This is a genomic window from Streptomyces sp. NPDC050535 (assembly GCF_044457665.1).
GTDB lineage: Bacteria > Actinomycetota > Actinomycetes > Streptomycetales > Streptomycetaceae > Streptomyces.
This window is the reverse complement of sequence record NZ_JBITHE010000018.1, coordinates 56,658-170,561: the sequence shown is the minus strand read 5'-3', so window position 1 is coordinate 170,561 and position 113,904 is coordinate 56,658. Positions and strand designations below refer to the sequence as shown.

100 protein-coding genes, 2 pseudogenes and 1 riboswitch (2 of these 103 running past the window's edge) are annotated in these 113,904 nt (G+C 70.2%); of the genes and pseudogenes, 31 read left to right on the top strand and 71 right to left on the bottom strand.

Translation table 11 applies throughout. The features are described 5' to 3' along the window. From ACIBLC_RS31935 to ACIBLC_RS31920, 4 genes and pseudogenes are all read right to left on the bottom strand, one after another. A pseudogene (locus ACIBLC_RS31935) lies at positions 1-525 on the bottom strand (ABC transporter ATP-binding protein); it reaches 487 nt to the left of the window's first position. A gap of 89 nt (positions 526-614) precedes the next feature. Next, on the bottom strand, positions 615-1,835 hold the full coding sequence (locus ACIBLC_RS31930) for an outer membrane lipoprotein carrier protein LolA (protein ID WP_399214815.1): 1,221 nt from the start codon (positions 1,833-1,835) through the stop codon (positions 615-617). A 234-nt stretch (positions 1,836-2,069) separates the two neighbouring features. Next, the gene (locus ACIBLC_RS31925; protein ID WP_399214814.1) at positions 2,070-3,014 is read right to left on the bottom strand and encodes a CHRD domain-containing protein; all 945 of its coding nucleotides are present in this window, start codon (positions 3,012-3,014) and stop codon (positions 2,070-2,072) included. Between the two features lie 316 nt (positions 3,015-3,330). Further along, positions 3,331-4,341, bottom strand: a complete 1,011-nt coding sequence (locus ACIBLC_RS31920; RefSeq protein ID WP_399214813.1) for a polyprenyl synthetase family protein — start codon at positions 4,339-4,341, stop codon at positions 3,331-3,333. A 399-nt stretch (positions 4,342-4,740) separates the two neighbouring features. On the opposite strand from ACIBLC_RS31920, the gene ACIBLC_RS31915 reads away from it, so the two are divergent. The 6 genes from ACIBLC_RS31915 (at position 4,741) to ACIBLC_RS31890 (ending at position 14,073) form a co-directional block, all read left to right on the top strand. Next, on the top strand, positions 4,741-6,249 hold the full coding sequence (locus ACIBLC_RS31915) for a peptide MFS transporter (RefSeq protein WP_399214812.1): 1,509 nt from the start codon (positions 4,741-4,743) through the stop codon (positions 6,247-6,249). A gap of 18 nt (positions 6,250-6,267) precedes the next feature. Beyond that, positions 6,268-8,265: a CocE/NonD family hydrolase gene (locus tag ACIBLC_RS31910; protein WP_399214811.1), complete on the top strand. Its 1,998-nt coding sequence runs from the start codon at positions 6,268-6,270 to the stop codon at positions 8,263-8,265. Between the two features lie 359 nt (positions 8,266-8,624). Continuing rightward, a riboswitch (cyclic di-AMP (ydaO/yuaA leader) is annotated at positions 8,625-8,776 on the top strand. A gap of 4 nt (positions 8,777-8,780) precedes the next feature. Continuing rightward, positions 8,781-9,473 (top strand): LysM peptidoglycan-binding domain-containing protein, encoded by a 693-nt coding sequence (locus ACIBLC_RS31905; protein ID WP_399214809.1) that lies wholly within the window; start codon positions 8,781-8,783, stop codon positions 9,471-9,473. A gap of 221 nt (positions 9,474-9,694) precedes the next feature. Then, positions 9,695-11,413, top strand: coding sequence for a hypothetical protein (locus ACIBLC_RS31900; RefSeq protein WP_399214808.1), 1,719 nt, complete (start codon positions 9,695-9,697; stop codon positions 11,411-11,413). Between the two features lie 102 nt (positions 11,414-11,515). Continuing rightward, a complete protein-coding gene (locus ACIBLC_RS31895) occupies positions 11,516-12,790 on the top strand; it encodes an AAA family ATPase (RefSeq protein ID WP_399214807.1) in 1,275 nt (424 codons plus the stop codon). Then, the gene (locus ACIBLC_RS31890; protein WP_399214806.1) at positions 12,787-14,073 is read left to right on the top strand and encodes a VWA-like domain-containing protein; all 1,287 of its coding nucleotides are present in this window, start codon (positions 12,787-12,789) and stop codon (positions 14,071-14,073) included. Before ACIBLC_RS31895 ends, ACIBLC_RS31890 begins: the two co-directional genes overlap by 4 nt. A gap of 73 nt (positions 14,074-14,146) precedes the next feature. Here ACIBLC_RS31890 and ACIBLC_RS31885 read toward each other — a convergent pair whose 3' ends face one another. Continuing rightward, positions 14,147-14,956 carry an HAD family hydrolase gene (locus ACIBLC_RS31885; protein WP_399214805.1) on the bottom strand — a complete coding sequence of 270 codons (810 nt, stop codon included), beginning with the start codon at positions 14,954-14,956 and terminating at the stop codon, positions 14,147-14,149. Between the two features lie 544 nt (positions 14,957-15,500). Between ACIBLC_RS31885 and fahA the strand changes: the two genes are divergently transcribed. Next, the gene (gene fahA, locus ACIBLC_RS31880; RefSeq protein ID WP_399214804.1) at positions 15,501-16,778 is read left to right on the top strand and encodes a fumarylacetoacetase; all 1,278 of its coding nucleotides are present in this window, start codon (positions 15,501-15,503) and stop codon (positions 16,776-16,778) included. Positions 16,779-17,070: 292 nt separating this feature from the next. Here the strand turns inward: fahA and recQ are convergent, their stop codons facing one another. The 15 genes from recQ to ACIBLC_RS31805 form a co-directional block, all read right to left on the bottom strand. Beyond that, positions 17,071-19,122: a DNA helicase RecQ gene (recQ, locus tag ACIBLC_RS31875; RefSeq protein WP_399214803.1), complete on the bottom strand. Its 2,052-nt coding sequence runs from the start codon at positions 19,120-19,122 to the stop codon at positions 17,071-17,073. A 249-nt stretch (positions 19,123-19,371) separates the two neighbouring features. Then, positions 19,372-21,021 (bottom strand): NADH-quinone oxidoreductase subunit NuoN, encoded by a 1,650-nt coding sequence (gene nuoN, locus ACIBLC_RS31870; protein ID WP_399214802.1) that lies wholly within the window; start codon positions 21,019-21,021, stop codon positions 19,372-19,374. Next, positions 21,018-22,589, bottom strand: a complete 1,572-nt coding sequence (locus tag ACIBLC_RS31865; RefSeq protein ID WP_399214801.1) for an NADH-quinone oxidoreductase subunit M — start codon at positions 22,587-22,589, stop codon at positions 21,018-21,020. Before ACIBLC_RS31865 ends, nuoN begins: the two co-directional genes overlap by 4 nt. A 5-nt stretch (positions 22,590-22,594) precedes the next feature. Further along, positions 22,595-24,508: an NADH-quinone oxidoreductase subunit L gene (nuoL, locus tag ACIBLC_RS31860; protein WP_399214800.1), complete on the bottom strand. Its 1,914-nt coding sequence runs from the start codon at positions 24,506-24,508 to the stop codon at positions 22,595-22,597. 14 nt (positions 24,509-24,522) lie between these two features. After that, entirely contained in the window at positions 24,523-24,822 is a 300-nt protein-coding gene (nuoK, locus tag ACIBLC_RS31855) for an NADH-quinone oxidoreductase subunit NuoK (RefSeq protein ID WP_004927567.1), read from the bottom strand. After that, positions 24,819-25,634 (bottom strand): NADH-quinone oxidoreductase subunit J, encoded by an 816-nt coding sequence (locus ACIBLC_RS31850; protein WP_399214799.1) that lies wholly within the window; start codon positions 25,632-25,634, stop codon positions 24,819-24,821. Before ACIBLC_RS31850 ends, nuoK begins: the two co-directional genes overlap by 4 nt. Continuing rightward, positions 25,631-26,269, bottom strand: coding sequence for an NADH-quinone oxidoreductase subunit NuoI (gene nuoI / locus ACIBLC_RS31845; RefSeq protein WP_399214798.1), 639 nt, complete (start codon positions 26,267-26,269; stop codon positions 25,631-25,633). The genes ACIBLC_RS31850 and nuoI overlap by 4 nt, the downstream gene beginning before the upstream one ends. Beyond that, complete coding sequence (nuoH, locus tag ACIBLC_RS31840; RefSeq protein WP_399214797.1) at positions 26,262-27,635, bottom strand: NADH-quinone oxidoreductase subunit NuoH; 1,374 nt, start codon at positions 27,633-27,635, stop codon at positions 26,262-26,264. Before nuoH ends, nuoI begins: the two co-directional genes overlap by 8 nt. After that, positions 27,632-30,136, bottom strand: coding sequence for an NADH-quinone oxidoreductase subunit G (locus tag ACIBLC_RS31835; protein ID WP_399214796.1), 2,505 nt, complete (start codon positions 30,134-30,136; stop codon positions 27,632-27,634). The genes nuoH and ACIBLC_RS31835 overlap by 4 nt, the downstream gene beginning before the upstream one ends. Then, positions 30,133-31,482, bottom strand: coding sequence for an NADH-quinone oxidoreductase subunit NuoF (gene nuoF / locus ACIBLC_RS31830; protein WP_399214795.1), 1,350 nt, complete (start codon positions 31,480-31,482; stop codon positions 30,133-30,135). Before nuoF ends, ACIBLC_RS31835 begins: the two co-directional genes overlap by 4 nt. After that, entirely contained in the window at positions 31,482-32,324 is an 843-nt protein-coding gene (gene nuoE / locus ACIBLC_RS31825) for an NADH-quinone oxidoreductase subunit NuoE (protein ID WP_399214794.1), read from the bottom strand. Before nuoE ends, nuoF begins: the two co-directional genes overlap by 1 nt. Beyond that, a complete protein-coding gene (locus ACIBLC_RS31820; RefSeq protein ID WP_399214793.1) occupies positions 32,321-33,664 on the bottom strand; it encodes an NADH-quinone oxidoreductase subunit D in 1,344 nt (447 codons plus the stop codon). Before ACIBLC_RS31820 ends, nuoE begins: the two co-directional genes overlap by 4 nt. Continuing rightward, a complete protein-coding gene (locus ACIBLC_RS31815; RefSeq protein ID WP_399214792.1) occupies positions 33,661-34,398 on the bottom strand; it encodes an NADH-quinone oxidoreductase subunit C in 738 nt (245 codons plus the stop codon). Before ACIBLC_RS31815 ends, ACIBLC_RS31820 begins: the two co-directional genes overlap by 4 nt. After that, positions 34,395-34,949 carry a NuoB/complex I 20 kDa subunit family protein gene (locus ACIBLC_RS31810; protein ID WP_399214791.1) on the bottom strand — a complete coding sequence of 185 codons (555 nt, stop codon included), beginning with the start codon at positions 34,947-34,949 and terminating at the stop codon, positions 34,395-34,397. Before ACIBLC_RS31810 ends, ACIBLC_RS31815 begins: the two co-directional genes overlap by 4 nt. Positions 34,950-34,963: 14 nt before the next feature. Continuing rightward, positions 34,964-35,323, bottom strand: coding sequence for an NADH-quinone oxidoreductase subunit A (locus ACIBLC_RS31805; RefSeq protein WP_399214790.1), 360 nt, complete (start codon positions 35,321-35,323; stop codon positions 34,964-34,966). A 713-nt stretch (positions 35,324-36,036) separates the two neighbouring features. Here ACIBLC_RS31805 and ACIBLC_RS31800 point away from each other — a divergent pair. Continuing rightward, positions 36,037-36,891: a C40 family peptidase gene (locus tag ACIBLC_RS31800; RefSeq protein WP_399214789.1), complete on the top strand. Its 855-nt coding sequence runs from the start codon at positions 36,037-36,039 to the stop codon at positions 36,889-36,891. A 149-nt stretch (positions 36,892-37,040) separates the two neighbouring features. After that, positions 37,041-37,667, top strand: a complete 627-nt coding sequence (def, locus tag ACIBLC_RS31795; RefSeq protein WP_399214788.1) for a peptide deformylase — start codon at positions 37,041-37,043, stop codon at positions 37,665-37,667. A gap of 303 nt (positions 37,668-37,970) precedes the next feature. On the opposite strand, the gene ACIBLC_RS31790 is transcribed toward def, so the two are convergent. Next, on the bottom strand, positions 37,971-39,266 hold the full coding sequence (locus ACIBLC_RS31790; protein WP_399214787.1) for a geranylgeranyl reductase family protein: 1,296 nt from the start codon (positions 39,264-39,266) through the stop codon (positions 37,971-37,973). Positions 39,267-39,364: 98 nt separating this feature from the next. Here ACIBLC_RS31790 and ACIBLC_RS31785 point away from each other — a divergent pair, with 98 nt between their 5' ends. Then, the gene (locus tag ACIBLC_RS31785) at positions 39,365-39,871 is read left to right on the top strand and encodes a GNAT family N-acetyltransferase (protein WP_399214786.1); all 507 of its coding nucleotides are present in this window, start codon (positions 39,365-39,367) and stop codon (positions 39,869-39,871) included. Between the two features lie 147 nt (positions 39,872-40,018). Beyond that, positions 40,019-40,357 carry a PASTA domain-containing protein gene (locus ACIBLC_RS31780; RefSeq protein ID WP_399214785.1) on the top strand — a complete coding sequence of 113 codons (339 nt, stop codon included), beginning with the start codon at positions 40,019-40,021 and terminating at the stop codon, positions 40,355-40,357. Between the two features lie 71 nt (positions 40,358-40,428). Here the strand turns inward: ACIBLC_RS31780 and ACIBLC_RS31775 are convergent, their stop codons facing one another. From ACIBLC_RS31775 to ACIBLC_RS31760, 4 genes are all read right to left on the bottom strand, one after another. Continuing rightward, positions 40,429-41,121, bottom strand: coding sequence for a demethylmenaquinone methyltransferase (locus ACIBLC_RS31775; RefSeq protein ID WP_399214784.1), 693 nt, complete (start codon positions 41,119-41,121; stop codon positions 40,429-40,431). A gap of 81 nt (positions 41,122-41,202) precedes the next feature. Further along, positions 41,203-42,597 (bottom strand): acyltransferase family protein, encoded by a 1,395-nt coding sequence (locus ACIBLC_RS31770; RefSeq protein WP_399214783.1) that lies wholly within the window; start codon positions 42,595-42,597, stop codon positions 41,203-41,205. Then, positions 42,598-44,940 (bottom strand): bifunctional polysaccharide deacetylase/glycosyltransferase family 2 protein, encoded by a 2,343-nt coding sequence (locus ACIBLC_RS31765; protein WP_399214782.1) that lies wholly within the window; start codon positions 44,938-44,940, stop codon positions 42,598-42,600. A gap of 19 nt (positions 44,941-44,959) precedes the next feature. Then, positions 44,960-45,340, bottom strand: coding sequence for a hypothetical protein (locus ACIBLC_RS31760; RefSeq protein WP_399214781.1), 381 nt, complete (start codon positions 45,338-45,340; stop codon positions 44,960-44,962). Positions 45,341-45,647: 307 nt separating this feature from the next. Here ACIBLC_RS31760 and ACIBLC_RS31755 point away from each other — a divergent pair, with 307 nt between their 5' ends. After that, a complete protein-coding gene (locus ACIBLC_RS31755; protein WP_399214780.1) occupies positions 45,648-46,685 on the top strand; it encodes a chitinase in 1,038 nt (345 codons plus the stop codon). 85 nt (positions 46,686-46,770) lie between these two features. Here the strand turns inward: ACIBLC_RS31755 and ACIBLC_RS31750 are convergent, their stop codons facing one another. The 6 genes from ACIBLC_RS31750 to ACIBLC_RS31725 form a co-directional block, all read right to left on the bottom strand. Then, on the bottom strand, positions 46,771-47,217 hold the full coding sequence (locus ACIBLC_RS31750) for an imidazolonepropionase-like domain-containing protein (protein WP_399214779.1): 447 nt from the start codon (positions 47,215-47,217) through the stop codon (positions 46,771-46,773). Between the two features lie 7 nt (positions 47,218-47,224). Next, positions 47,225-48,424, bottom strand: coding sequence for a cyclic dehypoxanthinyl futalosine synthase (mqnC, locus tag ACIBLC_RS31745; protein WP_399214778.1), 1,200 nt, complete (start codon positions 48,422-48,424; stop codon positions 47,225-47,227). A 71-nt stretch (positions 48,425-48,495) separates the two neighbouring features. Continuing rightward, the gene (locus tag ACIBLC_RS31740) at positions 48,496-49,296 is read right to left on the bottom strand and encodes a prepilin peptidase (protein ID WP_399214777.1); all 801 of its coding nucleotides are present in this window, start codon (positions 49,294-49,296) and stop codon (positions 48,496-48,498) included. Then, on the bottom strand, positions 49,293-52,280 hold the full coding sequence (locus tag ACIBLC_RS31735; RefSeq protein WP_399214776.1) for a BTAD domain-containing putative transcriptional regulator: 2,988 nt from the start codon (positions 52,278-52,280) through the stop codon (positions 49,293-49,295). The genes ACIBLC_RS31740 and ACIBLC_RS31735 overlap by 4 nt, the downstream gene beginning before the upstream one ends. A gap of 255 nt (positions 52,281-52,535) precedes the next feature. Further along, positions 52,536-53,339, bottom strand: a complete 804-nt coding sequence (locus ACIBLC_RS31730; RefSeq protein ID WP_399214775.1) for a phosphatidate cytidylyltransferase — start codon at positions 53,337-53,339, stop codon at positions 52,536-52,538. Then, positions 53,336-55,144, bottom strand: a complete 1,809-nt coding sequence (locus ACIBLC_RS31725; protein WP_399214774.1) for an aminotransferase class I/II-fold pyridoxal phosphate-dependent enzyme — start codon at positions 55,142-55,144, stop codon at positions 53,336-53,338. Before ACIBLC_RS31725 ends, ACIBLC_RS31730 begins: the two co-directional genes overlap by 4 nt. 192 nt (positions 55,145-55,336) lie before the next feature. Here ACIBLC_RS31725 and ACIBLC_RS31720 point away from each other — a divergent pair, with 192 nt between their 5' ends. Beyond that, complete coding sequence (locus ACIBLC_RS31720) at positions 55,337-55,651, top strand: hypothetical protein (protein WP_399214773.1); 315 nt, start codon at positions 55,337-55,339, stop codon at positions 55,649-55,651. Positions 55,652-55,720: 69 nt separating this feature from the next. Here ACIBLC_RS31720 and ACIBLC_RS31715 read toward each other — a convergent pair. The 11 genes and pseudogenes from ACIBLC_RS31715 to ACIBLC_RS31665 all read right to left on the bottom strand — a co-directional run. After that, a pseudogene (locus ACIBLC_RS31715) lies at positions 55,721-56,146 on the bottom strand (pilus assembly protein TadG-related protein); the annotation flags it as partial. Between the two features lie 194 nt (positions 56,147-56,340). After that, positions 56,341-56,754 (bottom strand): TadE/TadG family type IV pilus assembly protein, encoded by a 414-nt coding sequence (locus ACIBLC_RS31710; protein ID WP_399214772.1) that lies wholly within the window; start codon positions 56,752-56,754, stop codon positions 56,341-56,343. After that, positions 56,754-57,134, bottom strand: coding sequence for a TadE family protein (locus ACIBLC_RS31705; protein WP_399214771.1), 381 nt, complete (start codon positions 57,132-57,134; stop codon positions 56,754-56,756). The genes ACIBLC_RS31710 and ACIBLC_RS31705 overlap by 1 nt, the downstream gene beginning before the upstream one ends. A gap of 125 nt (positions 57,135-57,259) precedes the next feature. Beyond that, positions 57,260-57,511, bottom strand: a complete 252-nt coding sequence (locus tag ACIBLC_RS31700) for a hypothetical protein (protein ID WP_383678560.1) — start codon at positions 57,509-57,511, stop codon at positions 57,260-57,262. A gap of 46 nt (positions 57,512-57,557) precedes the next feature. Continuing rightward, a complete protein-coding gene (locus ACIBLC_RS31695) occupies positions 57,558-58,487 on the bottom strand; it encodes a type II secretion system F family protein (RefSeq protein WP_399214770.1) in 930 nt (309 codons plus the stop codon). Then, positions 58,484-59,467, bottom strand: a complete 984-nt coding sequence (locus ACIBLC_RS31690) for a type II secretion system F family protein (RefSeq protein WP_399214769.1) — start codon at positions 59,465-59,467, stop codon at positions 58,484-58,486. The genes ACIBLC_RS31695 and ACIBLC_RS31690 overlap by 4 nt, the downstream gene beginning before the upstream one ends. After that, positions 59,464-60,777, bottom strand: a complete 1,314-nt coding sequence (locus ACIBLC_RS31685; RefSeq protein WP_399214768.1) for a CpaF family protein — start codon at positions 60,775-60,777, stop codon at positions 59,464-59,466. Before ACIBLC_RS31685 ends, ACIBLC_RS31690 begins: the two co-directional genes overlap by 4 nt. Continuing rightward, the gene (locus tag ACIBLC_RS31680; RefSeq protein ID WP_399214767.1) at positions 60,774-61,637 is read right to left on the bottom strand and encodes a hypothetical protein; all 864 of its coding nucleotides are present in this window, start codon (positions 61,635-61,637) and stop codon (positions 60,774-60,776) included. The genes ACIBLC_RS31685 and ACIBLC_RS31680 overlap by 4 nt, the downstream gene beginning before the upstream one ends. A 20-nt stretch (positions 61,638-61,657) precedes the next feature. Further along, positions 61,658-62,365, bottom strand: a complete 708-nt coding sequence (locus ACIBLC_RS31675) for a hypothetical protein (protein ID WP_399214766.1) — start codon at positions 62,363-62,365, stop codon at positions 61,658-61,660. 387 nt (positions 62,366-62,752) lie between these two features. Further along, complete coding sequence (locus ACIBLC_RS31670) at positions 62,753-64,423, bottom strand: RecQ family ATP-dependent DNA helicase (RefSeq protein WP_399214765.1); 1,671 nt, start codon at positions 64,421-64,423, stop codon at positions 62,753-62,755. Positions 64,424-64,566: 143 nt separating this feature from the next. Next, complete coding sequence (locus ACIBLC_RS31665) at positions 64,567-65,214, bottom strand: hypothetical protein (RefSeq protein WP_399214764.1); 648 nt, start codon at positions 65,212-65,214, stop codon at positions 64,567-64,569. Positions 65,215-65,621: 407 nt separating this feature from the next. Between ACIBLC_RS31665 and ACIBLC_RS31660 the strand changes: the two genes are divergently transcribed. Together ACIBLC_RS31660 and ACIBLC_RS31655 are read left to right on the top strand one after the other, a co-directional pair. Then, positions 65,622-66,278, top strand: coding sequence for a hypothetical protein (locus ACIBLC_RS31660; protein WP_399214763.1), 657 nt, complete (start codon positions 65,622-65,624; stop codon positions 66,276-66,278). Then, the gene (locus ACIBLC_RS31655) at positions 66,266-67,324 is read left to right on the top strand and encodes a hypothetical protein (protein ID WP_399214762.1); all 1,059 of its coding nucleotides are present in this window, start codon (positions 66,266-66,268) and stop codon (positions 67,322-67,324) included. The genes ACIBLC_RS31660 and ACIBLC_RS31655 overlap by 13 nt, the downstream gene beginning before the upstream one ends. 139 nt (positions 67,325-67,463) lie before the next feature. Here ACIBLC_RS31655 and ACIBLC_RS31650 read toward each other — a convergent pair whose 3' ends face one another. The 6 genes from ACIBLC_RS31650 to ACIBLC_RS31625 all read right to left on the bottom strand — a co-directional run bounded on the left by ACIBLC_RS31650 (position 67,464) and on the right by ACIBLC_RS31625 (position 71,313). Next, positions 67,464-68,012, bottom strand: coding sequence for a hypothetical protein (locus ACIBLC_RS31650; RefSeq protein ID WP_399214761.1), 549 nt, complete (start codon positions 68,010-68,012; stop codon positions 67,464-67,466). Continuing rightward, positions 68,009-68,707, bottom strand: a complete 699-nt coding sequence (locus tag ACIBLC_RS31645; RefSeq protein WP_399214760.1) for a hypothetical protein — start codon at positions 68,705-68,707, stop codon at positions 68,009-68,011. The genes ACIBLC_RS31650 and ACIBLC_RS31645 overlap by 4 nt, the downstream gene beginning before the upstream one ends. Then, positions 68,704-69,276: a hypothetical protein gene (locus ACIBLC_RS31640; RefSeq protein WP_399214759.1), complete on the bottom strand. Its 573-nt coding sequence runs from the start codon at positions 69,274-69,276 to the stop codon at positions 68,704-68,706. Before ACIBLC_RS31640 ends, ACIBLC_RS31645 begins: the two co-directional genes overlap by 4 nt. A gap of 12 nt (positions 69,277-69,288) precedes the next feature. Beyond that, positions 69,289-70,473, bottom strand: a complete 1,185-nt coding sequence (locus ACIBLC_RS31635; protein WP_399214758.1) for a hypothetical protein — start codon at positions 70,471-70,473, stop codon at positions 69,289-69,291. A 101-nt stretch (positions 70,474-70,574) separates the two neighbouring features. Next, positions 70,575-70,886: a hypothetical protein gene (locus ACIBLC_RS31630; protein ID WP_399214757.1), complete on the bottom strand. Its 312-nt coding sequence runs from the start codon at positions 70,884-70,886 to the stop codon at positions 70,575-70,577. 118 nt (positions 70,887-71,004) lie between these two features. Continuing rightward, on the bottom strand, positions 71,005-71,313 hold the full coding sequence (locus ACIBLC_RS31625; RefSeq protein WP_383678526.1) for a WXG100 family type VII secretion target: 309 nt from the start codon (positions 71,311-71,313) through the stop codon (positions 71,005-71,007). Positions 71,314-71,578: 265 nt separating this feature from the next. Here ACIBLC_RS31625 and ACIBLC_RS31620 point away from each other — a divergent pair, with 265 nt between their 5' ends. Beyond that, positions 71,579-76,138, top strand: a complete 4,560-nt coding sequence (locus ACIBLC_RS31620) for an FtsK/SpoIIIE domain-containing protein (RefSeq protein WP_399214756.1) — start codon at positions 71,579-71,581, stop codon at positions 76,136-76,138. Between the two features lie 54 nt (positions 76,139-76,192). Then, positions 76,193-76,357, top strand: a complete 165-nt coding sequence (locus ACIBLC_RS31615; RefSeq protein ID WP_399214755.1) for a hypothetical protein — start codon at positions 76,193-76,195, stop codon at positions 76,355-76,357. Here ACIBLC_RS31615 and ACIBLC_RS31610 read toward each other — a convergent pair. Continuing rightward, positions 76,350-78,173, bottom strand: coding sequence for a serine/threonine-protein kinase (locus ACIBLC_RS31610; protein ID WP_399214831.1), 1,824 nt, complete (start codon positions 78,171-78,173; stop codon positions 76,350-76,352). The two genes, ACIBLC_RS31615 and ACIBLC_RS31610, sit on opposite strands and share 8 nt — an antisense overlap. 63 nt (positions 78,174-78,236) lie before the next feature. Next, a complete protein-coding gene (locus ACIBLC_RS31605) occupies positions 78,237-79,085 on the bottom strand; it encodes a menaquinone biosynthetic enzyme MqnA/MqnD family protein (protein ID WP_399214754.1) in 849 nt (282 codons plus the stop codon). 356 nt (positions 79,086-79,441) lie between these two features. Here ACIBLC_RS31605 and ACIBLC_RS31600 point away from each other — a divergent pair, with 356 nt between their 5' ends. Continuing rightward, complete coding sequence (locus tag ACIBLC_RS31600) at positions 79,442-79,645, top strand: cold-shock protein (protein ID WP_037627265.1); 204 nt, start codon at positions 79,442-79,444, stop codon at positions 79,643-79,645. Positions 79,646-79,767: 122 nt separating this feature from the next. Here the strand turns inward: ACIBLC_RS31600 and ACIBLC_RS31595 are convergent, their stop codons facing one another. Next, positions 79,768-81,672 carry an AMP-dependent synthetase/ligase gene (locus ACIBLC_RS31595; RefSeq protein ID WP_399214753.1) on the bottom strand — a complete coding sequence of 635 codons (1,905 nt, stop codon included), beginning with the start codon at positions 81,670-81,672 and terminating at the stop codon, positions 79,768-79,770. 451 nt (positions 81,673-82,123) lie between these two features. Between ACIBLC_RS31595 and ACIBLC_RS31590 the strand changes: the two genes are divergently transcribed. The 4 genes from ACIBLC_RS31590 to ACIBLC_RS31575 all read left to right on the top strand — a co-directional run bounded on the left by ACIBLC_RS31590 (position 82,124) and on the right by ACIBLC_RS31575 (position 86,470). Further along, positions 82,124-83,038, top strand: a complete 915-nt coding sequence (locus ACIBLC_RS31590; RefSeq protein WP_399214752.1) for a MaoC family dehydratase — start codon at positions 82,124-82,126, stop codon at positions 83,036-83,038. Between the two features lie 138 nt (positions 83,039-83,176). After that, entirely contained in the window at positions 83,177-84,466 is a 1,290-nt protein-coding gene (locus tag ACIBLC_RS31585; protein ID WP_399214751.1) for a DUF6716 putative glycosyltransferase, read from the top strand. Positions 84,467-84,524: 58 nt separating this feature from the next. Next, a complete protein-coding gene (locus ACIBLC_RS31580; RefSeq protein ID WP_399214750.1) occupies positions 84,525-85,544 on the top strand; it encodes a hypothetical protein in 1,020 nt (339 codons plus the stop codon). Then, entirely contained in the window at positions 85,541-86,470 is a 930-nt protein-coding gene (locus ACIBLC_RS31575; RefSeq protein WP_399214749.1) for a sulfotransferase family protein, read from the top strand. The genes ACIBLC_RS31580 and ACIBLC_RS31575 overlap by 4 nt, the downstream gene beginning before the upstream one ends. On the opposite strand, the gene ACIBLC_RS31570 is transcribed toward ACIBLC_RS31575, so the two are convergent. From ACIBLC_RS31570 to ACIBLC_RS31535, 8 genes are all read right to left on the bottom strand, one after another. Beyond that, positions 86,455-87,126, bottom strand: a complete 672-nt coding sequence (locus ACIBLC_RS31570) for a TetR/AcrR family transcriptional regulator (protein ID WP_399214748.1) — start codon at positions 87,124-87,126, stop codon at positions 86,455-86,457. The two genes, ACIBLC_RS31575 and ACIBLC_RS31570, sit on opposite strands and share 16 nt — an antisense overlap. 70 nt (positions 87,127-87,196) lie before the next feature. Further along, positions 87,197-87,502, bottom strand: coding sequence for a DUF4229 domain-containing protein (locus ACIBLC_RS31565; RefSeq protein ID WP_399214747.1), 306 nt, complete (start codon positions 87,500-87,502; stop codon positions 87,197-87,199). A 93-nt stretch (positions 87,503-87,595) separates the two neighbouring features. Continuing rightward, on the bottom strand, positions 87,596-88,162 hold the full coding sequence (locus ACIBLC_RS31560) for a GNAT family N-acetyltransferase (protein ID WP_399214746.1): 567 nt from the start codon (positions 88,160-88,162) through the stop codon (positions 87,596-87,598). A gap of 13 nt (positions 88,163-88,175) precedes the next feature. Next, positions 88,176-89,339 (bottom strand): aminofutalosine synthase MqnE, encoded by a 1,164-nt coding sequence (gene mqnE, locus ACIBLC_RS31555; RefSeq protein ID WP_399214745.1) that lies wholly within the window; start codon positions 89,337-89,339, stop codon positions 88,176-88,178. A gap of 115 nt (positions 89,340-89,454) precedes the next feature. Next, positions 89,455-89,910, bottom strand: coding sequence for an Lrp/AsnC family transcriptional regulator (locus ACIBLC_RS31550; protein WP_399214744.1), 456 nt, complete (start codon positions 89,908-89,910; stop codon positions 89,455-89,457). Positions 89,911-89,971: 61 nt separating this feature from the next. Continuing rightward, positions 89,972-90,646 (bottom strand): UbiX family flavin prenyltransferase, encoded by a 675-nt coding sequence (locus tag ACIBLC_RS31545; RefSeq protein WP_399214743.1) that lies wholly within the window; start codon positions 90,644-90,646, stop codon positions 89,972-89,974. 31 nt (positions 90,647-90,677) lie between these two features. Beyond that, positions 90,678-91,580 carry a menaquinone biosynthesis prenyltransferase MqnP gene (gene mqnP, locus ACIBLC_RS31540; RefSeq protein ID WP_399214742.1) on the bottom strand — a complete coding sequence of 301 codons (903 nt, stop codon included), beginning with the start codon at positions 91,578-91,580 and terminating at the stop codon, positions 90,678-90,680. 31 nt (positions 91,581-91,611) lie between these two features. Continuing rightward, on the bottom strand, positions 91,612-93,063 hold the full coding sequence (locus ACIBLC_RS31535) for a menaquinone biosynthesis decarboxylase (RefSeq protein ID WP_399214741.1): 1,452 nt from the start codon (positions 93,061-93,063) through the stop codon (positions 91,612-91,614). A gap of 88 nt (positions 93,064-93,151) precedes the next feature. Between ACIBLC_RS31535 and ACIBLC_RS31530 the strand changes: the two genes are divergently transcribed. Next, on the top strand, positions 93,152-93,565 hold the full coding sequence (locus ACIBLC_RS31530; RefSeq protein WP_399214740.1) for a PLD nuclease N-terminal domain-containing protein: 414 nt from the start codon (positions 93,152-93,154) through the stop codon (positions 93,563-93,565). Positions 93,566-93,572: 7 nt separating this feature from the next. Continuing rightward, positions 93,573-94,475 carry a LysR substrate-binding domain-containing protein gene (locus tag ACIBLC_RS31525; RefSeq protein WP_399214739.1) on the top strand — a complete coding sequence of 301 codons (903 nt, stop codon included), beginning with the start codon at positions 93,573-93,575 and terminating at the stop codon, positions 94,473-94,475. On the opposite strand, the gene ACIBLC_RS31520 is transcribed toward ACIBLC_RS31525, so the two are convergent. The 4 genes from ACIBLC_RS31520 to ACIBLC_RS31505 form a co-directional block, all read right to left on the bottom strand. Continuing rightward, on the bottom strand, positions 94,363-95,358 hold the full coding sequence (locus tag ACIBLC_RS31520; RefSeq protein WP_399214738.1) for a DMT family transporter: 996 nt from the start codon (positions 95,356-95,358) through the stop codon (positions 94,363-94,365). The two genes, ACIBLC_RS31525 and ACIBLC_RS31520, sit on opposite strands and share 113 nt — an antisense overlap. Before the next feature lie 138 nt (positions 95,359-95,496). After that, entirely contained in the window at positions 95,497-95,913 is a 417-nt protein-coding gene (locus tag ACIBLC_RS31515) for a CoA-binding protein (RefSeq protein WP_399214737.1), read from the bottom strand. A 44-nt stretch (positions 95,914-95,957) separates the two neighbouring features. Beyond that, the gene (locus ACIBLC_RS31510) at positions 95,958-96,383 is read right to left on the bottom strand and encodes an SRPBCC family protein (protein ID WP_399214736.1); all 426 of its coding nucleotides are present in this window, start codon (positions 96,381-96,383) and stop codon (positions 95,958-95,960) included. Positions 96,384-96,449: 66 nt separating this feature from the next. Then, positions 96,450-97,460, bottom strand: coding sequence for an aldo/keto reductase (locus ACIBLC_RS31505; RefSeq protein WP_399214735.1), 1,011 nt, complete (start codon positions 97,458-97,460; stop codon positions 96,450-96,452). 159 nt (positions 97,461-97,619) lie between these two features. Between ACIBLC_RS31505 and ACIBLC_RS31500 the strand changes: the two genes are divergently transcribed. Next, positions 97,620-98,519 (top strand): LysR substrate-binding domain-containing protein, encoded by a 900-nt coding sequence (locus ACIBLC_RS31500; protein WP_399214734.1) that lies wholly within the window; start codon positions 97,620-97,622, stop codon positions 98,517-98,519. 179 nt (positions 98,520-98,698) lie between these two features. Here the strand turns inward: ACIBLC_RS31500 and ACIBLC_RS31495 are convergent, their stop codons facing one another. Beyond that, positions 98,699-99,856, bottom strand: a complete 1,158-nt coding sequence (locus tag ACIBLC_RS31495; RefSeq protein ID WP_399214733.1) for a DUF6777 domain-containing protein — start codon at positions 99,854-99,856, stop codon at positions 98,699-98,701. 161 nt (positions 99,857-100,017) lie between these two features. Here ACIBLC_RS31495 and ACIBLC_RS31490 point away from each other — a divergent pair, with 161 nt between their 5' ends. Beyond that, the gene (locus tag ACIBLC_RS31490) at positions 100,018-100,395 is read left to right on the top strand and encodes a response regulator transcription factor (protein WP_399214732.1); all 378 of its coding nucleotides are present in this window, start codon (positions 100,018-100,020) and stop codon (positions 100,393-100,395) included. A gap of 8 nt (positions 100,396-100,403) precedes the next feature. On the opposite strand, the gene ACIBLC_RS31485 is transcribed toward ACIBLC_RS31490, so the two are convergent. Further along, on the bottom strand, positions 100,404-101,105 hold the full coding sequence (locus ACIBLC_RS31485; protein ID WP_399214731.1) for a response regulator transcription factor: 702 nt from the start codon (positions 101,103-101,105) through the stop codon (positions 100,404-100,406). Next, positions 101,102-102,841 (bottom strand): sensor histidine kinase, encoded by a 1,740-nt coding sequence (locus ACIBLC_RS31480; protein WP_399214730.1) that lies wholly within the window; start codon positions 102,839-102,841, stop codon positions 101,102-101,104. Before ACIBLC_RS31480 ends, ACIBLC_RS31485 begins: the two co-directional genes overlap by 4 nt. A gap of 260 nt (positions 102,842-103,101) precedes the next feature. On the opposite strand from ACIBLC_RS31480, the gene ACIBLC_RS31475 reads away from it, so the two are divergent. From ACIBLC_RS31475 to ACIBLC_RS31460, 4 genes are all read left to right on the top strand, one after another. Beyond that, positions 103,102-103,569 carry a nucleoside deaminase gene (locus ACIBLC_RS31475; RefSeq protein WP_399214729.1) on the top strand — a complete coding sequence of 156 codons (468 nt, stop codon included), beginning with the start codon at positions 103,102-103,104 and terminating at the stop codon, positions 103,567-103,569. Beyond that, the gene (locus ACIBLC_RS31470) at positions 103,562-104,560 is read left to right on the top strand and encodes an isopenicillin N synthase family dioxygenase (protein WP_399214728.1); all 999 of its coding nucleotides are present in this window, start codon (positions 103,562-103,564) and stop codon (positions 104,558-104,560) included. Before ACIBLC_RS31475 ends, ACIBLC_RS31470 begins: the two co-directional genes overlap by 8 nt. Positions 104,561-104,688: 128 nt before the next feature. Further along, on the top strand, positions 104,689-106,788 hold the full coding sequence (locus ACIBLC_RS31465) for a hypothetical protein (RefSeq protein WP_399214727.1): 2,100 nt from the start codon (positions 104,689-104,691) through the stop codon (positions 106,786-106,788). A gap of 19 nt (positions 106,789-106,807) precedes the next feature. Then, complete coding sequence (locus tag ACIBLC_RS31460) at positions 106,808-108,352, top strand: ABC transporter substrate-binding protein (RefSeq protein ID WP_399214726.1); 1,545 nt, start codon at positions 106,808-106,810, stop codon at positions 108,350-108,352. A 42-nt stretch (positions 108,353-108,394) separates the two neighbouring features. On the opposite strand, the gene ACIBLC_RS31455 is transcribed toward ACIBLC_RS31460, so the two are convergent. After that, positions 108,395-109,003, bottom strand: coding sequence for a TetR/AcrR family transcriptional regulator (locus ACIBLC_RS31455; RefSeq protein ID WP_399214725.1), 609 nt, complete (start codon positions 109,001-109,003; stop codon positions 108,395-108,397). Positions 109,004-109,107: 104 nt separating this feature from the next. Here ACIBLC_RS31455 and ACIBLC_RS31450 point away from each other — a divergent pair, with 104 nt between their 5' ends. Then, positions 109,108-109,857 (top strand): SDR family NAD(P)-dependent oxidoreductase, encoded by a 750-nt coding sequence (locus ACIBLC_RS31450; RefSeq protein WP_399214724.1) that lies wholly within the window; start codon positions 109,108-109,110, stop codon positions 109,855-109,857. A gap of 85 nt (positions 109,858-109,942) precedes the next feature. On the opposite strand, the gene ACIBLC_RS31445 is transcribed toward ACIBLC_RS31450, so the two are convergent. From ACIBLC_RS31445 to ACIBLC_RS31430, 4 genes are all read right to left on the bottom strand, one after another. Continuing rightward, entirely contained in the window at positions 109,943-110,887 is a 945-nt protein-coding gene (locus ACIBLC_RS31445; protein ID WP_399214723.1) for a CU044_5270 family protein, read from the bottom strand. Continuing rightward, positions 110,884-111,492: an RNA polymerase sigma factor gene (locus tag ACIBLC_RS31440; protein WP_399214830.1), complete on the bottom strand. Its 609-nt coding sequence runs from the start codon at positions 111,490-111,492 to the stop codon at positions 110,884-110,886. The genes ACIBLC_RS31445 and ACIBLC_RS31440 overlap by 4 nt, the downstream gene beginning before the upstream one ends. A 105-nt stretch (positions 111,493-111,597) precedes the next feature. Beyond that, entirely contained in the window at positions 111,598-112,713 is a 1,116-nt protein-coding gene (gene ccsB / locus ACIBLC_RS31435; RefSeq protein ID WP_399214722.1) for a c-type cytochrome biogenesis protein CcsB, read from the bottom strand. Next, positions 112,710-113,904, bottom strand: partial view of a cytochrome c biogenesis protein ResB gene (locus ACIBLC_RS31430; RefSeq protein ID WP_399214721.1) — the 3' portion only. Its footprint extends 683 nt past the window's final position; only the last 1,195 of its 1,878 coding nucleotides appear in the window; its start codon lies off the right edge, out of view — the gene reads right to left on this strand; its stop codon occupies positions 112,710-112,712. Before ACIBLC_RS31430 ends, ccsB begins: the two co-directional genes overlap by 4 nt.

Here is a 113,904-nt window from a genome sequence, read left to right as displayed (position 1 = left end):
GCGAGCCCGAGCCGCTTTCATTCCGAGTGAGTACGCCTTCGCCTTCTTGCCCGCGGCGGCGGCGAGCCCGACCCGGTCGAGGGCGGCGGCGACGCGGGTACGCCGGGTGCGGGGGTCGGCGGTCGGGTCGGCGGCGTCGTACCGCATGAGGTTGTCGCGCCCGGAGAGGAAGCCGTACAGCGCGGGGCCCTCGATGAGCGCGCCCACCTGCGGGAGCACGGCGCGGGTGGCCCGGGGCATGGGCCGCCCCAGGACACTCGCCGTTCCCGAGGTCGGCTCGATCAGGCCCATCAGCATGCGGATGGTGGTGGTCTTGCCCGAGCCGTTCGGTCCGAGGAAGCCGAAGACGCTGCCTGCCGGGACGGTCAGGTCCAGGCCGTCGACGGCGAGCTGTCCGCCGCGGAAGCGTTTGGTGAGCGCACGGGTGACGATCACGGTGTCCTCCACCGTGGTCGCCGCGACCGTGCTCACCGCCCCTCCCGCGTCGTCCACCGGGTCGGGCTCCGCGGCGGACAGTTCCTCCATGGACTCCTCGATTCGTGCTGTGCCTACGAGGCCTTGCCTGCGGGGCCTTGGCTGCGAGGCCCCGCCTCCGAGGCCTGTGCCTCCGAGGCCTACTTGGCCGCGTTCGCCGCCTTGACCAGCGCGTCCTTGGTGACGGCGCCGGCGTACACCTTGCCGTCGTCCGTGATCAGCGCGTTGACCAGGCGGGTCGAGAAGACCGTGCCGGAGCCGAACTTGCCGGTGACCTTGTCGCCGAGGGAGTCCAGGAAGCCGTCGACGTCACCGTTGCCGGAGGAGTCGGACGGTACGCCCTCGCCGCCCGTGTCGAACCGGGCGACCGCGTTCCAGCCCTCGCCGATGGTCTTCAGCCCTTCGAGCCCGTCGAATCCTTCGAGCCCCTCGCCCAGGTCCTCGCCGGACTTGCGGGAGGTCTCCGGCGTCTGTGCGGCGTCGCCCTCGGTGACCTTCGCGCCCTTGGGCGGGGTGAAGGCGAAGGTCGACGCGGCCGGCCTGGAGAAGTCGACCTTGGTGAAGCCGGCGTCCACGACGGCCGCGCCGCCGCTTGCCGGGGTCAGCGTGAACTTCAGCGGCAGCCCCGTCTTCGAGTCGACCGCGATGGTGATCGCGCCGATCGTCGAGCCGGACTGCTTCGGCTTGATGACCAGCTTGTACGCGTCGCGGCCCGCGACCTGCGCGGTGCCGTCGACGGTCACGGAGGTGGTGTCGTCGACGGCCTTGAGCGCCTCGTCGGCGAGATCCTTGGGAGTGGCCGGGACGCCTTCCGGCGCCGTCTCCTTCCCGCGCTCGGACTTGGGCACGGTCGAGTGGTAGACCTCGTTCGACTCGCTGTCGTACCCCCACACGTCCGTGCCGTTGTGGATGAGGCTGTACTCGGCGGCGCTGTCCAGCAGGGAGACCTTGGTCCTGTCCGGGCCGTCGGCCGCGACGCGCAGGGTGTGCGTGCCGGAGGCCAGCTCCATGAGCTTGGAGGACGGGTCGGCGGACGAGCCGTCGCCGCCCTGTACGGCTCCGGAGGCGAAACTGCTCTCCAGGCCGCCCAGGTCGGGAAGGCCCAGGTCGGTGCTGATCTTGACCGTGCCGGACAGCTGCTCCACGTCCGACTTGGCGATCTTCTCGATGAGCTGCTGGGCGCTGATCTTGGGCAGATCCGGGTCACCGGAGTCGGCGAGCGCCGGGACGAGCCCGATGGTCGCCGCCGCCAGCCCCATCACCGTGACCGGGACGACGTAACGCGCCGCTTTCCGCCGGCCGGCGCGCACGTCCTCGGCCTCGTCGGCGCTCGTGCTGTGGTCGGATTCGTACGGTGCCATGTCTGCCTTACCTCCGTCGTCGGCGGCGGCTCGTCGCGCTGCACTGGTCCACCCTTAGCCGCCATTCTCACCCGAACCGGTGAGGAGTGGTGTTCTCAATATGACCAAATCGGCGGGAGGGAAGCGTCAGACCCCGGGCTCAACTCCACGTACTCCTGCGGTATGACGCGAGAAGGCGGCGCCTCCCCCAACCCGTAGGGGTTCGGAGGAGGCGCCGCCTCTTGGGCCATACGGTCAGCGCTGCACGAACACGTAGTCGGCCTGGTAGGGCACGCCCACGATGGCGCCCGGCGTGCAGGATCCGGCCGGGGCGACGCCGCCCACGGTGTTGAGGCGGAGGATCTCCTGCGTGCCCGCCAGCAGGCCGTGGGCCTTGCCGGACTGGGTGGCCTGGAGATCCAGCTCGGCGATGTTGTTCCCGTTCGGGGTCCTGCTGGTCACCGCGCCGGTGACCGCACTGCCGTCGGGCGCGATCCACTGCGGTGTTCCGGAGTTGGGCGCTACGAACGAGTGTGCGATGTGGCCGCGGAGTACGGCGGAGACGTCGCGCTGGGCGAAGGCGTGTCCACCGCCCTCGACCGCCTTGCACTCGTAGATCTGCTCGCCCTTGACCACGGACGCCTGGAAGTTCTTCAGGGCGTCGCGGAAATCGAAGGTGCCGGTGACCTTGTGGAGCTGGCCGCGGACGGCTCCGCCCGGGAAGCGGGCGGTGTGCAGGTTGGCGTAGAACGAACCCGGGTCGTTCTTCAACTGCTCCAGCAGCGCCGCGTCCTTGACCGTGACGGTCCCGGTGACGCTGCGGCCCCTGCTCCTGGCCAGCAGCTTCGTGAAGTCGACCTTGACGCCGCCGTTGCCGGCCTTGGCGCCCTGGTGGATGTGCAACGCGGTCGGTTTGCCGGTGCCGCGCCACTTCACGGCCACGGACACCTTGTCGCCGTCGATCCTGACGAACTCCAGCGCCGTGCCGTCCTGGTCACCGACGGCCGGGCCGCCCTGGACGGGCACCTCGTTGGCGGCGTTGAGGCTGGTGGCGAGGATCGTGCCGGTCTCGGCACCACCGCTCGTACCGGCGGCGGCCGCCGGGAGGGTGGCGGCGGCGACACCGCCCGCGGCCAGGACCGCGACACCGGCGAGGATCAGGCTCTTGCGACGCGCCGTGAACGTGACGTTGGATCCCATGGTTCCGATTCTCCCCATATATCAGCTGACGCCCCCTGCGTCGGCTTCGGGGAGGTATACGGACCAGGTCTCGGACCGAGCTCAACCCAGGAACGTGACCTGCGCCACAGCGGGGCCGCGGACGAGCGGGATCACTGTCGAGGAGGGCCGCGGTCGAGTGAGGTCACGGGCGAGCAGGGCCACGGCCGAGTGAGGTCACGTCGAGCGGGGTCACTCGGCCCGGTGCGCCACCCGCTTCGTCCGGCCCGGTGCGCGCACCCGTTTCAACCCGCCCGGTGCGCCCAACGGCTGCAACCCGCCCGGTGCGCCACCCGCTTCAACCCGCCCGGTGCACCACCGCGTCGCACAGCTCCACCAGCGCGGCCTTCGCGTCGCACTCCGGCAGCGGCGCGAGCGCGGCGCGCGCGTCCTGCGCGTAACGCACGGTGTCCCGCCGGGCCTGCTCGAGGGCGGGATGCGTCCGCAGCCGGGCCAGCGCCTCGGCGTGCCGGGCGTCGTCCGTCAGGTCGGAGTCCAGCAGCTCGCACAGCGCGATGTCCTCGGCGAGACCGAGCCGCGCCACCCGCTCGCGCAACCGCAGCACCGGCATCGTGGGAATCCCCTCGCGGAGATCGGTCCCCGGCGTCTTCCCCGACTCGCGCGAGTCGGAAGCGATGTCCAGGACGTCGTCCGCGAGCTGGAAGGCGACACCCAGTCGCTCGCCGTACTGCGTCAGCACGTCCACGACCGTCTCGTCGGCCCCCGACATCATCGCGCCGAACCGGCAGGCGACGGCGACCAGCGAACCGGTCTTGCCGCTGAGCACGTCGAGATAGTGGTCGACCGGGTCACGCCCGTCGCGCGGACCCGCGGTCTCCAGGATCTGGCCGGTGACCAGCCGTTCGAACGCCTCGGCCTGGATGCGGACGGCCTCGGGCCCGAGGTCCGCCAGGATGTAGGAGGCGCGCGCGAAGAGGAAGTCGCCGGTGAGGACGGCCACCGAGTTCCCCCAGCGGGTGTTCGCGCTGTCCACCCCGCGCCGCACGTCCGCCTCGTCCATCACGTCGTCGTGGTACAGCGTGGCGAGATGCGTCAGCTCGACGACCACGGCCGAGGGCACGACACCCGGCGCGTACGGATCACCGAACTGCGCCGCGAGCGTCACGAGCAGTGGCCGGAACCGCTTCCCGCCGGCCCGCACCAGGTGCTGGGCGGCTTCCGTGATGAAGGGAACCTCGCTCTTGGTGGCTTCGAGCAGACCCTCCTCGACAGCCGCCAATCCGGCCTGGACAGCGGCTTCGAGAGCCTGGTCCCGCACGCTCAGCCCGAACGGCCCGACGACGGTCACGAGAGGTTCTCCTGTCTGCTGACGATCACATGGCGAACTCGGTCGATCATTCGGCCGGTGACGCGGTTTGTCGATGTGTCGCTGCCATCACTCAAGTCAGCGTATCCGGTCACGTTTCGATCACCACGAGCGCCCACCGTCCCCATAGTCGACTTCCCTCACCAGTTCCCCCGGGCGGAACGGACACTCCGGGTCCGAACGGCAGGGAACCCTCACCCGAACGGAAGGCGGATTCGCGCCCGGGCGGTATGAGATCACGAGCGGTATGTTCTTGATCAAATCGTCCGATCCGATGTACGCCGCTGCCCTGCGGAACCGTTCAGCCGTCCCACCGAACCGTTCGACCGCCCCGCCAAGCCGTTCGTTTTCAGCCAGTACCCCGCGAGGAGACCGGCAGCCGTGCCCCGAAGCACCGTCGAAACCGCGCCCGGCGACGAGTCGCCTCCGCCGCCGGGTGACGACCACGCCTTCTTCGGCCAGCCCAGAGGCCTGCTCACCCTCTCCGGCCTGGAGGTCTGGGAGCGCTTCTCGTTCCTCGGCATGCAGGCGATCCTCGTCCTCTACTTCGCCGACACCGTCGCGCACGGCGGCATGGGCATGTCGCCGGGCACGGCCGCCTCGGTGTCCGCCGCGTACGGCACGCTCGTCTACCTGGTCTCGGTCGCCGGCGGCTGGCTCGCCGACCGCATCCTCGGCTCGTACCGCGCGGTCCTGTGGGGCGGCGTCCTGATCGCCTGCGGCCACTACTCCATGGCGGTCCCGACGGCCACCATGACCTGGGTCGGCCTGGGCCTGATCAGCGCGGGCACCGGTCTGCTCAAGCCCAACGTCGCCACCATGGTCGGCAAGCTCTACCGCACCGAGGACGACCGCCGCGACGCCGGGTTCGCCCTCTACTACATGTCGATCAACATCGGCGCGTTCGCGGGCCCGCTCGTCACCGCCTGGCTCGGCGACCACCGGGGCTGGCACTGGGGCTTCTCCGCGGCGGCGGTCGGCATGACGTTCGGCCTGGTCCAGTACGTCACGGGCCGCCGTCACCTGGCCGGACGCAAGCGCGCCGCGGAATTCGCCCTCGCTCCCGACGCGATGCGCCGCGCGGTCCCGCTGATCGCCCTCGGCCTCCTGGCGGTGGCCGCGGTCGCGGCGCTCCTCGCCGTCGCCGGCTACCTGACGATGGACCGCTTCGTCGACCTGCTCACCCTCGTCTCGGTGATCGCGCCGGTCGTCTACTTCGCGGTGATGTTCCGGAGCCCCCGCGTGACGGACGCCGAACGCGGCCGGCTGCGCCCGTACATCGTCCTCTTCCTCGCCTCGACCGTCTTCAACTTCATCCTCTTCCAGGCGTACTCGACGATGATGCTGCTCGCCGCGTCGAACGCCGAGACCACCATCCTCGGTTACGACTTCCCGGCCGGCTGGTACGCCTCCGCGCTCGGCGCCTTCGAGGTCGCCCTGGCGCCCGTGGTCGCCGCGTTGTGGGTCCGGATGGGCCACAACCAGCCGCACGCCTCCAACAAGATCGCGATCGGGGTCGTACTCGGCGGTCTGTCCTTCCTCCTGATCGTGCTGCCGACGAGCGGTCACAGCGGCGACGACTACCTGATGTCGGCCTGGTGGATCGTCGGCTCGTACCTGCTGCTGGGCCTCGGCGACGTGCTCCTCGAGACGTCCGGCATGTCCGCCACCACCAAGCTCGCCCCCGTCGCCTTCTCCAGCCAGACGATGTCCCTCTGGTTCCTGTCCCTCGCACTAGCCAACGGAATCCAGGCCCAGACCGTGAAGCTCTACGACGACGTGTCCAAGCCCGCCTACTTCGGCGTCAACGGCGCGATCGCGGTGGCCGCGGGCCTCGCCGTGATGGCACTCGCCCCCTGGCTGCGCCGCACGATGCACCCCGTCCACTGAAGCCACTGGGATCCCACCATGCGCATCCGTACGTCCTTCCCCTACGAGTCCGCTCACGAGGACGTCCTCATCCCCCTCCCGGACGGCACTCGCCTGTACGCCCGAGTCTGGCGCCCCCTGACCGACGAGCCCGTGCCGGCGCTCCTCGAATACCTCCCCTACCGCCTCACGGACTGGACCGCGCCGCGCGACTGGCAACGCCATCCCTGGTACGCCGGTCACGGCTACGCCTCCGTCCGCGTGGACGTCCGCGGCCACGGCAACTCGGAGGGCCTGCCTACGGACGAGTACTCGGAGGTGGAGCTGGCGGACGGGGTGGAGGTGGTCAACTGGCTTGCCTCCCAGCCCTGGTGCTCGGGCAAGGTGGGCATGTTCGGGATCTCCTGGGGCGGTTTCAACTCCCTCCAGATCGCGGCACTCGCGCCCGAGCCGCTCAAGGCGGTCGTCACCGTCTGCTCGACGGACGACCGCTACGACAACGACGTGCACTACATGGGCGGTTCCGTCCTCGCCGTCGACATGCACGCCTGGGCGGCCACCATGCTCGCCTTCGCCGCCCGCCCGCCGGACCCGGCGCACGTCGGCGAGGTGATGTGGCACGACATGTGGGCCGAGCGCCTGGAGGCGGTGGAGCCTCTCCTCCACACCTGGCTGTCGCACCAGACCCGGGACGCGTACTGGAAACACGGCAGCGTCTGCGAGGACTACGGCGCGATCCAGGCCGCCGTCCTGGCGGTCGGCGGCTGGCACGACCCCTACCGGGACACCGTGTTGCGCCTGGTCGAGAACCTGCCACCGGATCGCGTACGAGGCCTGATCGGCCCCTGGTCGCACCAGTACCCCGACAGGGGCCTGCCGCCAGGACCGGCGATCGGCTTCCTCCAGGAGACGCTGCGCTGGTGGGACCACTGGCTGCGCGACGGCGACACCGGCGTGATGTCCGAGCCACTGCTGCGCTCGTACGTCATGGACTCGCACCCTCCGGCCACCGTGTACGACGAACTGCCCGGCCGCTGGGTGGGCGATGAGGCCTGGCCGTCCCCCTCCGTGACACCGGTGTCGTACGAGCTCCAGGGCGCTCCGGTCCTGATCCGCTCGCCGCAGCACACCGGTGTGGACGCCGGCCGCTTCTTCCCCTTCGGGAACGACGCGGACCTGCCGCCGGACCAGCAGGAGGAGGACGGGCGCTCGGCCTGCTTCGAGTTCGAAGTGCCGGAGGAGACCTGGGTGTTGGGCAGGCCGAAGGTGCGGCTGCGGCTCACGTCGCACGCCGAACGCGGTCAAGTCGTCGCCCGGGTATGCGACGTTGCTCCGGACGGCTCCTCGACACTCGTCACCCGGGGCGCACTGAACCTGTCGGCGCGCCATGGCCGTGACCTGGTGGCCCCCTGGAAACCGGGCGCCACCGAGGACGTGGTCATCGAGCTGAACGGCATCGGCTACGCCTTCCCGCCCGGTCACCGGATCCGCCTCGCGATCTCCTCCGCGTACTGGCCCTGGATCTGGCCCCAGCCGGGCTCCGAGGCGGGTTTCACCCTCGATCCGGACGGCAGCGGTCTCGAACTCCCGCTGCGGGCAACGCGGTCGGCGTTCCCGATCGTCTTCGAGGATCCGGAGCAGTCCGAATCGCCGGCGGTGGTCGTACCGGCGACCCTGGACGAACCCCGGCCCGAACGCCTCGTCGTGCGGGACGTGGCCAAGGGCGAGTGGCGTCTCGAGGTCGATCCCCGCTACGGCGGCACCCGCGTCTATCCCGACGGCCTCGAATTCACCGAGGACGCACAGGAGACGTACACGATCAACGAGTCCGACCCGCTCTCCGCCCGCACCCGTTCGACCTGGTCGATCCGCCTGCACCGGCCGGACCTGCCGTGGGACGCGCGGGTCTCGACGACGTCCGAAATCTCCTGCGACGCCGAGGACTTCATCACCTCGAACGAGGTGATCTGCCGGGACGGGGACGAGGTGGTCTTCCACCGGACGTGGGAGAAGAGGATTCCGCGGACGGCTGGTTAGGGCGCGGGGGCAGGGGGCGCCCCCGGGGGGGCGATAGGACGAGGGCCGAGGGCGCGGCCCCTCCGGCGGACTGTCCGTCTTGTGAATAAATTGCCTGTGGTGCCGCTTTGTTCACGCTTGATGGCGTGAAATGGGTCACGTCCGGACAAGATCGACCCCTCGCCCCGCCACACAATTAGCCATTCGCAAAAGGTAAGTTGAGTTTCACATTCCGGCACAATCGGGCGATTCTCCCTGCCGTGCGCTGCGCTGAAAGCGATCTACACCGCCACATCGGGCCTTGTTCCGGACATGTGCTCTCGCATACGTTCACGTCGATCCAGGCGGAACGCCGAATCCTGCCGCCGCCCGGAAACCCAGCCATCCACACGCTCACGGCAGGAGCGGGGGACCCAGGTAAGCCGCCGATCCGGACGCCGGACCGGCTAGGGGTGAAGCCGCACCCACCCATGCGGCCGGGCAGCTCCCGCCCGAACCCGACAGCTCACCTCGCAGGCGCCGGAGAGGAATTCGTCATGCCCGCACGAGGCAAGCACCGCCGTCCCAGGACCAGCCACCTCACCCGCGGCATCGTCGCCGCGGGAACGGGCGCAGCCGCGCTCGCACTCCCCCTGGTGAGCGCGACCGGCGCGCACGCCGCCGTCCCCGACGTCAAGCTCGTCACGTACAAGGTCGTCTCGGGCGACACGCTGTCCAAGATCGCGCGAGAACACACGACGGACGGCACCTGGCAGACGCTCTACAAGGCCAACGCCGCGGTCATCGGCTCCGACCCGAAGGTGCTCCGCCCGGGCACCACGCTGACCGTGGGTACGAAGAACACGAAAACCACCCAGACAGCCACGAAGGCGGCGAACTCCGCGGCCTCCGCGACGTCCGCGACCTACACCGACGATCTCGACGGCTGGATCAAGGAATCCCTGGCCATCATGGCCGAGAAGGGGATCCCCGGCAGCTACGACGGCATCTACCGCAACATCATCCGCGAGTCCGCGGGCAACCCCGTCGCCATCAACAACTGGGACTCCAACGCCGCCGCAGGCACCCCCTCCAAGGGCCTCCTCCAGGTCATCGACCCGACCTTCACCGCCTACCACGTGGCCGGCACCTCCATGGACCCCTACGACCCGGTCGCGAACATCACGGCGGCCTGCAACTACGCCGCGGCGAAGTACGGGTCGATCGACAACGTCAATGGGGCTTACTGAGGGGGTAGTTGAGGTGGGTGGCCGCGGCGGGTCCCGGTGGTCCGGGGTCCGGCGGTCCTGGGGGTCCCGGCGGTCCAGGGGTTCCAACGGCCCCGGGGGTCCCGGCTGACTCTGCTGTCGAAATTCACGTGCCGAGTCGCGGGCGGGGGCGTTACGCTCCCCGCGATGATGACTCAATCCGCTCGTAGATCGGAGGTCCCATTCGCGCAAGGTGAGTGCTGATGCTCACTCAGAACGCGAATGGGGACTCCCGCTTTTCCTTCTGGCCGCGCGTGCGCGAGTTCGCCGTGCCGCCCTCGATGATCGAGACCGCGACCGCCCGCCGCCGTGCCGGGGACTGGGCCGGGGCGTGTGCCGCCGCGGGCATCGACGTCGACCTCAGTCCGCGTTCCGTGGCGCGCAGCCATGGTCGCGACCTCGCTGCCCGGATCCGGGCCGATCTCCGCCATCTGGCTCCCGACCTGCTGCGCTGGCATCTGCCGAGGGTCGCTCCCGACGGGCTGTTGCGGCCGGGGCTGACCATCGCACTGGCCCGGTACGAGTCCGAGCCCAACCCCGATTCCGTCTCCGACGGCGCTGAGCGCGGTGCGGAGCATCCCGTGTACCTCGTGGTCCGGACTCCGCCGGCCTGGGCGGACTCCGGCCAGCGGATCAGCCTCGCGCTGTGGGGCGGGCCCCGCTTCGAGCCCGACGTGGCCCGGCATCCGCATCCCCACCTCCGTCCCAACCGACGGTTCCGCCTCGACCTGCACCGGCATCTGTGGGATGCGCGCAGGAGCGATGAGCTGGGGGTGCGGTCCGGGGCCGGTCGGTTGTCCGACGCTCCGGTGGATCCGGGCCCGGGTTCGGAGCCGGCTCCGGATCTGCCGGGGATGGTCGGGGTGGTGGCACAGGGGCGCCCGTGTGCCGTTGACCGGTGGGCCGCCGAGGCCGGGATTCTGCTTCGCGCCGAGGGGCGCGCGAGTGGTACCGGTGCGGTCTCCGTTCGGCTCGGGGCCCGGCGTCGGTTGGTGCTGGAGCCGGTCCCGGACGCGAGCGGGGACCGGGATGCCCCCGGGGGACCCGCCATACGGATCTCCGCGGCGCCGAAGGACGGGAGCGACTCCGCACTGCCGGTGCTGCCCGACGCGGCGACCTGGGTGTTGCCCGACCTTGAACTGATCCGGACAGGTGCGGTCGAGCTTGACCGACTGCATCCGCTGGTCGCGTCGGCGTTGAGGCCGGAGGAGTCGTGGACGGGGGTGCGCTCCGTTCCGGCACCGGGTCTGGGTCCGACCGCGAGTCTGGGCCCGGGTTCGGGTCCGGGTTCGGCTTCGGGTTCGGCTCCGGGTCCGGGTCCGGGTCCGGGTCCGGCTCCGGGTCCGAGTCCGAGTCCGGGTTCGGGTTCGGGTTCGGCCTCGGGTCCGGGTCCGGGTTCGGCCTCTGGCCAGGGCGTGACCCCTGGCCAAGGCTCGGCCCCCGGCCAAGGCGCGGCCTCCGCCCCGACCCCCGCCGCAGGGCAACCGTGGCTCGTGGAGTGCCGAGGGTCCACGCATCGGATCGGGCTGGTCAACGGGGTACTGGCGGCGATGGACCACGACCCCACCGAGATCCGTCGCGAGGAATTGCTGGTCGAACTGACCGGCACCCCGCTTCCCTGCCTGCGGGCCATCGACGAGGCGCACCGCCGTCCGGACTGTCTCGTCGGCGTCCGTGAACGCCTGATCCATGGCGACATCAAGGGCGCGCTGGCCGTCGTGGAGGGCCTGTTGGGCCCCGACGCGGTACTACGCGGCGGCGCGCTACGTGACGAGTTGGAGGCGGCGGCGGCCCGGCGGATCACGTACGGGCTGTTCAGGGCGGGCCTGATCGAACCCGGCCCCGGCCGCCTCCACTTCCACCCGGACTGTCACCGGCCACGTGAACGCCGTACCCATTCGCACCACGCGGTCTCCGGCTGACCTGCGCCCTCACCCATCGGATCCTTCGGTCCCTCGACCTCTGGCCGACCGCCGCTCCCCCGCTACAAACCCACCCCGCTACGAACCAAAAGGTGATCACACATGCCCACACGCACCCCGTTCTCCGCTGCTGTCGACGAGCTCCTCTTCGACCCGACCCCCGTCTCCCAACTCGACGTAGCCGGCGAGCTGCTGACCTTGTTGCGCGACGCCGACACCGAACCGCGCCCCGACATCCAACTGGAGGCCCTGACACTGGCCGTGGCCGCCGACCTGCCCGTACTCCTGTGGGGCGAGCCGGGGATCGGCAAGACCGCGGCGCTGACGCAGTTGGCCGTGGCGCTGGACCTGCCGCTGACCACGGTGATCGCCAGCGTGCACGAGCCGTCCGACTTCTCGGGGCTGCCCATCGTCGGCGACGACCCCGCGGAGCAGGGTGTCCCGATGGCCCCGCCGGACTGGGCGGTCCGCCTCGTACGGGCCGGCCAGGGACTGCTGTTCCTGGACGAGTTGTCCACCGCGCCGCCCGCCGTTCAGGCCGCGCTGCTCCGCCTCGTGCTGGAGCGGCGCATCGGTTCGCTTCAACTCCCGCCCGGGGTAAGGATCGTGGCCGCCGCCAACCCGCGTTCCTCGGCGGCCGACGGCTGGGAACTGAGCCCGCCGCTGGCCAACCGGTTCGTCCATCTCCACTGGACCCACGACCACGACGTGGTCGTACGCGGTCTCGGCGGGACCTGGCCACGGGCGACGCTGCCACGGCTCGACGCGGAGAAGCTGCCGGAGGCCGTACGGTTCGCCCGCCGCGCGGTGTGCGAACTCCTCGCCGCCCGCCCCACCCTCGTACACCGGTTGCCCAGCAACGAGACCCGCCGGGGTGGCCCCTGGCCGTCGCCCCGAAGCTGGGAGATGACTCTGTTCCTGATCGCTTTCGCGACCGCGGCGGACTCCTCCCGGGAGGTGCTCTCCCTGCTGGTCAGGGGCACCGTCGGGGACGGGCCGGGGCTCGAACTGCTGGCGAGCCTGGACCGGTTGGACCTGCCCGACCCCGAGGTGCTGCTCGCCGACCCGGCGGCCGCGGAGCTGCCCGAGCGGGGAGATCTACGTCAGGCGGTACTCGACGGTGTGGTCGCGGCGGTCCGCAAACGCCCCGAGAGGTCCCGCTGGGACGCGGCGTGGGCGCTCCTGGTCCGGGCGCTGGAAACCGGAGCCCCCGACCTGGTGGTCGTCCCGGCGACGACACTCGCCACGCTGCGCCGGGACGACTGGGACGTTCCCGCGTCGATCGAGAAGCTCGCCGGAGCGGTCACCCTGTCCAGGCGGGCGGACCAGTCGGTGTCCCGGGCCGCCGCGCTCACCACGAAGGCGGGCCGCCGATGACCGCGGGTAGCCCGGAGACACCGGAAGCACCGGGGGCACCGAAGACGCTGGACCTCGACAAGCTCTTCGCCGCCCGGATGCACGCCGCCCGGGTCCGGCCCTACCTGGCGACGGCGCTGTTCGCCCTGCACACGGTGGAGTCGCGGACCGTGCCGACGATGGCCGTCGACCGGTACTGGCGGTGCTATGTCTCGCCGGCGTTCGTGGACCGGATGCCGGTGGAGGACCTCGCCGGTGTGTGGGTGCACGAGGTGTCGCACCTGCTGCGTGACCACCATGGGCGCAGTGACCGGGTCGCGAAGGAGCGCGGGCTGACCGGCCCGGGAGAACGGCTGCGGATGAACATCGCCGCCGACTGCGAGATCAACGACGACGTGTTCGGCGACGGGCTGGTCCGGCCCCAAGGAGCCGTCCAGCCGGTGTCGTTGGGACTGTCCGAGGGTGAGCTCATGGAGGACTACCTGCGCCGGTTCAGTCTCGGGCCGCTCACCCAGAACCTGGTCTGGCTGGACTGCGGCAGCGGCGCCGACGGACTGGACCGTGAGTGGGAACTCGGACCGGACGGCGCGCACGGCCTCAGCCCGCAGGAACGTGACCTGGTCCGGTTCCGGGTGGCGCAGGGCATCACCGCCCGCCCGGGAAGCACCCCGCGGGGGTGGAAACGGTGGGCGGAGGAGGCGTTCCACCCGCCGCAGCCATGGCGGGAGTTGCTCGGAGCGGCGGTCCGCTCGGCGGCCTCCGGCTCCGGCGCGGGCGAGGACTACACCTACGGCCGCCCCTCCCGGCGCTCGGCCGGAGTGCCCGGCGCCGTTCTGCCGAGCCTGCGGCGCAGGCCGCCGCGGGTCTGCGTGGTCATCGACACCTCCGGATCGGTCAGTGACGCCGAACTGGGCAGCGCACTCCTCGAAGTCGCCGCGATCTCCCGTGCCGTGGGCGGCCGTCGCGACCTGATCACCGTGGTGCCGTGCGACGCGTCGGCCCGGATCGCGCACCCGCTGTGCCGAGCCGAGGGAATTCCGCTGCTGGGCGGCGGGGGTACTGACCTGCGCTCGGGCTTCGCCAAGGCACTGCGAACCGGATCCCGGCCGGACGTCATCGTGGCCCTGACCGACGGCCAGACGCCCTGGCCGAGCACGCGACCTCCGTGCCGGACGGTGGTGGGCCTGTTCCCCCGCCGGCACGAACCCTCGTCATACAACGAGAACGACCCCGACTACGTACCGGACTCACCACCCGAGTGGGCCCGCGTGGTGGACATCGGATCGGCCACCACGGCCCACTGACCAGCACTCCATTCCGCCCGTCCCACCCGTCCGGCAGCGCACATTCCCTGCCCCCTGCCCCCTGCGAGCCGAGCTACGAACCGAAGAGCCGCTCCAGCACCACCGCGATCCCGTCGTCCTCGTTCGAGAGGGTCACTTCGTCGGCGACGGCCTTCAACTCCGGATGGGCGTTGGCCATCGCCACGCCGCGCGCGGCCCAGTCGAACATCGGGATGTCGTTGGGCATGTCGCCGAAAGCGATGGTGGCGGAGGCGGTGAGACCGAGGTGGCGGGCGGCGAGGGCCAGTCCCGTCGCCTTCGTCACGCCACATGGCTGGAGTTCGACTGTCCCCGGCCCCGACATGGTGACGGTCGCGAGCGAGTCGACCACCGCACGTGCCGTCGTCGCCAACTCGTCGTCGGACAGAAAGGGATGACGGAGCAACACCTTGCTGATCGGCCGCGTCCACAGGCCGTCGCGCCGGTGCACCCGCACCGCCGGGAGCGTCGGATGCGGCATCACATACCCCGGCTCGATGAGCGTGAGCCCGTCCACACCGTCCTGGTCCACGGCCGCGTAGACCTGCCCGACCTCCGCCTCGATCTTGCCGAGCGCCGTCTCGGCCAACTCCCTGTCCAGGGTCACCGACCACAACAGACGGTCCGCCGCCGCGTCGTACAACTGTGCCCCCTGCCCGCACACCGCCAGCCCCTGGCCTCCGAGTTCGTCGAGCAGCGGGCGCACTCTGGGCGCCGGCCGGCCCGTCACCACCAGATGCCGGGCACCCTGGGCCGCGGCCCTCTTCAACGCGGCCCGCGACCGGTCGGAGAGGGTGTCGTCGCCGCGCAGCAGCGTTCCGTCCAGGTCAGTGGCGATAAGTGAATACGCAGTCGGAGCGGCCATGATCCGAAGAATACGGATCGAACGACTCAACGGCCCGGCGTGAACCGGACGACGTCCGGTATCTCGTCAGCAACGCCGTTCACGGCACGGAAGACACGGACGTCACAGGAGCAGACGCAGCGCCGACCCCAACGCCACCTGGAGTTGGGCCAGTTGTCCGCGCGAGCCATACGGGCCCATACGAGCACCACACCCAAGACCCACCGCCCCACGGCGAAGCCCAGAATCCTCAACCCCTGAATCCCCGCACAGCCACCCACACACCAGACTTGTCAGGACATTACGAACTCATCAGGCACTGCCACAGCGAGCCCACTCCCCCGTAACGTGTGCCCCGACCACACGGAACACGCGGATCGCGACAACCGGACGGAAAGCACAAACCACATGGACCGCGCGCACGGACCGTGCGGACCGCGAACCACACACCACCCACGCCGCATACCCGGCACCCATCACCCATCACCCACACCACATAAACCCCATACACCGACACCGCACGGCGAGTACGCACCCGCAAGCCACGAGAGCGAGGCACCACCCGATGCCCCCCTTCGACGTCCCCGAGGGCGATCCCTTCGGCCCGCACAACCTGCCGTACGGCGTGTTCTCCCTGAACGAGCCGCCCACGAACACCCCGGCCGGCACCCGCACGGGACACATGACGGAACGCACCACGGAGAGCCCCACGGAACGCACTGTCGGTGTCCGCCTCGGCGACCACGTGCTCGACGCGGGCGCGGCTGCCCGGGCGCTCGGCTCCCCGTACGCCGGACTGCTCGCCCGGCCGACCCTGAACCCGCTACTCGCCGCCGGCCGCACCGCCTGGTCGGACGTCCGCCGCGCCCTCACCGCATGGGTCACGGTCCCGGCCCACCGCGAGACGCTCGAACCCCACCTCCACCCCCTCTCCGAGGTGACCCTGCACCTCCCCTTCGACGTCGCGGACTACGTCGACTTCTACGCCTCCGAGAACCATGCCCGGAACGTCGGCCAGATCTTCCGCCCCGACGCCGCCGACTCCCTCACCCCCAACTGGAAGCACCTGCCCATCGGCTATCACGGCAGGTCCGGCACGGTCGTGGTGTCAGGTACGGAGGTGGTTCGCCCCTCTGGCCAGCGCAAGGCGCCCACCGACGCGGACCCCCTCTTCGGCCCGTCCGTCCGACTGGACATCGAGGCGGAGGTCGGCTTCGTGGTCGGCGCCCCCTCGCCGATGGGCACTCCCGTCCCCCTCTCCGCCTTCCGCGACCACGTCTTCGGCCTCTGTCTCCTCAACGACTGGTCGGCGCGCGACATCCAGGCCTGGGAGTACGTCCCTCTCGGTCCCTTCCTGGGCAAGTCCTTCGCCACATCGGTGTCCGCGTGGATCACCCCGCTCGACGCCCTGACCGACGCCCAGGTCGCACCCCCGTCACGCACCCACCCCCTCCTCCCCTACCTGGACGACTCCGAGGACGAACCCGGCGGCTACGACCTCCGCATCTCCGTGGCCATCAACGGCCACGTCGTCTCCGAACCCCCCTTCTCCACCATGTACTGGACAGCCGCCCAGCAACTGACCCACATGACGGTCAACGGCGCCTCCCTGCGCACCGGCGACCTCTACGGCTCCGGAACGGTGAGCGGCCCCTCCGAGTCCGAGCGCGGCTCCCTCCTGGAACTGACCTGGAACGGCCGCGACACCCTCGACCTCCCCGACGGCAAGCGGACGTTCTTGGAGGACGGCGACGAAGTGACCATGACGGCCTGGGCCCCAGGCCCCGGCGGCACCCGGGTGGGCCTCGGCGAGGTAACGGGACGCATCACACCCACCCCCTGAGCCACCCCCGGCCCTCACGGAGAGCCACAAGCCACACAACCAGCAACCAGCAACCAGCAAGCCCCACGCACCCGCGGCCACAGGACGGCGGAAGGGGGCGTGCCGGTACGTCCACATGCCCGTCGCGTACGTTCGCGTCACCGGACGGCCCCCACACTCGCCCGACGTCTGATCCGGCGGCGACGGGCGGGACGTACCGGCACGCCCCCGCCCCCCACCGGCCGGGCGGGCGCCCACCTGCAAGCCCACGCCCAACGACCACCCGACCGGTGGCAGACCTCGCCCCGCCGAGCTAGGCCCAGTCCTCCGGTTCCGGCTCCTGATCCATCTCCGGCCAGTCCGGATCCGGCGCCTCCCCGACCACCGGAGCCGCAGCTTCACCGACCGCCGGAGCCGCGCCGTCACCGACCACCGGACCCGCCGATCCGCCGACCGCGGAACCCGCCTCCCCGGACCCTCGGCCGAGCGAGCCAAGCACCCCCAGCACTCCCTCGCCATACGTCGCCAGCTTCTTCTCCCCCACCCCACTGATGGTGCCCAGCTCCGCCACCGACGCGGGCCACAGCGTGACAATCTCCCGCAGCGTCGCGTCGTGGAAGATGACGTACGCCGGAACACCGTTCTCGCGCGCCTGCTCGGCGCGCCAGGCCCGCAGCGCCTCGAAGGCGGGGACAAGCTCCGGGGACAGCTCCGCCACGGCGGCCTTGGCCTTCTTCTCCCCTCGGGAGGAGGACGAGCGAGCGGCCACCACCGGCTTCGGCGGCTCCTTACGCAACGGCACCTCCCGCTCGCGCCGCAGAACCGTCCCACTCGCCTCGGTCAGCGCCAGCGTCCCGTACTCGCCCTCGACAGCGAGCAGCCCCTGTGCCAGCAACTGCCGTGCGACACCGCGCCATTCGGACTCGGACAGGTCCTCACCGATGCCGAACACGGACAACTGGTCGTGGTCGAACTGGATCACCTTGGCGGTCCGCCGCCCGAGCAGGATGTCGACGATCTGGACGGCGCCGAACTTCTGCCCGCGCTCGCGCTGCAACCGTACGACCGTGGACAGCAGCTTCTGCGAGGCGACCGTGCCGTCCCAGGTCTCGGGCGGCGCGAGGCACGTGTCGCAGTTGCCGCACGCGGGGGTGTGCGGGTCCTGGCCGAAGTAGGCCAGGAGCTGGGAGCGCCGGCACTGGGCCGTCTCGCACAGGGCCAGCATCGATTCCAGGTGGGCGCCCGCCCGGCGCCGGAACGCCTCGTCGCCCTCCGAGCCCTGGATCATCTTGCGCTGCTGGACCACGTCCTGAAGCCCGTAGGCCATCCAGGCCGTGGACGGCAGTCCGTCGCGCCCCGCCCGGCCCGTCTCCTGGTAGTAGCCCTCTACGGACTTCGGCAGGTCGAGGTGGGCGACGAACCGTACGTCCGGCTTGTCGATGCCCATGCCGAAGGCGATGGTGGCGACGACGACCAGGCCTTCTTCGCGCAGGAACCTCGACTGGTGGCGCGCACGGGTGCCCGAGTCCAGGCCGGCGTGGTAGGGCACCGCCTCGATGCCGTTGCGGGCGAGGAACTCGGCCGTCGCCTCCACCGACTTGCGCGAGAGGCAGTACACGATGCCCGCGTCGCCCGCGTGCTCCTCGCGCAGGAAGGCCAGCAGCTGCTTCTTGGGGTCGGCCTTCGGGACTATCCGGTACTGGATGTTGGGCCGGTCGAAACTCGCCTCGAAGTGGCGGGCGTCCGGCATGCCCAGGCGCTGGGTGATCTCCTTGTGCGTGGCGCGGGTGGCGGTGGCCGTCAGCGCGATCCGCGGGACGTCCGGCCAGCGCTCGCCGAGCACGGAGAGCGCCAGGTAGTCGGGGCGGAAGTCGTGCCCCCACTGGGCCACGCAGTGCGCCTCGTCGATCGCGAACACGGAGATCTTCCCGCGCGACAGCAGGTCAAGCGTGGTGTCCAGGCGCAGCCGCTCGGGAGCCAGGTAGATCAGGTCGAGCTCTCCGGCCAGGAACTCCGCCTCGACCACCCGGCGCTCGTCGAAGTCCTGCGTGGAGTTCATGAAACCGGCCCGCACGCCCACCGCCCGCAGCGCGTCCACCTGGTCCTGCATCAGTGCGATGAGGGGGGAGACCACAACGCCCGTGCCAGGTCTTACCAGGGCCGGAATCTGGTAGCAGAGCGATTTGCCGCCACCGGTCGGCATGAGGACGACGGAGTCACCGCCCGACACCACATGCTCGATGATCGCTTCCTGCTCGCCGCGGAAGGCGTCGTACCCGAAGACCCGATGGAGCGTGGCCAGCGCCTCGCTCCCACCCAGCGTCTCCGTCGTACCCGCTTCGGTCATCACACCCGTCCCACCCATCGCCCGTCCCCCGTCCGTCATGCTTCGCCCACGACAGCCACCATAGGCCTCCGCACCGACAGCCTCGGAGTTATCCACAGGCTGCCCCTCGGACCACCCCGCCCTCACCCCCCAGACCCACCCCGCCCTCACCCACGGGCCCACCCCCGGCGGCCTGCTCGCGTCCTGGAACTCGACGGCGCGCTGCCCCTGAAACACGTCGGGACCCTGCTCCCCGAGGAGCGGGTCCCGACGCGTACACGGCGCGGCTCAGCGCACGAACACCCCGGCCTGGCCGGCCAGGTCCAGGAAGTACTGGGGCGCCACACCCAGCACCAGTGTGACCGCCACGCCCACCGCGATGGCCGTCACGGTCAGCGGCGACGGCACGGCGACCGTCGGGCCGTCCGGGCGCGGCTCGCTGAAGAACATGAGCACGATCACCCGGATGTAGAAGAACGCCGCGATCGCAGACGAGATCACACCGACCACGACCAGCGCGCCCGCGCCGCCCTCGGCCGCCGCCTTGAACACGGCGAACTTCCCGGCGAACCCGGAGGTCAGCGGGATGCCGGCGAAGGCCAGCAGGAAGACCGCGAACACGGCCGCCACCAGCGGTGACCTGCGTCCGAGTCCCGCCCACTTGGACAGGTGCGTGGCCTCTCCGCCCGCGTCCCTCACCAGGGTCACCACGGCGAACGCGCCGATCGTGACGAACGAGTACGCGCCCAGGTAGAAGAGCACCGAGGAGACGCCGTCCGGCGAGGCCGCGATGACACCCGCGAGGATGAACCCGGCGTGCGCGATGGACGAGTACGCCAGGAGCCGTTTGATGTCGGTCTGCGTGATCGCGACGATCGCACCGCCCAGCATGGTGACGACCGCGACGGCCATCATGACCGGCCGCCAGTCCCAGCGCAGACCGGGCAGGACGACGTACAGCAGCCTGAGCAGCGCGCCGAAGGCGGCCACCTTCGTCGCCGCCGCCATGAACCCGGTGACCGGTGTCGGAGCGCCCTGGTAGACGTCCGGGGTCCACATGTGGAACGGCACCGCGCCGACCTTGAACAGCAGACCCATGACGACCATCGCGGCGCCGATGAGCAGCAGCGCGTCGTTGCCCATGGTGCCGGCGAGTGCCGGGTCGATGTTCTGGATGGTGCCGTCGACGACCTGCGCGATCGTGGCGTACGACACCGAGCCCGCGTAGCCGTACAGCAGAGCGATGCCGAAGAGCGTGAACGCGGAGGCGAAAGCGCCGAGCAGGAAGTACTTGACGGCCGCTTCCTGTGACATGAGCCGCTTGCGGCGGGCCACGGCGCACAGGAGGTACAGCGGGAGCGAGAAGACCTCCAGCGCGATGAACAGCGTCAGCAGGTCGTTGGCCGCCGGGAAGATCAGCATGCCGCCGACCGCGAAGAGCAGCAGCGGGAACACCTCGGTGGTGGTGAACCCGGCCTTCACGGCGGCCTTCTCGCTGTCGCTGCCGGGTACGGACGCCGCCTGCGCGGCGAACGAGTCGACCCGCTTGCCGTGCGCCTCCGGATCGAGCCGCCGCTCGGCGAAGGTGAACACGCCGAGCAGTCCGGCCAGGAGGATCGTGCCCTGGAGGAACAGCGCGGGTCCGTCGACGGCGATCGCGCCCATGGCCGCGATGTGTGCCTTCGTGGTGCCGTACCCGCCCGCCGCGAGCGCCACGACCGCGGCGAACGCGGCGGCGAGTGCGAAGGCCGACACGAACACCTGGACGTGGTATCGAGACTTGCGCGGGACGAACGCCTCGATCAACACCCCGACGATCGCCGCCCCGATGACGATCAAGGTGGGCGACAATTGCCCGTATTCGATCTTCGGCGCGTCGATCTTGGAGATCGGTTCGGCCGCGGTTGTCCACAGGCTGTGGACGGCTGTTGCGCTCACTTGGCCGCCTCCACCTCGGGCTGGGGGTCCGTTTTATGGACGTCTGACATGGTCTGCTTGACCGCCGGGTTGACGATGTCGGTGAGCGGCTTCGGGTAGACGCCCAGGAAGATCAGCAGTGCGATCAGCGGGGTCACGACCAGAAGCTCACGCACCCTGAGGTCGGGCATCTCCGCGACCTGCGGCTTCACCGGGCCCGTCATCGTCCGCTGGTAGAGGACGAGGGTGTACAGCGCGGCGAGCACGATGCCGAAGGTGGCGATGATGCCGACGGCCGGATAGCGCGCGAACACGCCGACCAGGACGAGGAATTCGCTCACGAAGGGCGCGAGCCCGGGGAGTGAGAGGGTCGCCAGGCCGCCGATCAGGAAGGTGCCCGCGAGCACCGGGGCGACTTTCTGCACCCCTCCGTAGTCGGCGATCAGACGCGACCCGCGCCGCGAGATCAGGAAGCCCGCCACCAGCATCAGGGCGGCCGTCGAGATTCCGTGGTTGACCATGTAGAGCGTGGCGCCCGACTGGCCCTGGCTGGTCATCGCGAAGATGCCCAGGATGATGAACCCGAAGTGCGAGATCGACGCGTACGCCACCAGCCGCTTGATGTCCCGCTGGCCGACCGCGAGCAGCGCCCCGTAGATGATGCTGATGAGCGCCAGTACGAGGATGACGGGCGTCGCCCACTTCGAGGCCTCGGGGAAGAGCTGGAGGCAGTAGCGGAGCATCGCGAAGGTGCCGACCTTGTCGACAACCGCCGTGATCAGCACCGCGACCGGGGCCGTGGACTCTCCCATGGCGTTGGGCAGCCAGGTGTGCAGCGGCCACAGCGGTGCCTTCACCGCGAACGCGAAGAAGAAGCCCAGGAAGAGCCACCGCTCGGTGTTGGTCGCCATCTCCAGCGAACCGTTGGCCCGGGCCTCGGCGATCTGCTGGAGCGAGAAGTTTCCGGCCACCACGTAGAGCCCGATGACGGCGGCCAGCATGATCAGGCCGCCGACCAGGTTGTAGAGGAGGAACTTCACGGCGGCGTACGACCGTTGGGTGGCCGCCACTTCGTCGCCGTGCTCGTGGGCCTTGTCCCCGAAGCCGCCGATGAGGAAGTACATCGGGATGAGCATGGCTTCGAAGAAGATGTAGAAGAGGAAGACGTCGGTGGCCTCGAAGGAGATGATCACCATCGCCTCGACGGCCAGGATCAGGGCGAAGAAGCCCTGCGTGGGCCGCCACCGCTTGTTGCCGGTCTCGTGCGGGTCGGCGTCGTGCCAGCCCGCGAGGATGATGAACGGGATCAGCAGCGCGGTCAGCGCGACGAGCGCCACCCCGATGCCGTCCACGCCGAGTTCGTAGCGCACTCCGAAGTCCGCGATCCAGGCGTGGGATTCGGTGAGCTGGTACCGGTCGCCGTCGGGGTCGAAGCGCAGCAGGACCACGACCGCCAGCACGAACGTGGCCAGCGAGACCAGCAGCGCCAGCCACTTGGCGGCGACTCTTTGCGAGGCCGGCACGGCGGCCGTGGCGATCGCCCCGAGGGCCGGGAGCACCGCCGTCGCTGTCAGCAGAGGAAACGACATCGGTATCAGACCGCCCTCATCAGCAGGGTCGCGGCGATGAGGATCGCCACACCGCCGAACATCGAGACCGCGTACGACCGCGCGTACCCGTTCTGCAGCTTGCGGAGGCGGCCGGAGAGGCCGCCCATCGAGGCCGCCGTGCCGTTGACGACCCCGTCGACCAGGGTGTGGTCGACATACACCAGGGAGCGGGTGAGGTGCTCCCCGCCGCGCACCAGCACGACGTGGTTGAAGTCGTCCTGGAGCAGGTCGCGGCGGGCCGCGCGGGTGAGCAGCGAGCCGCGCGGGGCGACGGCCGGGACGGGACGGCGCCCGTACTGGGCGTACGCGATTCCGACGCCGATGACGAGGACCACCATGGTGGCCAGGGTGACCGTCGTGGCACTGATCGGCGCGTCGCCGTGGTCGTGCCCGGTGATCGGCTCCAGCCAGTGCAGGAACCGGTCGCCGATGCTGAACAGGCCGCCGGCGAAGACCGATCCGAAGGCGAGCACGATCATCGGGATCGTCATCGACCTGGGCGACTCGTGCGGGTGCGGCTCATGACCTTCCGCGTCCGGCTGCCAGCGCTTCTCTCCGAAGAAGGTCATCAGCATCACGCGCGTCATGTAGAACGCCGTGATGGCCGCGCCCAGCAGGGCCGCGCCGCCGAGGATCCAGCCCTCGGTGCCGCCCTTGGCGAAGGCCGCCTCGATGATCTTGTCCTTGGAGAAGAAGCCGGACAGGCCGGGGAAGCCGATGATGGCGAGGTAGCCGAGGCCGAAGGTGACGAAGGTGACCGGCATGTACTTCCGCAGGCCGCCGTACTTCCTCATGTCGACCTCTTCGTTCATGCCGTGCATGACCGAACCGGCGCCGAGGAAGAGCCCGGCCTTGAAGAAGCCGTGTGTCACCAGGTGCATGATCGCGAAGACGTAGCCGATGGGGCCGAGACCCGCGGCGAGCACCATGTAGCCGATCTGGGACATCGTCGACCCGGCGAGGGCCTTCTTGATGTCGTCCTTCGCGCAACCGACGATCGCACCGAAGAGGAGCGTGACGGCGCCGACCACGGTGACGACCAGCTGTGCGTCCGGGGCCGCGTTGAAGATCGCGCCGGAGCGGACGATCAGGTACACACCCGCGGTCACCATCGTCGCGGCGTGGATGAGGGCCGAGACCGGGGTCGGGCCCTCCATCGCGTCCCCGAGCCAGGACTGCAGCGGCACCTGGGCGGACTTGCCGCAGGCCGCGAGCAGCAGCATCAGGGCGACGGCCGTCAGCTTGCCCTCGGTGGCGTCGCCGGCCAGACCGGCTTCCTCGTGCGTGCCGAGGAGCGGCCCGAAGGCGAAGGTCCCGAAGGTCGTGAACATCAGCATGATGGCGATCGACAGGCCCACGTCGCCGACGCGGTTGACCAGGAAGGCCTTCTTCGCGGCGGTGGCGGCGCTGGGCTTGTGCTGCCAGAAGCCGATCAGGAGGTACGAGGCGAGGCCGACGCCCTCCCAGCCGACGTACAGCAGCAGGTAGTTGTCGGCGAGGACGAGCAGCAGCATCGCCGCGAGGAACAGGTTCAGGTAGCCGAAGAAGCGGCGGCGCCGCTCGTCGTGCTCCATGTACCCGATCGAGTACAGGTGGATCAGGGAGCCGACGCCGGTGATCAGCAGCACGAACGTCATCGACAGCTGGTCCAGCTGGAAGGCGACGTCGGCCTGGAAGCCCTCGACCGGGACCCAGCTGAACAGGTGCTGGCCGATGGCCCGGTGCTCGGCGTCCTTGCCCAGCATGTCGGCGAAGAGGATCGCGCCGATCACGAAGGAGGCGGCCGCGAGGGCGGTACCGATCCAGTGGCCGACGGCGTCCAGCCGTCGGCCGCCGCACAGCAGTACGGCCGCTCCGAGCAGAGGCGCCGCTACGAGCAGCGCAATCAGGTTCTCCACGATTCAGCGACCCCTTACAGCTTCATCAGGCTGGCGTCGTCGACCGAGGCCGAGTGGCGGGAACGGAACAGCGACACGATGATCGCGAGCCCGACCACGACCTCCGCGGCGGCGACGACCATCGTGAAGAAGGCGATGATCTGGCCGTCGAGATTGCCGTGCATCCGGGAGAAGGCGACGAAGGCGAGGTTGCAGGCGTTGAGCATGAGCTCGACGCACATGAACACCACGATCGCGTTCCGCCTGATCAGCACACCGGTGGCGCCGATCGTGAACAGGAGGGCGGCGAGATAGAGATAGTTGACCGGATTCACTTCGACGCCTCCTCTGACTTCGTGCGCTCCAGGCGTTCTTCGGCGCGCTGTTCCAGGGCCTTCAGGTCGTTCAGTGCCTCGGTCGACACGTCGCGGATCTGGCCGCGGTCCCGCAGCGTCTTGCTGACGGTCAGCTCGGACGGTGTGCCGTCCGGGAGGAGGCCCGCGATGTCCACCGCGTTGTGCCGGGCGTAGACACCGGGCGCGGGCAGCGGCGGAAGGTGCTTGCCGTCCCGTACGCGCTTCTCGGACATCTCGCGCTGGGTCATGGGGCGTTCGGTGCGCTCGCGGTGCGTGAGCACCATGGCGCCGACGGCGGCCGTGATGAGCAGGGCGCCGGTGATCTCGAAGGCGAACACGTACTTCGTGAAGATGAGGGCCGCGAGACCCTCCACGTTCCCGCCCGCGTTGGCCGCGGCCAGGCCGTTGAACTCCGTGATGGACGCGTTGCCGATACCCGCGAACAGCAGGACGCCGAAGCCGAGTCCGCACACCAGGGCCAGCCAGCGCTGCCCCTTGATGGTCTCCTTCAGGGAGTCCGCCGCGGTGACACCGACGAGCATGACCACGAAGAGGAACAGCATCATGATCGCGCCGGTGTAGACGACGATCTGCACGACGCCCAGGAAGTACGCGCCGTTGGCGAGGTAGAACACCGCCAGGATGATCATGGTTCCGGCGAGACAGAGCGCGCTGTGCACGGACTTCTTCATGAAGACGGTGCACAGTGCGCCGATCACGGCGACGGTGCCCAGGATCCAGAACTGGAAGGCCTCTCCGGTGGAGGTGGAGTAGGCGGCAAGGTCGCTCATGCGCCCACCCCCTCTTCCCTGGCCGCACCCGAAGGGCCTGCCGATGGATGCGTCTCGCCCCTGGAGACGGCGACCTGGCGCTCCGTACCGGGCGCGGCCTCCGTGACCAGCCCCTGGTAGTAGTCCTGCTCGTCCGTGCCGGGGAAGATCGAGTGCGGGCTGTCGACCATGCCCTCTTCGAGCCCGGCGAGCAGTTGCTCCTTGGTGTAGATGAGGTTGGCGCGACTGGTGTTGGCGAGCTCGAACTCGTTCGTCATCGTCAACGCGCGCGTGGGGCACGCCTCGATGCACAGACCGCACAGGATGCAGCGGGCGTAGTTGATCTGGTAGACGACGCCGTACCGCTCGCCCGGCGAGTAGCGCTCCTCGTCGGTGTTGTCCGCGCCCTCCACGTAGATGGCGTCCGCGGGGCAGGCCCAGGCGCACAGCTCACAGCCGACGCACTTCTCCAGGCCGTCGGGGTGACGGTTGAGCTGGTGCCGGCCGTGGAACCGCGGTGCGGTGGTCTTGGGCTGCTCCGGGTACTGCTCGGTCAGCCGCTTCTTGAACATGGCCTTGAAGGTCACGCCGAAGCCGGCGACGGGGTTCTGGAAGCCTGGCTTCGTCTGCCCGGTCTCCTTAGGCTCCTCAGCCATCGGACCCCTCCTTTCCGTCACGAGATCCGCCGGTTGGTCCGTCACTCGCAGTATCGGGCCCACCACTGACAATCAGCTCCCGCTCGCGGCGCGGGCGGCGCCTGGGCACCGGTGGGAGCTCCTGTCCCGGCAGCGGCGGTACGGGGAACCCGCCGGCCATCGGGTCGAATTCCGGGGTCTCGGCGGGCGCCTCGTCGGCGCCCTTCCTCTCCCGGAAGATGTCCGCGGCGAACGACAGCAACAACAGGACGAGGACGCCTCCGCCGACGTACAGGGCGATGTCGGCGAAGTCGTAGTTCTCGTTCCTGAGCGTCCGTACGGTCGCGACGAGCATCAGCCAGACCACGGAGACCGGGATGAGGACCTTCCAGCCGAGCTTCATCAGCTGGTCGTAGCGGACGCGCGGAAGGGTGCCGCGCAGCCAGATGAAGAAGAACAGCAGCAACTGCACCTTGACCACGAACCAGAGCATCGGCCACCAACCGTGGTTGGCGCCCTCCCAGAAGGTGCTGATGGGCCACGGGGCACGCCAGCCGCCCAGGAAGAGCGTGGTCGCCACGGCCGAGACCGTCACCATGTTCACGTACTCGGCGAGCATGAAGAGCGCGAACTTGATCGACGAGTACTCGGTGTTGAAGCCGCCGACCAGGTCGCCCTCGGACTCGGGCATGTCGAAGGGGGCGCGGTTGGTCTCGCCGATCATCGTCACGATGTAGATCAGGAACGAGACCGGCAGCAGGACGATGTACCAGCGGTCCTGCTGCGCCTCGACGATCGTCGAGGTCGACATCGACCCCGAGTAGAGGAACACCGAGGCGAACGCGGCACCCATGGCGATCTCGTACGAGATCATCTGCGCGCAGGACCGCAGACCACCGAGCAGCGGATACGTGGATCCGGAGCTCCAGCCGGCGAGCACGATTCCGTAGATGCCCACCGAGGCGACCGCGAGGATGAAGAGCATCGCGATCGGCAGGTCCGTGAGCTGCATCGTGGTGCGCTGGCCGAAGATCGAGACCTCGTTGCCCGCGGGCCCGAAGGGGATCACCGCGATCGCCATGAAGGCCGGGATGGCCGCGATGATCGGCGCGAGGACGTAGACCACCTTGTCCGCGCGCTTGACGATGAGGTCTTCCTTGAGCATCAGCTTCACGCCGTCGGCGAGCGACTGGAGCATGCCCCAGGGGCCGTGCCGGTTGGGGCCGATGCGCAGCTGCATCCAGGCGACGACCTTGCGCTCCCACACGATGGAGAACAACACGGTCACCATCAGGAAGGCGAAGCAGAAGACCGCCTTGACGACGACCAGCCACCAGGGGTCGGTGCCGAACATGGAGAGGTCTTCCGCGGCGAGGTACGGCGTCATGCCTCCACCTCCTTGGGGGCCTCGGTGGCGAGCGTCGCCGGGCCGATGCGGACGAGTGCGCCGGGCAGCGCCCCGGTGTCGGAGGCGACGCCCCCACCCGTGGAGTTGAGCGGGAGCCAGACCACCCGGTCGGGCATCTCTGTGACCTGGAGCGGGAGTTCCACCACTCCGAAGAGACCGGTGACGGACAGGAGGTCGCCCTCCTTGACGCCCGCCTCGGCGGCGGTGGCGGCCGACACGCGCGCGTGTGCCGCGTGCCGGGTCCCGGCGAGGGCGTCGTCGCCCTCCTGGAGACGGCCCTGGTCGAGCAGCAGGCGGTGACCCGCGAGCACGGCCTCCCCAGCCGCGGGCCGTGGCAGGCCAACCGCGGTCTCCAGGGGATCGTTGGCCCGCGGCCCGTCCCAGGAGCCCAGCCGGTCCAGCTCCGCGCGCACGGTGCGCAGATCCGGCAGACCGAGGTGTACGTCCATGGCGTCGGCCAGCATCTGGAGGACGCGCGCGTCGGCGGGTGCCAGCCGGCGTGTCATCTGGTCGGGCTTGAGCGCGGTCTCGAAGAGGCGTACCCGGCCCTCCCAGTTGAGGAAGGTGCCCGCCTTCTCGACAACCGCGGCCACCGGGAGGACGACGTCCGCGTGCTCGGTGACCTCGCTGGGACGCAGTTCGAGCGACACCAGGAAGCCCACTTCGGAAAGTGCCTCACGCGCGCGTGCCGGATCGGGCAGGTCGGCGACCTCCACACCGGCGACGACCAGAGCCCGCAACTCACCGTTGGCGGCCGCCTCGACGATCTGCCCGGTGTCGCGGCCGTGGCGGTGCGGGAGTTCGGCGACCCGCCAGGCCGTCGCGACCTCGTCCCGCGCGCGCGGGTCGGTCGCCGGACGTCCGCCCGGCAGCAGGGTGGGCAGCGCACCGGCCTCGATCGCGCCGCGCTCTCCGGCCCGGCGCGGAATCCACACCAACTGGGCACCGGTCAGGGACGCGGCCCGCACGGCGGCGGTGAGGCCGCCCGCCACGGCGGCGAGCCGTTCGCCCACCACGATCACCGCGCCTTCGGCACGCAGCGCCTCGCCGGCCTTCGCGCCGTCGCCCTCCAGTCCGAACCCGCTCGCGAGCGCGTCCAGCCACTCGGTCTCGGTGCCGGGCGCGGCCGGCAGCAGTGTGCCGCCCGCCTTCTCCAGACCGCGAGTCGCGTGCGTGGCGAGGGAGAAGGTCTTCTGTCCGTGCCCGCGCCACGCCTTGCGCAGCCGCAGGAAGACGCCGGGCGCCTCCTCCTCGGCCTCGAAGCCGACGAGCAGAACGGCCGGCGCCTTCTCCAGGGAGGTGTACGTGACACCCGTACCGTCGAGATCCCGTCCGCGGCCGGCGACCTTGGCGGCCAGGAAGTCGGCCTCCTCGCCGCTGTGCACGCGCGCGCGGAAGTCGATGTCGTTCGTGTCGAGGGCCACGCGCGCGAACTTGCTGTACGCGTAGGCGTCCTCGACGGTGAGACGACCGCCGGTCAGGACGCCCGCCCTGCCGCGAGCCGCCAACAGCCCCTGAGCGGCGGCTTCCAGGGCCTCGGGCCAGGAAGCGGGCTCAAGGACACCCTCCGGAGAACGCACCAGGGGCGTCTCGATCCGGTCCCGCTGCTGCGCGTACCGGAATCCGAACCGCCCCTTGTCGCAGAGCCACTCCTCGTTGACCTCGGGGTCGGCGGACGCGAGGCGCCGCATGACCTTGCCGCGCCGGTGGTCGGTGCGGGTGGCGCAGCCTCCGGCGCAGTGCTCGCAGACGGAGGGCGAGGAGATCAGGTCGAAGGGGCGCGAGCGGAAGCGGTACGCGGCCGATGTCAGGGCGCCCACCGGGCAGATCTGGATGGTGTTCCCGGAGAAGTACGACTCGAAGGGGTCGCCCTCGCCGGTACCGATCTGCTGGAGCGCGCCCCGCTCGACCATCTCGATCATCGGGTCGCCGGCGATCTGGTTGCTGAACCGGGTGCACCGGGCGCACAGCACGCACCGCTCACGGTCGAGCAGCACCTGCGTGGAGATGGGGACCGGCTTCTCGTACGTCCTCTTCCTGCCCTCGAAGCGGGACTCGGCCTGGCCGTGCGACATCGCCTGGTTCTGGAGGGGACACTCGCCGCCCTTGTCGCAGACCGGGCAGTCCAGCGGGTGGTTGATGAGCAGCAGCTCCATCACACCGTGCTGGGCCTTCTCGGCGACGGGCGAGGTGAGGTGCGTCTTGACGACCATCCCGTCGGTGCAGGTGATCGTGCAGGACGCCATGGGCTTGCGCTGGCCCTCGACCTCGACGATGCACTGGCGGCAGGCGCCGGCCGGGTCGAGGAGGGGGTGATCGCAGAACCGCGGGATCTCGATGCCGAGTTGCTCGGCGGCCCGGATGACCAGGGTGCCCTTGGGCACGCTGATCTCCACGCCGTCGATCGTCAGCGCGACGAGGTCCTCCGGCGGAACCGCCGCTTCCCCGCCTCCGGAGGGAGCGCTGGTGGTCACTGTCATGCGTTCACCTCCGTGTGGTGGTCCGCCCAGACGGTCGACTTGGCGGGGTCGAAGGGGCAGCCGCGGCCCGTGATGTGCTGCTCGTACTCCTCGCGGAAGTACTTGAGCGAGGAGAAGATCGGTGAGGCGGCGCCGTCGCCGAGCGCGCAGAACGATTTGCCGTTGATGTTGTCGGCGATGTCGTTCAGCTTGTCGAGGTCGGACATGACGCCCTCGCCTGCCTCGATGTCGCGCAGCAACTGCACGAGCCAGTACGTTCCTTCGCGGCACGGCGTGCACTTGCCGCAGGACTCGTGGGCGTAGAACTCGGTCCAGCGGGTGACCGCCCGTACGACGCAGGTCGTCTCGTCGAAGCACTGGAGCGCCTTGGTGCCGAGCATGGAACCCGCGGCGCCCACTCCTTCGTAGTCAAGAGGGACGTCGAGGTGCTCGTCGGTGAACATCGGGGTCGAGGAGCCGCCCGGTGTCCAGAACTTCAGCTTGTGTCCCTTGCGGATCCCGCCGCTCATGCCGAGGAGTTGGCGGAGCGTGATGCCGAGCGGGGCCTCGTACTGGCCCGGATTGGTGACATGGCCGCTGAGCGAGTAGAGCGTGAAGCCCGGGGACTTCTCGCTCCCCATCGACCGGAACCATTCCTTGCCCTTTTGGAGAATTGCGGGAACTGACGCGATCGATTCGACGTTATTTACAACAGTTGGGCACGCATAGAGGCCCGCGACGGCAGGGAAAGGGGGACGGAGCCGCGGTTGACCACGGCGGCCTTCGAGCGAGTCGAGCAGTGCGGTCTCCTCACCGCAGATGTACGCGCCCGCGCCCGCGTGCACGGTGAGCTGGAGGTCCAGTCCACTGCCCAGGATGTTCTCGCCGAGGTAGCCCGCCGCGTAGGCCTCACGTACGGCCTCGTGCAACCGCCGCAATACGGGGACCACTTCACCACGCAGATAGATGAAGGCATGCGAAGACCGGATGGCATAACACGCGATCACAATGCCCTCGATGAGGCTGTGCGGGTTCGCGAAGAGGAGCGGGATGTCCTTACAGGTTCCCGGCTCCGACTCGTCGGCGTTGACAACTAGATAGTGTGGTTTGCCATCGCCCTGAGGAATGAACTGCCACTTCATTCCGGTCGGGAATCCCGCGCCGCCACGGCCGCGCAGTCCGGAGTCCTTGACGTACGCGATCAATTCGTCCGGTGACATCGCGAGCGCCTTGCGCAGGCCCTCGTACCCCTCGTGCCTTCGGTAGACGTCCAGGCTCCAGGACTTCTCCTCGTCCCAGAAGGCCGACAGCACCGGTGCGAGCAGTTTCTCGGGGCTCGTCTCGTTGATTTCGGGTGCCAAGGTCATCACTCCCCCTCCTCAGCGACAGGACCCGCCGGGTGGGACGGATCGGATGCCGACGTGTCCTGCGGTGCGTCGTGCGAGCTCAAGTGCTCGGCGGGAGGCTGGTTCTGAGGCCCTTCACCTCGCGGATGCACCACGCGCGCGGCCTGCGTCTCGCCCTTGGCCAGGCGCAGCCCGATCAGGGACGCCGGGCCGGCACTGCCGCTCGCCTCCACGGCACCCTCGCGCTCGTCGGGGAAGCCGGCCAGGATCCGGGCGGTGTCCTTGAAGGTGCACAGAGGGGCGCCCCGGGTCGGATCGACGGGGGTTCCCGCGCGCAGGTCGTCCACGAGGCGCTTCGCGGAGGCCACGGTCTGGTTGTCGAAGAACTCCCAGTTGACCATCACGACCGGCGCGAAGTCGCAGGCCGCGTTGCACTCGATGTGTTCCAGGGTGACCTTGCCGTCTTCGGTGGTCCCGCCGTTGCCGACGCCCAGGTGGTCCTGGAGTGCCTCGAAGATGGCGTCGCCGCCCATGACCGCGCACAGGGTGTTGGTGCACACACCCACCTGGTAGTCACCGCTCGGGCCGCGCCGGTACATGGAGTAGAAGGTCGCGACGGCGGCGACCTCGGCCGTGGTCAGGTCCAGCAGCTCCGCGCAGAACCGCTGTCCGGTGCGCGTGACATGGCCCTCCTCCGACTGCACGAGATGCAGCAACGGAAGGAGCGCGGAGCGGGAGTCCGGGTAGCGGGCGATGATCTCGCGCCCGTCCGCCTCGAGCCGGGCCCGTACGTCGTCCGGGTAGACGGGCGCGGGCAGTTGGGGCATGCCCAGGCCTACACCCTGGGAGGGAGTGGTGGTCACCGGTCGACGCCTCCCATCACGGGGTCGATGGACGCGACGGCGACGATGACGTCGGCGATCTGGCCGCCCTCGCACATCGCCGCCATGGCCTGAAGGTTGGTGAAGGACGGGTCGCGGAAGTGGACCCGGAAGGGGCGGGTGCCTCCGTCGGAAACGGCGTGCACCCCGAGTTCGCCCTTGGGTGACTCGACCGCCGCGTACGTCTGTCCCGGCGGGACGCGGAAGCCTTCGGTCACCAGCTTGAAGTGGTGGATCAGGGCCTCCATGGAGGTGCCCATGATCTTCTTGATGTGGTCGAGGGAGTTGCCGAGACCGTCGGGGCCGAGCGCGAGCTGGGCGGGCCAGGCGACCTTCTTGTCGGCCACCATGACCGGGCCGGGCTGTAGCCGGTCCAGGCACTGTTCGACGATGCGCAGGGACTGGCGCATCTCCTCGAGGCGGATCAGGAAGCGCCCGTAGGAGTCGCAGGTGTCGGCGGTCGGGACCTCGAAGTCATAGGTCTCGTAGCCGCAGTACGGCTGGGACTTGCGCAGGTCGTGCGGCAGGCCCGCGGAGCGCAGCACCGGACCGGTGGCGCCGAGGGCCATGCAGCCGGCCAGGTCGAGATAGCCGACGTCCTGCATACGGGCCTTGAAGATGGGGTTCCCGGTGGCGAGCTTGTCGTACTCGGGAAGGTTCTTCGTCATCTTCTTCACGAACTCGCGGATCTGGTCCACCGCGCCCGGCGGCAGGTCCTGGGCGAGTCCGCCGGGGCGGATGTACGCGTGGTTCATCCGCAGGCCGGTGATCAGCTCGTAGATGTCGAGAATGAGTTCACGATCACGGAAGCCGTAGATCATGATCGTGGTGGCGCCCAGCTCCATGCCGCCGGTGGCGATGCACACCAGGTGGGAGGAGAGGCGGTTCAGCTCCATCAGGAGCACCCGGATGATCGTGGCGCGGTCGGGGATCTGGTCCTCGATGCCGAGGAGCTTCTCGACGGCGAGACAGTAGGCCGCCTCGTTGAAGAACGGCGTCAGGTAGTCCATGCGCGTCACGAACGTGGTGCCCTGCGTCCACGTGCGGAACTCGAGGTTCTTCTCGATGCCGGTGTGCAGGTAGCCGATGCCGCAGCGGGCCTCGGTGACCGTCTCGCCGTCGATCTCCAGGATGAGCCGGAGCACGCCGTGCGTGGACGGGTGCTGCGGGCCCATGTTGACGATGATGCGCTCGTCGTCGGACTTCGCGGCGGACTGGACGACCTCGTCCCAGTCACCGCCGGTGACCGTGTATACGGTGCCCTCGGTCGTCTCGCGGGCCGCCGCCGCGGACGCGCCGGAGGAAGGGGTCTGCGTGCTCATGAGTACGACCTCCGCTGGTCCGGAGCCGGGATCTGGGCGCCCTTGTACTCGACGGGGATGCCGCCGAGGGGATAGTCCTTGCGCTGCGGGAAGCCCTGCCAGTCGTCCGGCATCATGATCCGCGTCAGTGCCGGGTGACCGTCGAAGATCAGCCCGAAGAAGTCGTACGTCTCGCGCTCGTGCCAGTCGTTCGTCGGATATACGGAGACGAGCGAGGGGACGTGCGGGTCGGCGTCGGGGGCGCTGACCTCCAGGCGGATCAGCCGGTTGTGGGTGATCGAGCGCAGGTGGTAGACGGCGTGCAGTTCGCGGCCCTTGTCGTGCAGGTAGTGGACGCCTGAGACGCCGGTGCACAGTTCGAAGCGGAGGGCCGGGTCGTCGCGCAGGGTCTGGGCGACGCGGACCAGATGCTCGCGTTCGATGTGGAAGGTGAGCTCGTCGCGGTCGACGATCGTCTTCTCGATCACGTTCTCGGGGACGAGTCCCTGTTCCTCCAGGGCGCCTTCCAGTTCGTCGGCGACCTCGTCGAACCAGCCGCCGTACGGGCGGACCGTCGGGCCCGGCAGCCGGATCGAGCGGACCAGGCCGCCGTAGCCGGAGGTGTCCCCGCCGTTGTTGGCACCGAACATGCCGCGCTGGACGCGGATCTCCTCGCCGCCCTCGCCACGCTGGCCGGGGAGGTTGGAGCCGCCCAGATCCTTCTCGGGGTTGACCCCGTTGCTGGCGTCGCTCACCGCAGCAGGCCCTTCATCTCAATCAGGGGGAGCGCCTTCAGGGCCGCTTCCTCCGCCTCTCGGGCCGCCTCCTCGGCGTTCACGCCGAGCTTGGAGGTCTGGATCTTCTCGTGGAGCTTGAGAATCGCGTCCAACAGCATCTCGGGCCGCGGCGGACATCCGGGCAGATAGATGTCGACCGGGACGACATGGTCGACTCCCTGCACAATCGCGTAGTTGTTGAACATTCCGCCCGATGAGGCACAAACCCCCATGGAGATCACCCACTTGGGGTTGGGCATCTGGTCGTAGACCTGCCGCAGCACCGGCGCCATCTTCTGGCTGACCCGGCCGGCCACGATCATCAGGTCCGCCTGACGCGGCGATCCGCGGAAGACCTCCATACCGAAGCGCGCCAGGTCGTAGCGCCCGGCGCCGGTCGTCATCATCTCGATGGCACAGCAGGCGAGTCCGAACGTGGCAGGGAAGACGGACGACTTACGCACCCAGCCCGCGGCCTGCTCGACGGTGGTCAGCAGGAATCCGCTCGGCAGTTTTTCTTCGAGTCCCATGTCTTAAAGGCCCCTCAGTCCCATTCCAGGCCGCCGCGCCGCCATACGTACGCGTACGCCACGAAGACGGTGAGCACGAAGAGCAGCATCTCCACGAGCCCGAAAACACCCAGGGAGTCGAAGGTGACCGCCCAGGGGTAGAGGAAGACGATCTCGATGTCGAAGACGATGAAGAGCATCGCCGTCAGGTAGTACTTGATGGGGAAACGCCCGCCGCCTGCCGGCGTGGGGGTCGGCTCGATACCGCACTCGTAGGCCTCGAGCTTGGCCCGGTTGTAACGCTTTGGACCGATAAGCGTGGCCATGACCACGGAGAAGATCGCAAAGCCTGCCCCGAGGGCTCCCAGTACGAGGATCGGCGCATACGCGTTCACGCTCCTCGCTCCTCTCAGTCGGCGGTGACTGCTGGCGGTTGCGTCGGGCGAGCGGTTCCGCCCCGCGTGCCCTGCGAACTCCACCCGTCCCGGCGAAGATCGCGGACATGTGAAGCAGGTCACAAGCCCAACTGCCCCGCATCCTATGCCTGCCGGTCTGTGATCTGCGACACGGGGTACGACAACGACTTTGTGATCTCCACCACCTGGCGAACGATCATGAAGTCGGAAGGCCGCCGCGCCTCGCACCTGAAGCGTCCAGCCGGTCACCAGAGGTGATATTTCCGCTCGTCGCCCCAGGTCCAGGACGACGTCTCCATATCAAGAGACTTCCTCTGCATGCAAATTGGTGCTGGACGCGGGGCCTTGATAGAGGACGCGTTCACACGTCAGGGGTACCCGATGGGCGTATGTGGACGCGTGCACGCGTTCACGAACGGCGACGGTCGGGGTTTCCGCGCGGGACGCCGTCCTCCCGGTGACCGTTCCGTGACCTGCGCCACATCGCCGTAGGGGTCGGATAAGCCGGGCTTGGCCATCGGCTTCAACCGGTGGTAGGCGGCGGGCAATTCGGACGTAATACGGAAAGCCCATGATCACGGGCTTGATGGGTCCTGCCCGTAATGCCCGTTACGGCGTCAATAAGGAGTGACGCCAGGTGAATTCGGCACAGGGATTGAACAACTGTGGCGCAGCACACGTTTCTTGAAGGTATGAGGGAGTCCCTGGTACCGGTTGTTCTCATGTCCCACACCGCTCACATACGCAGCCACCGGAAACCCCGCCGCAACGCGTCGACACTCGCGATGCGTGCCGGAGTTGCCGGTGGCGTTCTCAGCACCCTGGCAGTGGCCGGGGCGTCGGGTGCGGCGAACGCTGCCGAGTCCACCACGACGCAGACGCTCGACCTGTCGGCCCTGACGGCAGATCTGGCCGCTCAGGTCGCGCAGTCCGCGGACGCCACCCAGCAGGCCGCGGCGAACTACGAGCTTCAGGCGGAGCGTGACGCCGCGGCCGCCCAGGCCGCGCAGCAGGCCAAGGTGGACCTCGCGGACGCCAAGGCGAAGGCGGCGGCCAAGAAGAAGGCCGCCAACGAGGCCGCGCGGAAGGCCGCCGCCGAAGAGGCCGCCTCGCGTTCCTCGGAGCGGACCACCCTGTCCGCCTCCGCCTCCACGTCCACGTCGACCACCAGCACCGTCTCCGCCCCGGCCAGCGGCAGCGTCGCGACCGTCATCGCCTTCCTCAAGGCGCAGGTCGGCGACGCGTACGTGATGGGCGGCACCGGACCCAACTCGTGGGACTGTTCCGGTCTGGTGCAGGCCGCGTTCAAGCAGGCAGGCGTGGACCTGCCGCGCGTCTCGGGCGACCAGTCGGTGGCGGGTACGCCGGTGTCGCTGTCCAACCTCGCGGTCGGGGACATCCTGTACTGGGGTTCGGCCGGCTCGGCGTACCACGTGGGTGTGTACATCGGCGACGGTCAGTACCTGGACGCGGCCAACCCCTCCAAGGGTGTGGTGATTCAGGACCTTTCGGGCTATCCAGCTTCCGGCGCGGTGCGGGTTCTCTGAGCCGAGCCGTACGAATCGTCGCGGTTGAGGGCCGTCGCTCGGGAGAGCGGCGGTCCCTCTCGCGTTTCCGGTGTGCCCCTGGCGCCGTGCGGTGCGGTCTGTTGGGGTGAGGAGTCCACAGGATCCTCACGACTCAGGGAGACACCGCCATGCCACGAGTGTTCGTCCAAGGCCGGCCCGTCGACTCGTACCCGGCGCTCTCGCCGGAGGCCCGGCGCGGAGTGGTGCGCCGGATCACCGAGTTCGGGGAAGACGTGCTGCACCGGCCGTGCCGGGACGTGACCGAGTTCGGTCCCGAGCTCGCCGCGCTCATCGGCGACATGTTCCTGACGATGCGTGTCGCGGACGGAGCGGGTCTCGCCGCCAATCAGGTGGGCGTCGATCTCCGGCTGTTCGTGTACGACTGCCCGGACGACGACGGGATCCGGCATGTCGGCCATATCGCCAATCCGGTCCTGGACCAGCTCGACCCGGCCGGACGGCGCCTCCTGGACGAGGGGGAAGGGTGCCTGTCGGTGCCGGGCGCCGTCAGGGACGTACCCCGCCCCGACCGCGCCGTCGTGCGCGGCTTCGACCAGGACGGGAACGCCCTCACGATCGAGGGAACGGGGTACTTCGCCCGCTGTCTCCAGCACGAGACCGACCACGTCGACGGTCAGGTCTATCTGGACCGGCTCTCCAAGCGGGAACGGCGGGAGGCGCTGCGGCAGATGGAGGACCGGCGCGAGCGGGTGTTCGCCCGCCGCGCGGTCAAGGAAGCCGAGCTGAGCCGGTAGCGACCTCCCCCGCAGGGCCGGGGAAGCAGGGCAGACCGGACAATCGGCCGCTCGGCAGGCTGGGAAGCCGCGACGCACGGGCCGTGAGCCGCCCAGCGGCCACGGGAAGCCACGCGGACCGGGCGGTGACCGTCCGGGCGGCCCAGGGGCTCGACCGGCGGCCAGGGGCCCCTCCGGCGGCCGGGGAGGCTGGGCGGGCGGTGACCCGCCCCGCCCTGTGGGTACGCCCACGCCAGGTGGGCGCGGTCGGACCCCGTGGGTACGGCCGCGCCCGGTCGGTACGGCCGCGCCCCGTCGGTGTGGTCAGGCCTTCGGGGCCACCTTTGAGAGGCCGTTGATGATGCGGTCCATGGCGTCGCCGCCCGTCGGGTCCGTCAGGTTGGCGAGCATCTTCAGGGTGAACTTCATCAGGAGCGGGTGGGTCAGGCCGCGCTCCGCCGCGATCCTCATGACCTTCGGGTTGCCGATGAGCTTCACGAAGGCGCGGCCGAGGGTGTAGTAGCCGCCGTAGGTGTCCTTGAGCACGCGCGGGTAGCGCTGGAGGGCGAGCTCACGCTGGCCGGGAGTGGCCCGCGCGTGCGCCTGGACGATGACGTCGGCGGCGATCTGGCCCGACTCCATGGCGTAGGCGATGCCCTCGCCGTTGAAGGGGTTGACCAGACCGCCGGCGTCGCCGACCAGCAACAGGCCCTTCGTGTAGTGCGGTTGACGGTTGAAGGCCATGGGGAGGGCGGCGCCGCGGATCGGGCCCGTCATGTTCTCCGGGGTGTAGCCCCAGTCCTCGGGCATCGACGCGCACCACGCCTTGAGGACCTCGCGCCAGTCCAGTTCCTTGAAGGAGTCGGAGGTGTTCAGGACACCGAGGCCGACGTTCGACGTGCCGTCGCCCATGCCGAAGATCCAGCCGTAGCCGGGGAGGAGACGGTCCTCGGCGCCCCGGCGGTCCCAGAGTTCCAGCCAGGACTCCAGGTAGTCGTCCTCGTGGCGCGGGGAGGTGAAGTACGTACGGACCGCGACGCCCATGGGGCGGTCCTCGCGGCGGTGCAGGCCCATCGCCAGGGAGAGGCGGGTGGAGTTGCCGTCGGCCGCGACGACGAGCGGGGCGTGGAAGGTGACGTCCCGTTTCTCACCGGCGTCGCCGAGTTTGGCGTGGACGCCCGTGATGCGGCCGGTGCGGTCGTCGATGATCGGAGCGCCGACGTTGCAGCGCTCGTACAGGCGTGCGCCCGCCTTCTGTGCCTGGTGCGCGAGCTGCTCGTCGAAGTCGTCGCGCTTGCGGACGAGTCCGTAGTCCGGGAAGGAGGCGAGATCCGGCCAGTCGAGCTGGAGGCGGACACCGCCGCCGATGATGCGCAGGCCCTTGTTGCGGAGCCAGCCGGCCTCTTCCGAGATGTCGATGCCCATGGAGACGAGCTGCTTGGTGGCGCGCGGGGTCAGGCCGTCGCCGCACACCTTTTCCCGCGGGAAAGCGGTCTTCTCCAGGAGCAGGACGTCGAGTCCGGCCTTCGCCAGGTAGTACGCGGTGGTCGAACCGGCTGGCCCGGCCCCGACGACGATGACATCGGCGGTGTTTTCGGAGAGGGGCTGGGGCTCGGTCACGGCGGGTTCTCCCCAAGATTCGCAATCAACGTGCCGACGGGCACTGGACATGGGCAGTCTATGCAGCGGCACTGATCACCTGGCTGAAGGGCTGCCCCGTGAACCGAGCTCTGCCCGACGTGACGCTCCGAGTCCCCACCGACGAGGACGCCTTCACCTGGTACCGGATCTTCGCCGACCCGGAGGTCATGGAGTTCCACGGTGGCAGGGCGGCCGAACTGTCCGTGTACGAGGAGCTCACCGCGCGCCAGCGCCGCCATGACGCGGAGCTCGGGTTCTGTCTGTGGACGATGATCGGCCCCGGGGACGAGGTGCTGGGGTTCACCGGCGCGCAGCCGTGGCCGCACGCGTGGGGGCCGACGGGGCGGATAGAGATCGGCTGGCGGCTCGCGCGGGCCCACTGGGGCAAGGGGTACGTGACGGCCGCCGCGCACACCACCCTGGAGCGGGTCCGCGCGGCCGGTGTCCATGAGGTCGTCGCCATGGTCGACTCGCGCAACGAACGCTCCATCGCCGTGACGAGACGGCTCGGGATGGAGTTCGCGGAGACACACACGTCACCGACTTCGACGCTGCGGGCACACAGGTTCCAGCTGTCCCTCTGACGGTTCCCGGACCGCCGCCGGACCGCCACCGACCGGTCGCCCGACGGCTTTCGGACCGCCGTCGCCGGGTCACCGGCCGGTCGCCCCACGGCTTCCGGAAGGGCACGGCCGGGGCTTACCCTGCCGGTACCGCTGGGGGTGACGACCGTGCGCATAACACCCAGGACACCCGAAGTGCGTGTACCGCGGCTCGTGGGCCTGATGGCCGTGGACGCGCGTGAGACGGCCGAGGCGCGAGGTGTGCGGCTCGCCGCGCCCGACCGGCCCGACTTCCATCTCACGGTCGTCGACTACGTCGTACGGCAGTATCCGCCGCCCGACGCGGAGGTGCCGCGCGGCACCGTGATCACCGTCTGGTTCGACTTCGGTGAGGCCGAGGGGGGCGGGGGCGCGGGGGTGAGTGAGCCGCGCCGGCCCGTTCCGCCGCCCGGCGGTCTGTACCGCGAACTCGACGAGCCGGGCGACCCCTTCGAGGTCCTCAGATGAGCCCGCCGAACGAGCCGGAAGCAGCCCCCGCCACCGTGAGCCGCACGAACCGGCGACGAACCGGCCCGGGATCAGGCCTTGAATCCCCGGTGCAGGGCCACGACCCCGCCCGTCAGGTTCCGCCAGGCCACCTTGGACCAGCCCGCCTCGCGCAGGCGTCCGGCCAGCGCGGGCTGGTCGGGCCACTCGCGGATGGACTCGGCGAGATAGACGTACGCGTCGGGGTTGGACGAGACGGCGCGGGCGACCGGCGGCAGCGCGCGCATCAGGTACTCGGTGTAGACGGTGCGGAAGGGCGCCCACGTCGGGTGGGAGAACTCGCAGATCACGACCCGGCCGCCGGGCTTGGTCACCCGGTAGAGCTCGCGCAGCGCGGCGTCCGTGTCCTGCACGTTGCGCAGCCCGAAGGAGATCGTCACCGCGTCGAAGGTGTCGTCCTTGAAGGGCAGCCTGGTCGCGTCGCCCGCCGTCAGCGGCAGCCAGGGATGGTTCTTCTTGCCGACGCGGAGCATCCCGAGCGAGAAGTCGCAGGGGACGACGTACGCGCCGGTGCGGGCGAAGGGGAGGGACGAGGTGGCCGTACCCGCCGCCAGGTCCAGGATCTTCTGCGCGGGCCGCGCGTCGACCGCCTTCGCGACCTCCTTGCGCCACACCCGGTCCTGGCCGAGGGAGAGCACGTCGTTCGTCAGGTCGTAGCGTTCCGCGACGTCGTCGAACATCGAGGCGACTTCGTGCGGCTGCTTGTTCAGGGATGCGCGGGTCACGTCCCCATTGTGGCAGTACGGACCGGGCGGCTCTCCGGCGCCCGGCCCGTACGCCGGTCCTGATCACGCGGACCGCGCGCCCTACGGCAGCAGCCTCGGCCTCTTCTTCGCCGCGACGTCCTCGACCCAGCCGAAGAGCGGGATGGCGATCCAGATCAGCACCCAGCCGATGCCGAACATGAACCACTGGCTCTCCAGCGGCAGCCACTTCTCGAACGCGGGAACCTTCCAGAACTGGTCGACCAGTGGAACCGCCAGTATCAGTGCGATCTCGTGCCAGAGATAGATCGTCACGGCCCGCCCGTTGAAGATCGTCACGATCCTGTCGAGCCGCTTGAAGCGGGCCAGCCACGCGAAGTCGACGTCGTAGTACGCCTTGAAGTACATCAGCAGCGTGACGAAGCCGGCCGAGTAGAAGGCCTGGGCGAGCGGGACCTCGTCCAGGTCGTACGTGCCGAACTCGGCCTGGTGGGCGAGGGCGTACCAGCCGCCGTACGCCAGCGCGGCCAGTGACGCGACGACCACCAGGGGCGGCTTGAGCCGCTGGAGCACGCCCTCGCGGTGCGCGAAGCCGACGAGCCAGCAGAACAGGTAGGTGGCCAGGTCCGTGACGGCGCTGCCGAAGCGGTTCCACGGCGGCGTCCACGCGTACTGGAAGACCACGATCGGGACCAGGGAGAGGAGCAGGACCGGGATCGGCGCCTTCCGGAAGATCCACAGGAGCAGCGGGGAAAGCAGGACGAACCAGAGGTATGTCCGCAGGTACCAGAGGATCTCGTAGGCCTGGACGCCCCACCGGTTGCCCGGCGGGTCACCGACCGGCACGATCCAGAAGGCGATCTGCCAGCCCGGCATCCAGCCGTGGATCATCATCGCCACCACGACGAAGACCCCCCAGAACCAGAAGGGCGGCAGCAGTCGCCGCATCCGGCTCCTGACCACCTTCAGCGCGGGGCGCTCCAGGGACCTGGCCATCAGCGTGCCGGCGAGCGCGAACATCACGCCCATCGACGGGAAGAGCATGCCGGCCCAGGCCCAGCCGAAGGTGTGGTACGCCACCACGCGCACGAGTGCCACGGCGCGCAGCGCGTCGAAGTAGCGGTCGCGCCCGCCGCCCTTCGGCTTGGGTACGGGGTCCGGCTCGGGCTCCTCCGACCGGGGATCCTCCGGCTCGGGCTCCTCCACCTGGGGCTGGACGGGGTCCAGCCGGGCCGTGGTCGAGACGCCCTGCGCTTCCTCCGGAACGTAACTCCAGGGCTGCTCGTACGGCGCGGGCTCCCCGTGCGGCTGCGGCGCGTATCCCTGGTCGTACTGCTGCCCGTACTGCTGGGGATACCCCTGCGCGTAGGGCTGAGGCTGCTGCGCGTACGGCTGAGGCTGTTGCCCGTACCCGTAGCCGTACCCCTCTTGCCCGTATCCCTGTTGCCCGGTCCCGGGCGGTCCGGGTTGTCCCTGTTGCTCCGGCCCCCAGCTCACCTAGCTCACCCCCGCCGGAGTCCCGACCTCACCCGTACGCTTGAGCTTCTGCCAGCGCAGGCGTCCGCCGGTCAGCGCCGTCACGCTGGAGTGGATCAGGACCAGGTACATCATCTGCCGGTACGCGAGTTGCTGGAGCGGCAACATCGCGAGGTAGCGGTACTTCTCCTTGTCGAGGTGGAACGCGTAGGCCGCGCAGACGAGTTGGACGCCCAGGACTGCCAGCCAGGCGAGCAGTGCCGCCTGGAAGTCCACGAAGATCATCGAGTAGATGGTGAACACGTCGATGAGCGGCGCGAAGATCGGCGTGATGATCTGGAAGATCACCACGAGGGGCATGCCGACCCGCCCGAAGCGGCCCGAAGGGCCCTTGTCCGTAAGGGACTTGCGGTGCTTCCAGAGCGCCTGCATGGTGCCGTACGACCAGCGGTAGCGCTGCGACCAGAGCTGCTTGAGGGAGCCCGGCGCCTCGGTCCAGGCGATGGCGTGCTCCTGGTAGACGACCCGCCAGCCGCCGCGGTGCATGGCGATGGTGATGTCGGTGTCCTCGGCGAGCGTGTCCTCGCTCATGCCGCCGACCTCGAGAACCGCCTCCCGGCGGAACGCGCCGATCGCGCCCGGGATGGTCGGCATGCAGCGCAGCAGGTCGTACATGCGGCGGTCGAGGTTGAAGCCCATCACGTACTCGATGTGCTGCCAGGCGCCGATGATCGTGTTGCGGTTGCCGACCTTGGCGTTGCCCGCGACCGCGCCGATCTCCGGGTCGGCGAAGGGCTGCACGAGTTGGTGCACGGCGGCCGGCTCGAAAACGGTGTCGCCGTCCATCATCACGACGATGTCGTAACTGGCGTTGCGCACACCGTTGTTGAGCGCGGCGGGCTTGCCCGCGTTCTCCTGCCGGATGACCCGGACGTTCGTCATGCCGAGGGACTCCGCCGCGCTGCGCGAGATCTCGGACGTGCCGTCCGTGGAGCCGTCGTCGACGATGATGATCTCGATCGGATGGGTGCTCTTCGCCAGCGACTTCAGGGTGTTGGCGATGCACTCCTTCTCGTTGTACGCCGGCACGATCACGGTCACCGGCCTGGTGACCGTCGGCCCCCAGCTGAACTTCCCGCCCCTGCCGCGTTTCCGGTTGCGCTGTCTGTAGTGGCGGCGGGCGAGGATCAGCATCATCCCGAACCTGCCCATGACGGCGACGCCGACGACGGCCAGGAACCAGGCGAGTGCCGGCACGATCCATTCGGCGACCGTGACCGCCCCGATGAGGGCTTTGCCCTCGTAGAGGGTGGCGCCGGTGGCGGTGGTGTGGGCGGCCTGCTCGGTGTTCCCGCCGGTGCCGGTGCCCTGCGCCCCCGGCGGCTGCTGGCCGGACTCCCCGGACTGACCCGGCTGACCGGCCTCGGCGTTCTGACCGGGCTGCTGGGCTCCCCCGGCGACCGCCGCGTTGCCCGACTCCTCGCTGCGCAGCTCGGCCTGGGCACCGCTGACCGTGGTGAAGGAGTACCCCTTCGCCTTCATCTTCTTGATGTAGGTGCCGAGCGCCTTGACCGTCTGCGCGCGGTTGCCGCCCGCGTCGTGCATGAGGACGATGGCGCCCTCGTCGTCCTCCGGCGTGGCCCACTTGACGATCTTCGAGACGCCCGGCGTCTTCCAGTCGTCGCTGTCGGTGTCGACGAAGACGCTGGTGTAGCCCAGGCTGCCGAGCGTCTTGTAGACCGGCCAGCTGTAGTTGTCGACGGCGTTGATCTCGGAGGAGTACGGGGCACGGAACAGCGTCGTCTGAATCCCCGCCGCGCCCGCCAGCGCGAGCTGCGTCTGCACGAGCTCGCGCTTGAGCCGCGCCGTGCTCTGGTAGGAGAGGTCGACGTGCGTGAAGGTGTGGATGCCGATCTCGTTGCCCTGGTCCACCAGATCCTTCACCACGCCCGGGGCACGGCTGACCATCGAGCCCACCACGAAGAACGTGGCCTCGACGTCGTTCTCCTCGAGCACCTTGAGGATCTGGGGAGTCCAGGTCGAGGTGGGGCCGTCGTCGAAGGTCAGCACGATGGTCTTGTCCGGCACGGACTTCGTCGTCGCCGTACCGTTGTCGAACGTCAGGATCGGGCCGCCCTCAAGGATCTTCTCGGGAACCTTGTCGTAGGCCGCGCCGTCGCGCACGCGCTGGTCGTTACCGACCTCGGAGCGCAGATAACCGTCGAGGAGCATCACGCTGGTGAGCGCCAGCAGGAGCAGCAGCGCGAGGATCACGCGCGGCTTCTGCAGCGCCGCGGCCCTGCTGGCGGCCCGCCCCATCTTGGAGGGGGCGCGCCGGCGGCCACGCGAGGACGTCGTAGTCATAAGTGTCGGTGTGTCCCGGTCAGTTGGCGCCGGTGGAGGCGGACGCGGAGGGGGACGGGGCTACGCCGGTGGGCGGGGCACCGCTTGGCGGGGTGCCGGTGGGAGCGACACCTCCCGGCAGCTGCTGGCCCCCGCCCCCGGGTGCGCCGCCCGCCTGGCCGCCCCCGAAGGGGAACAGCTGGGAAGGCGTCACCGAGATGCCCCAGCCCATGAAGGCCATGCCGAGTACGACCGCGTACCCGAGGCAGACGACACCCACGAGGGTGCCGATTCGGCGCAGCAGACGTGATCTGCGCCCGGAGTTGTCAACGAACACGGGACCGTCTGCGGGCCCGTTGCCGCGTTTTTTGCGGCGGCCACGCGTGGTGGCACGGTTATCGATGGCGGACTCGGATTGCATTCCCCAGATATTAGGAGGGGTTTATGTGTCAAAAACTCTGGTTCCCATGTGAGGCGCCAATGAGAAAAGCCTTGACCTGTCTTTTCCCTGAGAGAATACCCAAGCGTCCTCGCAGCTCAGGGCAGACACATATAGACCTTATGCACCATTTTTACGCCCGTCTTATCCGATTCGCGAACCCTTTCCCATGGGCTTCCTGTGACCTTCCTGTATTCAGGATTCACGGCCCGATGTGACACCTTTCCACTGCGGAAACGGACTTTGTTTCCATCCTGAGACAGAAATCACGAGAGCGGGTGTATGCGCAATGAGGAGTTTCCTGAAGCCGGCCGCCGGGCTCGTCTGCCTGGTGGCCCTGGCCTGTGCGGGGTGCTCCTCGGGCGGTGACGACGGCTCGGACGCGGCGACCGCGGACCCCTCGCGGACCAGCTCGTCCCCTTCGCCGAGCCAGTCGTCGTCGACCTCGTCGGCCACCTCGTACGCCCCCTATGTGAGCGCCACGACCGCCTCCGACACGGACTCCGCCGGGTCCCCGACGACGTACAACCTCGCCTTCGTGATCTCGGACGGCAGCGACTGCACGCCGAAGTGGAACGGCACGACCGCCATCGGCGACTCGGCCGTGAAGTCCCGGATCTCGGCGCTCACGGAGTCCGGGGCGAGCGTGCGGGTCTCCTTCGGCGGGGCGTCCGGCTCGGAGCTCGCCGAGACCTGCGACAGCGCGTCCGCGCTCGCCGCGGCCTACGGCGCCGCGCTCGACGCCGCCGGGTCGAGCCAGGCGGACTTCGACATCGAGGGCGACGCGCTGACCGACTCCGACTCGATCGCGCTGCGTTCCGAGGCGATCGCGCTGCTCCAGAAGGAACGCACCGACCTGAAGGTGTCGTTCACCCTGCCCGTGATGCCGTCCGGTCTCGACGCCGACAGCCTGGCGCTGCTGGAGTCCGCCAACGACGACTCCGTGGCGGTCTCCACCGTCAACATCATGACCATGAACTACGGCAGTTCGTACGACGGTGACATGGGCGACTACGCGATCACCTCGGCCAAGGCCGCCCACACCCAGCTCCAGGACGTCTTCGGCCTCTCCTCCAAGGGAGCCTGGCAGGGCCTCGCCCTGACCTCGATGATCGGTGTCAACGACGTCGACAACGAGACGTTCACGCTGTCCGACGCGGCGCAGGTCCGGGCGTTCGCCGAGGAGCAGGAGGTCGCCTGGGTGTCGCTGTGGTCGACGTTCCGCGACCAGCAGTGCGAGGACGGCTCGGCGAACGACGACGCGGCTACTGATTGCAGCGGGGTCACGCAGAGTTCGGGAGCTTTCGCCGAGGCCTTCTCCGGCTGAGGTTCGACTGCGGACCGTGTGCGGGCTGGCCGCGCCCACGCGGCGGAGCCGCACATGTCACAGCCCCGCGCCCCCAAGAGGGCTCTCAGCGGCGCCGGTGGACCAGGCGCCCCGCGCAGACGGTGGCGACGCACACCCCGTCCGCGTCGAAGACCGCGAGGTCGGCACGTCCGGTGTCGGTGATCGCGGTCTTCCTGGTGCCCGGGAGTACGGCGATGTCGTTGCGGGAGGCGGCGGCGCGCAGGTCGGCCGTGCCGGCGTACTCCGCCAGGACGGCGGTGGCGCCCGACTTCAGTACGGCGTGGAGGCGTTCGCGCGGTGACGGCGCCTCGGGCAGCGGCCCCTCGTGGACGAGGGCTGGCCCGAGGACCCCGGGCCAGCTCCTCACCCGCGCCCCCGGAAAACGCTCGCGCAGCTCGTCGAGCGGTCCGACGCCCGCGATCCGGGCACCCTCGACGGCGACCCCGGCGTCCCTGAGCGGCTCGGCGTCCCAGCCGCGCCGCACCTCGTCGGCGGCGTGAATCGTCAGCACGGCGGGATCAGTTGGAGGCGAGCAGCTTCAACTCGGGGTGCGCGGTGCCGCCCTCGATCGCCGTGGAGGAGATGTGCGAGGCGACCCGCTCGTCGACGGGGTCGTTCGCCGGGTCGTCGTGGACGACGATGTGCTCGTACGTCGTGGTCCGCTGGGCGGGCACCCGGCCGGCCTTGCGGATCAGGTCGATGATCTCCATCCGGTTGGAGCGGTGCTTGGCACCGGCGGAGGAGACGACGTTCTCCTCCAGCATGATCGAGCCGAGGTCGTCCGCACCGTAGTGCAGGGACAGTTGGCCGACCTCCTTGCCCGTGGTGAGCCACGAGCCCTGGATGTGGGCGATGTTGTCCATGAACAGCCGGGCGATCGCGATCATCCGCAGGTACTCGAAGAGCGTGGCGTGCGTGCGGCCCTTGAGGTGGTTGTTCTCCGGCTGGTAGGTGTACGGGATGAAGGCGCGGAAGCCGCCCGTGCGGTCCTGGACGTCGCGGATCATCCGCAGGTGCTCGATGCGCTCGGCGTTGGTCTCGCCGGTGCCCATCAGCATCGTGGACGTCGACTCGACGCCGAGGCCGTGCGCGGCCTCCATGATCTCCAGCCAGCGCTCGCCGCTCTCCTTCAGCGGGGCGATGGCCTTGCGGGGCCGGGCGGGCAGCAGCTCGGCACCGGCGCCGGCGAAGGAGTCCAGGCCCGCGGCGTGGATCCGGGAGATGGCCTCTTCCACCGAAACCTTGGAGATACGGGCCATGTGCTCGACCTCGGACGCGCCGAGGGAGTGGATGACCAGCTGCGGGTACGCGGCCTTGATCGCGGCGAAGTGCTCCTCGTAGTACTCGACGCCGTAGTCCGGGTGGTGGCCGCCCTGGAACATGATCTGCGTGCCGCCCAGCTCGACGGTCTCCGCGCAGCGGCGCAGGATGTCGTCGAGGTCACGCGTCCAGCCCTTGGCGGTGTCCTTGGGGGGCGCGTAGAAGGCGCAGAACTTGCACGCCGTGACGCACACGTTCGTGTAGTTGATGTTGCGCTCGATGATGTACGTGGCGATGTGCTCGGTGCCCGCGTACCGCTGCTTGCGTACGGCGTCGGCGGCTGCGCCGAGCGCGTGCAGCGGGGCGTCCCGGTAGAGGTCGAGCGCCTCTTCCGGGGTGATCCGCCCACCCTCGGCGGCACGGTCGAGGACGGACTGGAGGTCGGCCTTCTCGGTCACCGGGAGTGTCCCTTTCATCAGGGTGTGGACAGACCCGGCCAGCCTACGCCAGCCCGCCGACAGCCTGGACGTCAGGCCGCGTACGCCCCGATCAGCAGCCCCGCGTACGCCCCCGCGATCAGGAACGGCCCGAACGGGATCGACGACTTCCGGCCCGCGCGCCGGACCACGACCAGCCAGGCCCCGTACAGCGCGCCGAGCAGGAAACCGGCGAAGGTGCCCAGGAACACGACGCTCCACCCGTACCAGCCGAGTACCGCTCCGAGTCCGAGGGCGAGCTTCACATCACCGAATCCCATGCCGTTCGGGTTGATGAGGAAGAGGAGGAAGTACGCGCCGCCGAGTGCGAGCGCCCCGAACAGGGCGGTCAGCCAGACCCCCGCGTGCTCGGGGACGGCCGCGGCCACCCCCAGCAGGGCCAGGGCCGCCGCCGCGAGCGGCAGCGTCAGGGCATCGGGCAGCCGCTGCACCTTGAAGTCCACCACCGCGAGCAGCACCCCGGCGGGGGCGAGCAGCAGCCAGACGCCCACTTCGGGGCGGGTGCCGGTGGCCAGGGCGAGGCCGGCGCAGAGGAGGGCGGTGACGAGGGAGACGAGGGGGGTGCCGGGGCCGTAGGAGGGAGCCCGCCCGGCAGCCCCGGGCGCCTCCCCCGGCGTACGGGCTCCGGGCGCCTCCCCCGCCGTACGGCAGGCACCGCACCTCGCGAAGCCGAGCCAGCCCCGGGCGGGACCCGTGAGCGGGTGGCCTTCGGGGCAGGTGTCCCGCCAGGTCTCGGCCGGTTCGACCGCGAAGCGGTAGGCGGCCCGGGGGACGAGCAGGCCCGCCGCCGCGCCCCACAGGGCGGCGACGGCGGTCAGCAGCGAATCGCTCATCCCACCGCTGCCACGCCACTGCGCCAGGCGGGCAGCAGTTCGTCGAGGAGTGCCTCCGTACGCGGCGGAACCCCGCGGGCGCCGCTGCGGGAGACGAGGTCGGCGGCGAGGCGCGTCAGGCGGTCGGTGTCGCCCGTCGCGTGCGTCGCGCGCAGCAGTTCGTTCCAGAGGCGTTCGTCGGAGGGGGCCGAGTTCCGGGAGGCGTCGAGGGCCTCGATGGCCTTCTCCGCGCGCCCCTTCTCCAGGTGGAACGCGGAGAGCGCGAGCCCGATGTCCGCGACGAGCAGCGGGAGTTGGGCGTCGATGATCTCGTGGGTGAGCCAGCCGTACCGGCCCTGCGGACGCTCGGCGAGCAGTGGACCGCGTACCAGCACGAGCGCGTCCGTGAGCAGCCGCCCGCGCACCACACGGCTGTTGACGCCCTGCCCCTGGGTCGCCTCGTGGTACAGCGAGCGCAGCACGTCCAGGTCGGAGACGACCGACTTGGCCAGCGTGAGCCGCCCGCCCGCGTCGGTGCCGAGACGGGGCGTGCCGTCCGGGTCGCCGCCCAGCCAGCCCCGCAACCGCTCGACGAGCGCGTCACGTACGTCTTCGGTGACCCCGCGCGGCCACAGCGCGGAGGCCAGCACCCGCGGGTGCACACCCTCGCGGTGCAGCAGCAGCAGCGCCAGCGCCTCGTGCATCAGCGGACTGCGCTCACCGTCGGGCGTCTCCAGGCCGATGATCTCGTACGGGCCCACGAGCCGCGCGTACACGGCCGGCCGGCCCTGCTCGCTGATGTCGACGAGGAACGGCGGCGTGGCCGTGTTGTCGTCGGCCCGCTCCGGGTCCGCCTCGACGAACAGCTCCACGACCGCTCGCTGCAAGGCCAACGGCAGTGTCTGCGCGTCGAGTTCGAGCCCGAGCAGCGGGGCGAGCAGTTTGCCCTCGCCGGTGATCTCCATCTCCCAGGCGGCGCCCGGCAGGTCGCCGCTCTCGGTGCCGACCAGGTATCCGATGCCCAACCTGCTGGCGTCGGCGGCGAGTTCGGCGAGACGGACCGCGTCCTCGCCCTGCGGCTCGGTGGCGAGCAGCACGAGGTGCGGGGCCCAACGGGTGTGCTGGGCAGGGCCGGTGCGCCCGGTGAGGACGGAGTCCTGCCCGGCGGCTCCGAGCGCGCCACGCCGCTGCCGGGTCTCCGCCTGCATCGTCTCCACCAGCGCCTCGATGTCGTCGAGGTGGCGCAGCCGGTTCGGCGCGAGCGGTGTGAGGTCCTGGCCGAACCCGACGAGCGTGATCGTCATGCGGTCGGACCAGCCGTTGGTGGCCAACTCGGCGGCTACGGAGGCGAATACACCGGCGCGGTCCTGCTCGCTGCCGCTGAGGGAGACGATCCCGGGGACGGACTCGAGGTTGAGGAGCAGCCGGGAGTCGTCCATGGTCCCGAGGCTGACGAGCCCGGGGTAGGGAGCGGCCGTGTCGATGTCCTCGTACCGCTCCGCGTCCGTCCGCGCCAGCATCCAGAACGTCTGGTCCTGCCCGAGCTGCCACGGCGCCGGCGGCCTCCCGGCCGGCTGGGCGAGCTGGAGGTGCAGGTCGCCGTTGCCGCTGAGCCAGGCCGCGTAGACGGTCGGCAGCGGCCGTGACTCGGCGGCGAGCGCCGCGGCGAGGCCGCGCAGCGACAGGTCGAGCAGACGTACGCCCTCGGGGTCGGCCCCCACCAGCAGCGCGTCCTGCGCGTCGGCGGCGGGTCCGGTCGGGGTCGGCGGCTCCATGCCGCGGCGCCCGCCGACCGCGCCGAGCGCCGACTGCCAGAGCGCCTGGCGGCGCCGGCGGCCGAGCGCGCCGAGCAGTCCGGCGGCGAGCAGGGGTGCGCCGACGAGGGCTTCGGGCAGTCCGAAGGAGAAGCCGCTGTCGTCGGCGGCGGCCTGCGGGGCCTGCGCCTGTTGCTCGTCGCCGCCGGTGCGGTCGGCGCCGGTGCGGTCGCTGTCGGGCCGCTGCTGCGGCACGTGGATGTGCGCGGTGTCGCGATCCGTGGAGCCCGCGCCCTGCTGCTTACCGCCGCCCTGCCGCTGGTCGCCGGTCCTGGCGTAGTCGTGGATCTGCCGCTGGACCTGCTCCGAGGCCTCGGGCGTCTTGTCGGGCATCTCGACGAGGTCGCCGCCCCGGGCGTCCGCGGGCATTTCGAGGATCCAGCCGGGCCTGATGAGGCTCGCCTCCGACAGCCTGGAACCGTCGGGCTGCGTACGGTCCTTGTTGAGCTCGAAGATCTCCTTGTACCGGCGGCCGTCGCCGAGATGCCGCTCGGCGACCTCCCACATCGAGTCGTGGTGACGGCCCTCGGGCGGCTGGATCCGGTAGTACTTGGTGTCGCCCCCGGTGGCCGTGGCGCTCCCGCTCTCGGCGTGCGACGCGGCGTTGGCGGCCTGCTCGGCGATGGCGGCTGCCGCGTTCGAGGCGGCCTGCTCCTGCTGCTGTCCGAACAGTCCGCCCGGCGTCTGCTGGGCGGCGGCGACGGTCCCCCGCTGGTTGCCCTCCATGCTGTGCCCGAGTTGCGAGAGACCCGGCGTGAAGCTGGCCGCGGTGGCGCCCACGAGCAGCAGCGCGGCGACGAGCTGCCGCGCCAGCAACTGGCTGGGGCCCGCGCCCGGTACGCGGTTCGGCATCCCCACGCCCGACAGCGCGGCCTTCACCTCGACGAGTACGCAGGCGGTGAACTGGGCCCAGGCGAACCAGACGATGACGGTCAGCACGTTGATGAACGTGCCGACGGTGATCTCCTGTTGCAGCCAGTCCAGCGACGGAGCCCCGCTCGGCAACGGCCACCCGATCTGTGTCGCCAGCGCGCCGGGCACCCCGACCAGCAGCACGACCAGAGCGAGGAACGCCCCGAACGCCTTCAGGAAGTCCCCGAACGTCCGGCCGCGCCGGGGCAGGGGCTGCGGCGTCCGATTCCTCGGACCCGGCGGGCTCCCCGTGGAGCTTGAAGTGGTGCGTCGGGCCATGGCGGGTGTCCTGAAGTCGTGAGCGGAGGGGGTGGGGAAGGGGGGTGTGCTGAGCCTACTGAGATCTTATGTTTCACGCCGAGGAGCAACCAGGGGGCGGGACCGGCCCGCCGCCCGATTCCCCACCGTCCGCCCGCTAAGCCCGAGTTGATCCCGGGTTCGCCGAACGCGGCTTCCACACCACGCACAACCGTCACGCCACACTTCTCACAGCCCTCGCACAATCCCCTGCGGCCGGGACCCCGTCGGCGGCACTCAGCGCAGCACGAGCAGGACGGCCAGCGCCACGAGGAGCGAGTCGATCCTGTCCAGCAGGCCGCCGGAGCCGGCGAGCCAACTGCCGGAGTCCTTCGTCCGTACACCTCTTTTGACCATGGACTCGAGCAGGTCACCGGCCGGACCGCCGACGGCCACCGCGACCGCCGTCGGCCAGCTCAGCGCCGACAGCACGGCGAGCGCGCCGAGGCCGGCCGCCGCCCCGGCGACGGTCCCGCTCCACCGCTTGGCCGGCGACAGCGGCGACAGCGGAGGCCCGCCAAGACCCCGCCCGGCGAAGGACGCCACGATGTCGGCGACCGACACCGCCACGAACAGCGCGAGCGCGCTCGCCCCGAGCGGCACCAGCGCGGCCAGCACACTCAGCCAGGCCAGCCCGAGCAGGCCGTCGCCGAGCCGCCGCAGGCCGTGGTCGGCGTCGCCGGCCAGCAGCGGCACCGCGGCCAGCGCGAGCGCGCCGACCGCGACCGCACGGAACTCCTGACCGGGCGCCAGCCAGGCGGCCAGCACCACGCCCGTCACCGCCGCGGCCAGCACCGCCCGGTCCAGCCGGCCCATCCCCAGCAGAGCGCCGAACTCCAGCACGGCGATCACCCCGGCCACCACGGCGACGGCCGCGGCGCCCGGGCGGCCCAGCCAGAACGCACCGGTGACCAGAGGCACTCCGACCGCCCAGGCGCACCACCGGATCAGCAGCTCACGGCGCCGGGACGCCGCCACCGCGACGCCGCCGACGGCCAGCGCCCCACCGAGGTAGGGCGCCAGCGAGGCCACGGTGATCACCGACCCGGCCCCGCGACGGGTACGCCCGAGGGGACCGCGGCGAGCGGGCCCGCACCCGGCCGAAGCGCTTCCAGGGCGGCCTGGCAGGCGGCCACGATGCGCTCGTTCTCCGCGGTGTCCCTGACCGCGACGCGCACGGTGCGCCCCTGGTACTGCGTCGACAGCGGCGACAGGTCGCGCAGGTACACGTCACGGCGACGGCACTCGTCGACCAGTCGGGCGGCGCTCGGCCCACCGGCCGGCAGGGTCACGCTGAGGAAGTTCGCCACCGCCTCCTCGACCACCACACCCTCGTCGAGACCGGCCAGACCGGCGGCGAGCTGCCCGCGCAGCGTGTGGGTGCGCAGCCAGCGGTCGCTGTAGTACGCCGGGTCGCGCAGCGCCGCCACCGCCGCCAGCTGGGCGGGGAGGCTGACCGGCCAGGGCGGCGTCCGCCGGCGCAGTCGTGCGGCGGTGTCCGGTTCGGCGACCAGGTACGCGGCCCGCATGCCGGAGAGCGCGTACATCTTGGACAGCGAGGTGCAGACCACCACCCGCGGATCCGTCGTGGCGAGGCCGGCCAGCGACTCGGTCAGGTCGACGTAGCCCAGGTATGCCTCGTCGATCCACCAGCGGGTCCGGGCCGGCGCGGCGGTGATCAGGGAGCGCAGTTCCGCGGCCGGCGCGTGGCGTCCGGTCGGGTTGTTCGGGTTGATCACCACCACGAGGTCGTAGCGGCCGGAGCCGACGGCGGCGGACAGCCGGGCCGGGTCGATCCGCCAGCCGTCCTCGCGGCGCAGCCGCAGCCGGTCCACCCGGCAGCCGATCACCCGCTCCGTGACATGGGCGTACTCGCCGTAGCCCGGGTCCGTCAGGAGCACCCTGCTCTCCGGGGTCAGCCACTGGCCGAACGCCCTGAAGATCAGGTCGGACGAACCGGCACCGACCGTGAGCGTCTCCACGGGCAGGGTCCGGGCCGCGGCGATCTCCGCCACCAGGCCCTCGGCGCCGGTCGGCGGCGAGGTCCGGGCGTACCAGGCCGGATCCTCCGCCAGCGCCGCCCGCACACCGGGGGCCGGCGGGAACCAGGCGTCCAGCACGTCGGCGGCGACGATCTGATGGCGCCGGTGCAGGCCCCGGAAGTCCGTGCCGATGGCGGTGAACGAGGCGCCGCCGTGTTCGCAGCCGTCCGGCCGGGGCGCGAACGCCATGTCGAGCCGCCAGTCCACCTCGGAGCCCAGCCGCGCCAGCGTGGTGCGGAACCGGTCCATGGTGAGCCTCGTCAGCTCGGCCACGCCGCCGGTCAGCACCTCGAACGTCAGCGCACCGCTGTTGACGGTCCGGCCGACCGGGCGCAGGCCGGCGGCGAGGTACATGGTGAGCAGCTCGGTGCGCCCCATCGCCACGACCCGGCGTCCGCCCCTGGCCGCGATCCAGCGCAGCGCCGCGTACATCAGGAGCGGTGCCGCCGCGGTGCTCCGCCAGCGCGGCTCGACGGTGAGGACGCGCACCTCGAACAGGTCGTCCTCGGTCAGCAGCGGCAGCTCGTCGCGGGTCACGTACTTGTCCAGCCCGTACCGGCCCAGCCAGGGCGGCGTCAGGCTGACGAAGCCGATCCGGACCGGTCCTCGCGCGGCGACCAGGTAGACGTTGTCGCCGTCCAGCCCGTCGCGGAGCCGTCCGGACGGATCGGGCGTGTGCTGGCCCAACTCCCGTGCGTACACCCGGTGCCGTAATTCGTAGATCCACTCCAGATCCTCCGGAGTGGCCTCGCGCACCTGGAGTTCGCGTCCGACTTGTTCGCGTCCCACTTGTTCCCGTCCCATGAGCACCTCTTTCGACGTGGGTAAGTCACTCCATCCTCGGGAACCAGGACCCGTCGCGGCAGAGCCGTGCGACGCAGCCCGCCTGAGTACGGGTACTCAGGCACAGCCGTCTCCTGACTCCCCCGGGTCGCGCTGGGTAGGCTGCTGACCCAGAGGGCGCCGCCGCGCACCGACCACCGTGGGGGAAGCGACATGGGCAACGGCAAGAGTGACCTCGCGCTCCCGCTGAGCGAGTTGGAGGACTACGGCGGGCGGCTGCGCTCCATCAAGACCCGGATGAACCGCACCAAGAAGCTGTTCGAGTCGTACCGGGAGGACCTCGGGGACAACACCGTCTACGACGCCCTCGACGACTTCGAGTCCGGCTGGGAGGACGGCCGCGAGGACATCACGCAGGCCCTCGACGCCCTGGCCGACATGGCCGACGCGGTGGTCCGCGAGTTCAAGAAACTCGACGACAAGCTCGCCAAGGACGTCTCGGAGGGCGTGCAGCAGGAAGAGGCCTGAGGCGGTGCCCGGGCCACTTCTGCCGGTGGCAAGTAGGCGTCACTCGGCGGGACTTGCGCCGGTGGCGGGTCAGCCGACCTCGTTCTCCGCGACCGCCTGCCCGTGGACGACCACGTCTCCGTCGTAGAACATCCCGGTGAAGATCGGGGAGTAGGTGAGCTGGACCTCGACCTCGACCTGGTCGGCGTCGGCGGCGACGCAGTGGGTCGCCGCGATGTCCGCGCCGGACATGCCCATCTCCCGGGCGAAGGCCTTCACGCGGGCGCCGCAGTTGGCGAAGTTGATGGGCGCGGCGCCGTTCTGGTTCTGGTACAGGTCCTCCACGTCGATGTCCTGGGCGGCGTAACGCGCGGCCTGTTCGGCTATGTCGGCGGCGCGTTCGCGCTTGGAGATGGACATGCCGCCGTCGATGACGAAGGCCGACAGGGAGAGGAAGAGGAGGGCGAAGATGATGACCGCCCCGGCACCCGAGCCCCGGTCGTCGAGTCGGCCACGCCAGGCGGTGAGCCGGTTCCGCGGGGCCGACGTCTTTCGCGGGGCGGTGAGCCGGTCCCCCGGCGCCGACGGCTTGTGCCGGGCCGCGAGCCCGTCCCCCGGCGCCGACGGCTTGTGCCGGGCGGTGAGCCCGTCCCCCGGCGCCGACGGCTTGTGCCGGGCGGTGAGCCGGTCCCGTACCGCTGGAGGGAAGTTCACGCGGTCCTCCGGAACGGGTCGAGCGGCGAACTGAAGGTGGCCGTCAGCGTGGTCGGTATGTCCAGGCCCAGCATGGCCAGCCCGCGCACCTCGCAGCTCACCTCGACGGTGAAGATGGTGTCGGGCGCGAATCCCGCACTCGTCTGGGTCACCGTGACCGGGCCCGAGCAGACGTCCGTGAGATCGGCCTCGGCCGCTTTCCTGGCCTCGGTCATGGCCGTGGCGTGGTCCTTCTGGATCGACCCGGCGCGTGCGGCGTCTCGTGCGGCGCCGTCCAACGCCCCGCGCCCGTCCACCAGTTGACCGAAGGCGACGAGCACCAGGATGAAGAGGATCATCACCGGGGCCAGGATCACCACCTCGATCGTGGACAGTCCCCGGTCGCGCCCGGCGTCGGCGGGGAATCTCATCAGGGCCCAACCTCCGGTACGAACCTCTCCACCGGCCCCGAGGACTGCGCGTGCACCGTCAGGTCGAACCCGGGGAACACCGTGGGCACCTTCGCCGTGATCTCCACCCCCACCGTGTTCGGCTCCGGCTGGAGCATGGTCACGGTCGGGAACAGCACGAGCTGCGGGCCGAGCTGGCGGATGTAGCTGTCGACGACGTCACGGGCCTCGCCGCGCCACGCGCCGGGCTGCTCGTCGGCCGTGGCGCGCGCCTTGCGGGCACCCGCCTGGGCCGCGGCCTGGGCCACGTGGTCCGCGAAGAAGTACAGCGCGAACTGCACGGTGGCGAAGATCATGAAGAACAGCACCGGCGTGAGCAGCACGAACTCGATCGCGGTCATGCCGGAGTCACCGCGGGCGGAGGCAGCGGCTCTGGCGGCCTCCGCCCGGCGGCGCACCCAACGGCATACGCGCACGAGCGGTTCTCGTTCTTCCGGAGTCGACGGACGGGTCGGACGGGTACCGATCAGCAGGTACCGCTCTGGTTGGCGCCCTTGATGCAGTCGCCGACCTTGTTGGCGCCGTCGCTCAGCGCGGTGTTGATGATCGCGGCGACCACGCCGACGATCGCCACGACGACCGCGGAGATGATGACCCACTCCACCGCGGACGCACCCCGGTCGAGTTCGCCGGAGCGGGCACGCTGCACCCGGCCCTGGAGGAAGGTGATCAGAAAGTCCACCCCCGGGATCCCGGTGCTGAAGTTCCGTCCGTTCATGGTGAGTTGTCCTCTCGGGTTCAAGCGGTAGGGAATGGGATGGACGTCAGACCTGGAACACGCGCATCGCGGCCGGGAAGATCAGGAAGACCAGGAACCCGGCGCACAGCAGCAGTTGGGCGACGAGCATGGACTGCGACTTCTCACCCGCGCTGCCCTCGATCTCGGAGAGTTCGCGGTGCCGCATCGTCTCGGCGCGCGAGGCGAGCGACTCCCGTACCTTCGCGCCGTCGTCCGCGACCAGCGCCAACGAGGCCGACAGGTCCTTGAGTTCCTCGACTCCCAGCTCCTCGCCGAGTGAACCGAGGGCCTGCCACTGGCTGATGCCGGTGATCCGGGCGTCGGCCAGCGCGCTGCGGATGCGCTGCGTCGCCCAGCCGTCGGAGATCTCGGCGGCGGACATCAGCGCCTCGGGCAGACCCCGGCCGCCGGCCAGGCTCATCGACACCAGGTCCAGATAGGCGCCGATCACCCGCCGCAGGTCGCGTCGTTTGTCCGCCGCGTCCCGCCGGACCTCCAGATCCGGGAGGAAGAAGAAGACGACCGCGAAGAGCAGCGCCAGCCAGACCGGGATGATCGGGCTCCGGCCCAGGCCGAGGGTGAAGACGACCGCGAACAGGAACGGGCCGAAGAAGACACCGCCCGCGGCCAGCAGGACCTTCGTCGCCAGGAAGTTCTCCCAACTCCGGTCCAGGACCGCCAGGTCGGCGCGGAGCGAGCGCAGCTCCCAGCCCTGCTGCATATAGAACTCGGCGACCCGGACGCCCACTCGGGCCCGCGCGCCGCCCAGCCGCCCGGTGTCCTTGCCGGTGCGGCCGTGGTGCGCGGACTCGTACGCCGCCCCCCTCGCCCGCATCGCGTCGATCCGGGCGACCTGGGCGACCGCGCTGCGCTTGGCGGGCATGAGGGCGCGTACGAGGGCGTAGACGCCCAGGCCCAGGACGGCACCGATCACGATCGGCATGGTCAGGTTCATCGGCGTACCGCCTCATCCCCGGAGACCGGCGTACGAGGACGGACGAACCGTACCGACGCCTCGTCCCGCACCAGGAACCTCTCCGGTGTCTCGATCGTCGACAGCTTCCGCAGCCACCAGAAGCCGAGCGCGAACAGCCCGCAGACACAGGCGAGTACGAGCTGTCCGACCGCCGTGCCGTACGGCTCGACGAAGTCACGGTTGAAGATGGACAGTCCGAGCACGAAGGCGATGGAGACCGCGACGACGATCTGCACCGAGCGGCGTGTCGAGGCCCGCTGCGCCATCACCCGCTGCCGCATGTCGACCTCCTCGCGCGCCGACTTGGCGAGTGCGCCCAGGACCTGGCGCAGGCCCGGCCCGCGCAGCCGCGCGTTGAGGATGAGCGCGGCGACGATGATGTCGGCGGACGCGTCGTTGATCTCGTCGGCGAGCTGCTGAAGAGCGTCGGGCAGCGGGGTGCGGGACCGCAGCCGGTCCACCAGCGCGTCGAGATGCGGCCGCAGTACGGGAGCGGAGGCGCGCGCGGAGGCCGGGATCGCCTGTTCCAGGCCGACGGCGCCCGCGATCGTGTCGCGCAGGGACTCCGTCCAGGAGGCCAGCGCCTCCACGCGGCGCATGGCGGACTTCTCCTCCGAGGCGCCGCCGAAGAGCTTGTCCCAGAAGAAGACGAGGATCGCGGCCGCGATTCCGGCGACGGCCCAGCGGGTGAGCAGCAGGACGACGAGCCCGGCGATGGCGGCGATCGAACCGCGCTGCCCGGCGAACCGGATCAGCTCGTTGGCCCGTTCGCTCGCCTTCTGCTTCTCGTGCTCGGGCTTGACGGGCAGGCCGCGCACCGCGACGGCGAACAGCGCGAGTCCGCCGCCGACGGCGATCCCGCACGCGAGCGCGTACAGGACGGTCGTCGAGAACAGCCCGCCCATGGAACCGAGCCGGCCGACCGCCGCGAGCGAGGTGGTGTCCTGGGTCATGGTCATCCCCAACTCCCGCTGCCCGGAAGCCGATAGCCCTGCGCGATCAGGTCGTCGAGGCACGCTATGGGCGCGTGCGGGACGATCCGGCCGTCGGGGGCCTCGGCGAACACCTCGCTGGACAGCACACGTCCGTCGACGCCGTTGACCTCGCGGACGGAGGTGACCATGCGCTGGAGGCGGCCGCCGGTCTCGTAGTCGTTGCGCCGCTGGATGAAGACGACGAAGTTCACCGCGCCCGCGATGAGCATCTGGCTGGCCTCGATGGGCAGCCCTTCCTTGGCCTGGAGCGCGTACGTGGAGATGCGGTTGAAGACCTCGCTGGAGCTGTTCGCGTGAATCGTGGACAGCGAACCGTCGTTGCCCTGCGACATCGCGTTGAGCATCGTCACGATCTCGTCGCCGAGGACCTCGCCGACGATGACGCGCGAGGGGTTCATACGCAGCGACCGGCGCACCAACTCGGCCATGGAGATGGTGCCCTGGCCCTCGGAGTTGGGCAGCCGCTCTTCGAAGGCCACCACATTGGGGTGCAGCTCGGCGAAGGTGTCGAGCCCGAGTTCCAGGGCGCGTTCGACGGTGATGAGGCGCTCGTGCGGCGGGATCTCGTTGGCGAGCGCGCGCAGCAGGGTCGTCTTGCCGGAGTTCGTGGCGCCCGCGATCATGATGTTCTTGCGCGCCCGGACCGCGCAGGCGAGGAAGTGCGCGACCTCGGGCGAGATCGTCCCGTTGCCCACCAGGTCGGACACGAACACCTTGCCCATCCGCGCGCGACGGATGGACAGGGCGGGCCTGCGCGTCACGTCCATGACGGCGGACAGTCGCGAACCGTCCGGAAGACGCAGGTCGAGCTGCGGGTTGGCGGAGTCGAAGGGCCGCGAGGAGAGCCCGGAGTACGCACCGAGGATCTGGATGAGCTCGACCAGCTCCTCGTCACTCTCGGCGACGGACTCGCCCTTGACCTCGCTGCCGTCCGCGAAGCCGATGAAGACCTGGTCGTACCCGTTGATGTCGATGTTCTCGACCTCGGGGTTGTCCAGCAGCGGCTGGAGACGGCCGACGCCGAAGAGCGCGGCGTGCACGGCGGCCGCGTACTGCTCCTCGGTCTCGGCGTCCAGCGGCGTACGGCCGAGGTTGATCTCGGTGCGCGCGTAGTCCTCGAGAATCTGGGCGATCACGGCACGCGCGTAGTGCCGTTCGTCCTCGTTGGACATCGGTGTGACGCCGCGGGCCTGGTCCTCGCGGCGCTGTTCGGAGATGCGGTCACCGGCGTCCTGCCGGAACCGCTTGACCAGCTGGTGGTCGACCGCGGTCATCGGCCGGCTCCGGCGGCGGGCTGTCCGTGCGGTCCGCCGGCCTGGCCGTGCGCGGGTACGGCCCAGGCGGCGCCGTACTGCTGGTACAGGTCCGCGGTGACCTTGCGGGCGGAACGGATGAGCAGCGACTTGTCGAGCCGCCCGCGCCTGCGTCCGGCCAACTGGTCGGCTCCGGCGGCGTCGTCGGCGAGCGTGCCGATCACTCGCGCACCGGTCTGCGCCGCCACGAGCATGTCGTTGACCTGGTGGACGAGCTTGGCGGAGTCGCTCGGATCGGCGATCAGGATGACGCCGATGAGGGGGTTGGCGAGAGTGGCCGCGCCGCGCGGGCCGCCGTGCAGCTTGACGGAGAGGGCGGCGGCCCGGTCGCGGACCCGCGCGATCGCCTCCGGCTCGGTGCGCGAGAGCAGCAGTACGAGGGCGGCGTGCGGGAAGAGTTCGACGGCGGGGGTGTCTCCGCTGATCCGGCCGCAGTCGGCGATGACGTCGGCGGGCGCGTGCGGGGAGTCGGCGAGCTGTGCGAAGGCGCGGCCCAGGGTGGGCCACAGCCCGGCGAGTCCGGCGGCCTGCTCGGCGACACCGAGCCCGACGAGGACTTCGAGTCCGCCGCTCAACGGCTGTACGTGGTCCCAGAGTTGGTCCGGTACCAGGCCGCGGCGGGCTGTCGCAGCTATCGACAGCATGCCGGTGTTGGGGTTGAGCGGGCCGCCGTGGGCGGCCGCGCTGCGGTAGACGAGGTCGCCGCCGGCGGGGTCCGTCTCGGCGAGGAGGACCCGGCGGGGCCAGACGGCGGACAGGGCCACCGCGGCGGTGGTGACGCCGGGCGAACCCTTGTCGGCGGCGAGGGCGATGAGCGCCATGTCTCTTGACTCACTCGCCTCTAGTTGCCGGGGATGAGAACGAGGACGGCTTCACCGGCGGAGGAGGCCGCCGCGACGGCCGCCGCGTCGGCACTGTCCACGGTGAGCGTGACCGGCAGGCTGGTGCTGCTGATCGTGCTGTCCGACGCCCTCTTGACGTCGCTGACCTCGGCCTGGTCGACGATCAGGCTGTTGGCGGCGCCCGTCGTGCCGGAGGAGCTGTTGCCGGTGCCGCTGTCGTCACCGACGCGGTACACGGCCACGGTGTCACCCGGCTTGATGTCGATCGGGTACTGGCCCTCCTTGAGGGCGAGGCCCACGGAGGCCTTTCCGGCGGGGATGGACTGGCCCTCGGTGAACATGTCGCCGATGACGAGAGTCCCCTTGTAGATCGTCGACCTGGCCTTGAGCTTCTTGAGGCTTTCGACCTGGTTCCACTTGACGTAGTTGACGCCGGTGTCCTCGGCCACCAGTACGGAGGTCACGTGGTCGCCCACCGACTGCCCCGCCTGGATCTCGCCGGTCACCTGTACGACCTCCACGCGGTCACCGGCGCGCAGCACCAGCATGGTCGCGCCCAGCGCGCCCACCAGGATCAGCAGTACCGCCAGAGCGGCCAGCGCGGGTTTGCGCTCGCGAGGGGGCGCGGGAAGGCGCTCGCCCATCGTCGGCTGAACCGGCGCGCCGGAGCGGTTGTTGCCCGCCCCCGTACGCTCTTGGATCTTCACGCAACCGCTCCCCGTACGCCCAAGAAGATTTATGCCAATTTCCTCGCCAACCGGGGCACTTCACCCCCGGCCCGTCCTTGCCGGACGTACCGCCCGACCTGGCCGAACAGCCGGCGCGGAAGCGAGTCTCAAGCCATGGCACCGTATCAGCCGCACATAAGCCCCTCAAGGCGAGCAGCAGCCCGCGAACCTCAGAGGGCCCGACGTTATACAGATGCAATGCGGGGCGGGGCATGCCTTGTTGAGCACGGCGATCCGGGATGCGAGGGTGCTGTGCAGGAGCGAATCCCCCAACGTGCGGATCCGGACGTCTCGTTACGGAGTGTGCACGAGGCCTGCACGAGGTGCTCACCGGCCGCGGGCGGCCGGCGTGGTCTTTCGGCCGGCCTAGGAAACGGCCGTGAGCAGGTTCTTCTCCAGGATCACCGGCAGTGACAGGGTCCGGTAGCCGACCGAGGCGAACAGGACGGTGACCCGGCTCTCCTCGTGGCTGAGCACCTCACCCTCTCCCCACTGCGGGTGGTTGACCTTGGTGCCCGGCGGAAACGGGTGGTCGTGGCTTTCCGGCGAGGCACCCCTGCGGCGGGCCGGGCGCGAGGCGGTGCTGGTTTCGGCGTCCTTGGGGCGCTGATCGCACCCGTCGCAGTTACCGCAGGGAGCCTGCAGCCGCTCACCGAAGTACCCGAGCAGGAAGCGCCGTCGGCAGCCGGTTGTCTCCGCGAGGCCACGCATCATGTCGACACGGGAGCGCTCCATGTTCTCGTGCGCGGTGCCCAACTCCACCGCCTGCGCGGTGACTTCCTCGGTATCGACCCCGGACACCGGGACCACTTTGCCGCGCTCGGTGGTGAGGGCTCCAGCCTTTTCCAGAAGGTTGAGGACGGCGGTCAGCCGGCCGGCGGACAGGCCGGTGTCCTGCTGGAGTTCCGTCTGTGTGACCGCGGCTCCGCCGTCCCGAACCCGGCGGGCGACGTCCGCGATCGTGTCCGCGTCCGGGCGGCCGGTGGAGAAGAACCTCTGGAGACCCAGGTCCTCGGTGCGGTAGTGCAGGATGGCGCGGGAGGCCTCGCCGTCCCGGCCCGCGCGGCCTATCTCCTGGTAGTAGGCGTCGAGCGACCCGGGTACCGAGGCGTGCAGCACGAAACGTACGTCGGGCTTGTCGATGCCCATGCCGAACGCCGACGTGGCCACCACCACGTCCAACTCCCCGCTGAGAAAGCTGTCGTGGACCGCGCTCCGGTCGGCCGCCCGGCTGCCCGCGTGGTAGGCGGCGGCGCTCAGGCCGAGTTCCGCCAGCTCGGCGGCGTACGCCTCGGCGTCCTTGCGTGTGGCGACGTACACGATGCCCGGCTTGGGCTCGGCCGCCGCCCGCTCCACCACCGCACGCCGCTTGGCCGGGTCGTCCAGGAAACGGGTGACCTCCAGGCGGATGTTGGGCCGGTCGAACCCGGCGACCACCTCGCGGACCTTGCGCATTCCGAGCTGCTCGACGATGTCGGCGCGCACCGGCGCCGCGGCGCTGGCGGTGAGGGCGAGGATCGGAGGGCGTCCGATGCTCTCCGCGGCCTGCCGGAGCCTCAGGTAGTCGGGCCGGAACTCGTGGCCCCACGAGGACACGCAGTGCGCCTCGTCCACGACGAAGAGAGAAGGCCGCAGCGCGGACAGCCGCTCCAGCACGTCCTGCTTGGCCAGTTGCTCCGGAGCCAGGAACAGGAACCGGGCCGTTCCGTCGCTCACGCTCTCCCAGGCCTGCTCGTTCTGCGAGTCGGACATGGACGAGTTGACCGCGACGGCACTCTGGTCGCTGCGCCTCAACAGCCCCTCGACCTGGTCCCGTTGGAGCGCGATCAGCGGTGAGACGACGAGTGTCGGACCGGGGAGCAGCATGCCCGGCACCTGGTACACCGCCGATTTGCCCGAACCGGTCGGCATCACCACCATGGCGTCCTGACGGCCCATGACCGCCTTCATCGCGGTGAGTTGACCGGGACGCAACCGGTCCCAGCCGAAGACCTCCCGTGCGGCTCTGCGGAGACGGCGGGCGACGAACAGGCTCATTGGCAAGGGAACTCCCGGAAACGGTTGCGCCCGGCCAGGCTGAACCCGACGGGCGGTGGTGGCTCTAATGCCCGCCGCGGCCGGAAGCAGTCCGAAGACGGACCACGCCTACCCGCTTACCACCTACGACCGCCTACAACCGCCTACTCGGCGAAGCGGAACGTGGACGTGATCGCGTCGAAGATGTCGAAGAAGGAGTCCGCGAGGTCCAGGACCTGACTGCTCCCGGCGACGAGGGCGACCTTGCCCTCCTGCCCCGGCACGGGCACGAAGGTTTGCATGAGCACGGCGCGAATGGTGCGGTTCAGCGCGTCGTCGGGTACGGCGATGTCCTCGATGCCGTACGTGCGCGCGGCGGGGCCCACACCGGGGATGTCGACGGTCGTCACCTTGCGCCAGGCGTCCCCCTCCTTCTTCGCCTCGCGCACGGAGAGCTGACCCGCCATGGTCTGGGGGTCGGTGGAGAGCGGCTCGCCGGTCGCGGTACGGCCACCGACGATCGAGACGGTGGCCGACCCGGTGATCGGGGTGTCACCTCCGAAGGCCTCGGCCATGCAACCGCAGTACAGCGCACCGGACTTCCAGGCGTCGGCCGCGGCCTTCTGCAGGAACGCGGCATACGTGTCGCGGTACTTGGCGAGCTCCGGCCGCTGCTGGATCCGTTCGCTCACCATCCGCCGGATCGAGTCGTCACGCGACTCGGGCCGCACGTCGAACTCCCACCACGACTCCGGCACCTTGATCCGAAATCCGCCCCGCTCGATGGTGAGCGTCTCCATGTAGCGGGCCATGGTGTGTCCCCCGTTCCTCTACCCCTGCGTACGGCTGCTCGTCGTACGTCTGCTCGCCTGCTCGTCCATTCGCTCGGTCAGCCTACGAGGTGGGTTCCGTGCGTCGCGGCGGACGGTCGCTGAACGGCCGGCTCGGAGTCGGCCCCGGACGGCCGGCCGCGTCTTCCTCGACCTCGCAGACCGATGCGCTGCCCCGCCCCCTGGGCCCAACAACGTGATAGCTCCTGCGAAGCCTGGGACGCCTCCGAGCACCACGAACAGGACACATCGTCCGACCGTTTTGCTCTGGTAGATGCACAATCGGTTCACCCCTGAGGGAGTTTGACCTGGCGAGACCGTCGGCACCACCGATACCGTCGCTATTCAAGATTGACTCGACTGAACATCTGTCTCACGGGGAGTCCACTGTGAAGCGCCGTTCTTTGCCCGTTGCTGCCGCGTTCGCCGCGACGGCAGCCCTGCTGCTGACCGCCTGCGGCGGCGGGGACGACGACACGAAGGGCAACGACAAGATCGCGGGGGCCGACACAGGCGGCTCGACCGCTTCGGCGTCGTCCAGCGCGAGCGCCACGGAGAGCGTCGACCGTCCCGACATGACCCTGCCGGACGACGTGACGGAGACCTTCGAGGGCTGGAAGACCGGCGACATGACGAAGGACGCGATCCTCGCGGATGCCGGGCGCGCCCAGACGGCAGTCACCTTCGCTGTCACCGACGGTGACCCCAAATCTGAGGCCCTCTCCTTCTATCAGGCCGGGACGGCCCTACCCGGCAGCCAGGACTGGGTGAAGACGGTCGTCGACTCCGGTTCCACCTTCAGCGGCGCGGTGCGCTACTACGCGCCCAAGCTCGAAGTGTTCGACGCGAAGTCGGCAGGGCTTTCCTACTGCTCCGACGAGAGCAAGGCGTTCAACAAGAACCGAAAGACGCAGAAGGTCGACAAGACGGCCGCCAACGATGACTCGTACGTGCTCTACAGCACCCGCCTGGACAGGGATGAGAAGGGCATCTGGCAGACCACCAAGCTCGCGTCGGAACGGGGGAACGCGACATGCGCGCCTTGACCGGGCGGCACAATGGGTGGCTGGTCGTCGTCGCAGCGGCGGGCGTGTGCCTGCTGACACCGGGTACTGCGATGGCCGGCTGGGGCCCCGGTGGGGAGTCGAACGGCGACACGACCGAAACAAGCGGCGGCCAGTCCGGCAGCGACATCGTGTCGATGGTCCGCTACAGCGGTAGTGCCACGGGCAGTAGCGGCGGCAGCAGCAGCAAGGGGAATGTCACCCCGGTGGGCGACTGGACTCCGCCCGCCTGCTGGTACGAGCCGCGCACCGCCGCGGACTTCCAGAAGTACGTCGAGAGCATGTACACCGAGACCGTCAACACGCCTGGACAGCACAGCTACGCGAAGACGGCCGTCGGACAGTTCCGGGAGACGTACAAGGACGGCGAGTACAAGAACTACAACCTCGATGAGGCGGACGAGGGTACGTGGTGGGTCGCAGTCCAGGACCCCGACCGATGGATGGAGCCGGCGGCGCAACTCTGCAACGAGATGCCGTTCTGGGTCGTGAACGGTGACACTCCCAATGTCCCCAACGCCATCACCCCGAATGTGCTCGCCGAACTGGCCTACAACAGGCTGCGGCTCCCCGAGACAGAGGTCACTCTCGCGCCCGAGGACACCACCAAAGTGAACCTCCCGACGTGGGCCTGGCTGGATAAAGCCAAGTTCAAGGCTGTCGATGTCACCGCGCAGATCAACGTGGGCGGCCTCAACATCCAGGCCACCACAACGGCCAAGCCCATCGCTCTCAAGCTGGAGCCGGGGACGAAGGACGCCGAGACCTACCCGGCCTCGGGCGCGTGCGAAATCAACGTCGACGGCTCGATCGGTGAGGCGTACGCCAAGGGCAAGGCCGACAAGACCCCATCGTGCGGCGTCAAGTACCTACGGTCGTCAGGGGACGGCGGGTTCGCGCTGAGGGCGACCGTCACCTGGGAGATCACCTGGACCGGCACGGGTGGCGCAGGTGGAGATCTCCCCGACGGCGCCTTTGGCAATGACCAGGCCGTAACCGTCCAGGAGATCCAATCCGTCAACAGATGACGGCACGGAGGCGCAGAGAGCCGAAGGAACTTCGTCCGGCGTTTGGCAAGTCTGCTCGACGATCACCACACGGAAGCGAGGGTCTGGACAGGCGGCGCCATATCTCAACAGGCCCTCCGGGCCCACCGTGACATGTCCGTCAAACCCACCGCAGCGAGTGAGCCATCGCCCCGCACAACTCCCCCATCGGGCCCGCCGTGCCGCTCAGCGGCGTGGAGAAGGCCAGGTGCAGGTAGCCCACGCCGCCGGGCATCTGTACGTGAAAGTCCATGGTCGTCTCGGTGACGACACGGACCGTCCGGCCGGCCGGCAGCTCGACGACGTCCACCTCCGCGTCCCAGCCGGCGCGCTGAGCCAGTGCCTGGGCGAAGTCGTCCGGCGTCGGCGCCAGTCCGCGGGGCGTCTGTGCCAGCGAGATCAGGAGGGAGGCGGGCGGGGCCGATTCGCCGGGTGACTCCGTCTTGAGGAAGAACTCCAACGCGCCCTGCGCGAGGCCACTTTCGGCGGTGTTGCGCAGGGTGGTCCAGATGCCGCGAGCGACCTCCGCGGAGACGCCGCTTCCCGCGGACTCCTTGTCCACGAAGGTCTTCAACTGACGGCGCCAGCGCTCGTGAGTGAGGTCGAGCCGGAACCAGTCACGGGGGACGAGGAGGCGGTAGTCCGAGGGGGGAATCCCGGTGGGGATCACGCCCCTACCCCTGAAGTAATCAAGGGCGAGCTGTCGGCGTTGAAGAGGCGGATGCTGCTCACCGTGTTACCGAACATCGTCGAGAAGAGGTCCCAGCCGGCCGTGTTCGGTGTCGCCATCTCCATGACCACGGTCGTGCCGTTAGGGAGGGGGACATAGACGCGTATATATGCGGTCGGAAACCTGAGCACCTCGTCACTCTCCGTAAGTTCACCGGGGAGCTTCTCGCGACGGGTTCCGATGCACGAGACGGCAAGTCCGCAGGGGAGCTCAATCTCGGAGACCTCGCCCGACTCGATCCGACGTAGGCTCGAAGCGATTTCCCTTACTGCGACTGAGACACCCTCTACATCCGGGCTGTCCAACAAAGTCACGGACACCGTGGCGCTGCACGGGATGTCACCGACCGCAGTGACGCAGATTCCTGCGTACTCAACTCCCGAAGCCACCAAATCGCCAAGGCCGAGAGCACACACGACCCCAAATGCCGTTTTGTCTTCGTATTCGGCGCCAGGAAGAGCCTTGTCCACAAGTTCTTCCAGAAGCCGCACCGCCTCGTCGTCGTCCCGTTCGTGAATAGGGAGGTCATGGAAGACCTCCGGCATCACCCAGCGGACGTGGATGTTGTCGGCACGGAGCACTGTCGGCCCGGTCTGAGACGGGACCAATGCGGAGAGCTCGGGTTTGGTCGTCATGCGGGCCGTTCTTCTTCAGGGATGGGGAGTTCCGGCGCGTCGGGGAAAAACTTCCGCGCAGAGGCGTGCATCCCGTAGTACGGGTAGGTGGCTGGGATTTCGGCGCCGCCCTTCCGAGCGATGCTCACGATCTGGTGGTACCTCCGTGCCCTGATCCGTACGTTGCGCAGGGACGGGTTACGCAGGCTCGGACGTCGCCACAGATACAACCCGACCACCATGCTGACGACGATCAGCGAGTCCACAGCGATAAACGCGATCTGGAAGGAACGTGACCTCTGGGACGCCACCAGATCCCAGAAGGGCCATGCACCGAATGTGAAGATGGTCAGCGGAATGCTCGACAGGCACCCGCGCAGGCGCCAGCTCCTGTTGTCCTCCCACCGATGGAACAACAACCAGTGGACAGCCTTGTCGTCGAGGAAGTCGAAGCGCACTTCGCGCCCGTACTCCTCAGCCGCCGCCTTCGCGTCTGGGACAGCGGCGATGACAGACGAGGAGACCAGGCTGTGAACACCTCCGTCGTCCCCCACGAACTGATCGAACGCCAAACCTTGCTGGTGGCTCATGAATGCATTCTCCTACCCCGTGGGCGCCAGGGCGGCGCGGAATGAAGCTGACGACGGGCTGGGCTGCGGTGTCGGCGAGGGAGTACCGGCTCCCCTGGGGGTACTCGGGATGGTGCCCGGTGTGGGTGTCGGCCGGACATCCCCGGGCGGGGGTGAGACCTCGTTAGGGGTGTTGTTCGGAGGGAATTTGTCGCTCAGCCGATCCAGCGACTTCACATAGAGGTTGGCCAGGCCGGTGCCCTTGATGTACCGGGTCAGGACCTCCGGGTTGAAGCCTTCCTCGGGGAGCTTCACCTTGGTAACGCCCCGGCTTGAGAGAAACTTGGACGCGACCCTGGTCACGTCATTGATCCGCTTCACTCCGAAACCGTTGGTGAATCCCTCCCAGAGACCATTCTGCGCGCCAAGCAGACGGCCGCCCTTGCCCGCTGCGGTCAACCCTCGGAGTGCGCCGATCCCCGGCATGACGCCAAGGACGTCCAGGCCGATCTTCAGCGCGTCGAACTTCCCACCCCGTGCGAACACGTCGTACAGGCGCCCCGACAAAGCGGTGCCACTGAGTACTGCGGCCATGCCTGCGATGATCGGTGCCGCGAGGCCTCCGGTGAAGATGATGGCGGCGGCGAGGGCCACCACCGCGAGGACTGTCGCGGCAGCGGAGAACCAGTCCGCATGATCCGCGATCCAGTCCATGATCCCGCCGGGGTCCTTGACCCCGTCGTGGTGGATCACGTTCTTTATTCGCCTGGCGGCTTTCCTCGCGGCTTCGTCGCGGATGCTCGTGCCGCGCATGATCTTCTTCTGGGCCTCGAGCATGAGCTGCCCGGCGTCGTCCGACTTCTTCTGCTGCTTGCTGTGCTGCACCGCGTCGTCACCGGTCAGGACCTTCCCGTTGAGGGGGTCAAGTACCTTGCCGGCGGCCTTGTAGTCGACCTCGGCGTCGCGGTACTCCTGCAGGCCCTTGTCCGCCAGGCGCTGCGCACGGTGCAACTCGCCGGCGTATTCGTCCGACTCGCCCTCCGTGACCTTCGTGCCGAGTGCCGACGCCGCCTCGTCATAGCGGTCGTACGCCTTCTTCAGCCGTCCCGCCGTATCGCCGGCGATTTCGTGGAAGGCGCGGCCCGCGTCGCTGTCCCAGCCGTCGACCGAGGCCAACGCCTTGATGTTGCGGGCCTGTTTGTCGATCTCGTCGGCCATGCCGCGCAGCTTCTTGCCGAGCCGTGCCACCTCGTCCGGGTCACCTGGCACCGGATCGGAGTCGTACATCGGCGTCCAGTCCTTTGGACGGGCTGTCACTGCTACTTCTCCTTCTTGTCGCTCTTCTTGGCGTCCCGGAGTGCTTGCGCGAGCTCGTGGTCGATGTCCTCGTAGGCCTTGGCCGCGTTGCCGGTGTACTTGGCGAGGTTCTCGATGTCCTTCATGAGCTTCTTGCGGTTCTTCTTCCAGGTTTCGGAGAAGTCGTCGAAGATGTCCCGCAGTTTGTCGCTGCCGAGGTCGTCGCCGTAGCCGTCGGCGGGATTGCCGTTGTCCTCGAACTCCCGGTGAATACGGTAGAGCGAGTCCGAGCAGTCCTTGATCAGGTCGAGGTCGTATCGAGTTCTGTCCGCCACGGGTCCAGACTTCCTGTCCAACGGTCGAGTGAGGCTACTTCACACACGCGGCCACACCACGGGTGCGGCAGAACGCCCAACGCGCCCCGCCGCACCCGTGTCGGCCCGCGATGCGGAGTCAGCTGCCCTTGGCGCTCTTCGCGAGCTGGTCGTCGAGGTCCTCGTACGCCTGCTTGGCCGCGGTGAGGAACTTGGACATTCCCTCGAGTCCCTCCATGGCCTTCTTCGCACCCTTGGTGAAGTCCTTGAAGGACTCCTCGAACGCCGACGAACCCTTCTGGGTCGTGTAGCCGCCGTTGTCCACGAGCGTCTTGATGCGGTCGTCGATGGTGTCGAGTTCCGTGTGCAGACGGTCCATGTCCTTCAGAAGCTTGCCGGCCTCCTTCTCCATCTCGGCGTAAGTGAGATCTGCGTCCTTCTTGCCCATGACGGCTCCCTCCCGTTCAGATCGCCGCAGGGTCCGCCCCCGTGGCTGCGTTGTGCGGATCGCCCCGCCGTCGGACTGCCGTCCGGCTGCCGTCCGCATGAGCAAAGATCCTACGGGTGGGGCTGTTGGGGACACATGGCCTTTCCGTAACAGGATCGTGAGCGGGCGCACATCCCGTTGCTGCGGGGAAGGAAGGGGCGGCTAAGGTCGCTTCAACTGTGTTCAGCGTTCCGGGGGCGGCCTCTGCCCAGCGAGGAGGACGAACGTGCGCTTGAGTCTGACCGTCGTGGACCCCATCGGCGGCGCCAGTGCCGACGTCGTGCTCGACGCCGATCCGGAGTCGACGGTCGGCGACATCACCCGGGAGCTGGCCCGTCATGTCGGCCTGGGCGACAGCGCGCAGATCATCCCCATCGGCGCCCAGCGAAGCCCCGGAGGCGGGATGGCACAGGCCTTCGTCGACGGCCACGCGCTGGACCCGGGCGCGACCGTCGTGGGGTCCCCGCTGCGCGAGGGAGCCGTCGTCAGTCTGCACGACCCGGCCGGCTGTCTGACCGGGGAGCCCACCGGAGTCGTGGAGTTGCGGGTCGCCGGCGGTCCCGCGGCCGGCGCCGTGCACCGGCTGGGAGTCGGGCGGTACGACATCGGCTCCGGCCCCGCCGCACACCTCCGCGTCGACGATCCCGAACTGGCCGCGCGTGCGGCCACGTTGTCGATCGCAATCGACGGAACGTGCCGGATAGCCCTGCACGGAAGCGACGAGGACAAGCAGGACGTCCGCCTCGACGGCGAGAAGATCGACGGCGACTCCTGGCCCCTCGGCTCGCAACTGGCCCTCGGCAACACCCTGTTGGAGATCGTCGGTTACACCCCGCCGAACGCGGCCCTGAAGTGGTCGGACGACGGCGCCGGTCTCGACTACAACCGGCCCCCGCGGCTGCGTCCGGCCGAGCGACAGACCCACTTCCGGCTGCCCTCGCCGCCCGGAGACTTCGAAGCGCGCCCGCTGCCCTGGCTGATGGCTCTGTTCCCGCTGGTCGGCGCCGTGGTCGCGGCCATGATTTTCCAGCGCTGGTACTACCTGATCATGGCCGGGCTGAGCCCGATCATGCTCTTCGGCAACTACTTCATGGACAAGAAGCACGGCCGGAAGTCGCACGCCAAGCAGTTGAAGGAGTACAAGGAGCACAAGGCGCGGATCGAGAAGGACGCTCAGGACGCGCTGCGCACCGAGCGGCTCGACCGGCGTCAGGCGATCCCCGACCCCGCCTCCGTACTGAACTTCGGCACCGGCCCGCGTACCCGGCTGTGGGAGCGGCGCCGCACCGACGCCGACCACCTGGTGATGCGGGTCGGAACCGGCCGGGTGCCGTCCGTGGTCGTGCTCGACGACCCCGAGCAGGACGACCACAAGCGCCAGGTCACCTGGGACATCGAGGACGCGCCGGTGTCCCTGCCGCTCCGGGATCTCGGCGTCATCGGCATCGCCGGACCCGGTGACTCGGCCCACGCGCTGGGGCGGTGGGCCGTCGCCCAGGCCGCGGTCCTGCACAGCCCGATGGACGTGCAGTTCTACGTGCTGACGGAGAACGAGGCGCACACCCGCTGGGACTGGACACGCTGGCTGCCGCACGCGCGCCCGTCGGGCGGCCAGGACGCCAACGTGCTGATCGGCACGGACTCCGAGACCGTCGGCGCCCGCGTCGGCGAGCTCACGCAGTTGCTGGACGCGCGCCAGAAGGCCCTCAAGGAGGCGGGCGGTTCCGGTGCCTCTCTCAGCGACGCCGACATCGTCGTCGTATGGGACGGGTCCCGTCGGCTGCGGTCGATGCCGGGTGTCGTACGGCTGTTGCGGGAGGGTCCGGCCGTCGCCATGTACGCGATCTGTCTGGACGAGGAGGAGCGGTTCCTGCCCGGCGAGTGCCAGGCCGTGGTCGTCGCCGAGCCCCTGCGAGCCGAGGAACCCTCCGGCCGGGCCGCCGGGTTCGCCGCCGCGGCGCCGCCCTCCGGGGGCGGGTTCCCGTCCTTCCACGCCTGGCACCAGACCTCCGAACAGACCGCCAAGGACGCGGAGAAGGCGCTCGAACTGCGGTTGCGGGTCGAGCAGAGCGGCCACCGCCGGATGACCGGCGTACGGCCCGACTTCGTCTCCCCCGCCTGGTGCGCGCGGCTGGCCCGCTCGCTCTCCCCGCTGCGTGACATCAGCGGCGAGACCGAGGACTCGGCGCTGCCGGGCTCCAGCCGGCTGCTCGACGTCCTCCAGCTGGAGCCGCCGACGCGGGACGCGATCGCCGCCCGCTGGCGGATGGGCGGCCAGTCGACGATGGCCGTCGTCGGGGAGTCGTACGACGGTCCCTTCGGCATCGACATCCGGCGGGACGGGCCGCACGGTCTGATCGCCGGTACGACCGGCTCCGGCAAGTCGGAGCTGCTCCAGACCATCGTGGCCGCGCTCGCCGTCGCCAACACCCCCGAGAACATGACCTTCGTGCTGGTCGACTACAAGGGCGGCTCGGCGTTCAAGGACTGTGTGAAGCTGCCGCACACCGTGGGTATGGTCACCGACCTCGACGCGCACCTCGTCGAGCGGGCCCTGGAGTCGCTCGGCGCCGAGCTGAAGCGGCGCGAGCACATCCTCGCCGCCGCCGACGCGAAAGACATCGAGGACTACCAGGACCTGGTGCGCCGGGATCCCTCGAACCCGTCGGTCCCCCGACTCCTCATCGTCATCGACGAGTTCGCCTCGATGGTGCGTGACCTGCCCGACTTCGTCACCGGCCTGGTCAACATCGCCCAGCGAGGCCGCTCGCTCGGCATCCACCTGCTGCTCGCCACCCAGCGGCCCAGCGGTGTCGTCTCGCCCGAGATCCGGGCCAACACCAACCTGCGGATCGCGCTGCGGGTGACGGACGGCAGCGAGTCCAGCGATGTCATCGACTCGCCCGAGGCCGGTCACATCTCCAAGAACACACCCGGTCGCGCGTACGTGCGTCTGGGGCACGCCTCCCTCATCCCCTTCCAGTCCGGCCGGGTCGGCGGGCGGCGGCCCGGGGCGGCCGATCCGCGGGCGCTCGCGCCGTGGGCGGGACCGCTCCAGTGGGAGGACCTCGGGCGGGCCGCACTGGTGAAGCCGAAGGCCGAGGCCCGCCAGGAAGAGGAGATCACCGACCTCAAGGTCCTGGTGGACGCCGTACAGGAGGCCAATCAGGTATTGGGGATCCCGGCGCAGCACAGCCCCTGGCTGCCCGCCCTGGAGGAGACCCTCCTGCTGGACGCCATTCCTCCGGTCCGCAGCGCGGGTGCGCTGCCCGCCGCGCCGTACGGCGTCGAGGATCTGCCGGCCGCCCAGGACCGTCGCCCGGTGGCCGTGGACTTCGCCACCTTCGGACACCTGCTCGTCGGCGGCGCGCCGCGGACGGGCCGCTCGCAGCTGCTGCGGACGATCGCCGGTTCACTGGCCCGTACGCACTCGGTCGCCGACGTCCATCTGTACGGGATCGACTGCGGCAACGGCGCCCTCAACGCGCTGACCCGGCTGCCGCACTGCGGGGCGGTCGTCGGACGAAACCAACTGGAGCGGGTGGTACGGCTCTTCGCCCGCCTGAAGGGTGAACTCACCCGCCGCCAGGACCTGTTTGCCGACCAGGGTTACGCCGACATCGGCGAGCAGCGGACCGCCGCGACCGAGGACGAACGGCTGCCGCACATCGTGCTGTTGCTCGACCGCTGGGAGGGCTGGCTGCCCACGCTCGGCGAGTACGACCACGGTGACCTGACCGACCAGCTCATGGCGATGATGCGGGAGGGCGCGAGCGTCGGCGTCCATGTGGTGATCACGGGTGACCGGCAGATCCTGTCCGGGCGGATCGGCTCGCTGACCGAGGACAAGTACGGTCTGCGCCTCGCCGACCGGGGCGACTTCTCGATGCTGGACATCAACTCCCGCAAGGTTCCCGAGGAGATCCCGCCGGGCCGTGCCTTCCGGAACGAGACGGCCACGGAGACGCAGTTCGCCCTGCTCTCCGAGGACACGACCGGTCAGGGCCAGGCCGCCGCGCTGATCTCCATCGGCGAGGACGCGGCCGCCCGTGACGTGGCCGTACCGCGTTCCCGCCGGCCCTTCAAGGTCGACGTCCTGCCGAGCCGGATCTCCTTCGCGGACGCCTGGGCGATGCGTGACACGGAGACGAGCACGTCCCCGCTGTGGGCGCTCGTGGGCGTCGGCGGCGACGAACTCACCGCTTTCGGCCCCGACCTCGCCGAGGGAACTCCCGCCTTCGTGATCGGCGGGCCCGCCAAGTCCGGCCGCAGCACGATGCTGCTGAACTTCGCGCGCTCCTACCTAGGACAGGGCGTACGCCTGGTGCTCGCCGCGCCGCGCCAGTCGCCGCTGCGCGAACTGGAGGGCCAGGAAGGTGTTCTGAAGGTCTTCACCGGCCGCGACATCGAGGACGACGACCTCGAGGAGGCCATCGCCTCGGCGACACCGGAGCAGCCCATCGCCGTCCTGGTCGACGACGCCGAGGTGCTCGACGACTGCGACGCGGAGGACGTCTTCAAGAAGATCCTTCAGAGCGGCGTAGAGGACGGTCTCGCCCTCGTCATCGCCGGTGACGAGGAGGAGATCTGCGACGGGTTCTCCGGCTGGCAGGTCGACGCGAAGAAGGCCCGCCGCGGAATCCTGCTCTCGCCGCAGGACTCGTCCGCGGGCGACCTGATCGGCATCCGTACGACGCGGAGCATGGTCGGCGGCCCCATCGCCCCCGGAAAGGGCATGCTGCACCTGGGCAGCGGCGAGCACATCACGGTCACCACACCGATGTGACGGTCCCGGCCGTACGGCGGGACGGGAAGCCGGGAAGCCGGGAGGGCGAGAGGGGTGAGCGGGTCAGCACGGCCGAACTGGATCAGCGGCCGTTACCCCTACGTCTCCCTCGTGGGCCTGGCCGCGACCGTCGTCGGCGCGGTGCTGCTCCTCGCGGCCTGCACCGCCTATGACAAGCGCCGCCGCGCCACCGGCGCCAAACCCCCGTCCGCTACTTGACCTTGTGCATCCTGGCCACCGGATCCCCCGCCTCCGCGTTGTCCGTCTCGTACTTGAGGTCGTCGCCGACGGGAGTCAGGCGTACCTCGTGTTCGCCCGTTGTGCAGACGTCGCGGTTGGACTTGTCGGCGACGCTCGTGGCGATGAGCTGCTTGGACGTGACCTGTTTGAGGATGAGTACGTCGTCGCAGATGCCGCCGATCTGGTCGGTCTGGCGGAAGGTGCCCAACTCCTCGCCCACGGCGGCCTGGTGGACGGTGACGCGGATGACGCCCATGGGGAGGGTGCCGCTGAGGGCCAGGCCGTCGCCTTCCCAGGTGCCGAGGTAGGAGGCGGGGACCGGCCCGCCCTCGGCGGCCGGCGCGCTGGCCGACGCGGTGGGGCGGGGGCTCGCCGCGGAGTCGCTCGAATCGTTCGACGAACCGCCGCCCGGCATCAGGTCGAACAGGAACGCCGAGCCCACCATCACCGCCGCCAGCGCTCCCGCGACCGCCAGGGCGACCGTGCAACTCACCCTGCGGCCACGGCCGTTCACCCCGGTCGCGGAGGTGGCGGCCACGCTGACGGAGACCTTGCCGGGGCGGTCGACGCTCGGCGGCGTCGCGTCACGCGGCTCGCGCGGGTCCGGTAGGTAGGCCCCGCGTTCGTCCGGTGGGTAGGCCCCGCGCCGATCCGGTACGTAGGCAGGGCCGACCGGCGTCATCACCGGCGGCGGCCCGAACTCCCCGGCCACCGAAGGACGGCCGTCACCGATACCCACCGAAGGACGTCCGTCACCGACCCCCGTCGAAGGACCGTCAGCGCCGCCCCCCGCCGAGGGGCCGCCACCGCCGGCCCCCGCCGCAGGAGAGCCGTCCCCGGCCCCCACCGAACGCCTGCTGAACTCCACCGGCCCCGAAGCCGGCGGCCACCCCGTCTCCGCCGTGTCCAGGTTCAGCAGCCGTACCGCGCTGCGGCTGACCTGTTCCACCATCGGGCCCGGCAGCCAGCCCGCCGCCACCAGCCGGGCCGCTCCCTCCGGGGCGAGCTTCCGGGCCACGGCATCCGGGGCCGGACGAGCGGCCGGGTCCTTGGCCAGACACTGGGCCACCAGGTCACGCAACTCGCCGTCCAGAGAGCCGAGTCGGGGTTCCTCGTGCACCACCTTGTAGAGGAGGGAGGCGGAGGAGTCGCCGGGGAACGGCGGCTCGCCGGTCGCCGCGTGTGCCAGCACCGCGCCCAGCGAGAAGATGTCCGCCGGGCCCGCGACCGTCCTGCCGAGGATCTGCTCGGGTGACATGTAGCCGGGGGAACCGACCGAGACGCCCGTCGAGGTGAGCGAGGCCGTGCCGTCCGTGGCGCGGGCGATGCCGAAGTCGATGAGCAGCGGGCCGTCGAGGGTCAGCAGGACGTTGGACGGCTTGACGTCTCGGTGGACGAGGCCCAGCGCGTGCACCGCCGAGAGCGCTTCGGCGAGGCCGGCTCCCAGGACCCGTACGGAATGCGGCGGAAGCGGGCCGCTGTCGGCGATGGCGGCCGCGAGTGACGGGCCGGCCGCGTATCCCGTCGCGACCCACGGGACCGGGGCCTCCGGGTCCGCGTCCAGGACCGGGGCCGTCCACGCGCCGCCCACCCGTCGCGCGGAGTCGACCTCGCGGCGGAAGCGGGCGCGGAACTCCTCGTCGAGCGCGAAGTGCGGGTGCACGATCTTGACCGCGACCGTACGGCCGCCCGCGCTGCGGCCCAGATACACCCGGCCCATGCCGCCGGACCCCAGCCGGCCGAGCAGCCGGTAGGGCCCAACGACAGTGGGTTCGTCGACTCCGAGCGGCTGCATGGCGCTCATCCCTCCCCCGTACGCACTGCTGCTAGCAGAGTAGTGCCGCGAGCCCCGGGGGCCTCAGGGCTCCAGCAGCCGGACGTTCACGTCGGACGGGAAGCCGGTGGTCTCACCGACCCGGCGGGCGAACTCCCGTACGGCGGCGAGCTGCGGGTCGCCGAAGCGGAAGTCGAGGGTCGTGAAGTACTGCTCGAGGACCCGCTCGTCGAAGGCCTCCCAGCGCGCGGCCTGTTCGGCGACCTTGCCGACCTCGTCCAGGGACAGGTCCCTGGACGCCAGGAACGCCTCGTGCACCTTGCGGGTGACGACGGGCTCGCGCTCCAGGTAGTCGCGGCGGGCCGCCCAGACGGCGAAGACGAACGGCAGGCCCGTCCACTCCTTCCACATGGCGCCGAGGTCGTGCACCTCCAGGCCGAGTTTCGACCCCTCGCTCAGGTTGGCGCGCAGCGCCGCGTCCCCGATGAGTACGGCGGCGTCGGCCTCCTGCATCATCACCGGGAGGTCGGGCGGGCAGGTGTAGTACGACGGCTGCACGCCGACCTGCTCGGCGAGGAGCAGCTGGGCCAGCCGCACCGACGTGCGCGAGGTCGAGCCGAGGGCGACGCGGGCGCCGTCGAGCTGGTCGAGGGGGACCTGCGAAACGATCACGCAGGACATCACCGGGCCGTCACAGCCGACGGCGATGTCCGGGAAGGCGACGAGGTCGTCGGCGTGCTTGAGGAACTCGACGAGCGTGATGGGCCCGATGTCGAGGTCGCCCTGCACCAGCTTCTCGCTGAGCTTCTCGGGGGTGTCCTTGGTGAGCTCGAAGTCGAGGAGCGTGCCTGTTCTCGCGAGCCCCCAGTAGAGGGGCAGGCAGTTCAGGAACTGGATGTGGCCGACGCGCGGCCGGTTGCGAGAATTGTCCACATCGCGAGGCTAGCCCCATTGAGGTACGGTGCATGCTTCGGGTCCCTGAGTGGTTTCGAAACCACCCGGACCCCTCGTGTCAACCCCTGTGACAGACCCTGATCCACTACGCCGTCAACCCCGACCCGATGCTGGTCAAACCTCCGGGTGACGTGATCTTGCCCTCTATTGCTTTCGGCTGCCCTGGTGGCTAAGCTCGCCGCAAGTTGCAGTTTGGTTTCCCTTGCAGTACAGAGCCTGCGGAGCATGTGACCGCGGGCTCTCGTCGTTTTCAGAAGAATGCAGTTGTTTACACGCAGATGTTTACACCTTGCAGGTTCTGGAGCAGGGCAACCCTTTGGGCCCAGGGAGGGCTTATGGCTACCGGAACCGTGAAGTGGTTCAACGCCGAAAAGGGCTTTGGTTTCATCGCCCAGGAAGGCGGAGGACCGGACGTCTTCGTCCACTACTCCGCGATCAACGCCAACGGTTTCCGTTCACTCGAGGAGAACCAGTCGGTCTCCTTCGACGTGACGCAGGGTCCGAAGGGCCCGCAGGCGGAGAACGTAACCCCGCTCTAAGCCTGCGGCTCCCTGAGCCCAGTGCTTTGAACAGGATCGATTAGCAGTACCCAAGGAGCCCCGCGCCGGCCTGTCGCGGGGCTCCTGCCTTTGCCCCGCCAGGACGGGCCCCTCGCCCCCGCCTACTTCTCGTACTCCGCGTACAGGCCCTCGATCTCCTGGGCGAAGTCGCGGGCGATGTCCTCGCGCTTCAGCTTCATGGTGGGCGTCAGATGCCCCGCGTGCTCCGTGAAGGCGCCCGCGAGGACGGCGAAGCGGCGGATGGACTCGGGGCGGGAGACGAGCTTGTTCGCCTCGTCGATGGCGCGCTGGAGGACCGAGAGGAGTTCCTCGTCGTCGACGAGCAGCTCGGCGGGGACCGCGTGCTTGCCGTTCATCTGACGCCAGTGGTTGATGCCGTCGGGGTCGAGCGTGACGAGGGCGGTGACGAAGGGGCGGTGGTCGCCAAGGACCATGCACTGGGCGATGAGGGGGTGGGCGCGGAGCCAGTCCTCCATGGGCGCCGGGGCGACGTTCTTGCCGCCCGCGGTGATCAGGATCTCCTTCTTGCGGCCGGTGATGGACAGGTAGCCGCCGTCGTCCAGTTCGCCGATGTCGCCGGTGGCGAACCAGCCGTCCGGGGCCGCGTCGGTCACGCCGCCCGCGTGCGGATCCCAGTAGCCGCGGAAGATCTGCCCGCCGCTCAGCAGGATCTCCCCGTCGGCCGCTATCCGTACCCGGGTGCCCGGCAGGGGCCGGCCCACCGTGCCCAGCCTGGGCTTGTTCGGAGGCGTGACGGTGGCGGCCGCGGTGGACTCCGTCAGGCCGTACCCCTCGTAGATCTCGATGCCCGCGCCGGCGTAGAAGGCGGCGAGGCGGCGGCCGAGCGGGGAGCCGCCGCAGATCGCGTAGCGGACCCGGCCGCCGAGGGCGTTGCGGATACGGCGGTAGACCAGGGGGTCGTAGAGGGCGCGGGCGGTGCGCAGGCCGCGGCCGGGGCCTGAGCCGGTGCCGTGCTGGCGGGCCTCCAGCGCTTCTCCGTAGCGCTGCGCGATGCGCGCCGCCCGGTCGAAGGACGAGCCGCGGCCCATCTTCTCGGCCGTCGCGCGGCCCGTGTTGAAGACCTTCTCCAGGACGTACGGGATGGCCAGCAGGACCGTCGGTTTGAAGGAGGCCAGGTCGGCGAGCAGGTCCTGGGTCTGGAGGCTCGGCGAGTGGCCCAGTTTCACGCGGGCGCGCAGACAGGCGACCGCGACCATCCGGCCGAAGACATGGGAGAGGGGGAGGAAGAGGAGCATCGAGGCCGCGTCCTGGGTGCGGGCCCGGAAGATCGGGTAGAGCAGTTCGACCGCGTTGTCGATCTCGGCGAAGAAGTTCCCGTGGGTGATCGCGCAGCCCTTGGGGCGGCCCGTCGTGCCCGAGGTGTAGATGAGGGTGGCGAGCGTGTCGGGGCCCAGCACCCCGCGCCGTACGGCCACTTCCTGGTCCGGCACGTCCCGGCCCAGCTCGGCCAGCCGCTCCACGTGCCCCTTCTCGAAGACCCACATGTGCCGCAGGTCGGGGATCCGGTCGCGCTCCGGGCCGAGGGCCGCGGCCTGCGCCACGGACTCGGTGGCGAGCGCGACGGCTCCCGAGTCCTGGAGGATCCAGCGGACCTGGAAGACCGAGGAGGTGGGGTAGACGGGGACGGTGACCAGGCCCGCCGCCCAGGCCGCGAAGTCCAGGAGTGTCCACTCGTAGGTCGTCCGCGCCATGATGGCGATGCGGTCGCCGGGGACGAGCCCTTCCGCGATCAGGCCTTTCGCCACCGCCTGCACCTGGGCCGCGAACTCGGCCGCGGTCACGTCCGTCCACTCGCCGTCCGCGCCCTTGCGGCTGAGGACCACCTCCTGCGGGGCGGCGGTCTCGTTGTCGAACGGTATGTCCGCGAGGGAGCCGTGGGTCACCGGGGCGACCAGCGGCGGTGTGGCCACCTCGCGCACGACCCCGTCCAGCCGCTTGATCTCGGGCTCCGGCTGCGGAGATTCGGAGGTGTACTGGCTGGACACGGGGTGGCTCCTTGTCGGCCGTGGGCCGGGGCGTGTTGAGGGGCTCGAATCCTCATACGTGGCTGGGGAGTTCGGGGTTCAAAGGGAGGCGCGGGGATGTTTGGAACCGGCCGAGGTGGGGATCGTACGGTGCCCGCGTGTGGGGTTTGTGGGGCTTGAGGGAGGGCGGCGTGCGAGTTACCGCGGGTACTTCGGGGGTGGGTGGGGTGCGTGATCCCCTGCCGGGTGCGGTTTCGCCGGTCCGGGGTCCGACATGGGCTTACCCGGGGTAACCTTACTTCTCCGTAGGCAGCTGTCCGCCGGTGCCGAGCCTGAGTTTCCTCGCCCCCTCCGCCCCTGCCCGTTCCGTCTCCGGGGGCTGCCGCCCCCAGACCCCCGCTTTGGCCTGAACGGCCTCGTCCTCGAAGGCCGGACGGGCCGAAGGGTCCCGGACGGGCCGAAAGGAGCTCCCGTGCATCTTCTCCTCGCCCGCGCCGCTCTGCTCTCCCCGCTGAAGCGGCCCCGGCCGGACGCCGCCGTGCCCGATGTCCGGCTCACCGTGCCGGGGGTCCGGGTGGACCTGGCGCGGCTGGCGGCGTACGAGCGGGTGTGCGGGTTCGCGACCGGGGCGGAGGCGATGCCGGTCACGTATCCGCAGGTGCTGGCGTTTCCGCTGACGATGCGGGTCATGGCGCGGCGGGCGTTTCCGCTGCCGGTGCTCGGGCTGGTGCACACCTCGGTGGAGATCACCCGGTGGTGCGCGCTGCCGGCCACCGGGGAGTACGAACTCAGCGTGCGTGTCGAGGGGTTGGCGCCGCACCGGCGCGGTACGGAGGCGACCGTGGTGACCGGGGCGCGGCTCGGGGGCGGGCTCGTCTGGGAGTCGAGGAGTACGTATCTCGCGCGGCACTCGACGACAGCGGCCGGCGCTCCGGACTCCCGGCAGGCCGACGGGGCCGCACCGCCCACGCCACCCGCACCGTCCGCACACTCCACGCCGTCCACGCACTCCGCACCGCCAACGCACTCCACGCCGTCCGCGCCGCTGCCCGCGGTCGCCGAGTGGCGGCTCGCCAAGGATGTCGGGCGGCGGTACGGGGCCGTGTCCGGGGACCGCAACCCCATCCACCTGTATCCGCTCACGGCCCGCCTGTTCGGCTACGCCCGCCCCATCGCGCACGGCATGTGGACCGTCGCCCGCTGCCTCGCGGAACACCCCGCCGGCGGTGAACCCCTCACCGTCCGGGCGGATTTCAAGGCACCGGTGCTCCTCCCGGCGACGGTGACCTACGCGGCCGAGGGCGGCCGTTTCGAGCTCCGTGGCGCGGAAGGGGAGGCGAGGCCCGCGCCGCATCTCACAGGCGAGGTACAGCCGGCTCTCGGGTGAAGTCCTGAGGCGGGAGGACATTCACAGGAAACCCCCAGCAACCCCTAGGTCTTTTCAAGCCCTCGCTCATTCCACGCTCAGACACCCTTCCTAGCCTCGGTTCATTCGCCGGAACCGCGCCAGGAAGGCTCCCGAGCCATGCCCTCCACCCCGAGACGTGTCGTCGTCCTCGCCGATTCGGACACCCGCTGGAAGTGGGGCGCCTCCGTCGCACGGCAGATCGCTCCCGAGCACACCCTCGACGCGTACTTCCTGCGCACCCGGGCCACCCCGACGGAACGGCAGCTCGCCGAGGTGGGCATCCGGCCGGACAGCCAACGCGAGGTCACACCCGCCGAGTTGGTCGACGACGAGGAGTTCGCGAGCGCCGACATCGTGGTCCTGGCGATCATCGGCGGCACGGCGCTCGCGCTCGTCCACAGCCTGGGTCTGGCGTGGCAGGCGCGCGCCACCCGGCCCGTCACCGTCACCGGCTATGTCGGAGTCGTCTACGAGAAGATGGTCGACGGCCTGCTCACCCGCGCCGGCGCCGATGTCGTCCTCGCCAACAGCGCCTACGACAACGACCGGTTCCGTGACGTCTTCGCCAACGTGGGCGTCGACCCGGACACGGTCGTCGAGTGCGCGCTGCCCTTCCTCGGCGGCGACCCGTACGTGCCCTCCCCCGACCGCCCCTTCACGCTCACCTTCGCCGTGCAGCCCTCGGTGCCCAGGAGCAGGGGGGAGCGGCTCACGCTCCTGGAGCGCGCCGCCGCCCACGCCAGGCGGCATCCCGAACGCCTCGTCCTGATGAAGCTGCGCAGCCTGCCGGGCGAGCACACGACGCACGTCGAGGCGAACCCGTACCAGGAACTCATCGGGGACCTGGCCGAGCCGTCCCCGCACAACCTCCAGCTCGTCTACGGGAACATGGGCGAAGTCCTCGACCGTACCGACCTGTTGGTGACGGTCAGCTCCACGGCCGCGCTGGAGTCGATGCACCGGAACATCCCCACCGCGATCCTCACCGACTTCGGTGTCCGGGAGGCGCTCGGCAACCACTACTTCGTGGAATCGGGCTGCCTCGCCTCCTGGGACGAGCTCGACGCCGGTGCGCTGCCGCGGGTGGACCCGGCGTGGGCGGCGGCGCAGGGCATCGGCAAGAGCGACCCCTACGCCGCCACGCGCGCCCGTATCGCCGCGCTGCGCGCCGCGGGTCCGCTGCCGCAGCTGCGGCCCTACTACTCGCCCCAGCGAGCCGGTATCTACCTGGGCGGCCTGCTGGAGCGCAACGGTTTCGACGAGAAGGGCAGGCCGCTGCCCGGGGGAACCGGCGACGGCACGCTCAAGTCGGCCGTCCGCGGCGTCACCCGGCGTGGCGCCAAGCGGCTCTACCGCATGGGCTACCAACGGGTCGCTCCTGCGCTGCGCCGCTGGGGACAGACCTGAACCCCACACCAGCAGCACCCCGCGAGCACCTTCTGATCCGCAACCCCGGGGGAAACCCATGACCCGTACCCTCGCGCTCGTCGAGAGTCCCGCCCAGCTGCTCGGTCTTCTTGAGTGGGCGCTGGGTGAGCGCGACGGGGCGCCGGATCCGGCCCGGTGCGAGGTGGCTGTCCTGCTGCCCCGCGACCCGGTCTCGCGCCGACAGCTCGGCGGGATGGCGGAGTTGGCCCGCGCGGAGGGCATCGCGGTCGGGCTGTACGACATCCGCGGGGTACCGGCCGGTTTCCCGCGCGCCGTGGCCTCGCTCGTGCCCAAGCTGGCCGGGGCGGGGCGGCTGGTGATCGGTGACCCGTTCTCGGGGATCATCCAGCGGCTGCTGTGGCTGTCCAGGGCACGGGGCCTGGTGGTCGTGGACGACGGCACGGCGACCCTGGAGCTCTCCCGGCACCTGCTCGCGGGCCGCCCGCCGAGCCGCCGGCACCGGTCGGGCTCCGCACCGGCGGCGACCGCTGGTGCCGCCCGAGTCGCCCGTGCCGCCCGTGCCGTCCGTCGGACAACTCCCGGACACGGGCGGCGGCTTGAGGTCTTCTCCTGCATGACGGCCGGCCTCGGGCTGCCGCCCGGCGGTGTCGCCTCGCTCAACAGCTACAGCTGGACGCGGCAGCGGTACGGGCCGCCGCAGGTCCGCCCCGGCGTCGACCTGATCGGCACCTCGCTCGCCGAGACCGGGCTGGTCGACCCCGAGCGGTACGTCCGGGAGATCGTCCGCCTCGCCGACGAGCTGAACGCGGAACGCTACTTCGCGCACCGCCACGAGGACCCGGACAAGCTGCGGCTCATCGCCGAGTACGCCGAGCTGGACGTCGTACGGCCGGAACTCCCCCTGGAGATAGAGCTGTTGAGGGGGCCGGTCGCCGAGACCCTGGTCGGTCTGCCCTCCACGGTTCTGCACAGCCTGCCCCTCGCCCTCGCCGGTACGGGCGTGGAGATCACCGTCTGCGCGGACGTCCTGGACCGGCTGGGGCCGAACGTCTCCCCGCGGACAACCGCTCTCCTTGAAGAGGTGATCCACATATGACCTGGAACAACTCCCTCAGGCGGACGGCGAAGTCCGCGTTCGAGAGCTGTACCGGCCTGCGCGTCACCCGTGCGCACAGGCCCCTCCCCCGTACCGAACCCGAGGCCCGAGCGACGGCCACGGACCCGGCAGGAGCCGACCGGCCGCCGACCGGCCCGGTCGCCGCCAGTGCCCGGCCGCCCGCCCGCCCCGAGGCCGACCGGCTGCTGCGCGCCCCTGTGTTCGTGCTCTCCGCGCCACGCTCGGGCTCGACCCTCCTGCGGGTGCTGATGAACAGCCACTCGCGACTGCACTCCCCCCACGAGACCCACTTCCGCCGCATCACGGTCCGCTTCACCACCGAGCCCGCCCACCAGGCGATGGAGGCCGCGGGCCACAATCTCGCCGACGTCGAGCACCTCCTCTGGGACCGGCTGCTGCACCGCGAACTCGCCCTCAGCGGGAAGGAGTTCCTGGTCGAGAAGACCCCGAGCAACGTGTTCGTCTGGAACCGGCTCGCCACCTGCTGGCCGGACGCGCGGTTCGTGTTCCTGCTCCGGCACCCGTACTCCATCGCCCGCTCCTGGCACGAGGGCGACCCGGCGGAGCGGCCCATGGAGGAGGCGGTGCGGCACACCCGCGAGTACATGCGGACCCTGGAACAGGCACGAGCGCACCTGCCGGGCCACACCCTGCGCTACGAGGACCTGACCGCCGACCCCGAGGCGTCGACCCGCGCGCTCTGCGAACGGCTCGGCCTCTCCTGGGAGCCCGCGATGACGCGGTACGGGCGGCACGACCACGGCGCCTTCACCAAGGGCATCGGCGACTGGACGGACAAGATCAAGAGCGGCAGTGTGCAGCCGGGGCGTCCGCTGCCGGACCCCGGCGAGATCCCGGAGGGCCTGCGGCCGATGGCGCGGGCCTGGGGCTACCTGGACTCCTGAAGCTCCGGGAGTTCCTGGACGGGCGGCGACCAGGGCCGCCCTTCCATCAGACCGCCGAGGCCCGCCCAGGCGAAGTTCATCATCGTCGTCGCGGCCTGCCTCGCCGAGACGCCCGGCGTCGCGTTGGCCCAGGCGGCGAGCGACTCGGCGGCGCCGACCAGGGCCTCGGCGAGCCCGGCGACCTCGCCCTCGGGCAGCGACGGGTCGCTGTGCGCCTCCCGGGCGGCGACGAGGATCAACCGCGTGACGAACGCGACGAGTTCCTTCCGCATCGCGTCGGCCTCGACGGCGAACGGCTCGCCGTGCGTACGCGCCTGGAGGTGCAGCACGGACCAGCCGTCGGGATGCCGCCCGGTGTGCGTGAAGAACGCCCGCAGTCCGTCCCAGAGTTGGCGGTCGGCGGGCAGTCCCGGCCGCACACCCGCCATGACGGCGCCGGTGAGTGCCTCGGCCTCGCGCCGGATGCAGGCGGTGAAGAGGTCTTCCTTGGAGTTCAGGTACAGGTACACCAACGGCTTGGACACGCCCGCCAGTTCGGCGATCTCGTCCATCGAAGCGGCCCGGTACCCCAACTGCCCGAAGGTCCGAACGGCCGCGTCCAGCATCTGCTGTTCCCGTACCGCGCGCGGCATCCGTTTGTTCTTCGCAGCACCCATGCGGGCAAGCGTACGGTTTACCGGTCCGCGACCCGGCGGGGACCGGACGCCGTGCCCGTCGTACGGGCCGCTAGGAGGCCTGGCCCTGCGCGCCGCCGCGGGCCGCGTCGTCCACGGTGTCCTCCTGGCTGCGGTTCTGCTCCAGGTTGGCCTTGACGCGGTCCACCCGCGCGACGACCTGGGCCGAGGCGCGGTCGCGCTCCTTGCGCAGCACGACGAAGCTGATCGGGGCGGAGATCAGCAGGGCGAGCAGGACGATCCACATGTAGTTGGAGTCACCGAAGCCGCGCGGGGCGAGACCGAGGGAGACCAGGCCCCAGACGACCACGAGGCAGCCCGCGAAGACTCCAAGACGCATCAGCGTGTAGCGGCCCATGTCAACCCACTCTTCCGATCCGAATCCGTTTGGAACATCCCAAAGGGCACCGTCCAGTGAAGCACGGCCGGACAGGGATCCCGCAGGCGGGCCTCACACGACGGAGACGGGAGCGGGAGCGGGGCCGGAGGCGGCGGCGCCGAGGGTCAGCAGCATCGTGATGTCGTCCCGGTCGTCGCCCGGCGCGACCCGGATGGCGCCCGGCACCCGGCCGACCTCCTGGTAGCCGCACGAGCCGTAGAACCGCTCGAGGCCCTCGCCGCCGCGGCAGGTGAGCCGTATCGCCTCGATCCCCTCGAAGCCGGCGGCGGTCTTCTCGGCGGTGGCCAGCAGTTCGCGCCCGTACCCCTTGCCCTGGTGCCTGGGATGCACCATCACCGTGTAGAGCCACACCCAGTGCGGCATCAGCCGGTGGGTGTTGAAGCCGAAGAACGCGGTGGCGGCGACGGCGCCGTCCTCGTCGTGGCCCACCAGCAGCCGCGTGCGGCCCTCGGTGATCGCCGTGAGGTGCTTGAGCCACTCGGGCCGGACGTCCTCGACGTCCACCGGCGGTACGAAGCCGACGGAGCCACCCGCGTTGGACACGTCCGCCCACAGGCCGATCACGCCGTCACGGAGCTCCGGACCCGGGTGCGGGTCCAGTTCAAAGGTCAGTGCCATCGTGCGCTCTCGCTCAGACCCGCATCGGCTGGGGGGACTCACGGCGCGCCGGGTCCGGACCGTCGTACTCGCGGATGATCTCGTACCGCGTGTTCCGCTCGACCGGGCGGAAGCCGGCGTCCCGGATCAGGTCGAGAAGGTCCTCGCGGGTCAGCTTGTTCGGGGTGCCGTAGTTGTCGGCGTCGTGCGTGATCTTGTACTCGACGACCGAGCCGTCCATGTCGTCGGCGCCGTGCTGGAGGGCGAGCTGCGCGGTCTGGACGCCGTGCATGACCCAGAAGACCTTGACGTGCGGGACGTTGTCGAAGAGCAGCCGGGAGACGGCGAAGGTCTTCAGGGCCTCGGCGCCGGTCGCCATCTGCGTACGCGCCTGGAGGCGGTTGCGGACCTTGCCGTCCTTCACGTCCACGAAGTCGTGCTGGTAGCGCAGCGGGATGAAGACCTGGAAACCGCCGGTCTCGTCCTGGAGTTCGCGCAGCCGCAGCACGTGGTCCACCCGGTGGCGGGGCTCCTCGATGTGGCCGTACAGCATCGTGCACGGGGTCTTGAGACCCTTCGAGTGCGCGAGCCGGTGGATGCGCGACCAGTCCTCCCAGTGGGTGCGGTGGTCGACGATGTGCTGGCGGACCTCCCAGTCGAAGATCTCCGCGCCGCCGCCGGTGAGGGACTCCAGACCGGCGTCGATCAGCTCATCGAGGATCTCGGACGCGCTCAGCCCGGAGATCGTCTCGAAGTGGTGGATCTCCGTCGCCGTGAAGGCCTTCAGCGAGACGTCCGGCAGGGCCTTCTTCAGCTCGCTGAGGGAGCGGGGGTAGTAGCGCCACGGCAGGTTCGGGTGCAGGCCGTTGACGATGTGCAGCTCGGTGAGGTTCTCGCCCTCCATCGTCTTGGCGAGACGGACGGCCTCCTCGATCCGCATCGTGTAAGCGTCCTTCTCGCCCGGCTTGCGCTGGAAGGAGCAGTACGCGCAGGACGCGGTGCACACGTTGGTCATGTTGAGGTGGCGGTTGACGTTGAAGTGGACGACGTCGCCGTTCTTCCGCATCCGCACCTCGTGGGCGAGACCCCCGAGCCAGGCCAGGTCGTCCGACTCGTACAGCGCGATGCCGTCCTCGCGGGTCAGCCGCTCACCGGCCCGGACCTTGTCCTCCAGCTCGCGCTTGAGCCCGACATCCATGCGTGTACCTCTCCCTTTGACGAACCCTGTCAACCGTACTCCCCCGCCCTCCGGGCGGGAGGGGCCCCATCAGGCACTCCGTGCCCTCACCGGCCGGCCCTCTCGAAGCAGGCGGTTACTCCTCTTCGGGCAGCTCTCCCACCCGGTTCTCCCACTTCGTGGAGAGCACGATGGTCGTACGGGTCCTGGAGACGCCCTTCGTTCCCGACAGCCGCCGGATGGTCTTCTCCAGGCCGTCCACGTCGCTGGCGCGCACCTTCAGCATGTAGGAGTCGTCGCCGGCGATGAACCAGCAGTCCTCGATCTCGCCGAGGTCCCGCATCCGGCGTGCCACGTCCTCGTGGTCGGCGGCGTCGGAGAGCGAGATGCCGATCAGCGCGATCACGCCGAGCCCGAGCGAGGCCGAGTCGACGGTGGCGCGGTAGCCGGTGATGACACCGGCCGCTTCCAGCCGGTTGATGCGGTCGGTGACGCTGGGTCCCGACAGACCGACGAGGCGCCCCAGTTCCGCGTAGGAAGCCCGGCCGTTCTCTCTCAGGGCCTGGATGAGCTGCCTGTCCACCGCGTCCATGCGATCGATAGCCTTCCGCTGAAGAGTTCCTGAAAGTGATGAGATGCGTCCTGCTCGGTGCTCAGTCGGTGCGCGAACCCCCGCCGAGTTCGCCCTCCCACCGCCGGTACAGCCGGTGCCGGACGCCCGCCGCGTCGAGCACCCGCCCGGCGACGAAGTCCACCAGGTCCTGGATGTGCGTACCCCCGGCGTAGAAACCCGGCGAGGCCGGCAGCACCGTCGCGCCCGCGTCGTCCAGGGCGACGAGCTGTCGCAGGGTCTGCCCGCTGAGCGGTGTCTCACGCACGGCGACGACCAGCCTGCGGCGCTCCTTGAGCGTGACGCTCGCGGCGCGCTGCAACAGGTCCTTGGAGAGGCCGAGGGCGACTCCGGCGACGCAGGCGGTGGAGGCGGGCACGATGAGCATGCCCTTCGTGGGGTACGAGCCCGAGGACGGCCCCGCCGCCAGGTCGCCCGCGCTCCAGTGCCGTACGTCGTCGATGCCCACGTCGAAGGTGACCGGCTTCCCGTCCGCGCCCCTGGCCAGCCAGTCCCGCAGATCCTGCCGCCAGTGGGCGTCGCGGAAGGCGAGCCCCGTCTCGTCGAGCAGGGTGAGCCGGGAGGCGCGGGAGACCACCAGGTCCACGCTCTCCCCGGCATCCAGAAGCGCACGCAGCACGGCGGCGGCGTACGGAGTACCGGACGCGCCCGACACCCCCACGATCCAAGGCCGGCGCTGCGTCTGTCCTGGGTTCATGATGTCGAGCCTATCCGGCGACCGCCCGGTTTCAGACCGTGAGCCCGCGTACGAGGAGATCGAGCAGGGCGCAGGCGAAGAGCGCGATGCCGATGAACCCGTTGACGCTGAAGAACGCGCGGTTCAGGCGGGACAGGTCGTGCGGCTTGACGATGGAGTGCTCGTAGAGGAAGGCGCCCGCGACGATCACCAGGCCGGCCCAGAAGAACGTTCCGGCGTCGGTGGCGAGGGCGTACCAGACCAGCAGGCCCGTGGTGACGGCGTGGCAGACGCGCGCGCCCTGGATCGCGGCGGGGATGCCGAAGCGCGCCGGCACCGACATCACGCCGACCTCGCGGTCCGTCTCGACGTCCTGGCAGGCGTAGATCAGGTCGAAGCCGCCGATCCAGATGCCGACGGCGAGCCCGAGGATCACCGCGTCCCAGGACCACTCGCCGGTGACCGCCAGCCAGCCGCCGATCGGGCCCATCGCCTGGGCGAGTCCCAGGATGGCCTGCGGGAAGTTCGTGAACCGCTTGCCGTACGGGTACACGACCATCGGGATGACCGCGATGGGCGCGAGGGCCAGGCACAGCGGGTTGAGCAGGGCGGCGGCGCCGAGGAAGAAGACGAGGGCGACCAGCGCGCCGGTCCAGGCGTGCTTCACCGACATGGCGCCGGTGACCAGCTCGCGGTGGGCGGTGCGCGGATTGCGGGCGTCGATCTCGCGGTCGATGATCCGGTTCGCGGCCATGGCGAAGGTGCGCAGGCCGACCATCGCGACGGTGACGAGCAGCAGCCGGCCCCAGTGGATGTTGCCGTCCCACTGGAACATCGCGGTCAGCGCGGCGATGTAGGCGAAGGGCAGCGCGAACACCGAGTGCTCGATCATGACGAGGCGCAGGAACGCCTTGGTGCGGCCCGGCTGCGGCAGGGCGGCGGACGCGGAACTCACCGGCGGTACTCCCTCACACTGTTCTCAGACCTCACAGCCCGTACTCCTTCCAGCGGCGGTCGACCGTCGCCGCCGTCTCCGGGTCGGAGAGGACCATCTCAGGCCAGCCCCCGTCCCGGGTGTAGCCCTCCTCGGGCCACTTGCGCGTCGCGTCGATGCCCGCCTTGCCGCCCCAGAACTGCTGGTAGGAGGCGTGGTCGAGGTGGTCGACCGGGCCTTCCACGACGGTGAGGTCGCGGGAGTAGTCGGTGTTGCCGAGGGCCCGCCAGGCCACCTCGTGCAGGTCGTGGACGTCGCAGTCGGAGTCGACGACCACGATCAGCTTGGTGAGCGACATCATGTGCGCCCCCCACACGGCGTGCATCACCTTCTGGGCGTGCTTGGGGTACTTCTTGTCGATCGCGACGATCGCGCAGTTGTGGAAACCGCCGGCCTCGGGGAGGTGGTAGTCCACGATGTCCGGGATGATGATCTTGAGGAGGGGGAGGAAGAACCGCTCCGTCGCCCGGCCCAGGGGTCCGTCCTCGGTCGGCGGGCGGCCCACGACGATCGACTGGATCAGCGGCCGCTTGCGCATCGTCACGCAGTCGATGGTCAGCGCCGGGAACGGCTCCTGGGGCGTGTAGAACCCGGTGTGGTCGCCGAACGGCCCCTCCGGGAGCATCTCGCCCGGCTCCAGCCACCCTTCGAGGACGACCTCGGCGTTCGCCGGCACCTGCAACGGCACCGTCTTGCAGTCCACCATCTCGATCCGCTTGCCCTGGATGAACCCGGCGAAGAGGTACTCGTCGATGTCACCGGGCAGCGGGGCGGTCGAGGCGTACGTCACGGCGGGCGGGCATCCGAAGGCGATGGCGACCGGCAGCCGCTCCCCCTTGCGGGCGGCCACCTGGTAGTGGTTGCGGCTGTCCTTGTGGATCTGCCAGTGCATGCCGATGGTGCGCTTGTCGTGGCGCTGGAGGCGGTACAGCCCGAGGTTGCGGATGCCGGACTCGGGGTCCTTGGTGTGCGTGAGGCCGAGGTTGAAGAACGACCCGCCGTCCTGCGGCCAGGTGAACAGCGCCGGGAGCTGGTCCAGGTCCACGTCCTCGCCCCGGAGCACGACCTCCTGGACCGGCGCGTCCTTGACCTTCCGCGGCGGTACGTGGGTCATCGCGCCGAGCTTCCCGAAGGCCTCGCGCACCCCGACGAACCCCTGCGGCAGTTCGGGCCTCAGCAGCCCGCCGATCTTCTCGGAGATGTCGGCGTACGACTTCAGGCCCAGGGCCTTCAGAAGCCGCCGGTCGGTTCCGAAGACGTTCATCGCGAGCGGCATCGCCGACCCGCGCACGTTCTCGAAGAGGAGCGCCGGCCCCTGGGCCTTCTGCACCCGGTCGACGATCTCCCCGACTTCCAGGTACGGGTCCACCTCGGCCTTGATGCGCTTGAGGTCGCCCTCGCGCTCCAGGGCCCGCAACAGGGAGCGAAGATCGTCGTAAGCCATGTGTCCCAGTATCGGCCACCCGCTAACCTGTGCCCGTCACCGGGGCCCTTCGCCGCCCCGCCGCCGCTCTCTGGGGGATCGTCCGCCCATGCTCAGGTATCTGCCCTTCCTGCTGGTCCTGGCTCTGTGGATCTACGCCTTCATCGACTGCCTGAACACGCCGGAGAAAGAGGTGCGGGGTCTGCCGAAGGTGGTGTGGGTGATCATCATCCTGCTCTTCGGCGAGGTGCTGGTCGGCCCGGTCGCCTGGCTGGTGGCGGGCAGGCCGCGCAGAACGCCCGGAGACGGCGCGGCGCCCTCCCCGTGGCGCCGCGACCAGCGCACGGCTTTCGTCGCGCCCGACGACAACCCCGAGTTCCTCAAGTCCCTCAAGGACGGCAAGGGTGACAAGGGCGCGACCGGCGGGGGCAAGGACGACGAGGCGCTCCTGCGGAAGTGGGAGGCCGACCTCCAGCGCCGCGAGGAGGAACTGAAGCGGCGCGAGAGCGACGACGAGGTCTGACGGAGCCATGGAACTGCGCCTGCTCGTCACCTTCGAGAAGGTCGCGACCGTGCTGAGCTTCACACAGGCCGCGGCCGAGCTGAAGTACGCGCAGTCCAGCGTGACCAGCCAGATCCGCGCCCTGGAGTCCTCGCTCGGGACCGGGCTCTTCGACCGGCTGGGGAGCAGGATCCGGCTGACGGAGGCGGGCGAGCGGCTGCTGCCGTACGCCCGGCAGATCATCGAGCTGAGCGAGGAGGCGCGGGCGGCGGTCGTCGGCGCCGGGGAGCCGGCGGGCGCGCTGACCGTCGGCACGATGGAGTCGCTGACCGCGTACCGCCTGCTGCCTCTGCTCGAACTGTTCCACCACCGCTATCCGGGCGTACGGCTGTCGCTGCGCACGACCATCGGTGACGAGACCCGGCAGTCGCTGCGGCAGGGTACGTACGACGTGGGTTTCCTGATGGAGCGGGAGACCGAGCACGCGGGGCTGGAGACGGCGGTGCTCGCGGTGGAGCCGCTGGCGCTGGTCGCCGCGCCGGGCCATCGGCTGGCCTCCGTCGCCGTACTCACGGCCGATCTCGTACGGGAGTCGCTGCTCGCCACCGAACCGGGCTGCGCCTACCGGGACTTGTTCGAGCGGGAACTCAACTCCCGCGCCGGGGAGGGCTCTCCGGTCGCCTTCACCGAGTTCGGCACGATCGAGGCGACCAAGCGTGCCGCGGCGGCCGGTCTCGGGATCGCACTGCTTCCCGAGGTGGCGGTCGCCGCGGAACTGGCGGCCGGCGCTCTCGTACGGCTGCCGTGGGAGGCGCCGTTCACGCTTCGGACGCAGCTCGCGTGGCGGGCCGGGAAGCGGCTTCCGGCGCATGCGCGGCTGTTCGTGGAGCAGGCGAGGCGGCTGGTGCGGGAGCAGACGTCGGGGGCGTGACCTCGACGGGCTTCGCCAGCGTGACGCGCAGGCTCGCCAGCACGATCAGCGGGACGCCCAACGCCTGGACGACGCCGATGTGGTGGCCGTACACCGCCCAGTCGGCGACCATCGCGACCGCCGGGTAGGTGAAGGCCAGTACGGCGATCTTCGCGGTCGGCAGTCTGGCGTACGCGGAGTACAGGAGGACGTACATCAGGCCCGTGTGGATGAGCCCGAGCCCGGCCAGCCAGCCCCAGCCGGCTCCCGTGCCGCGCATCGCGCCGAAGTCGGCGAGGGGGAGCAACAGCGGTATCCCGAGCAGGACTTGGACGAGGGCGATGAGGTGCGGGCGTACGCCGGTGACGCGCTTGGTGACAAGGGTGGCGAGGCCGTAGAGGACGGCCGCGAGGAGGGCCTGGCCGATGCCGAGAAGGTAGGCGGTGTCCCCTCCGGTGAAGTCGGCGGGGCGGATACCGGAGACCAGGACCAGGCCGGCGAAGGCGACGCCGATCCAGCCCACCTTGGCCGCGGTGAGGCGTTCGCGGAAAAGCAGGGCGCCCAGCAGGACCACGTAGAACGGCTGCGTGTGGTAGACGACCGTCGCGACCGAGATCGACGTGTTCTCGTACGACTGGAAGAGCAGGACCCAGTTGAAGACGATGAACACCCCGCCGAGCGCGATGAGTCCGAGCTTGCGCGGGGTGAGGCCGTGATGCTGGAAGTAGCCGCGGGCGAGGGCGTAGCCGCCGAGGGCGAGGGCGCCGAACAGGACACGGAAGAAGACGACGTTGAAGGGCGAGGCGCCTGACTCGACGACGAAGACGCCCAGCGTTCCGGAGAGCACCATCGCGGCGGTGAGCTGGGCGGTGCCCTTGCTCTCCTGGGTGCTTTTCGAGGTCATGGGCCGAACGTACGAGCGGGGTGCCGGCCGGTCCACCAGCCAGTGGGGCGTCCTGCCGATGGGAGCATCGGCGCGACCGATGGGGCGGGTGGCGCGGGCGGATCGGCCCAGCCATCCCGCCCCTGTGGGCCGGCCCGGTCAGCCCAGTCCCAGCCGGGTGATCTCCCGTCCCGCGGAGCGGTCCATCACCATCCGCAGTCCGGCCTCGCGCGTCCTGTCGTAGGCGGCCACGTCCGTGACGCCGAGCTGGAACCAGACCGCATTGGCTCCGAGCGCCACTGCCTGGTCGGCGATGTCGCCGGCCAGGGCGGAGTTGACGAACACGTTCACCACGTCCACCGGGAAGGGGATCTCCGCGAGCGAGGCGTAGCCCTGTTCGCCGTGCACCGTCTCGGCCCTGGGATGCACGGGCACCACCTTCTTGCCGATGCGCTGAAGCTTCTCGGCCACGCGGTAGGCGGCCCGTTCGGGGTTGCCGGACAGACCGACCACAGCCCAGATATCGCCGGCGCTGGTGAGGATGTCCCTGATCGTCGCGTCGTCGCCATAGGTCATCGCCACAGGATGGCATACAGGATCCAATATGGCGATGCTCACTGTCAGACGGCTTCCGTGGTGAGCGTCCGGTGCAGTGCGGTCAGGCCGTCGCTGTAGATGCCGTGGAACAGGGCGACGGCTTCCTCCTCGCTCACGCCGGCCGGGGTGAAGGTGCCGGACCACTCGACGCGGGCCGTGTCCTGTCCGGGGACGGTGTGCACGGTGAGGGTGGAGAGGTAGCCGGTGACGGGGAAGGGGGCCCGGAGGATGGAGTACGTGTAGGCGCGTGCCGTGTTGTCGAAGGCTTCGAGGCGCTCGACGATGACGCCGCCGCCCTCGTCCTGGAGAGTACGGACGCGGCCGCCCTCGCCGAGTTCGCTGGTGGGGATGTAGGGCAGCCAGTCGGGGAGCGAGCCGAAGCCGCCGATGAGCTGCCAGGCGCGGTCGGGTGATACGGGTACTTCGATGGACGCGGTGGTGGTGGCCACGGGGGTCTCCTGTCGGTCTGTCGGTCTGTCGGTCTGAGTTGAAGGGACCGGAGTACGGGCCGAGGGTCAGGCGGTCGGTATGGGCGCGGAGTCGGTGATCAGCTTCTCCTCGCGCAGGGCCGTCCAGAACGCGGCCGGGATCGCCTCGCCGAGTGCGGCCACGTCCTCCGCGATGCGGCTGGGCTTCGTGGCGCCGGGGATCGCGGCGACCGTCGCCGGGTGGGCGAGGGAGAACTGGAGCGCCGCGGCCTTGATGCCGACCCCGTACCGCTCGACGAGCGCCTTGATGCGCGCCACCTTGTCGACGATGGCGGCGGGCGCCTTCTGGTACTCGAAGTGCGTTCCACCGGCGAGGATTCCCGAGCTGTAGGGGCCGCCGACGACGATGTCCACGTCCTGGGCGGCGGCGGCCGGCAGCAGGCGCTGGAGCGCGCGGTCGTGGTCGAGAAGCGTGTAGCGGCCGGCGAGCAGGAAGGCGTCGGGCTTCGGCTCGTCCAGATCGAGGGTGAGCTCCAGGGGCTCGACCCGGTTGACGCCCAGGCCCCAGGCCTTGATGACGCCCTCCTCACGCAGCTTCTGCAGAACGCGGAAGGCACCGGTGCGCGCCGTCTCGTAGGCGGCCAGCCATTCGTCTCCGTAGAAGTCCTGCGCGACGTCGTGCACCCACACGATGTCCAGGCGGTCGGTCCTGAGGCGCTTGAGGCTGTCCTCGATGGAGCGCAGAGTGGCAGCGGCGGTGTAGTCGTTGACCATCTTGTTGGGACGGCCGTACTCGAAGAGGCCGCCCTTCTCGCCGAGGTCACGAGCGGCGGGGTCCTCGATCTCGTCGAGGACGACCCGGCCGACCTTGGTGCTGAGCACGAACTCGTCGCGCGGGTGCCGCGCCAGTACGTCGCCGAGCCGGAGCTCGGAGAGGCCCGCCCCGTAGAAGGGTGCGGTGTCGAAGTAGCGGATGCCCTGGTCCCAGGCGGCTTCGACGGTGGCCGCCGCCTCCTCGTCGGGGATGGCGCGGAACATGTTGCCGAGGGGGGCGGTGCCGAATCCGAGCGCACCGGGAAGGAGGGACTTGATGGTCATGGGGAATCCTCTTCGCATTGATTTCGACGGATCTATGAGTGTTTGTTGATGTCCATGGACGAATGAGCGATCCGCCGGGCTTGCGTCTTCGAGGCTATGATCCAGACATGAGACTGTCCAAGACTTACTCCGACTCACTTGAGTCCTTCGAGGTCCCACATGCTTGACCTGCGACAACTCCGCTACTTCGTGGCCGTCGCCGAAGCCGAACACGTCGGGCGGGCCGCCGAGCGGCTGCACATCTCCCAGTCGCCGTTGAGCCGGCAGATCGCCCAGCTGGAGAAGAACCTGGACCTGACCCTCTTCGAGCGCAGCCAGCAGCGCATCCGGCTGACCTCCGACGGCCGGGTCTTCCTGACCGAGGCCCGCGCCCTGCTGCGCCACGCGGACAGGCTGGAGAACCTCGGACGGCGGCTCGGCCGCGGCGAGGAGGGCGGCCTGTGCATCGGGTACGTGGCCGACGCCATGCACACGGGCGTCCTGCCCAGCGCCCTGCGCACCCTGCGCGAGAACCGCCCCGGTATCCACGTCGCCCTGTACGACCAGGAGTCCGCCGCGCAGTTCGAGGGCCTGCGTCAGCGCAGTCTGGACATCGCGCTGGTCCGCACCCCGCCGCCCGAGGACGATCCGGACCTACAGGCGTCCCCTCTGCTGCGGGACCCGCTGCTGCTCGCGCTGCCCGAGCACCATCTCCTCTCAGGACAGACGGAGTTGACTCCCGAGGCCCTCGACGGGCAGCCATGGATCGCGGTGGGCGACTCCGCGGACCCGGCCTGGCGCGACACGTTCGTCGCGTCGTGCGTGAACTCCGGCTTCACGCCGGACATCCGCCTCGACGCCGCCGATCCGCTCACCGCACTGGGCCTGGTCGCCTCCGGCCTCGGCCTCGCGCTCGTCCAGCGGAGCATGGTGCGCGGCGCGACCGAGGGCATCGTGGTGCGCGAACTCCCTTGGTACGGAGGGTCGGTGCGACTGTGGGCGGCCTGGCACCGGGTCGATCTCCGCCCCGTGGTGGCGTCGTTCCGCGAAACGGTCCTCGCGGAGCGGGACGCCACCTGAACGAGGGGAAGCCCGAGGTCTGGCCTGCACGGCCATGACCTCTCCCTGAGTGGCAGCGCAGACACAGCCAGGAGACCCGGCACACCCGGTACCGGCGCGGCTTCACCGAGATGCGGTGCTGGAGCGGCAGAGCCGAGGTGCCGGTGCCACCGCGTGGCACCGGCACCCCGTTCCCGGCGTCAGCCGCCGTAGGCCGTACCGCCGAAGAGCCCGCCCGAGTCGACCGCACCGGCGTCCGCGCCGTCCTCGCCGGTTCCTCCGCTCTCCCCGCCGCCGTCGCCGCCCCCGATGTCTCCCGTGGGGTCCGGGGTGACGGTGCCGCCGCTCTCGACGGTCAGCATCACCAAGGAGTCGGCCGGGGCCTCGGTCCCCGCCTCCGGGCTCTGTGCGACGACCGTGCCGGGCGCGGCCGTGCCGGTCACCTCCTCGGTCGTGGTGACCTGGAAGCCCTGCGCCTCCAGGGCGAGTTGCGCGTCGGCGAGGGGCTGACCCCGTACATCGGGGACCGCCACCGTCTCCGCCGAAGGCGTAGGCGTGGGCGTGGGCGAGTCGGTGGGCGTGACGGACGGGCCGGTCGGTGTCGGCGCCACCGGCAGGATCTCGTCCTCCGTGCCGTCGGAGCCCGCATCGCGGGCCAGTCCGGAATCCGGGTTCTCCAGGTCGACGAGCTGGAAGACCTCGACCCGGTCCTCCTCCGGCGCCGCCTTGACCTTGGCCACCTTCTTCGAGTCGTACGACGGCCACTTCCTGTTGCGGTCGTCGAACTCCACGTCGGCGGCGTCGATGTCGTCCTCGAACGAGGCCAGCGGGTTGCCGCAGCTGCACTGGACCGCCGGCCGCCCCAACTGATCGACCAGGACGGCGATCCCCGCCTCCAGCAGCGCGTCGAAGGCCTTCGCTCTGCCCTTCTTGAAGTCGTGGTTCCTGACCAGCGTGTCGGCGCGCAGCAGGACCGGCGTCAGCTTCTTCACGTAGCCCTTGATCTGGCCGACGTCGTCCAGGCCGGCGACCTCGGCCCACTCCTGGGCCTTGCCCCGGTTCTCCGGCTTGCCGAGGAACTCGACGAGCTTCGCCTTGTCGCAGCGGCCGGCGTCCCGGGTCCCCCCGTACAGACCCGGGGCTCCGCCCCCCATCTCCCCCGCGATGTAGTCCATCGCCACCCCGATGGCGATGTCGGTGCCGAGCCTCACAAAGAAGGGCGCCGCGCTCATCACTCCGCGCGCGACGGCCCGTACGGCGACCTTGTCGCCGGGGCACTTCGCGGCCAGCATGCCGAGGACGGCCAGGACCAGCGCGAGCGCAACGGCCGTGCGCCCCCTCCCCCGTGTACGTTTCATGGTCTCCCTGTGGCTCCTTCCGGGTCGCCGGTCGGCGAACGGTCACGCCAGTGTGGGCGCCCGGCGGGGGCGGGCACATCGTGGCCCGCACGGGATCCGAGGGGCACGGATCCGTGCCCGCACGGATGACGGGATCCGCCGTCGGCGGTGACCATGGGCCCATGCCGCGCACCGTACTGATCGTCGACGACGACCCCGGATTCAGAGCCGTGGCACGGGCGTTGCTGGAGGCGGACGGCGACTTCGCGGCGGCGGAGGCGGGTTCGGGGGCCGAGGCGCTCGCCGCCGTCGTGCGGGAGCGGCCGGATGCCGTACTGCTGGACATCGGCCTGTCGGACGGCGACGGCTTCGAGGACGGCTTCGCCGTCTGCCGGGCCCTGCACGGCGTGGCTCCGGCGACGGCGGTGGTGCTGTGTTCCGCGCGGGAGGCCGAGATCTACGGGGAGCGGATCGCCCGGTCCCCGGCGGTGGGGTTCCTCGCGAAGGAACGGCTGTCGGCGCCGGTGCTGGCGCGGCTGGTCGCCCCCGGCGGACGCTGAGCGCGGGATCAGTCGTCGGAGGCGAGGTACATCAGCACCGCGCGCACCCGGCGGTCGTACACCTCCTTGGCCTCGGGCCTGAGGCCGAGCTTGTCGAAGATGGTGTTGACGTGGTCCTCCACCGTCCTCTTGCTGATCGAAAGCCTCGCCGCGAGGGCCGGGTTGGACAGCCCGCGCGCCATGAGTTCGAGCACCTTCAGCTGCTGGCCGGTCAGGGCGGCCAGCAGGTCCCTGCGGCGCGGGGTGCGGTAGAGGGCGCGCTGGATCTCGCCGTCGATGGCGTACCGGCCGGCCCCGACCTCGTCCACGACCTCGGTGACGAAGTCCGCTCCGGTCACCCGGGACTTGAGCTGGTAGCCGATGCCTCCGGCGGCGGCCGCGGGCCCGGCCTCCAGCAGACGCCGCAGATGAGTCAGCTCCATGTCCTTGGACAGCAGCAGGATGCCGACCCCGGGATGGGCCCGGCGAATCTCCACCGCCGCCCGAAGCCCTTCCAGAGTGTGCGTGGGCGGCATTCTGATGTCGACCACGGCGAGGTCGGGCAGGGTGTCGGCGACGGCTGCCCGCAGGCCGTGCGCGTCCCCGGCCCGCCCGGTGATCTCGTGGCCCTCTTCCTCCAGAATGGCCGCGAGTCCCCGCAGGTAGACCGGGTCGTCGTCGGCCAGCACGATGCGCAGGGCCCGCTCCCGGGAATCCGTCTCGGCCGTCATACCGGCTCGCCTTCCTCGCTCGTGGCACGGGTGGGCAGCGTCACCGAGACGACCGTGCCCTCGCCGGAGCGGCTGCGGACGGTCAGTCCGCCGTCGTACGCGGAGACCCGGTGGCGCAGTCCGAGCAGGCCGGTGCCGCCGTCCGCCGGGTCCGCGCCGCCGACTCCGTCGTCGGTGACGCTCAGGTTCAGCATTCCGTCGGCGTGCCGGAGGTCGACGCGGACGGTGCGGGCGTCGGCGTGCTTGAGCACATTGCTGATCGCCTCCTTCACGACGTAGTAGGCGGTGAGTTCGACCGGCTCGGGCAGCTTGGGCAGTCCGTCGGCGTGCAGGTCGACGGGCAGGGGCAGATCGCCGGTCAGCGAGCGCAGAGCCGGCACCAGCCCGGCCTCGCTCAGCACCACCGGATGGATACCTCGGGCCGCCACGCGCAGTTCGGCGTGCCCCTGCTCCAAGGTGGCGAGCGCGTCGTCCAGCATCCCCGCCGGCTCCGGGCCGCTCGCCGCGCGGTCCAACCGACGGCGGACGAAGCGTAGTTGGAGGCCCAGGTTGATGAACTTCTGCTGGGCCCCGTCATGCAGGGCCCGCTCGACTTCGCGCCGCTGCTCGTCGCCGGCCTCGATGACACGGCGGCGGGAGGCCCGCAGTTCGGCGACCAGGGCCTGGTTGTCCAGTTCCAGTGCGGCGGCGGAGACGACCGCCTCCAGGACGTACCGGTCCTCCCGCAGCGCCGGGTCGTGGACGAGGACGCCGACGGTCCGCCCGCCGCGCTCCAGGACGATCGTCCCCCGGCCGGGCCCGGCCGTCAGGGGACGGCCGCCGGTGTCGACGTAACCGTCCCCGTCGGGTGCGGGGAAGCCCAGCTGGAGCGACTCGTCGTCGAGGGCCCTGGCGAGTTCGTCGCGCAGTTGCCCGCGGGAGGCGAGCGGCAGCCGTCGCAGCAGTTCGGCCACGGCGGTCCGGCCCAGCCGGATCCGCCACACTCCGGCGAGGAAGGCCAGCGGCAGGCACAGGACCGACAGATGCGCGACCGCCAGCAGAGCGGAGTGCGACCACTCCCGGTCGGTGCCGAGCGCCGCGTCCAGCCCGGAGGCGAGACCGCCCACGAGGCCGACGGCGAGCAGCGGGACGAGCTCGCGGCGGTACGGCCGGGATGCCTCCGCCCAGCGCCACAGCAGTACGGCGACCACGGCCGCGCTGACTCCGAGCTGCACCGCGTCGGTCAGCTGCCGGAGCGCCGGCACGTCGTGCACGAGCAGCAGGTTCTCGGTCACCGACGAGTGGTAGAACACGCCGATCGGCTGGAGGACGAAGGCCACCGCACAGCCGACGCCGAGCAGCACCCGGTCGGCGACGGCGGCGACCGCGCCGTCGTCCTCGCGGGTGCGCAGACGGCCGTAGGGGAACACCAGCAGCAGCGGAATCAGGAGGCCGGTGGACGCGGAGCGCAGGAACAGGCCGACGGTGTGCACCAGCGGGTCGGTGGAGATCTGGAGGTCCTCCGCGAACCAGCCGATGCCGACGAGCAGCATCAGGAGCCCGACCGCGTTGCCGGGCCGCCGCAGCCGCGCCAGCAGTCCGGCCCCGAGGTACAGTCCGCCGACAGCCCCAGAGAACAGCGTCGAGGTGGAGTCGTCGTACCGGTCGGGTGCGGTGACGACCAGGACGTAGGTTCCGAACGCGGTGCCGGCTGTGGCGAGGAGGACCGCGGTGCGCCGCGGGGACGGGCCTGCCATAACCGCCTCCCCCGTGACGGCCGTTCACGCGCACTTCCGTTTCCTCACGGTACGCGATCGACCGACTGCCGTACGGAGTTTTCGGCGCACCCGGCGGACTGGGTCGAGGGCCAGGACTTCGCGTAGGGGCGGTGCGGGCGCGCGCGTCGCCGCCCGGCGGGTCTGGGGCGTGTCCCGGCCGGCGGTCCGGCCGGGACGCGGTTGCCGGGGGTACTTTCCGCACGTTGCCCTGGAGTTTCGGCCACGGGAGAGTGGGACCCATGGAGCGTACTGATCGCATCGACCAGGCACAGGCCCGTACCTGGCTCACCACCGCCCTCGCCGAGGCCCGTGCCGGTCTTGCCGAGGGCGGCATCCCCATCGGGGCCGCGCTGTACGGTGCGGACGGCACGCTCCTCGGCCGCGGTCACAACCTCCGTGTCCAGGACGGCGACCCTTCCATGCACGCGGAGACGGCGGCCTTCCGCAACGCCGGACGGCAGCGCTCGTACCGCGGTACGACGATGGTGACCACCCTCTCCCCCTGCTGGTACTGCAGCGGTCTGGTCAGGCAGTTCGGGATCTCCAGGGTCGTCGTCGGCGAGGCGGCCACCTTCCGGGGCGGGCAGGACTGGCTGGCCGATCACGGCGTGGAGATCGTGCAGCTGGACGACCCCGAGTGCACCGCCCTGATGCGCGGCTTCATCGAGGACCACCCCGACCTGTGGAACGAGGACATCGGTGACTGACTCCACGACCGGCCCCGAGGCCACCTCCGCGGCGCCCCGCGTCCCCACCGTCGACCTGCGCCCCTGGCTCTCCGGCGACCCGGACGCGCGCGCCGGGATCGCCCGCACCGTCGACCGGGCCCTGCGGACGGCCGGATTCCTGCTCGTCACCGGCCACGGCGTGGACCCCTCGCTGCGCGACGGCATCCGCGCGGCCGCCCGCACCTTCTTCACCCTCCCCGCGGCGGCGAAGGAGCCCTACACCGCCAAGGTCGGCGGCCGCGGCTGGCTCGGCCCGGGCGCCGAGGCGAACGGCCACTCGGAGGGTACGGAGACCCCGCCGGACCTCAAGGAGTCGCTGACCTTCGCGACGCACGAGGAGTTCGAGGACCCCGAGACGAACGCGGAGTGGTACGCGCCGAACGTCTGGCCCGCCGAGGTGCCGGAGCTGCGGGCGCTCTGCGAGGAGTACCTGGCGCGGATGGCCGAGCTGGAGAAGCGCCTCCTGGCCCTGCTCGGCGAGGCCCTCGGCCTGGAACCGGACCTCTTCACCCGGCACATGGACCACCCGACGTACGGCTTCAACATCAACTGGTATCCGGGTACGGACGTGATGGGCGAGCCCGAGCCGGGCCAGTTCCGTATCGGCCCGCACACCGACTTCGGGACCGTCACGATCCTCGACCGGCAGGCCGGCAAGGGCGGGCTCCAGGTCTTCACGGACGAGGGCGGCTGGGAGGACGCGCCCTTCGATCCGGCCGCGTTCACGATCAACATCGGCGATCTGATGGCCCGTTGGACGGGAGACCGGTGGCGCTCGGGCCGGCACCGGGTGCTGCCCCCGCCCGCCGACGTACCCGGCGAGGAGCTGATGTCGCTGGTCTACTTCGGCGAGTGCACCCCGGGGACGCTCGTCGAGTCCGTCCCGGAGCCGGTGGGCCGGGTCGCGTACCCGCCGGTGGACTCTCATGTCTACCTGCGAGAGAAGCTCGAATCGATCACAGTCAACTGACAGAAGGCCAACTTTCGTAACCCAACGGTCGTCAGGCGCCCTATCTCGAATCAAGTCCCCCTTCTTACACTGGTGTTGATACACCTCACAGCAGCACATCGGACCGGACCGCGCCGGGGGGAGATGCGGTGCACACAGGGCTGCACGGCCGGGGGGCGCTCTTCGACACGGATCCGCCCGGTCTCGCTCCACGGCTCGTCGGCCTGCGTCCTTACCAGCACCGCTCGACGCCGTACGAACATCCGAAGGACCTGCCCTTCGTGGTGTTCGCGGGCGGCCGGGGACTGGGCAAGACCGCGCTGCTCAGCGAGCTGCGCAAGGCGTGCAAGGGGCATACGCCGGTCGCGCTGGTCGACGGCGAGGACGGGCAGTTCGCGGCGCCTCCGTCCGAGCGGCCCGCCGAGTCCTGGTCGCCGGTAGCGCAGGCGCTCACCACGGTCGCGGAGCAGCTCGCGGAGCCGGTGACGGGGGCCAAGCGGATCAGCTTCCCGCGGCTCGCCGCCGGGCTGCTGGCCGTCGCGGCGAGCGGCTGGAGCGACCGCGACCTGCCCCGCATCCGGCAGGAGGCCGAGCGGATCCTGCTGCTGAACGAGTCCGGTTCCTGGCTCTCGGGCTTCGCGAACCGCTGGGTGAACAAGGTCGTCGCCAAGCTGATCGCCTCCATGTCCGGTACGGGACCGGTCCTCGAGCCGATCATCGAGGCGACCCTGGAGGCGTTCTCGGAGGGCGTCTCCCCCACCCACCACCGGCTGCGCCGGGCGGCCACCTGGTACCGCGACTACCCGAACGCGGGCGGCAACCCGAAGCTCGGGCTCATCCTGCTCTCCCGGCACTTCAGGGCGGGCGGCAACTCCCGTACGCACGCCGAGCGTTATCTCGTACGGGCCCTGCTGGCGGACCTCGACGACGCCTACACCGGAGCCCTGCAGCGCTCGCACCGGCTCGGCCGCCCGGTCGTCCTGGTCGACAACGTGCAGGCGCCCGCCGGCCTGGGGCTCATGGAGTCGGTGCTGCGGGACCGCGCCGAGGACATCGCCGACCAGGTCGTCTTCTTCACCTCCCTGCGCGGCTACAGCCATCCGGCGCTCCGCAACGCCGTCCGCCGCACGCTGCCCGACGTCGCCAGGCGCTGCGACTGGACGCCGGACACCTCGCCGTCCTCGCGGGCGCTGCTCGTGTCGCTGCCGCCACTGTCCCCGGACGACACCCTGCACATCGTGGGCGCCACCTGCCTCGACGTCGCCGTGCCGCCACAACTCCCGCACGCCACACACCGGTTGACCGGCGGCAGCCCGCTCGGCATCGCCGTGCTCGCCGCGTCGGCCCAGCAGAACCTGCCCGAGGCCGCCACCCTCGGCGCCCTGCTCACCGCCGACGTGGCCCTCCTGGACGACCGCGACGGGCGGGTCGCCTACCGGGAACTCCTGGACCGGCTGGTGCCCGGCGGCAGCCTGGACGAACTGACCGTGCTCGCCGCCGCCCACGACCCCGACTCGGCGCGCGCACTGGCGCGGGACCGGCTGCCGGACGACTTCGGCGCGTCGGGCGTCCTGGACCTGGAGGCGCGGCTCGCCGAGGAGGGCTGGCGGACGGCGCCGGACCAGTTCGTCGGCGACCCGTTCCTGCGCGCGCTCCTGCTGCTGCGGCTGCACCACCGCGACCCCGGCCACGAGGAGTGGCGGGCCACCCACCACACCCTCATCGCCCACTACACCGACGCGCCCGGGAGCGACGACGACCCGGGCCGCGCCCGGTACCGACTGCACCACGAACTCGCCCTGGGCAAGGCGGACCTGGCGGTCGGCTACCTCCGCGACGCCTTCCACCGGGTGGACACCCGCACCTGGCTGTCGGCGCTGGTCTTCATCGCCTCCGCGCCTTACTACCACGCCCACGATCCGGACGGCCGCGACTTCGACGGCCACGACCACCGCACGTCCGTCGCGCTCGGCCGCACGGACGCCGCGCAGACCCCGCCGGACGGCGTGGACCCCGTACTGCACCTGCGGGTACGCCGACTCCTGCACTCTGTCTGGCAGTTGACCGATCCGCTGGTGCTGCCGGACCCGAAAGTGACCGACCGGCTGCGGTTCGAGCTGGAGCAGCTGTCCAATCTGCGGCCCGCGGGCAACGCCCTGCTGTGGCGGGCCTCCAGGGACTGGCCGACGGACGCGCTCGCGGGCCGGCCGTTCCGCATCCCGGGTGACGACGACGAGACCCGCTCATGACGCGGGACGGGGGCGAGTGATGGCGCGCTTGTGGGTGTGGCTGCGCGAGGACGTCTGGGAGATCAAGTTCCGGCGGGTCATCGCCCTGTTGCTGGCGGCCGTCCTCGTCGCCCTCGGCGTCTGGGGCGGCACGACGCTCGCGAAGGAGGACCGTTCGTGCGCGCCCGGGGTCGAGCGACCCGAGGGCAGCGACGAGTGCGTGGGCGTCTCCGCGACCTCCTACGACTGGGGCCGCTCCCAGTTCACCGAGGCCGTGCGGGCGATCAACACGGAGAACGAGACGCTGGAGCCCGGCAGTTACGTGACCGTGGCCCTGCTCGAACCCTTCACGGCGACCGACGAGGACAACCTCGGGGACGCGCTGCACGAGCTCCAGGGCGCCTATCTCGCCCAGTACCGGGCCAACCACCAGTCCAACGACCAGACCCCGAAGATCCGGCTGGTGCTGGCCAACCCCGGTGCCACCGGCGAGCAGTGGCGGCACACGGTCGACCAGATCGCGGGGATGGCGAGCGGGCCCGACCGGCTGCGCGCGGTGACCGGCGTCGGCCTGAGCACCGAGAACAACAAGAAGGCCGTCAAGGAGCTCACCCGCCTCGGCATCCCGGTGATCGGCTCCTCCATCACGGCCGACGACCTCGCCAACGGGCAGGAGGGCAAGGACCCTTACCCCGGGCTCGCCCGCGTCTCCCCCACCAACACCGACGAGGCGCGCGCCCTCGCCTCGTTCGCCGACGTCTCGCCCGGCAAGGCGCTCCTGGTGTACGACAAGCCGGGCGACCCCTACTCGCGCACGCTCCAGCAGTCCTTCGAGAAGCTGCTCAAGGGCTCTCCCTACCAGCCGCAGCCGTTCACCCCGCCCGACGACCGCAGCAAGGAGGGCACCACCGCCAACACCTTCCGGCAGATCACCCACCTCGTCTGCGACACGGCACCGGCCACCGACACCATCCTGTTCGCCGGCCGGCACACCCAACTGCGCCAGTTCATCAACGCGTTGGGCGACCGCGGCTGCCAGGACCGCGCCTTCACCCTGCTCACCGGCGACGAGGGTTCGTACCTCACCGGCGACAAGGCCCTCGACCGCACGGCCCTCACCCATCGCATCTCCGTGCGCTACACGGCACTTGCCCATCCGGACGCCTGGCTCGCGAAGGACGCGCCGAAGAGCGGGGGCAGCGCCGCCGACGCGAAGGTGCTCGACGAACTGCTCGCCGACAGCGCGCGCAAGCCCGTCGGCCCCATCGGCGAGGTCTCCCTCGATGACGGGCAGACGATCATCGCGTACGACGCCATGACGCTCGCCGTCCAGGGCATCCGCGAGGCCACCGCCGGCGGGAAGACGGTGCCGCCCATCGCGGACGTCGCCAACCAGTGGACGCTGACCAAGGGTTCGCAGAAGGTGACCGGCGCGAGCGGCTGGATCTGCCTCGACGTGCACGGCAACCCCTACGACAAGGCCGTACCGATCGTGGAACTCACCCCCGAGGGCAAGGCACGCTTCGTCGAGATCGCCTGGCCGGAGGAGAAACCGCCGCCGAAGGAGTGCCTGCCACCGGCCTAGGGCACGGCAGCCGTACGGCTCCCGCCGCGGCCGGGCGGATCGTCACGCGGACGGCCAGCTGTGCAGGGCCATGTCGGCCACCTGCTGGACGTCGTCGCGGGTGGCGCCGCCCGCGGCCTGGACGGCGATGCCGTTCGCCACGGTCATCAGGTAGCGGGCGAGCAGTCCGGAGTCGGCGTCGGGGGGCAGGTCGCCTTCGTCGACGGCCCGCTGGAACCGGTCGCGGAGGACCAGGACGGCGTCGTTGCGCCAGGCGACCAGGGCGTCCCGGGCGTTGCGTCCCGGGTCGCCGACGGCGAGGGCGCCCTGGACGCCGAGGCACCCGGAGGGGCAGCCGGGGCGGGTGGTGGCCCGGACCGAGCCGTCGAGGAACGCGGTGGCCACCTGCCGGGCGGTCGGCTCCCGCAGCGCGCGGGCGGCGTACGAGGCGGGGCCTTCGGTGTAGCGCTCCAGGGCCTTGCGGAACAGCTCCTCCTTGTTGCCGAAAGCCGCGTACATGCTGGTGCGGGTGATGCCCATGGCGCCGGTCAGGTCGGTGAGGCCGGCGCCCTCGTAGCCCTGCTCCCAGAAGACCCGCATGGCCTGTTCGAGGGCCTCGTCGGCGTCGAACCCTCTCGGCCGGCCGATCGGCGCCCGCTTCCTCGTCTCCATGCCGGCGATCCTACCTCTTCCGCACCGGTCGGTACCGATGTGCTACGTTCCCTTTCCGTACCGATCAGTACCGATCGGTACTGAACTTTGTGGAGGTCATCCCCATGGGACAGTTCGAAGGCAGGACCGCCGTTGTCACCGGCGGGGGCAGCGGGATCGGCCTGGCCACCGCGGTGCGGCTGGCGGCCGAGGGCGCGCACGTGTTCGTCACCGGCCGGCGCAGGGCCGAGCTGGACGCGGCCGTCGAGACCATCGGCCCGGCCGGGGCGACCGCGGTGGCGGGTGACATCTCGAACCTGGCAGACCTGGACCGGCTGTACGACGCGGTCCGCGCCCGGGGCCGGGGCCTGGACGTGCTGTTCGCCAACGCCGGCGGCGGGTCGTTCGCGACGCTGGAGCAGGTCACCGAGGAGCACTTCGACCAGACCTTCGACATCAACGTCCGGGGCACGTTGTTCACGGTGCAGAAGGCGCTCCCGCTGCTCAACGACGGCGCGTCGGTGATCCTGAACTCCTCGGTGCGCGCCGATGACGGTGTCGCGGCGTTCGGCACGTACGCGGCCTCCAAGGCGGCGATCCGGTCCTTCGCCCGGACCTGGGCCAACGAGCTCAAGGACCGGAACATCCGGGTCAACGCGGTCTCCCCGGGCACCATCGACACTCCCGGGCTCGACGGCGCGGTCGCGGCGCAGGACACACCCGTCACCAAGGCGCAGTTCGGCGCGGGTGTCCCGCTCGGCCGGATCGGGCGCGCGGACGAGGTCGCGGACGCGGTGGTCTTCCTCGCCTCCGAGCGGAGCAGCTTCGTCCTCGGAGCCAACCTGTACGTCGACGGCGGCGAGAACCAGCTCTGACCCGCGGGCGGCATCCGTCGCGCGAGCCCCGGCGGCGCCGGTCCCGTGGCGGACGGGGACGGGACAGCCGCTGGGGCCCGGCGGGTTACGGACGCTCGCCCGCCCTGTCGACCACGGCGCGGTCCAGGATCGCCGTGTTGCTGGTGACGTCGCCCTTCTTCACGCCGCCCGGCCAGTCGCTGGTGGCGACCGACCGCTCGCCCAGATATTCGTGGGTCTTCTTGTCGAAGATCCACTCGTCGCGGCTCGGGTTGTCGGGGTCGTCGCGCGCGATCGCGACGCCGGGGCGCCCCGCGGCGTCCACCGCGTCGTCGATCACCGTCACACCGGGGATCCGCTCGACGGCCCGGTAGAGCGCGGCGTTCACCTCCGGAGGCACGATGGCCTCGCCGATCAGGTCGCCGACGAGGACGAACACGGCCTGGTCGGTCTGCTGGCCGCTGTACTCCGGGGCGGTCTCGCGCAGCCACTCGTACATCTCGTCCGCGTCGGTGGGCAGCGTCGACAGGTGGCGGTAGTTGGTGGAGACCTCGTAGCCGCGCTCGCCCTTCTTCGCGTCGGGTTCGCCGGACCACTGGCCCCGGCCCGCCTCCCGGTACAGCCCCGCGACGGTGCCGTCCACCGAGTGCCAGCTCTCGAGCCGGTGCAGGGGCGGGATCCGGGTCTTCGTGCCATTGCTGGTCTGTGAGTACGACACCTTCGAGTCGACGTACACCCACTGGTCGTCGCGGACGGTGCCGGGCGCGTCCTCGTGCTCGGCGGCCAGCGCGAGGTTCTCCAGCAGCGCCACGGTCTCCCTGCTCGGCGGCCGCGCGCTCGCCGCGTCCCCGCCCGACGCGGGAAGGAGTACGAAGGCCACGGCCGCGGCGGTGGCGACGGCCGCCGCCGCGATCGCGGGCCGCAGCCACCTGTTGCGTGTACGCGCCGGAGCCTCGTCCACTCGCGGTGTCTGCCGGATCTCGGTCATCAGATGCTCCTTGAGGAGTCGGTGACGGCCCGGCCGAAGGTCTCTCTCGGGAAGTCGGTTCATCGGTTTCCCTTCCTCGTGGGCCCGACCGCGGTGCCGCGGTCACCTCTCATCTGTCCGCGTTCCGCGGGGAGTTCCGAGGCTTCGATATGTTTCGCGAGCTTTGTTCTGGCCCGGGAGAGCCGCGACCGTACGGTGCCGACGGGCACCCCGAGCGCCTCGGCCGCCGCCGCGTAGTCGAGCCCCGACCAGACACAGAGGGCCAGCACCTCCCGCTCGGGCCGCCGCAGTTCCTCAAGGGCCGTCCGTACGAGGGCCAGTTGCGCCGTGTCGTCCAGGCGCCCGGCGACCTCGTCGGCGAAGTCCCGCTCGGTCCCGTCCTTCGGCAGCCGGGCGACGGCGGCCGCGTGTCTTCGGGCCGCGCGGCGCGTGTTGCGCGTGACGTTGGTGGCGATCCCGAGCAGCCAGGGCCGCACCGAACCGCCCTCCGCGTCGAGCCTCTCGCGCAGGCGCCAGGCGTCCAGGAACGTCAGCGACACCACGTCCTCGGCCTGCGCCCAGTTCCCCGTGAGCCGGAAGGCGTGGTTGTAGACGGAGCGGGCGTACGCGTCGAAGAGCTCACCGAAGGCGTCGTGGTCCCCCGCGCGGATGCGTTTCCTCAGATACATCGAATGGCTCGGAGTCGTATCCACGCCCTCCCCCTGTCCGTACGCCGAAGGCCGGTTCCCGTGACGTGTGTCACGGGAACCGGCCCTGGTCGGCTGCGGGCGGGATCAGACCCCGGCGTAGGAGTGCTTGCCGGTGACGAAGATGTTGACCCCGTAGTAGTTGAAGAGGAAGCAGGCGAAGGCGATCAGCGCGATGTAGGCGGCCTTGCGGCCCTTCCAGCCCGCCGTGGCCCGCGCGTGCAGATAGCAGGCGTAGGCGACCCAGGTGATGAACGCCCAGGTCTCCTTGGGGTCCCAGCCCCAGTAGCGGCCCCACGCGTCGCCGGCCCAGATCGCGCCCGCGATGATCGTGAAGGTCCACAGCGGGAAGACGGCGGCGTTCACCCGGTAGGAGAACTTGTCGAGGGTGGCCGACGCGGGCAGCCGCTCCAGGACGGAGGTCGCGAAGCGCCCCGGCTTGCCGCCGCTCGCCAGCTTGTTCTCGTAGCTGTCCTTGAAGAGGTACATCAGGGTGGCGACCGCGGCCACGTAGAAGACGGCGCCGCAGAGGATGGCCGTCGAGACGTGGATGTAGAGCCAGTACGAGTGGAGCGCGGGAACCAATTGGTCACTGGCGGTGTACAAGACAGTGACGGCGAGACCGAGATCGAGGAGGACCGTGGTGACCAGGGGGAGGCCGAGCCAGCGGATGTTCTTCTTCAGCGCGAGCATCACCAGGTACACCGTGACGGCGACGGTGGAGAAGGTGATGTTGAACTCGTACATGTTGCCCCACGGCGCCCGCTGCACCGACAGCGCACGCGAGACGACACCGGCCACCTCGACGGCCCAGGCGACGACGGTGAGAGACACCGCGATACGGCCGTAGAGGTCGCCCTGCACATCCCCGCCGTGCGCCCCGGGCCCGTCGGGCACGTCACGGGCGCCGGAAGCGGACCGGGTGACGACCTGGGGCCGCTCCAGGACCGTGGTGCCGCCCGCCTTGTTCACCGTGACCGCGGGAGCCGCCGTCTTCTGCGGCGAGGTCAGCGCGGCGGCCGTGCGGGCCACCTTGCTGCGGCTGCCGAAGATCCACTCGGCGATGTACGTGAAGAAGGCCAGGGTGTAGACGGCCATCGACGAGTAGATCAGCGTGTTGCTGACGTTGGCGAGGTGTTCGTTGGTGGTCGCGGCCAGGTTGGTGGCGGTGGCGGCGAGATCGGTTGCGGCAGCGGGATTCACTGCTTCTCAGCCCCTTCGGCGGCAGATACGGGGGGTTCGGCGTCGGGGTGTGCCTCGGCGTCGGGTTCGGCTTCGCCGGCTTCGTCGGCGTCTTTGACTTCGCCGGCTTCGGCGGGCTTGCTGGGCGCCGTGGGCGCCTGTTCGTGCACGAGCGCGGCCAGGTCGCCGAGTTCCTCGGGAAGCTTCGTGGACTCGCTGCGGCCGAGGCCCGCCATCTCGACGACGGTGACGCCGTCGGCGCCCCTGGTGGCCCGCACCCAGACCCGGCGGCGCTGGATGAAGAGCGACCCGGCGAGACCGAAGATCGCGGTGAAGGCTCCGACCAGTGCCCAGTCGCTGCCGGGCTGCTGGGTGACCTGGAAGCCGGCCCACTCCTTGATGTCCTTCTCGAAGGTGATCGAGCCGGCGCCGTTCGGCAGCGTCATGGTCTCGCCGGGCGCCAGCCTCGACTTGAGGATCTCGCCCTTCGAGTCCTTGAACTGCTTCATCTGGGAGGTGTCCAGTTGGTACACGTTCTGCGGAAGCCCCGAGTCGACCCCCAGGCTGCCGTGGTACCCGCTCAGCGCCAGCACCGGGTCCTTGAGCGCGGGGAACTGGGAGAACATGTCACCCGCGCCGGCGCCCGCGAAGGTCGGCACGAAGAAGGCGGCGAAGCCGAGCTGCTCCTTGTCGCCCTTCGCGTTCCGGTAGCCGTCCATCACCTTGATCGCGCCCTGCGAGGTGACGTTCGAGTCGAGCGGCAGCATCGGCACGGGCTCGGAGTAGACGACCTTGCCCTTGCCGTCCCGGACGGTGACGACGGGCGCGTAGCCGTGGCTGACCAGGTAGACCTTCGAGTCGCCGATCTCCAGCGGCTCGTTGACCTTGACCGTGGTCTTCTTCTCCTTGCCGTCGGCGCCCTCGCTGTAGGTGATGTCCGCCTGGTAGGTGCGCGGGGTGCCCTTGTTGGGGCCGGACTCCTCGTAGGTGCCGGTGAAGCTCTTCAGGTCGAAGCTGAACGGCGTGAGGTCGTCGGTGGAGAAGAGGTTGCCGGACTTGAAGTCGTCGTACGACAGCAGGGTGTTGGAGAAGCCGTCGCCCTCGACGATCAGTTTGTTGCCCTCGGACTTGAAGAGCTGGCCCCAGGCGAAGGCGACCAGCATCACGACCAGCGCGATGTGGAAGAGCAGGTTGCCGGTCTCGCGCAGATAG

Bases quoted from the DNA above. Each gene is read 5' to 3' on its own strand.
- ACIBLC_RS31930 (WP_399214815.1), bottom strand. From the start codon at position 1,835: ATGGCACCGTACGAATCCGACCACAGCACGAGCGCCGACGAGGCCGAG.
- ACIBLC_RS31925 (WP_399214814.1), bottom strand. From the start codon at position 3,014: ATGGGATCCAACGTCACGTTCACGGCGCGTCGCAAGAGCCTGATCCTC.
- ACIBLC_RS31910 (WP_399214811.1), top strand. From the start codon at position 6,268: ATGCGCATCCGTACGTCCTTCCCCTACGAGTCCGCTCACGAGGACGTC.
- ACIBLC_RS31905 (WP_399214809.1), top strand. From the start codon at position 8,781: ATGCCCGCACGAGGCAAGCACCGCCGTCCCAGGACCAGCCACCTCACC.
- ACIBLC_RS31900 (WP_399214808.1), top strand. From the start codon at position 9,695: ATGCTCACTCAGAACGCGAATGGGGACTCCCGCTTTTCCTTCTGGCCG.
- ACIBLC_RS31895 (WP_399214807.1), top strand. From the start codon at position 11,516: ATGCCCACACGCACCCCGTTCTCCGCTGCTGTCGACGAGCTCCTCTTC.
- ACIBLC_RS31890 (WP_399214806.1), top strand. From the start codon at position 12,787: ATGACCGCGGGTAGCCCGGAGACACCGGAAGCACCGGGGGCACCGAAG.
- ACIBLC_RS31885 (WP_399214805.1), bottom strand. From the start codon at position 14,956: ATGGCCGCTCCGACTGCGTATTCACTTATCGCCACTGACCTGGACGGA.
- fahA (WP_399214804.1), top strand. From the start codon at position 15,501: ATGCCCCCCTTCGACGTCCCCGAGGGCGATCCCTTCGGCCCGCACAAC.
- recQ (WP_399214803.1), bottom strand. From the start codon at position 19,122: ATGGGTGGGACGGGTGTGATGACCGAAGCGGGTACGACGGAGACGCTG.
- ACIBLC_RS31865 (WP_399214801.1), bottom strand. From the start codon at position 22,589: ATGTCGTTTCCTCTGCTGACAGCGACGGCGGTGCTCCCGGCCCTCGGG.
- ACIBLC_RS31850 (WP_399214799.1), bottom strand. From the start codon at position 25,634: ATGAGCGACCTTGCCGCCTACTCCACCTCCACCGGAGAGGCCTTCCAG.
- nuoI (WP_399214798.1), bottom strand. From the start codon at position 26,269: ATGGCTGAGGAGCCTAAGGAGACCGGGCAGACGAAGCCAGGCTTCCAG.
- nuoH (WP_399214797.1), bottom strand. From the start codon at position 27,635: ATGACGCCGTACCTCGCCGCGGAAGACCTCTCCATGTTCGGCACCGAC.
- ACIBLC_RS31835 (WP_399214796.1), bottom strand. From the start codon at position 30,136: ATGACAGTGACCACCAGCGCTCCCTCCGGAGGCGGGGAAGCGGCGGTT.
- nuoF (WP_399214795.1), bottom strand. From the start codon at position 31,482: ATGACCTTGGCACCCGAAATCAACGAGACGAGCCCCGAGAAACTGCTC.
- ACIBLC_RS31820 (WP_399214793.1), bottom strand. From the start codon at position 33,664: ATGAGCACGCAGACCCCTTCCTCCGGCGCGTCCGCGGCGGCGGCCCGC.
- ACIBLC_RS31810 (WP_399214791.1), bottom strand. From the start codon at position 34,949: ATGGGACTCGAAGAAAAACTGCCGAGCGGATTCCTGCTGACCACCGTC.
- ACIBLC_RS31800 (WP_399214789.1), top strand. From the start codon at position 36,037: ATGAGGGAGTCCCTGGTACCGGTTGTTCTCATGTCCCACACCGCTCAC.
- def (WP_399214788.1), top strand. From the start codon at position 37,041: ATGCCACGAGTGTTCGTCCAAGGCCGGCCCGTCGACTCGTACCCGGCG.
- ACIBLC_RS31765 (WP_399214782.1), bottom strand. From the start codon at position 44,940: ATGACTACGACGTCCTCGCGTGGCCGCCGGCGCGCCCCCTCCAAGATG.
- ACIBLC_RS31760 (WP_399214781.1), bottom strand. From the start codon at position 45,340: ATGCAATCCGAGTCCGCCATCGATAACCGTGCCACCACGCGTGGCCGC.
- ACIBLC_RS31755 (WP_399214780.1), top strand. From the start codon at position 45,648: ATGAGGAGTTTCCTGAAGCCGGCCGCCGGGCTCGTCTGCCTGGTGGCC.
- ACIBLC_RS31740 (WP_399214777.1), bottom strand. From the start codon at position 49,296: ATGAGCGATTCGCTGCTGACCGCCGTCGCCGCCCTGTGGGGCGCGGCG.
- ACIBLC_RS31735 (WP_399214776.1), bottom strand. From the start codon at position 52,280: ATGGCCCGACGCACCACTTCAAGCTCCACGGGGAGCCCGCCGGGTCCG.
- ACIBLC_RS31725 (WP_399214774.1), bottom strand. From the start codon at position 55,144: ATGGGACGGGAACAAGTGGGACGCGAACAAGTCGGACGCGAACTCCAG.
- ACIBLC_RS31720 (WP_399214773.1), top strand. From the start codon at position 55,337: ATGGGCAACGGCAAGAGTGACCTCGCGCTCCCGCTGAGCGAGTTGGAG.
- ACIBLC_RS31710 (WP_399214772.1), bottom strand. From the start codon at position 56,754: ATGAGATTCCCCGCCGACGCCGGGCGCGACCGGGGACTGTCCACGATC.
- ACIBLC_RS31705 (WP_399214771.1), bottom strand. From the start codon at position 57,134: ATGACCGCGATCGAGTTCGTGCTGCTCACGCCGGTGCTGTTCTTCATG.
- ACIBLC_RS31700 (WP_383678560.1), bottom strand. From the start codon at position 57,511: ATGAACGGACGGAACTTCAGCACCGGGATCCCGGGGGTGGACTTTCTG.
- ACIBLC_RS31695 (WP_399214770.1), bottom strand. From the start codon at position 58,487: ATGAACCTGACCATGCCGATCGTGATCGGTGCCGTCCTGGGCCTGGGC.
- ACIBLC_RS31690 (WP_399214769.1), bottom strand. From the start codon at position 59,467: ATGACCATGACCCAGGACACCACCTCGCTCGCGGCGGTCGGCCGGCTC.
- ACIBLC_RS31685 (WP_399214768.1), bottom strand. From the start codon at position 60,777: ATGACCGCGGTCGACCACCAGCTGGTCAAGCGGTTCCGGCAGGACGCC.
- ACIBLC_RS31680 (WP_399214767.1), bottom strand. From the start codon at position 61,637: ATGGCGCTCATCGCCCTCGCCGCCGACAAGGGTTCGCCCGGCGTCACC.
- ACIBLC_RS31670 (WP_399214765.1), bottom strand. From the start codon at position 64,423: ATGAGCCTGTTCGTCGCCCGCCGTCTCCGCAGAGCCGCACGGGAGGTC.
- ACIBLC_RS31665 (WP_399214764.1), bottom strand. From the start codon at position 65,214: ATGGCCCGCTACATGGAGACGCTCACCATCGAGCGGGGCGGATTTCGG.
- ACIBLC_RS31655 (WP_399214762.1), top strand. From the start codon at position 66,266: ATGCGCGCCTTGACCGGGCGGCACAATGGGTGGCTGGTCGTCGTCGCA.
- ACIBLC_RS31645 (WP_399214760.1), bottom strand. From the start codon at position 68,707: ATGACGACCAAACCCGAGCTCTCCGCATTGGTCCCGTCTCAGACCGGG.
- ACIBLC_RS31640 (WP_399214759.1), bottom strand. From the start codon at position 69,276: ATGAGCCACCAGCAAGGTTTGGCGTTCGATCAGTTCGTGGGGGACGAC.
- ACIBLC_RS31635 (WP_399214758.1), bottom strand. From the start codon at position 70,473: ATGGCCGACGAGATCGACAAACAGGCCCGCAACATCAAGGCGTTGGCC.
- ACIBLC_RS31625 (WP_383678526.1), bottom strand. From the start codon at position 71,313: ATGGGCAAGAAGGACGCAGATCTCACTTACGCCGAGATGGAGAAGGAG.
- ACIBLC_RS31610 (WP_399214831.1), bottom strand. From the start codon at position 78,173: ATGCAGCCGCTCGGAGTCGACGAACCCACTGTCGTTGGGCCCTACCGG.
- ACIBLC_RS31600 (WP_037627265.1), top strand. From the start codon at position 79,442: ATGGCTACCGGAACCGTGAAGTGGTTCAACGCCGAAAAGGGCTTTGGT.
- ACIBLC_RS31585 (WP_399214751.1), top strand. From the start codon at position 83,177: ATGCCCTCCACCCCGAGACGTGTCGTCGTCCTCGCCGATTCGGACACC.
- ACIBLC_RS31580 (WP_399214750.1), top strand. From the start codon at position 84,525: ATGACCCGTACCCTCGCGCTCGTCGAGAGTCCCGCCCAGCTGCTCGGT.
- ACIBLC_RS31575 (WP_399214749.1), top strand. From the start codon at position 85,541: ATGACCTGGAACAACTCCCTCAGGCGGACGGCGAAGTCCGCGTTCGAG.
- ACIBLC_RS31570 (WP_399214748.1), bottom strand. From the start codon at position 87,126: ATGGGTGCTGCGAAGAACAAACGGATGCCGCGCGCGGTACGGGAACAG.
- ACIBLC_RS31565 (WP_399214747.1), bottom strand. From the start codon at position 87,502: ATGGGCCGCTACACGCTGATGCGTCTTGGAGTCTTCGCGGGCTGCCTC.
- ACIBLC_RS31560 (WP_399214746.1), bottom strand. From the start codon at position 88,162: ATGGCACTGACCTTTGAACTGGACCCGCACCCGGGTCCGGAGCTCCGT.
- mqnE (WP_399214745.1), bottom strand. From the start codon at position 89,339: ATGGATGTCGGGCTCAAGCGCGAGCTGGAGGACAAGGTCCGGGCCGGT.
- ACIBLC_RS31550 (WP_399214744.1), bottom strand. From the start codon at position 89,910: ATGGACGCGGTGGACAGGCAGCTCATCCAGGCCCTGAGAGAGAACGGC.
- ACIBLC_RS31545 (WP_399214743.1), bottom strand. From the start codon at position 90,646: ATGAACCCAGGACAGACGCAGCGCCGGCCTTGGATCGTGGGGGTGTCG.
- ACIBLC_RS31535 (WP_399214741.1), bottom strand. From the start codon at position 93,063: ATGGCTTACGACGATCTTCGCTCCCTGTTGCGGGCCCTGGAGCGCGAG.
- ACIBLC_RS31530 (WP_399214740.1), top strand. From the start codon at position 93,152: ATGCTCAGGTATCTGCCCTTCCTGCTGGTCCTGGCTCTGTGGATCTAC.
- ACIBLC_RS31525 (WP_399214739.1), top strand. From the start codon at position 93,573: ATGGAACTGCGCCTGCTCGTCACCTTCGAGAAGGTCGCGACCGTGCTG.
- ACIBLC_RS31520 (WP_399214738.1), bottom strand. From the start codon at position 95,358: ATGACCTCGAAAAGCACCCAGGAGAGCAAGGGCACCGCCCAGCTCACC.
- ACIBLC_RS31515 (WP_399214737.1), bottom strand. From the start codon at position 95,913: ATGACCTATGGCGACGACGCGACGATCAGGGACATCCTCACCAGCGCC.
- ACIBLC_RS31505 (WP_399214735.1), bottom strand. From the start codon at position 97,460: ATGACCATCAAGTCCCTCCTTCCCGGTGCGCTCGGATTCGGCACCGCC.
- ACIBLC_RS31500 (WP_399214734.1), top strand. From the start codon at position 97,620: ATGCTTGACCTGCGACAACTCCGCTACTTCGTGGCCGTCGCCGAAGCC.
- ACIBLC_RS31495 (WP_399214733.1), bottom strand. From the start codon at position 99,856: ATGAAACGTACACGGGGGAGGGGGCGCACGGCCGTTGCGCTCGCGCTG.
- ACIBLC_RS31490 (WP_399214732.1), top strand. From the start codon at position 100,018: ATGCCGCGCACCGTACTGATCGTCGACGACGACCCCGGATTCAGAGCC.
- ACIBLC_RS31485 (WP_399214731.1), bottom strand. From the start codon at position 101,105: ATGACGGCCGAGACGGATTCCCGGGAGCGGGCCCTGCGCATCGTGCTG.
- ACIBLC_RS31480 (WP_399214730.1), bottom strand. From the start codon at position 102,841: ATGGCAGGCCCGTCCCCGCGGCGCACCGCGGTCCTCCTCGCCACAGCC.
- ACIBLC_RS31475 (WP_399214729.1), top strand. From the start codon at position 103,102: ATGGAGCGTACTGATCGCATCGACCAGGCACAGGCCCGTACCTGGCTC.
- ACIBLC_RS31460 (WP_399214726.1), top strand. From the start codon at position 106,808: ATGGCGCGCTTGTGGGTGTGGCTGCGCGAGGACGTCTGGGAGATCAAG.
- ACIBLC_RS31455 (WP_399214725.1), bottom strand. From the start codon at position 109,003: ATGGAGACGAGGAAGCGGGCGCCGATCGGCCGGCCGAGAGGGTTCGAC.
- ACIBLC_RS31450 (WP_399214724.1), top strand. From the start codon at position 109,108: ATGGGACAGTTCGAAGGCAGGACCGCCGTTGTCACCGGCGGGGGCAGC.
- ACIBLC_RS31445 (WP_399214723.1), bottom strand. From the start codon at position 110,887: ATGAACCGACTTCCCGAGAGAGACCTTCGGCCGGGCCGTCACCGACTC.
- ACIBLC_RS31440 (WP_399214830.1), bottom strand. From the start codon at position 111,492: ATGTATCTGAGGAAACGCATCCGCGCGGGGGACCACGACGCCTTCGGT.